The sequence below is a fragment of the Pseudomonas sp. VEM90 genome, from assembly GCF_054611535.1.
The window spans coordinates 113336-223982 of the sequence record NZ_JBTRAR010000002.1 but is presented as its reverse complement, the minus strand read 5'-3'; the positions used below and the strand labels follow the sequence as shown (position 1 = coordinate 223982).

The 110647-nt window shown below is 61.1% G+C and carries 108 protein-coding genes and 1 pseudogene (1 of these 109 only partly in view); 50 read left to right on the top strand and 59 right to left on the bottom strand.

Annotated elements, in window-relative coordinates; translation table 11 throughout:
* The 8 genes in view from ACYCCG_RS03390 to ACYCCG_RS03355 are tightly spaced (at most 43 nt apart) and all read right to left on the bottom strand, a layout consistent with a single transcriptional unit that may run on beyond the window.
* Window positions 1-490: the beginning of a phytoene desaturase family protein gene (locus ACYCCG_RS03390; protein WP_176682950.1), read on the bottom strand. Its footprint begins 1016 nt before the window's first position; only the first 490 of its 1506 coding nucleotides appear in the window; it begins with the start codon at window positions 488-490; its stop codon lies off the left edge, out of view.
* A 43-nt stretch (window positions 491-533) separates the two neighbouring features.
* Window positions 534-1289 (bottom strand): SDR family NAD(P)-dependent oxidoreductase, encoded by a 756-nt coding sequence (locus ACYCCG_RS03385; protein ID WP_176682949.1) that lies wholly within the window; start codon window positions 1287-1289, stop codon window positions 534-536.
* 31 nt (window positions 1290-1320) lie between these two features.
* Window positions 1321-2172: an alpha/beta hydrolase gene (locus ACYCCG_RS03380; RefSeq protein WP_459669423.1), complete on the bottom strand. Its 852-nt coding sequence runs from the start codon at window positions 2170-2172 to the stop codon at window positions 1321-1323.
* Entirely contained in the window at window positions 2157-3680 is a 1524-nt protein-coding gene (locus ACYCCG_RS03375; RefSeq protein WP_339442812.1) for a phytoene desaturase family protein, read from the bottom strand. Before ACYCCG_RS03375 ends, ACYCCG_RS03380 begins: the two co-directional genes overlap by 16 nt.
* Window positions 3677-4576, bottom strand: a complete 900-nt coding sequence (locus ACYCCG_RS03370) for a diiron oxygenase (protein WP_176682946.1) — start codon at window positions 4574-4576, stop codon at window positions 3677-3679. The genes ACYCCG_RS03375 and ACYCCG_RS03370 overlap by 4 nt, the downstream gene beginning before the upstream one ends.
* Window positions 4577-4608: 32 nt before the next feature.
* Window positions 4609-4875, bottom strand: a complete 267-nt coding sequence (locus ACYCCG_RS03365; RefSeq protein WP_176682945.1) for an acyl carrier protein — start codon at window positions 4873-4875, stop codon at window positions 4609-4611.
* Window positions 4872-5678, bottom strand: coding sequence for a MaoC/PaaZ C-terminal domain-containing protein (locus tag ACYCCG_RS03360; RefSeq protein ID WP_209969059.1), 807 nt, complete (start codon window positions 5676-5678; stop codon window positions 4872-4874). The genes ACYCCG_RS03365 and ACYCCG_RS03360 overlap by 4 nt, the downstream gene beginning before the upstream one ends.
* 2 nt (window positions 5679-5680) lie before the next feature.
* Window positions 5681-6949: a beta-ketoacyl-[acyl-carrier-protein] synthase family protein gene (locus tag ACYCCG_RS03355; protein WP_176682943.1), complete on the bottom strand. Its 1269-nt coding sequence runs from the start codon at window positions 6947-6949 to the stop codon at window positions 5681-5683.
* Between the two features lie 364 nt (window positions 6950-7313).
* On the opposite strand from ACYCCG_RS03355, the gene ACYCCG_RS03350 reads away from it, so the two are divergent.
* Window positions 7314-7982: an acyl-homoserine-lactone synthase gene (locus ACYCCG_RS03350; RefSeq protein ID WP_176682942.1), complete on the top strand. Its 669-nt coding sequence runs from the start codon at window positions 7314-7316 to the stop codon at window positions 7980-7982.
* Here the strand turns inward: ACYCCG_RS03350 and ACYCCG_RS03345 are convergent, their stop codons facing one another.
* The 3 genes from ACYCCG_RS03345 to lpdA form a co-directional block, all read right to left on the bottom strand.
* Complete coding sequence (locus tag ACYCCG_RS03345) at window positions 7983-8705, bottom strand: LuxR family transcriptional regulator (protein ID WP_209969062.1); 723 nt, start codon at window positions 8703-8705, stop codon at window positions 7983-7985.
* 260 nt (window positions 8706-8965) lie between these two features.
* The gene (locus ACYCCG_RS03340) at window positions 8966-9574 is read right to left on the bottom strand and encodes a LysE family translocator (protein WP_209969064.1); all 609 of its coding nucleotides are present in this window, start codon (window positions 9572-9574) and stop codon (window positions 8966-8968) included.
* Between the two features lie 274 nt (window positions 9575-9848).
* Window positions 9849-11249: a dihydrolipoyl dehydrogenase gene (gene lpdA / locus ACYCCG_RS03335; protein WP_176682939.1), complete on the bottom strand. Its 1401-nt coding sequence runs from the start codon at window positions 11247-11249 to the stop codon at window positions 9849-9851.
* A gap of 207 nt (window positions 11250-11456) precedes the next feature.
* Here lpdA and cfaB point away from each other — a divergent pair, with 207 nt between their 5' ends.
* Window positions 11457-12641, top strand: a complete 1185-nt coding sequence (gene cfaB, locus ACYCCG_RS03330; protein ID WP_021785301.1) for a C17 cyclopropane fatty acid synthase CfaB — start codon at window positions 11457-11459, stop codon at window positions 12639-12641.
* 83 nt (window positions 12642-12724) lie between these two features.
* Here the strand turns inward: cfaB and cls are convergent, their stop codons facing one another.
* A complete protein-coding gene (gene cls, locus ACYCCG_RS03325) occupies window positions 12725-14164 on the bottom strand; it encodes a cardiolipin synthase (protein ID WP_209969067.1) in 1440 nt (479 codons plus the stop codon).
* Window positions 14165-14296: 132 nt separating this feature from the next.
* Between cls and ACYCCG_RS03320 the strand changes: the two genes are divergently transcribed.
* On the top strand, window positions 14297-14824 hold the full coding sequence (locus tag ACYCCG_RS03320) for a DUF3617 domain-containing protein (protein WP_176682936.1): 528 nt from the start codon (window positions 14297-14299) through the stop codon (window positions 14822-14824).
* A 212-nt stretch (window positions 14825-15036) separates the two neighbouring features.
* On the opposite strand, the gene ACYCCG_RS03315 is transcribed toward ACYCCG_RS03320, so the two are convergent.
* A complete protein-coding gene (locus ACYCCG_RS03315) occupies window positions 15037-15417 on the bottom strand; it encodes a glutamine synthetase (protein WP_459669415.1) in 381 nt (126 codons plus the stop codon).
* A 114-nt stretch (window positions 15418-15531) separates the two neighbouring features.
* Here ACYCCG_RS03315 and zigA point away from each other — a divergent pair, with 114 nt between their 5' ends.
* Genes zigA through ACYCCG_RS03300 form a run of 3 tightly spaced genes read left to right on the top strand, consistent with a single transcriptional unit; the run spans window position 15532 to window position 18375 of the window.
* Window positions 15532-16740, top strand: a complete 1209-nt coding sequence (gene zigA / locus ACYCCG_RS03310; protein ID WP_176682934.1) for a zinc metallochaperone GTPase ZigA — start codon at window positions 15532-15534, stop codon at window positions 16738-16740.
* Window positions 16737-17363 carry a DUF1826 domain-containing protein gene (locus tag ACYCCG_RS03305; protein WP_459669413.1) on the top strand — a complete coding sequence of 209 codons (627 nt, stop codon included), beginning with the start codon at window positions 16737-16739 and terminating at the stop codon, window positions 17361-17363. The genes zigA and ACYCCG_RS03305 overlap by 4 nt, the downstream gene beginning before the upstream one ends.
* A gap of 40 nt (window positions 17364-17403) precedes the next feature.
* Window positions 17404-18375, top strand: coding sequence for a CobW family GTP-binding protein (locus ACYCCG_RS03300; protein ID WP_459669411.1), 972 nt, complete (start codon window positions 17404-17406; stop codon window positions 18373-18375).
* Here ACYCCG_RS03300 and ACYCCG_RS03295 read toward each other — a convergent pair whose 3' ends face one another.
* Window positions 18376-18768 carry a DUF3301 domain-containing protein gene (locus ACYCCG_RS03295; RefSeq protein WP_003253259.1) on the bottom strand — a complete coding sequence of 131 codons (393 nt, stop codon included), beginning with the start codon at window positions 18766-18768 and terminating at the stop codon, window positions 18376-18378.
* Between the two features lie 120 nt (window positions 18769-18888).
* Between ACYCCG_RS03295 and pdxY the strand changes: the two genes are divergently transcribed.
* Complete coding sequence (gene pdxY, locus ACYCCG_RS03290; protein WP_004575195.1) at window positions 18889-19761, top strand: pyridoxal kinase PdxY; 873 nt, start codon at window positions 18889-18891, stop codon at window positions 19759-19761.
* Here the strand turns inward: pdxY and ACYCCG_RS03285 are convergent.
* Window positions 19758-20243 (bottom strand): acyl-CoA thioesterase, encoded by a 486-nt coding sequence (locus ACYCCG_RS03285; protein ID WP_003253263.1) that lies wholly within the window; start codon window positions 20241-20243, stop codon window positions 19758-19760. The genes pdxY and ACYCCG_RS03285 overlap by 4 nt on opposite strands.
* 337 nt (window positions 20244-20580) lie before the next feature.
* On the opposite strand from ACYCCG_RS03285, the gene ACYCCG_RS03280 reads away from it, so the two are divergent.
* Window positions 20581-22341, top strand: coding sequence for a cation:proton antiporter (locus ACYCCG_RS03280; protein ID WP_176682929.1), 1761 nt, complete (start codon window positions 20581-20583; stop codon window positions 22339-22341).
* 161 nt (window positions 22342-22502) lie between these two features.
* Here ACYCCG_RS03280 and ACYCCG_RS03275 read toward each other — a convergent pair whose 3' ends face one another.
* The 4 genes from ACYCCG_RS03275 to zwf form a co-directional block, all read right to left on the bottom strand.
* Entirely contained in the window at window positions 22503-22910 is a 408-nt protein-coding gene (locus ACYCCG_RS03275) for an SMI1/KNR4 family protein (protein WP_176682928.1), read from the bottom strand.
* Between the two features lie 114 nt (window positions 22911-23024).
* A complete protein-coding gene (locus tag ACYCCG_RS03270; RefSeq protein ID WP_176682927.1) occupies window positions 23025-23879 on the bottom strand; it encodes a Tim44 domain-containing protein in 855 nt (284 codons plus the stop codon).
* Window positions 23880-24010: 131 nt separating this feature from the next.
* Entirely contained in the window at window positions 24011-26197 is a 2187-nt protein-coding gene (gene uvrD / locus ACYCCG_RS03265) for a DNA helicase II (RefSeq protein WP_176682926.1), read from the bottom strand.
* A gap of 214 nt (window positions 26198-26411) precedes the next feature.
* Window positions 26412-27854 (bottom strand): glucose-6-phosphate dehydrogenase, encoded by a 1443-nt coding sequence (gene zwf, locus ACYCCG_RS03260; RefSeq protein ID WP_459669406.1) that lies wholly within the window; start codon window positions 27852-27854, stop codon window positions 26412-26414.
* A 103-nt stretch (window positions 27855-27957) separates the two neighbouring features.
* Between zwf and hexR the strand changes: the two genes are divergently transcribed.
* Together hexR and ACYCCG_RS03250 are read left to right on the top strand one after the other, a co-directional pair.
* Complete coding sequence (gene hexR / locus ACYCCG_RS03255) at window positions 27958-28824, top strand: transcriptional regulator HexR (protein ID WP_339442819.1); 867 nt, start codon at window positions 27958-27960, stop codon at window positions 28822-28824.
* Between the two features lie 211 nt (window positions 28825-29035).
* Window positions 29036-29254 carry a PA3496 family putative envelope integrity protein gene (locus tag ACYCCG_RS03250; RefSeq protein ID WP_061405728.1) on the top strand — a complete coding sequence of 73 codons (219 nt, stop codon included), beginning with the start codon at window positions 29036-29038 and terminating at the stop codon, window positions 29252-29254.
* Here ACYCCG_RS03250 and ACYCCG_RS03245 read toward each other — a convergent pair.
* Complete coding sequence (locus ACYCCG_RS03245; protein ID WP_176682924.1) at window positions 29196-30158, bottom strand: LysR family transcriptional regulator; 963 nt, start codon at window positions 30156-30158, stop codon at window positions 29196-29198. The two genes, ACYCCG_RS03250 and ACYCCG_RS03245, sit on opposite strands and share 59 nt — an antisense overlap.
* A 189-nt stretch (window positions 30159-30347) precedes the next feature.
* Between ACYCCG_RS03245 and ACYCCG_RS03240 the strand changes: the two genes are divergently transcribed.
* Both ACYCCG_RS03240 and oadA read left to right on the top strand, forming a co-directional pair.
* Window positions 30348-31763, top strand: a complete 1416-nt coding sequence (locus tag ACYCCG_RS03240; protein ID WP_003253279.1) for an acetyl-CoA carboxylase biotin carboxylase subunit — start codon at window positions 30348-30350, stop codon at window positions 31761-31763.
* An 11-nt stretch (window positions 31764-31774) separates the two neighbouring features.
* Window positions 31775-33583: a sodium-extruding oxaloacetate decarboxylase subunit alpha gene (oadA, locus tag ACYCCG_RS03235; RefSeq protein WP_209969087.1), complete on the top strand. Its 1809-nt coding sequence runs from the start codon at window positions 31775-31777 to the stop codon at window positions 33581-33583.
* Window positions 33584-33675: 92 nt separating this feature from the next.
* On the opposite strand, the gene ACYCCG_RS03230 is transcribed toward oadA, so the two are convergent.
* Genes ACYCCG_RS03230 through ACYCCG_RS03220 form a run of 3 tightly spaced genes read right to left on the bottom strand, consistent with a single transcriptional unit; the run spans window position 33676 to window position 35442 of the window.
* Window positions 33676-34347 carry a GNAT family N-acetyltransferase gene (locus tag ACYCCG_RS03230; protein ID WP_209969090.1) on the bottom strand — a complete coding sequence of 224 codons (672 nt, stop codon included), beginning with the start codon at window positions 34345-34347 and terminating at the stop codon, window positions 33676-33678.
* Window positions 34348-34354: 7 nt separating this feature from the next.
* Window positions 34355-34801, bottom strand: a complete 447-nt coding sequence (locus ACYCCG_RS03225; RefSeq protein ID WP_003253286.1) for a GNAT family N-acetyltransferase — start codon at window positions 34799-34801, stop codon at window positions 34355-34357.
* A gap of 11 nt (window positions 34802-34812) precedes the next feature.
* Window positions 34813-35442: an FMN-binding negative transcriptional regulator gene (locus ACYCCG_RS03220; protein WP_176682921.1), complete on the bottom strand. Its 630-nt coding sequence runs from the start codon at window positions 35440-35442 to the stop codon at window positions 34813-34815.
* Between the two features lie 89 nt (window positions 35443-35531).
* On the opposite strand from ACYCCG_RS03220, the gene pdxR reads away from it, so the two are divergent.
* Window positions 35532-37061, top strand: coding sequence for a MocR-like pyridoxine biosynthesis transcription factor PdxR (gene pdxR / locus ACYCCG_RS03215; protein WP_459669398.1), 1530 nt, complete (start codon window positions 35532-35534; stop codon window positions 37059-37061).
* Window positions 37062-37092: 31 nt separating this feature from the next.
* On the opposite strand, the gene ACYCCG_RS03210 is transcribed toward pdxR, so the two are convergent.
* The 4 genes from ACYCCG_RS03210 to aspA all read right to left on the bottom strand — a co-directional run bounded on the left by ACYCCG_RS03210 (window position 37093) and on the right by aspA (window position 42183).
* Window positions 37093-38196, bottom strand: a complete 1104-nt coding sequence (locus ACYCCG_RS03210; RefSeq protein WP_176682919.1) for a polyamine ABC transporter substrate-binding protein — start codon at window positions 38194-38196, stop codon at window positions 37093-37095.
* Window positions 38196-39239 carry a histone deacetylase family protein gene (locus tag ACYCCG_RS03205; protein ID WP_459669396.1) on the bottom strand — a complete coding sequence of 348 codons (1044 nt, stop codon included), beginning with the start codon at window positions 39237-39239 and terminating at the stop codon, window positions 38196-38198. The genes ACYCCG_RS03210 and ACYCCG_RS03205 overlap by 1 nt, the downstream gene beginning before the upstream one ends.
* 296 nt (window positions 39240-39535) lie before the next feature.
* Window positions 39536-40528: an AraC family transcriptional regulator gene (locus tag ACYCCG_RS03200; protein ID WP_401099392.1), complete on the bottom strand. Its 993-nt coding sequence runs from the start codon at window positions 40526-40528 to the stop codon at window positions 39536-39538.
* A 230-nt stretch (window positions 40529-40758) separates the two neighbouring features.
* Window positions 40759-42183 (bottom strand): aspartate ammonia-lyase, encoded by a 1425-nt coding sequence (gene aspA / locus ACYCCG_RS03195; protein WP_028697462.1) that lies wholly within the window; start codon window positions 42181-42183, stop codon window positions 40759-40761.
* 182 nt (window positions 42184-42365) lie between these two features.
* Between aspA and ACYCCG_RS03190 the strand changes: the two genes are divergently transcribed.
* The 5 genes from ACYCCG_RS03190 (at window position 42366) to ACYCCG_RS03170 (ending at window position 46333) form a co-directional block, all read left to right on the top strand.
* Entirely contained in the window at window positions 42366-43283 is a 918-nt protein-coding gene (locus ACYCCG_RS03190; protein ID WP_339442822.1) for a LysR substrate-binding domain-containing protein, read from the top strand.
* A 529-nt stretch (window positions 43284-43812) separates the two neighbouring features.
* Window positions 43813-44304 (top strand): 5-(carboxyamino)imidazole ribonucleotide mutase, encoded by a 492-nt coding sequence (purE, locus tag ACYCCG_RS03185; protein WP_176682914.1) that lies wholly within the window; start codon window positions 43813-43815, stop codon window positions 44302-44304.
* Window positions 44305-44314: 10 nt separating this feature from the next.
* Window positions 44315-45397 carry a 5-(carboxyamino)imidazole ribonucleotide synthase gene (locus ACYCCG_RS03180; protein WP_021785277.1) on the top strand — a complete coding sequence of 361 codons (1083 nt, stop codon included), beginning with the start codon at window positions 44315-44317 and terminating at the stop codon, window positions 45395-45397.
* Between the two features lie 108 nt (window positions 45398-45505).
* Complete coding sequence (locus ACYCCG_RS03175) at window positions 45506-45751, top strand: GlsB/YeaQ/YmgE family stress response membrane protein (RefSeq protein ID WP_003253308.1); 246 nt, start codon at window positions 45506-45508, stop codon at window positions 45749-45751.
* A gap of 48 nt (window positions 45752-45799) precedes the next feature.
* A complete protein-coding gene (locus tag ACYCCG_RS03170) occupies window positions 45800-46333 on the top strand; it encodes a DUF3299 domain-containing protein (RefSeq protein ID WP_459669392.1) in 534 nt (177 codons plus the stop codon).
* A 123-nt stretch (window positions 46334-46456) separates the two neighbouring features.
* On the opposite strand, the gene ACYCCG_RS03165 is transcribed toward ACYCCG_RS03170, so the two are convergent.
* Window positions 46457-47353 carry a D-hexose-6-phosphate mutarotase gene (locus ACYCCG_RS03165; RefSeq protein ID WP_459669391.1) on the bottom strand — a complete coding sequence of 299 codons (897 nt, stop codon included), beginning with the start codon at window positions 47351-47353 and terminating at the stop codon, window positions 46457-46459.
* A gap of 71 nt (window positions 47354-47424) precedes the next feature.
* On the bottom strand, window positions 47425-47823 hold the full coding sequence (locus ACYCCG_RS03160) for an acyl-CoA thioesterase (protein ID WP_003253317.1): 399 nt from the start codon (window positions 47821-47823) through the stop codon (window positions 47425-47427).
* Window positions 47824-48184: 361 nt separating this feature from the next.
* Here ACYCCG_RS03160 and ACYCCG_RS03155 point away from each other — a divergent pair, with 361 nt between their 5' ends.
* The 8 genes from ACYCCG_RS03155 to ACYCCG_RS03120 all read left to right on the top strand — a co-directional run bounded on the left by ACYCCG_RS03155 (window position 48185) and on the right by ACYCCG_RS03120 (window position 58695).
* Window positions 48185-49474, top strand: coding sequence for an MFS transporter (locus ACYCCG_RS03155; protein ID WP_014592874.1), 1290 nt, complete (start codon window positions 48185-48187; stop codon window positions 49472-49474).
* A 234-nt stretch (window positions 49475-49708) separates the two neighbouring features.
* On the top strand, window positions 49709-50707 hold the full coding sequence (locus tag ACYCCG_RS03150) for a phosphate ABC transporter substrate-binding protein PstS (protein WP_176682909.1): 999 nt from the start codon (window positions 49709-49711) through the stop codon (window positions 50705-50707).
* Window positions 50708-50845: 138 nt separating this feature from the next.
* Window positions 50846-53134: an ABC transporter permease subunit gene (locus ACYCCG_RS03145; RefSeq protein ID WP_176682908.1), complete on the top strand. Its 2289-nt coding sequence runs from the start codon at window positions 50846-50848 to the stop codon at window positions 53132-53134.
* Between the two features lie 71 nt (window positions 53135-53205).
* Complete coding sequence (pstA, locus tag ACYCCG_RS03140; RefSeq protein ID WP_339442853.1) at window positions 53206-54822, top strand: phosphate ABC transporter permease PstA; 1617 nt, start codon at window positions 53206-53208, stop codon at window positions 54820-54822.
* Window positions 54823-54894: 72 nt separating this feature from the next.
* Window positions 54895-55728, top strand: coding sequence for a phosphate ABC transporter ATP-binding protein PstB (gene pstB / locus ACYCCG_RS03135; protein WP_021785270.1), 834 nt, complete (start codon window positions 54895-54897; stop codon window positions 55726-55728).
* A 101-nt stretch (window positions 55729-55829) separates the two neighbouring features.
* Window positions 55830-56600 carry a phosphate signaling complex protein PhoU gene (phoU, locus tag ACYCCG_RS03130; protein WP_176682907.1) on the top strand — a complete coding sequence of 257 codons (771 nt, stop codon included), beginning with the start codon at window positions 55830-55832 and terminating at the stop codon, window positions 56598-56600.
* A 162-nt stretch (window positions 56601-56762) separates the two neighbouring features.
* A complete protein-coding gene (locus ACYCCG_RS03125; protein ID WP_176682906.1) occupies window positions 56763-57653 on the top strand; it encodes a response regulator in 891 nt (296 codons plus the stop codon).
* A 145-nt stretch (window positions 57654-57798) separates the two neighbouring features.
* On the top strand, window positions 57799-58695 hold the full coding sequence (locus tag ACYCCG_RS03120; RefSeq protein WP_209969111.1) for a peptidoglycan DD-metalloendopeptidase family protein: 897 nt from the start codon (window positions 57799-57801) through the stop codon (window positions 58693-58695).
* Between the two features lie 12 nt (window positions 58696-58707).
* On the opposite strand, the gene ACYCCG_RS03115 is transcribed toward ACYCCG_RS03120, so the two are convergent.
* The 3 genes from ACYCCG_RS03115 to phoB all read right to left on the bottom strand — a co-directional run bounded on the left by ACYCCG_RS03115 (window position 58708) and on the right by phoB (window position 62267).
* A complete protein-coding gene (locus ACYCCG_RS03115) occupies window positions 58708-60048 on the bottom strand; it encodes a hemolysin family protein (protein WP_176682904.1) in 1341 nt (446 codons plus the stop codon).
* Window positions 60049-60221: 173 nt separating this feature from the next.
* Window positions 60222-61529 (bottom strand): phosphate regulon sensor histidine kinase PhoR, encoded by a 1308-nt coding sequence (gene phoR / locus ACYCCG_RS03110; RefSeq protein WP_176682903.1) that lies wholly within the window; start codon window positions 61527-61529, stop codon window positions 60222-60224.
* Between the two features lie 48 nt (window positions 61530-61577).
* Window positions 61578-62267: a phosphate regulon transcriptional regulator PhoB gene (gene phoB, locus ACYCCG_RS03105; protein ID WP_003253341.1), complete on the bottom strand. Its 690-nt coding sequence runs from the start codon at window positions 62265-62267 to the stop codon at window positions 61578-61580.
* A gap of 172 nt (window positions 62268-62439) precedes the next feature.
* Here phoB and ACYCCG_RS03100 point away from each other — a divergent pair, with 172 nt between their 5' ends.
* A complete protein-coding gene (locus ACYCCG_RS03100; protein ID WP_176682902.1) occupies window positions 62440-62811 on the top strand; it encodes a COG4315 family predicted lipoprotein in 372 nt (123 codons plus the stop codon).
* A 33-nt stretch (window positions 62812-62844) separates the two neighbouring features.
* Here ACYCCG_RS03100 and ubiA read toward each other — a convergent pair whose 3' ends face one another.
* On the bottom strand, window positions 62845-63735 hold the full coding sequence (ubiA, locus tag ACYCCG_RS03095; protein ID WP_176682901.1) for a 4-hydroxybenzoate octaprenyltransferase: 891 nt from the start codon (window positions 63733-63735) through the stop codon (window positions 62845-62847).
* Window positions 63735-64292, bottom strand: a complete 558-nt coding sequence (locus ACYCCG_RS03090; RefSeq protein WP_176682900.1) for a chorismate--pyruvate lyase family protein — start codon at window positions 64290-64292, stop codon at window positions 63735-63737. The genes ubiA and ACYCCG_RS03090 overlap by 1 nt, the downstream gene beginning before the upstream one ends.
* 199 nt (window positions 64293-64491) lie before the next feature.
* On the opposite strand from ACYCCG_RS03090, the gene ACYCCG_RS03085 reads away from it, so the two are divergent.
* The 4 genes from ACYCCG_RS03085 to ACYCCG_RS03070 all read left to right on the top strand — a co-directional run bounded on the left by ACYCCG_RS03085 (window position 64492) and on the right by ACYCCG_RS03070 (window position 66834).
* A complete protein-coding gene (locus tag ACYCCG_RS03085) occupies window positions 64492-64659 on the top strand; it encodes a rubredoxin (RefSeq protein WP_003253349.1) in 168 nt (55 codons plus the stop codon).
* Between the two features lie 16 nt (window positions 64660-64675).
* Window positions 64676-65824, top strand: a complete 1149-nt coding sequence (locus tag ACYCCG_RS03080; RefSeq protein ID WP_459669384.1) for an NAD(P)/FAD-dependent oxidoreductase — start codon at window positions 64676-64678, stop codon at window positions 65822-65824.
* Between the two features lie 187 nt (window positions 65825-66011).
* The gene (locus tag ACYCCG_RS03075; RefSeq protein ID WP_003253355.1) at window positions 66012-66311 is read left to right on the top strand and encodes an HU family DNA-binding protein; all 300 of its coding nucleotides are present in this window, start codon (window positions 66012-66014) and stop codon (window positions 66309-66311) included.
* Window positions 66312-66459: 148 nt separating this feature from the next.
* Entirely contained in the window at window positions 66460-66834 is a 375-nt protein-coding gene (locus ACYCCG_RS03070) for a helicase (RefSeq protein WP_176682898.1), read from the top strand.
* A gap of 178 nt (window positions 66835-67012) precedes the next feature.
* Here ACYCCG_RS03070 and ACYCCG_RS03065 read toward each other — a convergent pair whose 3' ends face one another.
* From ACYCCG_RS03065 to exbB, 6 genes are all read right to left on the bottom strand, one after another.
* Window positions 67013-68416, bottom strand: coding sequence for an aminoacyl-tRNA deacylase and HDOD domain-containing protein (locus ACYCCG_RS03065; RefSeq protein WP_209969127.1), 1404 nt, complete (start codon window positions 68414-68416; stop codon window positions 67013-67015).
* A 78-nt stretch (window positions 68417-68494) separates the two neighbouring features.
* Complete coding sequence (gene recG / locus ACYCCG_RS03060) at window positions 68495-70573, bottom strand: ATP-dependent DNA helicase RecG (protein WP_176682896.1); 2079 nt, start codon at window positions 70571-70573, stop codon at window positions 68495-68497.
* Window positions 70574-70576: 3 nt separating this feature from the next.
* On the bottom strand, window positions 70577-71503 hold the full coding sequence (locus tag ACYCCG_RS03055) for a hydrogen peroxide-inducible genes activator (protein ID WP_012274839.1): 927 nt from the start codon (window positions 71501-71503) through the stop codon (window positions 70577-70579).
* Window positions 71504-71597: 94 nt separating this feature from the next.
* Window positions 71598-72329, bottom strand: coding sequence for an energy transducer TonB (locus tag ACYCCG_RS03050; protein WP_176682895.1), 732 nt, complete (start codon window positions 72327-72329; stop codon window positions 71598-71600).
* Window positions 72326-72754 (bottom strand): TonB system transport protein ExbD, encoded by a 429-nt coding sequence (gene exbD / locus ACYCCG_RS03045; RefSeq protein ID WP_176682894.1) that lies wholly within the window; start codon window positions 72752-72754, stop codon window positions 72326-72328. Before exbD ends, ACYCCG_RS03050 begins: the two co-directional genes overlap by 4 nt.
* Window positions 72755-72757: 3 nt before the next feature.
* The gene (exbB, locus tag ACYCCG_RS03040) at window positions 72758-73732 is read right to left on the bottom strand and encodes a tonB-system energizer ExbB (protein WP_209969130.1); all 975 of its coding nucleotides are present in this window, start codon (window positions 73730-73732) and stop codon (window positions 72758-72760) included.
* 190 nt (window positions 73733-73922) lie between these two features.
* On the opposite strand from exbB, the gene ACYCCG_RS03035 reads away from it, so the two are divergent.
* Window positions 73923-74780 (top strand): SDR family oxidoreductase, encoded by an 858-nt coding sequence (locus ACYCCG_RS03035; protein WP_459669382.1) that lies wholly within the window; start codon window positions 73923-73925, stop codon window positions 74778-74780.
* A gap of 169 nt (window positions 74781-74949) precedes the next feature.
* Here the strand turns inward: ACYCCG_RS03035 and ACYCCG_RS03030 are convergent, their stop codons facing one another.
* The 5 genes from ACYCCG_RS03030 to ACYCCG_RS03010 all read right to left on the bottom strand — a co-directional run bounded on the left by ACYCCG_RS03030 (window position 74950) and on the right by ACYCCG_RS03010 (window position 79685).
* Window positions 74950-75681, bottom strand: coding sequence for a hypothetical protein (locus ACYCCG_RS03030; RefSeq protein ID WP_209969135.1), 732 nt, complete (start codon window positions 75679-75681; stop codon window positions 74950-74952).
* A 56-nt stretch (window positions 75682-75737) separates the two neighbouring features.
* On the bottom strand, window positions 75738-76118 hold the full coding sequence (locus ACYCCG_RS03025; RefSeq protein WP_003253379.1) for a RidA family protein: 381 nt from the start codon (window positions 76116-76118) through the stop codon (window positions 75738-75740).
* Between the two features lie 23 nt (window positions 76119-76141).
* The gene (spoT, locus tag ACYCCG_RS03020; protein ID WP_176682890.1) at window positions 76142-78250 is read right to left on the bottom strand and encodes a bifunctional GTP diphosphokinase/guanosine-3',5'-bis pyrophosphate 3'-pyrophosphohydrolase; all 2109 of its coding nucleotides are present in this window, start codon (window positions 78248-78250) and stop codon (window positions 76142-76144) included.
* Between the two features lie 59 nt (window positions 78251-78309).
* Window positions 78310-78573 carry a DNA-directed RNA polymerase subunit omega gene (gene rpoZ / locus ACYCCG_RS03015; RefSeq protein ID WP_003253383.1) on the bottom strand — a complete coding sequence of 88 codons (264 nt, stop codon included), beginning with the start codon at window positions 78571-78573 and terminating at the stop codon, window positions 78310-78312.
* Window positions 78574-78812: 239 nt separating this feature from the next.
* Complete coding sequence (locus ACYCCG_RS03010; protein ID WP_176682889.1) at window positions 78813-79685, bottom strand: LysR family transcriptional regulator; 873 nt, start codon at window positions 79683-79685, stop codon at window positions 78813-78815.
* 204 nt (window positions 79686-79889) lie between these two features.
* Here ACYCCG_RS03010 and ACYCCG_RS03005 point away from each other — a divergent pair, with 204 nt between their 5' ends.
* From ACYCCG_RS03005 to ACYCCG_RS02995, 3 genes are all read left to right on the top strand, one after another.
* Window positions 79890-81272, top strand: a complete 1383-nt coding sequence (locus ACYCCG_RS03005) for a glutamine synthetase family protein (RefSeq protein ID WP_176682888.1) — start codon at window positions 79890-79892, stop codon at window positions 81270-81272.
* Between the two features lie 4 nt (window positions 81273-81276).
* The gene (locus ACYCCG_RS03000) at window positions 81277-82044 is read left to right on the top strand and encodes a gamma-glutamyl-gamma-aminobutyrate hydrolase family protein (RefSeq protein WP_209969137.1); all 768 of its coding nucleotides are present in this window, start codon (window positions 81277-81279) and stop codon (window positions 82042-82044) included.
* 119 nt (window positions 82045-82163) lie between these two features.
* Window positions 82164-83705, top strand: a complete 1542-nt coding sequence (locus tag ACYCCG_RS02995; protein ID WP_339442828.1) for an APC family permease — start codon at window positions 82164-82166, stop codon at window positions 83703-83705.
* A 131-nt stretch (window positions 83706-83836) separates the two neighbouring features.
* Here the strand turns inward: ACYCCG_RS02995 and gmk are convergent, their stop codons facing one another.
* On the bottom strand, window positions 83837-84457 hold the full coding sequence (gene gmk, locus ACYCCG_RS02990) for a guanylate kinase (RefSeq protein ID WP_176682885.1): 621 nt from the start codon (window positions 84455-84457) through the stop codon (window positions 83837-83839).
* 13 nt (window positions 84458-84470) lie between these two features.
* Window positions 84471-85334, bottom strand: coding sequence for a YicC/YloC family endoribonuclease (locus ACYCCG_RS02985; protein ID WP_176682884.1), 864 nt, complete (start codon window positions 85332-85334; stop codon window positions 84471-84473).
* Between the two features lie 227 nt (window positions 85335-85561).
* On the opposite strand from ACYCCG_RS02985, the gene rph reads away from it, so the two are divergent.
* Window positions 85562-86284 (top strand): ribonuclease PH, encoded by a 723-nt coding sequence (gene rph / locus ACYCCG_RS02980; protein WP_176682883.1) that lies wholly within the window; start codon window positions 85562-85564, stop codon window positions 86282-86284.
* Window positions 86285-86307: 23 nt separating this feature from the next.
* Window positions 86308-86676, top strand: coding sequence for a DUF4870 domain-containing protein (locus ACYCCG_RS02975; protein ID WP_176682882.1), 369 nt, complete (start codon window positions 86308-86310; stop codon window positions 86674-86676).
* A gap of 33 nt (window positions 86677-86709) precedes the next feature.
* Here the strand turns inward: ACYCCG_RS02975 and ACYCCG_RS02970 are convergent, their stop codons facing one another.
* A complete protein-coding gene (locus tag ACYCCG_RS02970) occupies window positions 86710-87489 on the bottom strand; it encodes an exodeoxyribonuclease III (RefSeq protein ID WP_003253401.1) in 780 nt (259 codons plus the stop codon).
* An 80-nt stretch (window positions 87490-87569) separates the two neighbouring features.
* Here ACYCCG_RS02970 and pyrE point away from each other — a divergent pair, with 80 nt between their 5' ends.
* The gene (gene pyrE, locus ACYCCG_RS02965; protein ID WP_003253405.1) at window positions 87570-88211 is read left to right on the top strand and encodes an orotate phosphoribosyltransferase; all 642 of its coding nucleotides are present in this window, start codon (window positions 87570-87572) and stop codon (window positions 88209-88211) included.
* Window positions 88212-88392: 181 nt separating this feature from the next.
* On the opposite strand, the gene argB is transcribed toward pyrE, so the two are convergent.
* The 4 genes and pseudogenes from argB to coaBC all read right to left on the bottom strand — a co-directional run bounded on the left by argB (window position 88393) and on the right by coaBC (window position 92513).
* Window positions 88393-89298, bottom strand: a complete 906-nt coding sequence (gene argB / locus ACYCCG_RS02960; protein WP_176682881.1) for an acetylglutamate kinase — start codon at window positions 89296-89298, stop codon at window positions 88393-88395.
* A 30-nt stretch (window positions 89299-89328) separates the two neighbouring features.
* A pseudogene (locus tag ACYCCG_RS02955) lies at window positions 89329-90696 on the bottom strand (phosphomannomutase/phosphoglucomutase); the annotation flags it as partial.
* A gap of 144 nt (window positions 90697-90840) precedes the next feature.
* Entirely contained in the window at window positions 90841-91296 is a 456-nt protein-coding gene (dut, locus tag ACYCCG_RS02950; RefSeq protein WP_176682879.1) for a dUTP diphosphatase, read from the bottom strand.
* Window positions 91297-91301: 5 nt separating this feature from the next.
* Window positions 91302-92513: a bifunctional phosphopantothenoylcysteine decarboxylase/phosphopantothenate--cysteine ligase CoaBC gene (gene coaBC / locus ACYCCG_RS02945; RefSeq protein ID WP_459669376.1), complete on the bottom strand. Its 1212-nt coding sequence runs from the start codon at window positions 92511-92513 to the stop codon at window positions 91302-91304.
* Window positions 92514-92638: 125 nt separating this feature from the next.
* On the opposite strand from coaBC, the gene radC reads away from it, so the two are divergent.
* Complete coding sequence (gene radC, locus ACYCCG_RS02940; RefSeq protein WP_176682877.1) at window positions 92639-93319, top strand: RadC family protein; 681 nt, start codon at window positions 92639-92641, stop codon at window positions 93317-93319.
* A 134-nt stretch (window positions 93320-93453) separates the two neighbouring features.
* On the opposite strand, the gene ACYCCG_RS02935 is transcribed toward radC, so the two are convergent.
* Window positions 93454-95043, bottom strand: a complete 1590-nt coding sequence (locus ACYCCG_RS02935; protein WP_176682876.1) for an ABC transporter substrate-binding protein — start codon at window positions 95041-95043, stop codon at window positions 93454-93456.
* Window positions 95044-95404: 361 nt separating this feature from the next.
* Between ACYCCG_RS02935 and rpmB the strand changes: the two genes are divergently transcribed.
* Window positions 95405-95641, top strand: coding sequence for a 50S ribosomal protein L28 (rpmB, locus tag ACYCCG_RS02930; RefSeq protein WP_003253504.1), 237 nt, complete (start codon window positions 95405-95407; stop codon window positions 95639-95641).
* 11 nt (window positions 95642-95652) lie between these two features.
* Window positions 95653-95808 (top strand): 50S ribosomal protein L33, encoded by a 156-nt coding sequence (gene rpmG / locus ACYCCG_RS02925; RefSeq protein ID WP_003253507.1) that lies wholly within the window; start codon window positions 95653-95655, stop codon window positions 95806-95808.
* Window positions 95809-95873: 65 nt separating this feature from the next.
* Here rpmG and ACYCCG_RS02920 read toward each other — a convergent pair whose 3' ends face one another.
* Together ACYCCG_RS02920 and ACYCCG_RS02915 are read right to left on the bottom strand one after the other, a co-directional pair.
* A complete protein-coding gene (locus ACYCCG_RS02920) occupies window positions 95874-96077 on the bottom strand; it encodes a hypothetical protein (protein WP_020190325.1) in 204 nt (67 codons plus the stop codon).
* Between the two features lie 95 nt (window positions 96078-96172).
* Window positions 96173-96532, bottom strand: coding sequence for a cupin domain-containing protein (locus ACYCCG_RS02915; protein WP_010955786.1), 360 nt, complete (start codon window positions 96530-96532; stop codon window positions 96173-96175).
* Window positions 96533-96728: 196 nt separating this feature from the next.
* Between ACYCCG_RS02915 and ACYCCG_RS02910 the strand changes: the two genes are divergently transcribed.
* Window positions 96729-98222, top strand: coding sequence for an aldehyde dehydrogenase (locus ACYCCG_RS02910; protein ID WP_021785237.1), 1494 nt, complete (start codon window positions 96729-96731; stop codon window positions 98220-98222).
* 109 nt (window positions 98223-98331) lie between these two features.
* Entirely contained in the window at window positions 98332-99471 is a 1140-nt protein-coding gene (locus ACYCCG_RS02905; protein WP_176682874.1) for an MFS transporter, read from the top strand.
* A 35-nt stretch (window positions 99472-99506) separates the two neighbouring features.
* Here ACYCCG_RS02905 and ACYCCG_RS02900 read toward each other — a convergent pair whose 3' ends face one another.
* Both ACYCCG_RS02900 and ACYCCG_RS02895 read right to left on the bottom strand, forming a co-directional pair.
* Entirely contained in the window at window positions 99507-101060 is a 1554-nt protein-coding gene (locus tag ACYCCG_RS02900; RefSeq protein WP_459669371.1) for a phospholipase D family protein, read from the bottom strand.
* 60 nt (window positions 101061-101120) lie between these two features.
* A complete protein-coding gene (locus tag ACYCCG_RS02895; RefSeq protein WP_176682872.1) occupies window positions 101121-102551 on the bottom strand; it encodes an aminotransferase-like domain-containing protein in 1431 nt (476 codons plus the stop codon).
* A 178-nt stretch (window positions 102552-102729) separates the two neighbouring features.
* Between ACYCCG_RS02895 and ACYCCG_RS02890 the strand changes: the two genes are divergently transcribed.
* Entirely contained in the window at window positions 102730-102960 is a 231-nt protein-coding gene (locus ACYCCG_RS02890) for a DUF1127 domain-containing protein (protein WP_176682871.1), read from the top strand.
* Window positions 102961-103160: 200 nt separating this feature from the next.
* On the opposite strand, the gene ACYCCG_RS02885 is transcribed toward ACYCCG_RS02890, so the two are convergent.
* Complete coding sequence (locus ACYCCG_RS02885; RefSeq protein ID WP_176682870.1) at window positions 103161-104453, bottom strand: NAD(P)/FAD-dependent oxidoreductase; 1293 nt, start codon at window positions 104451-104453, stop codon at window positions 103161-103163.
* 143 nt (window positions 104454-104596) lie between these two features.
* Between ACYCCG_RS02885 and ACYCCG_RS02880 the strand changes: the two genes are divergently transcribed.
* Entirely contained in the window at window positions 104597-104950 is a 354-nt protein-coding gene (locus ACYCCG_RS02880; protein WP_176682868.1) for a YkgJ family cysteine cluster protein, read from the top strand.
* A 2-nt stretch (window positions 104951-104952) separates the two neighbouring features.
* Here the strand turns inward: ACYCCG_RS02880 and ACYCCG_RS02875 are convergent, their stop codons facing one another.
* A complete protein-coding gene (locus tag ACYCCG_RS02875; RefSeq protein ID WP_003253520.1) occupies window positions 104953-105441 on the bottom strand; it encodes an Lrp/AsnC ligand binding domain-containing protein in 489 nt (162 codons plus the stop codon).
* Between the two features lie 156 nt (window positions 105442-105597).
* On the opposite strand from ACYCCG_RS02875, the gene dadA reads away from it, so the two are divergent.
* The 5 genes from dadA (at window position 105598) to ACYCCG_RS02850 (ending at window position 110535) form a co-directional block, all read left to right on the top strand.
* Window positions 105598-106902, top strand: a complete 1305-nt coding sequence (gene dadA / locus ACYCCG_RS02870) for a D-amino acid dehydrogenase (RefSeq protein WP_209969156.1) — start codon at window positions 105598-105600, stop codon at window positions 106900-106902.
* A gap of 142 nt (window positions 106903-107044) precedes the next feature.
* Window positions 107045-108118 carry an alanine racemase gene (alr, locus tag ACYCCG_RS02865; protein ID WP_392461499.1) on the top strand — a complete coding sequence of 358 codons (1074 nt, stop codon included), beginning with the start codon at window positions 107045-107047 and terminating at the stop codon, window positions 108116-108118.
* 107 nt (window positions 108119-108225) lie between these two features.
* A complete protein-coding gene (locus tag ACYCCG_RS02860) occupies window positions 108226-108774 on the top strand; it encodes a cupin domain-containing protein (RefSeq protein WP_021785230.1) in 549 nt (182 codons plus the stop codon).
* A 154-nt stretch (window positions 108775-108928) separates the two neighbouring features.
* Window positions 108929-109333, top strand: coding sequence for a c-type cytochrome (locus tag ACYCCG_RS02855; RefSeq protein WP_176683050.1), 405 nt, complete (start codon window positions 108929-108931; stop codon window positions 109331-109333).
* Between the two features lie 314 nt (window positions 109334-109647).
* Window positions 109648-110535, top strand: coding sequence for an RHS repeat-associated core domain-containing protein (locus ACYCCG_RS02850; RefSeq protein ID WP_209969158.1), 888 nt, complete (start codon window positions 109648-109650; stop codon window positions 110533-110535).
* The last annotated feature ends 112 nt before the right edge of the window (window positions 110536-110647 follow it).

Here is a 110647-nt window from a genome sequence, read left to right as displayed (position 1 = left end):
GAACCCGGGGATAGGCGAAGGGGGTCGCGACAAATCGCATCCAGAACGGTTTGGGTGAATAAAGGAAGCCGCAAAGGTCCTTATAGTTGCGCTTGGACTCGGCGAACAACCGATTGATGTTGTCGATTTCCTCGGGGAAGCAGCGATACAGGGTCTGTTTGTAACCTTCCAGGTCGCGATGCCCTACGGTGATGTCGATATCGGGTGAACGGTAGCGATAGAGCGTCGGGTGATGGAGAAACTCGATCTTGTCCGCGACACCGCAAGCCTCGATCACCTTGAATGAATGCGCACCGCGGACGACACCATCGAACGAATGCAGGGACACATCGAAGGTGAAGTCTTTACGGCGAAAATTGCTCGCGTAACCACCCGGAATATTGTGCTTTTCCACCACCAGGACTTTTTGACCCCGTTGGGCCATCAGGCTGGCGCTGGCGAGCGCGCCCAGCCCTGCTCCTACAAAAACAGTATCGTATGATTGACTCATGAATGCTCCAGGCATCACCACGCAGCAGATTGCGCAAGGCGAATCAGGCTGTCAGGCCACCGTCGATCAGGAAGGTCTGGCCAGTGATGTAGTCGGCTTGCGGTGACAACAGGAAGCTGGCCAATGCAGCAACTTCCTGTACTTCACCGAAGCGCTTGAGCGGGATGTTGTCGGTGATCGACTTGCGCACATGATCGGGGATCTGATCGATCATGTCCGTGGCGATGTAGCCGGGCGCGATGGCATTGACATTGATCTTGAAGCGCGCCAGTTCCAACGCCATGGTCTTGGTGATACCAATCATCGCGGCCTTGGTCGCGGAATAACCCAATTGGCCCTTGTTCCCCTTTACGCCACTGACGGAGGACATGTGCAAAATCTTGCCTCGCCGTTCACCAGCCATGGCCGGGACCAACGACTTGCTGAAATAAACCGCCGAGTCGAGGTTGGTCGCAACCACGTCGCGATAGCGCTCGACATCGAGGTTGAACAACAGCTGGTCGCCAGTCACGCCCATGTTGTTGATCAAGCCATAGGGGCCGCCAAGATCGTTGACCAACTGTTCGCACAATGAACTGACCGACTGGAAGTCCCGACCGTCACAGGCATGCCCGTGCGCCCGGCCACCGTTGGCGGCTACCTCCTGCTCGAGCTGGCGGGCCGCGTCAGCAGAGGATTGATAGGTGAACGCGACCTCATAACCCTCACGCGCCAGGTGTTGTACAAGTGCGCGCCCTATACCGCGGGTACCGCCGCTGATGAGTATCCACTTGCCTTTGCCCAGCTGTTGGACATCCATGTTCTGTTTCCTTAATTCAAAGAGCCCAGAGTCAGGCCGTTACAACGGGTTTATGAGATTCTGCACGGGCGAAGAACGCGAAGATCTCCTGGAAGTACCGATCCCGGTGCTTCTTATGGTTTTCCAGGTGGCGACACGCTTCGAAGCCGACCACATGCAGGGATGTGCAATCCAGGCTCAGCCTTGCCACACTCGCCTCGGGGATATAGCGGTCACTCAACCCGTAGAAGTAAGCGATTGGCAGGTGGTGAACGCTCTTGAGGGAATGGTCGATCGCACAAGTACCGGTAGGCACTGCCAGACGGCTTCCGCTGATCCAGCGCATGGCAAGGCGTAACGGACCACGCGTGAAATAGCTGCGAACCGAGACAGGCACGCTGTCCAGAACTGCCGAGGTGAAGGGCGAGGCGTCCCGTGCCAAGGCATGTGACAGGTGGTAGCCACCAAATGAGCAGCCCACAAGATGAATCGGCAGGCCTGGGTATTCCCGGGCGATCTTTCGCGCAATGGACAAGACGTCATCGGCGAATGCATGACCACCGATGGTGCTGCGCCCAAAGCCTTTGAAGTTGAAGGCAATGACGTGGTAGCCCTGTTCCAGGAATACCTGATCGATGCCGTTCTCAAAAAAGTAGTGCATGCCATATTTCAAGAACGGATGGCAAAGCAGCACAACACCCTTGGCTTTGGCTGGGTTGGCCAGCAACACCGCACCTTCCAGCTTGCTGCCGTCGCTGGCCGTCTCAACGAAGCCCTCGGCCCGGCTGGGTACGTCGCGCTCCCACCCTTGTACCTGCCTGAACATCACGCGAATGAAAAGTTTGGAAATGGCTATCCCAAACCGGGTGGGGGACTGTTCAACCGCTCTCATGCGCGTCTCCATTGCCTGGCTTTCATCTCGGCATAGCCAAAGGCGGCCTCGTAACTTGGGCCAGCTACCCAAGCGCTGAGAAATTGCACGCCCTGCACCGGGAAGCCGTGATGGAAGACATGCCCTTTGAGGTCGGTACCCACCATCGCCCCGTAGCCAGAGCCATCAGTGTTATTGGTGAAGCGCACATAGGTATGCGGGGTTGCCACTTCCGTATGCAGAATGTGACCACGCAGTTCAGGAATCTGAGCCAGCAGCCGCTCTACCAGCACCTCACACGCGCGTTGCTTTTTCGCGCGATATTGCGCCGTACGCCTTGCAGGCCAATGTGCGATGGAATCAAGCACATTGATACACACGACCTTGCCGCCAGCGGGTGCCAGGGCGTGATAGTTGGTGACCTCGATCGGGGACATGGCCCAGAAGGCTTGTTCACAGAGCTCTGGCTGAAAACCACTGCGCTCGGCGTTGATGCGTAGCTCGGCTGCCAACGCGGGGTCCGCAGCAAACAGCATCGACTCGCTATGCCGCAGCCCCAGCTGTTCGGGTGCTTGATCCGTGGTCAGGTACACCGTGGTGGTCGAGCGTGCCGGCTTCAACGCGGCCAGCTTCTCTCGGGTGCTCGTCAGGTCCACATCCGCCTGGAACAAATGCTCCACAGCATAATGGGGTGAGGTATTGATGAAGACCTGTGGCGCATGAAACTCACCAGCACGGGTGCGTACCCCCGTGACATTGCCTTGGTTGTCGGTGGTCACCTCTTCTACAGGCGTGCTGAGCATGATCTTGCCCCCGGCCTGTTCGATCTGCTGCGCCAGCAAGTCGGACAAGCGTTGGGAAGAGCCTGCGACATAGGCGTTGCCGCGATTGAGCGTGGCATACACCACATGCAGGTAGTACAGGTAGCCCAGATCCTCCGAGTAGCCGCCAACATAAATGCCAGGGGCTGCCAGAATTTCAATCAGGTAGGGGTCATCGAACAACTCATGCAACGCTTCACGCACGGTCTTGTGCTTGAGGTTACGATGGGCCCAGCGCAACTGCGCCATGTCAGGTTCGAAACTGCCATCGAGCATCTGGAACTGGTAGTACCCGTTGCGCCCATAGGTGCGTACCTGAGTGAAAAAGGTAACCAAGGGCTCTGCCTGATGAGGGAACCGTTCGATCAGTTGCCGTTCGACCTGGTCGGCATCGTTAGCCAACGGCAGCGCCGTGCCGTTCTGGTAGGCGCAGAAATAGTCGTTGGGGTAGACCAGGTTCAGTTCATCCTCAAGGCCCAGATCCCGCAGGATGCGGATGAGGTTGCCCCCTTCCGACATGCCGCTGAGCTTGTGCAGGCTGCAATCGAAAATCGCCGATTGCTTGGGCCGGCTGAACGTCGAGGCATAGCCCCCAACCACAATATGCTTGTCGAGCATCAGGACGCGTGCACCGCGATCACGCTTGACCAGCATGGCCGCGCAGGCCAGGCTCGTGATCCCGGTACCCACGAAGACCGCGTCCCAGGTCGAAGAACTCATTGCCGCAGCCCCAACTTGTCGATCCAGGCGTAAATTTCGGCGAAGCGAGCGTCGTTCAGTCGAGCATTGTTCGGTGAGCGCCAAACCTCTTCGATTTTCGCCTTGTCATCCACTGCAATCGGAAACGCGAAGGAAGTGTGCAACGCGATCTCGGGGTTGTAGGTGAACATGTCGATCAGCGCCGGAATGATTTTCCGGCTCATCGCTTTAACCTGGGCGATCGATTCAGCGCTGGCAGTTTCGAAGTAGGACTCGCTGATCCAGCGGCCAAAGGCGATGTGCCGTGCCTCGTCATAGTGATGCTCACGGAACAGGGTACGGGTCATGGGTTCGACCGCAGCGCCTTGGGAGGTGTGCATGGCCCCCATTTCGGCAACCCATTCGATCAACAGCGTGAACAGCACGCCAACCGCCGGCTCCATTTTTGGCAGTGTCTGGGTCAGCAACTCATAGAGCCCGACCGGTGGGTTCCAGATCTGCAGGCCAGCCTTGGCCATGAAGCGCTTGAAGGTGAGGGTATGAACGATCTCTTCCTTGGAAAAGATCATCAGGTATTCCTGCAGGTCCGGCGAAATACGGTCATGGAACTGCGTGATGTAGCCCATGTATAACGGCGGAATGGTCTGCTCGAGCCAGATGAACATGGAAATGTCACGGCCCGTCTCGAGCCAGGCCAGTTCCAGTTTCTGGGCCTCGGTCAAGCCTTCGCAATAGCGTGTTCCATTGATCCACAGATGCTCGGGATCCTTGGGGTAAAGGCTTCGATTGATGTCCTGGTCCCATGGTAGTACGGTCGCGTGGTCCATCGTCTTGTGATGCGACACTTCGCTTAACTTGCGAACCTTCGACTCCCTCGCCGGGGAAATAGCGAGCACACTGTTGGTCAGCGTAGACATTTCCTGCTCCTCCATGAATTGGGCCCAGCGGCTCAGGCCTCGACGGCAGTCGATTCCTTGAGCTCAACAATGAATTCACAGAGCTGGCGCAAAGTGGCGATCTTGCGGGTGACGAACGAATCCGGGTTGATCGCCACGCCGATCTTTTTCTGCACGACCACCTGCATCTCGACGAAGTCCAGGCTGTCGAACTCCATTGCTTCAATGGTGGTATCGAGGGTCACTTCGTTGTCGTCGACATCCTTGAGGTCCAGGATCAGATCACGAACGATGGTGAATACTTGGTCAACGGTGGTCATTGTTTCGCTCCTGTGGGGGTGAGAACGGTTTTAATCATCAAGCCTAGGGTTATGGTCATCACATGGCTGCCGCTAACGACGACACCCAGGTCGAGGGTGCCGACGGCCTTGCCTGGTGTTTCAATCAACAGAATGTTGTCGATCTCGCAGCGGATATCGGATTGCAAACTGCCCAATGAACGCAGTTGCGTGCAGAACGTGATCTGGTGACTGGTCTGGACGACCAGGTGATTGGTGATGTCCTCGATACGCTCGGGAACCTGGTGTTGGGCAAATTGCCCGGACAGGCGCTCGAAGATCACCCCCAGATGGTTGCGGATGAAGTGGGAAAATATCAGCGCATCCAGTGCCACCCAATCATCTAGCCCCTTGCCCAACCCGTCACGAAACTGGGTAAGCCAAGCCTCTACATATTCCCGGTCAAGCGCGAAGCCTGGGGATTTCGATGTCCACGTTGGCGGCGGAACTTGAGACACATGGCCGAGCACATGCTCGCCTTCACTTTTTTCTGAACGCAGCGTAAATGCAGTGCTTGCACTGCGGGGGCGGGTAGCAAGCGCGACAGGGCAGTTGCGCAGGACCGGCGCCTTCAGTAGCGCCTTGAACTGTACCCAGTCCTCATCGCGGCCCTCGGCAACACGCCCCATTTGATGTTTGATTGGCAGCAGCGCCAGCATGCCGTGCACCACGACATCCGCGGCGTCCATGCGCCGCGCTGCTTCCAGGTCAAAATGGATAGGGTTGCGGTCGCCGGAAAGATCAGCCCACGCTTCGATCTGTTCAGGGCCAAATTGCCACTGCATGATCATTGCACCTTACGCAGCATGATGCCGGCATTGGCGCCACCGAACCCGAAGCTGAGGTTCAGCACGTTTTCCAGGTGCTGTCCGTGCAAGTGCTCGTTAGGGACGAAGTTCAGGTCGCACTCAGGATCGGCCTCATCCAGATGGATGGTGGCCGGGATCGTTCCGCGGGCAATGGCTTTGAGGCAGAAGATTGCTTCCATCGAACCTGCTGCACCAATCAGGTGGCCGGTGTACGACTTGGTGCTGGACATCGGAATGCCATGGGCAGCGTCACCCAGCGCCAGTTTGATGGAGCGGGCTTCGTTGACGTCGTTCAGCGGGGTGGAGGTGCCATGCAGGTTGATGTAATCAATGTGCGGTGCATCGACACTGGCTTGCCTGCACACTTCCTGAATCACCCGCACTCGAGCCAGCATGTCCTCGGCCGGGGCCGTCATGTCGAAGGCGTCCGAGTAGTTGGCGTAGCCGGTGATTTCGCCAAGGATCTTGGCGCCGCGGGCCTTGGCCAGCTCATAATCCTCAAGACACAGTACCGCTGCGCCTTCGGACAGGATGAAACCGCTTCGCCCTTTGCTGAACGGACAGCATGCCAGGCGCGGGTTTTCCTGCTCCTTGCTCAACGCCTGGATGACGTCGATCGACCAGACGTTGAACTGCTCTTTCAACGACTCGCTGCCACCGGCGATCATCATTTTCGCTCGACCGGCACGAATCGCTTCATAGGCCTCGCCAATGGCGATGGTGCCAGTTGCGCAGGCTGCCACCGGGCTGTTTTGAACGCCGCGCATGTTCCAGTTCATGGTGATGGCAGCCGTCGCGGCATTGCACATCGACATGACCGTGGCGAACGAGGTGGAAATGCCTTGTTGGCAGTATTCGTTGTTGTTGAAGTTCGCCGTGTCCAACCCGCCCCAACCGGTGCCGAGAACGACACCACGGTCGAACGGTGCGACCACGTCATCCAGTGGTGTGTCGCCATAAGCCATGTGCAATGCTTCATGGGCCGCCACCAAGCTGTACTTGGCGAACAGAGGCAACATCTTGGAAATCTTCTTCGAGAACGGTCGCATGGCCTCGCGGCCAAAGTCATCGATAAAACCGAAGAAGCGCGCATGGATCGTCGGATCATCAAAACGGTGCAGACGATAGCCGATCTGGTAATCCATCATCGCGTCCCAGATAGCATCGGCGTTCTGGCCGAGCGAGCAGATCGCACCGTAACCAGTAACGACGACGCGGCGAGGTGCTGGAGAGGCTGGCTTTTCCATTGTCTTCCCTGATTGATGTGCTGACGTGACAACCCTTGTATGAACAAGGGCGGCATTGAGTGCAGGCGATAACTGCCAGGGCCGAAGGTACGATGGTTTTCGATACCCACCGCAACCGTGCGCCTGGCAAATAGCGTCTTGTAAGTTGTGAAAACTGGCGTCCTACACAACGCCCCGAGAAGTGTGCCCAATTTTGCGATGACGACAACTGTATCTAGGTGCAGGTGTTTGGTATTTGGAGAAATACCGACGGCCTGCATGCACTTAAGTACAGGTTGCTCAGCGCCGTCAGTTGATAGAATCAGCAGGTTGTTATACCAACGCCCACGCGAACGCCATACCTGAGGCAAGGGAACAGCCCAACATGATAACTATCGACTTTCACAAGATTGAATACCGTCGTGACCCGCATCCCTGGGTTGCCGAGTTATACGGCTTACGCAAGCATGTCTTCTGTGATCGCCTTAATTGGAAGGTCGCTGTGAGAAATGGCATTGAATTGGATGAATATGACAATTGGAACACGACTTATCTGGTTGGCACTTGCCAAGGCATACCGTTGGCAGGCCTTCGCCTGATCAATACACTGCACCCTTATATGGTTGAAGGTCCCTTTCGCGATTTCTTCAGTTGCATACCGCCCAAGCGGGCATTGATGGCTGAATCCAGCCGCTTCTTCGTCGACAAGACCCGTTCACGCAAGTTGGGCCTGGCGCACTTGCCATTGACCGAAATGTTGCTTTTCAGCATGCATGACCACGGCGAACTGACCGGCTTGAAATCGATCGTCACCGTGGTCAGCGATGCCATGGCGCGCATCGTTCGACAGGCAGGCTGGCACTACCAGATTCTGGACAGCGGCGAGGCGTCGCCGGGTGAGACGGTGCATTTGCTGGATATGCCGATCAGCTCGTCCAACCGCCTGCGACTGCTTGAAAGCATTGCGCGTAAGCAACCGCTGTCATCCCTGCAGACCCAGCAGTGGCCGTTGAGCCTGCAGTTGCACGATGTATCCGACAACCACATCGCCTGATCAGATGATGCCCTGTCGCTTTGCCTCGTAGACGGCTTGCTTGGCGTTGCCGACCTGCAATTTGCCAGAAATGTTCGACATGTGGAATTTCACTGTGCGCTCTGAAATTCCACAGTCCGTGGCAATTTCGCGGTAGGTTTTGCCGCGCATGACCAGTTGCAGCACGCCCAGTTCGCGGGTGGAAAGCGGCCCATCGGCCGCACTGGAAAACAGCTGATCCGTTGTGCGCGAGGTCATCAGCCAACTATGAAATTCGATCAGTAGCAGTTGCAGCTGGCTTTGCTGCTTGGCCAGACGCCGATCAAAATCTACCTGCGAACCCGCATCGCACACACTCAAGGCACAGAATGTCCCGGAAGCATCGCGCAGGGTGAATGTGGTACCCGAGCAGATTTGATAACGGGTGGCGCGCCTGAAGAAGTCCACGCCTTCGGGACCGCTGTTGGCAAGGGCATCGTGCCAGGAGAAGGGGGTGATCTCCTTGAGCCCATGTTTGATGATCGGGTCAATCAGATAGCTCTTGTTATCTTTATAGCTTTTGACCCAACTCGGTGGGTAATTTGAAATGATAATCGGTTCTACGTTGCGATTGTGCGTAGCCGCGTAGTAAGCGTATTTCAAATCCTTCAAACCACACAATTGACGCTGCAACTCGTCGTGCAGGTGTGTGATGGGGTGGTTTTTATCGCATGTCGTGGCTGCGTCCCGGTTTCGACTTTCCATGTCGTCTTCCCTGCCGTTTTTACGGCGCCAATAAACTGGCAGAGCCATTGCGCCGTGCAAACCCTTTTAGAGTTGTTGTTCGAAGAGATCGTGATTCTCGGATTACCGCGCAAGCGTGATGGTCGGAGATATTAAAAAGTAAGTCAATGAGAATGCTGGATCTCTGGTTACCCGTTTTTCGTGGCTATCGAGATTACGTCCAAAGTACGTATCGCATGTTACATATAGATTGCGACTTTCGGATAAGTTCAACGATGGTTCTATTTGCTGGCCGAGGCCATCAGAACCCCAAAACAAAAGAAGGTAATACCGGAGAGCTTGCCGACGATTCGCGCACCACGGTTGGTCGACAACCAACCCCTGGCACCACTGGCCATCAGTGCGTAGCCGGTGTGTACCAGCACGACCAGCAACGCGTAGGAAGAGACCAGCAGGAAGAACTGCCTGTAGTAGTTGGCCTGCGGGCTGATGAACTGTGGGAACACCGCCAGAAAGAAGAATCCAGCCTTGGGATTCAGCAGCTGGATCGACAACGCTTCGACGAAGCGCCGCCAAGGTTGCGTGGCGGTCACGGTGAGCTCCGGGATGAAACGCTGGGTACGCCACATCTTCACCCCCAAGTACAACAGGTACAACGCGCCGACGTACTTGAGTACGGTGAACGCCGTTGCCGAGGTCGCCAGAACCAACCCCACGCTACTGGCCGAGAGCCCAGCGACGATGAAAGCGCCCAGGGCGATACCGAAGATCCCCGTCAGAGCACCGCTCCAACCGTGGCGCAGGGCATTGGAGAGAGTCAGCACCACCCCGGGGCCGGGGCTCAATACGGTAAGGGTCGCGAGGATGAGAAACAGTCCATAACTGGCCATGCAAGGTGCCTCCTGGCAATAAATTCAACAGCTACCGGGTGTCCGCAGCCTGGACTGCTCCAAGTAGCCCCGGTTAACAACGCGCCTGTACCGACCACGTGCAGCGTGGCCCATTGGATCTGCCCCTTCAGCCTGTGACAACCTTTATTATCGAGACACATGAAAAGCCCTCCATCCGGAGGTCTTTTCATTTCTGATATTCAGAAAACGGCCACTCACTCATACGATCCAGATCATGATCATGATCATGGCCTGACGCAGCGAGTGGGGCTCATCAGATTTGCATGGCCATGCCATCCACATTCATCGCCGCCTGGCGCAGGGCCTCGGAGCGCGTCGGGTGTGGGTGGCAGGTGAGGGCGATATCTTCTGCCGAGGCCGAGAACTCCATAGCCACGCAGAACTCACCAATCATCTCGCTGACGCTTGGGCCCACCAGGTGCACACCCAGTACTTCATCGGTTTCGGCATCGGCGATGACCTTGGCGAAGCCTTCGGTCTCGTGGTTGATCTTGGCACGGCTGTTGGCGGTGAAGGGGAACTTGCCAACCTTGTAGACACGTCCTTCGGCCTTGAGCTGCTCTTCAGTCTTGCCCACGGTGGCCATCTCCGGGCGGGTATAGATCACGCCAGGGATGAGGTTGTAGTTGACCTCGTGGGGCTTGCCGGCGATGCGTTCGATACAGGCCACCGCTTCGTCTTCGGCCTTGTGCGCTAGCATCGGGCCCGAAGTGACGTCGCCAATCACCCAGACACCCGGCACTGAGGTACGGTGGTGCTCGTTGCCGAGCATGCCGCGCTTGTCGGTTTCCAGGCCCACGCTTTCCAGGTTCAGCCCTTTGGTATAAGGACGGCGGCCGATAGCCACCAACACGTAGTCGGCTTGCAGCGATTCTGCGGTACCACCGGCGGCAGGCTCCAGCGTCAGGCTGACGCCATCGGCACCTGCGGTAGCCTGAGTCACTTTACTGCCCAGCTTGAACATCATGCCTTGCTTGGCGAGAGCCTTCTGCAGGGCCTTGGCGGTTTCCGTGTCAGTGCCTGGGCAGATGCGGTCCAGGTATTCGATGACAGTGACCTGACTACCCAGGCGGCGCCAGACCGAACCCAGCTCAAGACCGATCACGCCAGCACCGATGACGACCAGGTGCTTGGGCACTTGCGGCAGCGACAGCGCGCCGGTCGAGTCAATGATGCGCTGGTTGTCGACGGTCACACCTGGCAGAGGGGTAGGCTCAGAACCGGTGGCAATGACGATGTCCTTGGCCTGCAATGCAGTTTCGCTTCCGTCTTCGGCCTTGACCACGACCTTGCCGATGCCATCCAGGCGGCCCCAGCCTTTGATCCACTCGACCTTGTTCTTGCGAAACAGGTATTCGATGCCCTTGGTCAGGCCTGTCACGCTCTCATCCTTCTGTCTCATCATCTGGGCGAGGTTGAGGGTGGGCTTTACTTCGATACCGAGGTGGGCGAACTCGTCACCGCTGGCCGCTTCGTAAAGCTCCGAAGCATGCAGCAGTGCCTTGGATGGCATGCAGCCGACGTTCAGGCAGGTACCGCCCAAGGTCGAGCGGCCTTCCACGCAGGCAACGCTCAGGCCCAACTGGCCAGCACGGATGGCTGCGTTGTAGCCGCCAGGGCCACCGCCGATGATCACCACGTCATAGGATTTCATGGGTTCAACTCCAGGATGTAGAAGTGCGAGAGGGCACAAGGTTAAGCTGAGACGCACGGATTGTATACAATCTGCTGTGTGGATAAGATCAGTTGGTTCTAGACCATGGTCTTGCTTAGAGGAAACATCCTACAGATGAACTACTCTGATCCGGTGACGTTCGAAATATTAGGCGTCGTGGCCAATTACGGACAGGAGGGGTGTTTCATGCTTGCTCAACTTCCACCTGCATTGCAGAGCTTGCATCTGCCGCTGAGGCTGAAGCTGTGGGACGGCAACCATTTTGATCTTGGGCCTAGTCCTCAGGTCACGATTTTGGTCAAGGAACCACAGCTGATCAGCCAGTTGACCCACCCAAGCATGGACCAGCTAGGCACCGCATTCGTCGAAGGCAAGCTGGAGCTGGAAGGCGATATCGGTGAGGCCATCCGCGTGTGCGACGAGCTGAGCGAAGCGCTGCTGGCGGATGAGGATGAAACGCCGCCGCAACGGTTGTCTCATGACAAGAGCACCGACGCCAAAGCGATCTCCTACCACTATGACGTGTCCAACGCCTTCTACCAGCTTTGGCTGGACCAGGACATGGCCTATTCTTGCGCCTACTTCCGTGAGCCGGACAATACGCTCGACCAGGCGCAGCAGGACAAGTTCGACCACCTGTGCCGCAAGCTGCGCCTGGATGCCGGTGACTACCTGCTCGATGTTGGCTGTGGCTGGGGCGGGCTGGCGCGGTTCGCTGCCCGTGAATATGGCGCCAAGGTGTTCGGCATTACCCTGAGCAAGGAGCAATTGAAGCTCGGCCGCAAGCGTGTGCAAGCGGAAGGGCTTGCCGACAAGGTCGACCTGCAGATTCTCGATTATCGCGATCTGCCCCAGGATGGTCGCTTCGACAAGGTTGTCAGCGTGGGTATGTTCGAGCATGTCGGGCATGCCAACCTGGCGCTTTACTGCCAGAAGCTGTTTGGGGCGGTGAGGGAAGGGGGGCTGGTGATGAACCACGGCATCACTGCCAAGCACGTCGATGGCCGACCGGTCGGGCGCGGGGCGGGTGAGTTCATCGATCGCTATGTATTCCCCCACGGCGAGCTGCCGCACCTGTCGATGATCAGCGCCAGTATCTGTGAAGCCGGGCTGGAGGTAGTGGACGTGGAGAGCCTGCGCCTGCACTACGCTAAAACCTTGCATCACTGGAGCGAGAACCTGGAGAACCAGTTGCACAAGGCGGCAGCGCTGGTGCCTGAGAAGACCCTGCGGATCTGGCGTTTGTACTTGGCCGGGTGTGCCTACGCCTTTCAAAAGGGGTGGATCAACCTGCACCAGATATTGGCAGTGAAGCCATACGCCGACGGGCATCATGACCTGCCCTGGACGCGGGAAGACTTGTACCGCTGAAATCGTAAGTGTCTCAGCCCTGATTTGGCTTTGCAGGAGCGGCCTTTAGCGCGAAAAGGCCGCTTTCAACGGGAGTGCTCACCCTAAAGAATCGGCGATATCAGCCGCGCAATTCGCATCCCCAATTGCTGCAGTCGATGGGTATCTTGGGTGTCTTCTGCAGTAATTTCCCGCGCTTGTTCGAAGTCTTCCTGGAGCATGTGCTCGACCTGGTCCGCGAAGCCGCGATCGACGGTCAGCAGGGTAATCTCGAAGTTCAGGCGGAACGATCGGTTGTCCAGGTTGGCACTCCCAATGGCGCTGACGTCATCATCCACCAGCACTACCTTCTGATGCAGAAACCCGGGTTGGTAACGGAACATACGTACCCCCGCGCGCACTGCTTCGAAGGCGAACAGGCTGGAGGCGGCGTAGACGATGCGGTGGTCAGGGCGTGACGGGATCAGCACCCGCACATCGACTCCTCGTAGTACCGCCAGCCTCAAGGCGGCGAACACGGCCTCGTCAGGGATGAAGTAGGGGCTTGTGATCCACACCCTGCGGGTGGCCGAATGAATCGCTTCAAGGAAGAACAGCGAGCAGGTTTCCTGTGAGTCTGCCGGGCCGCTGGCCAAGGCCTGACACAGCACGCCGTTGTCCGGGTACGTATCGGGCAGGATCAGCGGCGGTAGCTGGCGCGTGGCCCAGTACCAGTCTTCGGCGAATGACTCTTGCAGGCAGGCCAGTACCGGACCGCTGATCTGTACGTGGGTGTCACGCCAGGGTGAAAGCTGTGGATGTTCACCCAGGTACTCGTCTCCCACGTTGTGACCGCCGAGGAAGCCGAGCAACCCATCCACTACCACAATCTTGCGATGGTTGCGGAAGTTCACCTGGAAGCGGTTGAACCAGCCGCGACGGGTGGCGAATGCATGGATCTGCACACCGCCGTCACGTAGCAACTGGCTGTAGCTGGCCGGCAAGGCGTGGCTGCCGACACGGTCGTACAGCACGAACACCTGCACGCCTTCGGCGGCTTTACGTAGCAAGAGTTGCTGCAGTGCCTTGCCGAGGGTGTCGTCATGAATGATGAAGAACTGCACCAGTACCACATCGCGTGCTTTCTCGATGGCTGCGAAGATCGCATCGAAGGTGGCCTTGCCGTTGATCAACAATTTCACCTGGTTATTTGCCAGGCATGGCATGCGACCTAGCTTGGGCATGGCGCGCAAAGCTGTATAGCTTTCCGACTCGCGGGCGGCAAGGGCTTCTTCAACCCAAGGCCGCCAGTTGAGATTGGCCATGGCCACGTGCATTTCCTGGTTGGCCTGGCGCCGAGCCTTGATGTAGGCATAGAACGAGCGGGCGCCGAAGATCAGGTAGGGGATCAAGGTGAGGTAGGGGATGAAGAGCAAGGGCATCGCCCAAGCAATGGCGCCCTGGGCTGTCCGTACGGTGAATAGCGCATGCAGTGCGGCGACAATACCCAGCAGATGGATCAGGCCGAGTAGGTAACCAAAGAAGTAGGGGCTGTGGTAATCCATATGCATCCTGCTTGCCGAGTACACTTGAGGTAACAGAACACGTTCCCGGTCCGCCTGCAACCCGCAGGCGGATTTGGCGTCTAAGGCTCAGTCCGGCCCGTTTGACCGGATTTTTTCCAGGAGCGTTCGTCCATGAAGAATCGTCTGCCACTGTTGGCGTTGGCCCTAGGCATGAGCAGTCCGCTGGTGCAAGCCCAGATGCTGCAACCGGGTTTGTGGGAGCTGACCACCAGCAACATGCAGGTCGATGGCAAGCCGCTACCCGACATGGAATTCATGCTCGGCCAGTTGAAGAACCTGCCGCCAGAGCAGCGCGCGATGATGGAAGGAGTGTTGGCCAAGCAAGGGGTAAGTATAGGTGGCAAGGGTGTGCGTTCGTGCCTGACGCCAGAACAGGTGGCAACGAATGACATTCCGCTGCAGGACCCGAAATCGGGCTGCACGCAGAAAATTACTGACCGTACCGGTAACGTGTGGAAATTCCAGTTCAGCTGCCCAAAGGCACAGGGTAGTGGCCAGGCTACATTCCTCAGTGATCGGGAATTCACCACCCAGGTCAGTGGCACGTTCAACGCTTCGGGTGTGCAGCAGCAAGGCAGCATGAACACGCGTGCGGTGTGGTTAGGCAATGATTGCGGGGCGGTCAAACCGCGCAGCTGAAATCCCCACTGGTGAGTGGCAACCGCGTCGTGGGCATGCAGGCTCGGATAGTTCCACGTGGAACATTTCATTTCGATCCTTGCCTCGATGCGGTTACGGCTTAGCTTTTCGGTCTGACAAAGGGCTGGTCAAGGCTGGCGTTTTCAGCACGAGCTCGACGCTGACTTACAAAAGAGGCGGCAGAGAAAAAGCGTTCTAAATAAAAGCAGGGGTCAACGGCACTCCTCGATCAAGCTGCAATGCAGCTTGAAGCGCTCCCCGCTGGAACTGGATACGCGGTTCCAAGTGGTCCAGCCTACGCGGCGGCTGTAACCCACCCAGGCCTCGCCATCGCTGGCCAGGCCGGTAAAAAAAGTCAATGTGCCATAGCGGCTGTTGGTTTGTGCCCACAGCCGACGGCTGCTGAAGTCGTAGCCGCGAAGGTAGAAGGTGCTGCCTTCAGTACGCACACTGTAGTAACTGCCTTTGCCGTCCTGGCAAGCGAGCAGCGTCGCACTTCGCGTACAAAGGGCCAGTGTTTGGTTTTGTGGCATGGCCAACAGGGAAGCAGGCATGGCGAGTAACAGCAATGCCATGACGCGTGGCAGATTCATTTTTCATCCTCTGTGAGCACTCGTCCGTCGAGAACCACTTGGCGAAAGTGTATTGTTACTTTATAACATTATGCAATGCATCGTTTCGAATGCGTCTGCCTGAAGAGGTTCGCCATGTCCAATCGTCTCCCCGTCACCGTGCTGTCCGGCTTTCTCGGCGCCGGCAAGAGCACGCTGCTCAACCATGTGCTGCGCAACCGCGACAACCTTCGGGTCGCGGTTATCGTCAACGATATGAGTGAAATCAACATCGATGCCAGCGAGGTGCAGCGCAATGTCAGTCTCAACCGCGCTGAAGAGAAACTGGTCGAGATGAGCAACGGCTGCATTTGCTGCACGTTGCGCGAAGACCTGCTTGAGGAGGTTGCGCGGCTGGCCGAAGAGGGGCGTTTCGATTATTTGCTGATCGAGTCCACCGGTATCTCTGAGCCACTGCCAGTGGCTGAGACTTTCACTTTCCGCGACGAGCAGGGTCGCAGTCTGTCCGATATGGCGCGATTGGACACCATGGTCACCGTGGTCGATGGCTTGAACTTCCTGCGCGACTATCAAGCAGCAGACAGCCTGGCCAGCCGCGGCGAAACGTTGGGCGAAGAAGACGAGCGGTCGATCAGTGATTTGCTGATCGAGCAGGTCGAGTTCGCAGATGTGCTGCTGCTGAGCAAGATCGACCTGATCAGCCAACATGAGCGCGAAGAACTCATCGCCATTCTGCGCAGCCTCAATGCCCGGGCGCAGATTGTACCCATGGTCATGGGCCAAGTGCCGCTGGCACGTATCCTCGACACCGGGCTGTTCGACTTCGATCAGGCGGCCCAGGCACCAGGCTGGTTGCAGGAACTGCGCGGTGAGCATGTGCCAGAAACCGAAGAGTACGGTATCGCGGCCATGACCTGGCAGGCTCGACGCCCGCTTCATCCACAGCGCTTTTACGACTTTATCCACAAGGACTGGAGTAACGGAAGGCTGCTGCGTTCCAAAGGCTTTTTCTGGTTGGCCAGCAAATATCAGGAAGCAGGCAGTTGGTCGCAAGCGGGTGGCATGATGCGCCATGGTCTGGCTGGCCGCTGGTGGCGCTTCGTGCCACGCGAGCAGTGGCCACAGGATGTGGATAACACCAGCGAGATCTTGAAACACTGGACCGCTGAGACCGGTGACTGCCGCCAGGAGTTGGTGTTTATCGGGCAGAATATCGACTTCGAAAAATTATCCACAGCCCTCGATGCATGCCTGTTGACGGATCAAGAAATGGACTTGGGTCACATGGGTTGGTTGCGTCTACCTGATCCATTTGGCCCATGGCATGAGGAGGCGGCAGCATGAACCTGGCGCACCGACCTGTGGATATCTTTCAGGTGTTTGGCGAGACGCCCCAGGTGCTGGCCGAAGTGCTGCAGGATGGCGTAAACCTGACCGTATGGCGGCGGCGCTTGCCGGCACAACTGGAGGACTTTGCCGCACTGGTGATCAGCCTTGGCCAGCCCTTGGCTGATCAGCGGGTAATTGATGTGGACGAGGAACAGAAGCCGGTATTGCCAGATCTGCTGCGTGAAGCGGCGGATTTGCATGGATATGAAGCTTTCGTTGCTGATGTGACCTGGTTGGTGGCGGCTTATACCTGCCTGGTTGGCGCACGTCGGGTCGGTTTGCGCTTGCGCGTTCTGGACGGTCCCATGTGTCCACGCTTCCATGTGGATAACGTACCTTTGCGCCTGCTCACCACCTACGTCGGCCCAGGTAGCGAATGGTTGCAAGAACGGGATAGCGGTCGTGGTGAGTTACACACAGCTGAACCATCTGTGGATAACATCCAGAAACTGCAAGCCGGTGAGGTGGCGATACTCAAAGGTGAAAAATGGCAGGGTAATGAAGGGGTAGGCCTGGTTCATCGGTCGCCTTCGGCACAGCAGGGGCGTTTGCTGCTCAGCCTTGACTGGCTGGCCTGACAGCGCATAGTGAGGCATCACCGCCGCCTGAAGCCACGCCATGTTGCAGAACATTCCCACCCATGTAATTGCTGGCCCGCTGGGTGCTGGCAAGACCACTTTGATCCGTCAATTGCTGGCTCAGCGCCCAGCCAACGAGCACTGGGCGGTATTGATCAACGAGTTCGGCCTGGTCGGCCTGGATGCAGCCTTACTCAGCCGTGACGAAGACGGCATTGCCATCGGCGAGGTCGCAGGTGGCTGCCTGTGCTGCGTCAACGGCATGCCGTTCCAGGTGGGCCTGGGCCGATTGCTACGCAAATCGCGGCCTGACCGGCTGTTTATCGAACCTTCCGGCCTGAGCCATCCGTTGCAGCTGCTGGCTCAGTTGCAACAAGCGCCTTGGGTTGGAGTGCTGACAATTCAGCCACTCTTGATGGTTGTGGATGCCCAGGCCATGGCTCGAAACGAGCCGCTTCCAGAGGCTCAACAGCAGGCTTTCAATGCCTCTGAACACGTGGTTTTCAATAAATCAGAGGCTGTGGATGAACAACATAAGTTGTTGATAACTAATAAATTTAAAGAAAAGAGCATCATGTGGACCTTGCAAGGGCAACTGCCGCTGTCCGGCCTCCCGACGGCATCTCCACAGATTGTTGACAGCTCATTACTGAAAAACCAGATTGTCGACAATCCTGGAATCGCTCCCGCATTACTGTGGACAGACCCCCGTCAGCCGATCTGCCTTGCCCAGCAAGGGGAGGGCGGTTGGAGTATTGGCTGGCGGTGGCACCCTGGCCAAGAGTTTTATCCACAGCGGCTGAAGGCTTTCTTGTGTGCTTTGCCATGGCGACGGGCCAAAGGAGTTATCCACAGCATGGAGGGGTGGTGGTCATTCAATGGGCTGAATGGGGATATGCCCGCTTGGCAGCCCAGCGACTGGCGCAGGGATAGCCGTATCGAGCTGATTTTCGATCAGCCGCAACCGCAACCCGCGTTGCAAGCCGGGTTGAATGAATGTCGCGTCAGTTGATCAGTTGCGCCAGCGGTTGTGCTCCTGGCGCCATTGCTGCATCTCTATGACGTTGTCGGCGCGTGGTGGGGTCTTGATTTCGAACGGGTAGGGCGCCAGTTCGATCTGCACGCTGTGGGCGCCGAACTGGGTCGCGGTGCCGGGGTGACGTTGCTCACCCGTGACGGTGAATTCGAAGGCATAGACGCGTGCCAGGCGCTTGCGGCCATTGGCATCCCGGACAAAGGCGATGCGCTTGAGCGCTACGGCATCATCAAGCAACTCCAGGTCGAGTTTGGCGCAATGCTGTTTGACCCGTTCCAAGGCCTTTTCACGCAACCCATGGTTGTGCCACAACCAAGCGCCTGCCGTGGCTACCAGCATCAGGACGAAGAGGTTCTCCAGGGTCAACATTTGCATATGCTCCAAACAGATAGATCCAGCTTAACTGCGTTCCTGGCCTGTCGTACAGGTAGCAATCGAGTTCATACTGCGCTGCGCACAATCCTTGAAACAGCTTTGGAAAACTCCCGCATGAAACGTACCCCGCACCTGCTCGCCATTCAGTCCCACGTGGTGTTCGGCCACGCCGGCAACAGCGCCGCGGTATTCCCCATGCAGCGTATCGGGGTCAATGCCTGGCCGCTCAATACCGTGCAGTTCTCCAATCACACACAGTATGGCCAGTGGGCGGGTGAAGTGCTTGCCCCAGCGCAAATTCCTGCGTTGGTGGAAGGTATTTCCAATATCGGCGAACTCGGCCACTGCGATGCAGTGCTTTCCGGCTATTTGGGCAGCGCCGAACAAGGGCGAGCGATCCTGGCCGGCGTCGAACGGATCAAGGCGGTAAACCCAAAAGCGTTGTACCTGTGCGACCCGGTCATGGGGCACCCGGAAAAAGGCTGCATCGTGCCGCCGGAAGTCAGTGAGTTCCTGCTTGACGAGGCGGCAGCCACGGCGGACATCCTGTGCCCCAACCAGCTGGAGCTGGACAGCTTCTGTGGGCGCCGCGCCCAGTCGCTGGAGGATTGCGTGAACATGGCGCGCAGCCTGCTGCAGCGTGGGCCGCAGGTTGTACTGGTCAAGCACCTGGCGTACCCCGGGCGGGCCGAAGAGCATTTCGAAATGCTGCTGGTGACCGCCGAGCACAGCTGGCACTTGCGCCGCCCACTGCTGGCGTTTCCGCGTCAGCCGGTGGGGGTGGGTGACCTGACCTCAGGCCTGTTCCTGGCGCGTGTGCTGCTTGGCGACAGCTGGGTGCAGGCATTCGAATTCACGGCTGCGGCAGTGCATGAAGTGCTGCTGGAAACCCAGGCCTGCGCCAGCTACGAATTGCAGCTGGTACGGGCCCAGGACCGCATTGCGCACCCACGGGTGCGCTTCGAGGCGCAGTTGCTGGCGCTTTAAATGGCGTCGGTTTTCAGGTCCTGGTAGCGCTTTTCCAGTTCCTGGCGGATCTGCCGACGCTGCTGGCCCTGCAGGAAGCGGCGCTTTTCTTCGCTGCTGTGCGGCTGGCGTGGTGGCACCGGCACCGGGCGGCGGTTGTCGTCGACCGCGACCATGGTGAAGAAGCAGCTGTTGGAATGGCGCACCGAGCGCTCGCGAATGTTCTCGGTCACGACTTTGATGCCAACCTCCATCGAAGTGTTGCCGGTGTAGTTGACTGATGCCAGGAAGGTCACCAGTTCACCCACATGTACGGGTTCACGGAAGATCACCTGGTCGACCGACAGGGTCACCACATAACTGCCGGCATAACGACTGGCGCATGCATAAGCCACTTCGTCGAGGTACTTGAGCAGGGTGCCGCCATGTACGTTGCCAGAAAAGTTGGCCATGTCCGGGGTCATCAGGACGGTCATGCTCAGCTGGGCGTTTCCAGGTTCCATAGTGTGCTCACGGTGAGGTTGCGCTGAATCGGGCGAATGGAGGGCGTTATCTGCTGACACTGTTGTTCCCCTCTCTGAATTTGCCTTGCTGATACGGGACGTTGGCTGGCGCGCTGTCGTCACGCTGATCATGCCATCGCGAGCGCTTTTCCAGCCGATCTGTTTCTGCATATTGCACCGACTTTTAGCGGCGGGGTGCGATGTTAACCTGAGTACGCCCATGCAACATGGGCGTCTCTGCATTCAATACAGTATGTACTTGCTGCTCGCTCGGTTTTGCCTCGACAGGGGGTCTGCCCAGGCATTCATAAGAAGACGAGATAAGGAGTATCACGCCATGCATGCCATCAGCTTCATCCAGGACCTGGCAGTCATCATGCTGATCGCTGGCGTCGTCACAATTCTTTTTCACCGCCTCAAGCAGCCGGTGGTGCTGGGCTACATTGTCGCCGGCTTCATCATTGGCCCGCACACCCCGCCGTTCGGCCTGATTCATGATGAGGAAACCATCAAGATCCTCGCTGAACTGGGTGTGATATTCCTCATGTTCTGTCTGGGGCTCGAGTTCAGCCTACGCAAGCTGTTCAAGGTCGGCGCCACGGCATTCATCGCAGCGTTCCTGGAAATCGTGCTGATGATCTGGATCGGCTTCGAGATTGGCCGTTGGTTTGGCTGGAGCACCATGGATTCACTGTTCCTGGGTGCCATCCTGGCCATTTCCTCCACAACCATCATCGTCAAGGCGCTCAACGACTTGAAGATGAAGAACGAGCGCTTTGCCCAGCTGATTTTTGGCGTGCTGATCGTCGAGGACATACTAGGCATCGGTATCATTGCCCTGCTGTCAGGCATCGCGGTCAGCGGCACGGTCAGCTCGGGCGAGGTGTTCTCCACTGTCGGCAAGCTGTCGCTGTTCATGATCGTCGCTCTGGTCATCGGTATTTTGCTGGTGCCGCGGTTATTGGCCTATGTCGCCAGGTTCGAAAGCAACGAAATGTTGCTGATCACCGTTCTGGGCCTGTGTTTCGGCTTCTGCCTGCTGGTTGTGAAGCTGGAATACAGCATGGTACTGGGCGCTTTCCTGATTGGCGCGATCATGGCCGAATCACGCCAGTTATTGAAGATTGAACGGCTGATCGAGCCCGTACGTGACCTGTTCAGTGCCATCTTCTTCGTCGCCATCGGTCTGCTGATTGACCCTCAGGTGCTCCTCGACTATGCCTGGCCGATCGTGGTCATCACCTTGGCGGTGGTACTGGGCAAGATGCTGTCTTGTGGTATGGGGGCGTTCATTGCCGGTAATGACGGGCGCACGTCACTGCGTGTGGGCATGGGTCTTTCGCAGATCGGCGAGTTCTCCTTCATCATTGCCGCGCTGGGTATGACCTTGCAGGTGACCAGCGATTTCCTGTACCCGGTGGCGGTGGCGGTATCGGCAATCACCACGCTGTTGACACCGTACCTGATCCGCGCGGCCGACCCGTTGTCGCAAAAGTTGGGCAATATGGTGCCTGCTCGCCTGGCACGGGTGCTTTCGTTGTATGGCGAGTGGTTGCGCAACATCCAGCCGCAGGGCGAGAGTGCCATGCTGGTTGCGATGATCCGGCGCATCCTGCTGCAGGTGGGGGTGAACCTGGCGCTGGTGATCGCCATCTTTTTCAGCGGGGGCTACTTTGCAGCGCGTATCGGCAACTGGCTCAGCGAGTGGGTAAGCGATGTTAGTCTGCAGAAGGCGTTGATCTGGGGCGCAGCGTTGTTGCTGTCGCTGCCATTCCTGATCGCCGCCTACCGCAAGCTCAAGGCCCTGTCGATGCTGCTTGCAGAAATGGGCGTCAAGCCAGAAATGGCCGGGCGGCATACTCAGCGTGTGCGTCGCGTGATCGCTGAGGTGATCCCGCTATTGTCGCTGCTGGTAATTTTCCTGCTGCTGTCGGCATTGTCGGCGAGTATTTTGCCGACTAGCGAGTTACTGCTGGTGATTGCTGTGGTAGCTGCAGTGGTGGTGGCGTTGTTGTGGCGCTGGTTCATCCGCGTGCATACGCGTATGCAGATTGCCTTGCTAGAGACGCTGGAGAACAGTCGCGAGAACTCGCAATGAGGGGAACACGCCCTGTGCAGTATTTCACCGTCGCCCAAGGGAATGGGGGCGATATCCCTGTCGCCAGGCGCAGAAAGCCTGGCGACTTTAACTACATTGATGGCCTCAGCCGTCTTTTTTCCAGCCTGGAATCGCGTGGATTTCTCTACAGGCGCTAGAAATCAGCTCTCCAGCCAAACATCTCGCGCCCAATGCCATACCGATTCCCAACTGTCTTCGCCGACACCTTCCTCTTCGGCATCCCATAGCACCACGGTGCCGTCTTCTTCCACGCAATAGTAATTGTCGCCGTCCTGGCACAGTGGAATCAGGTCGCGCGGTACGCCGGCATCCCAGGCGTTGGAGGCCACATCTGGCAGGTAGGTGTGCGACTGCGGATCAGTGACGGTAACAGGCTCAAGGGAGCCGTAAACCACATCACTTACGGTCAGCAGAAACTCTTTGAACACGAATGGAATATTGATGAACAGCTGCTCTTCGATCTCTACCAGCTGGTCTTCGTCGGGAAGCTCCAAGGGCACCGGTACCGGCTCATTCGCTTCACGGAGTTGTTCGATCACTTCTTCCACGGTTCACTTCCTCTGACCTAGATGACAACGCTGCGCCTTATACCCTAGTAGCCCACTTTGGCAAAAGCAAAAAACCCCGGGCAAGCCCGGGGTTCTCTGTTTAGCGCGCAGCGATTAGCCGTTTTGACGGATACCGGCTACCAGCCAAGGCTGGTTCTCGCCTTGGGCGCGAACCATGTGCCAGCTTTCGCTGAACACTTCGCCCTGGTCGAAGCGCGAATTCTTCGATACGCCACGGAAGGTCAGGGTAGCGTCGGTGCGGTCGGCGCGGTCATCGACACCGTCCAGTTGCACTTCCAGGTTATCGATGTAGGTAGATTGGAAGCCATCGCCCAGTTCAGCACGCTCACGCTTGAGGAACTCGAGCATTTGCGGGGTAACGAACTCGCTGATCTTGTCCATTTCGTTGGCGTCCCAGTGCTGCTGCAGCGACTGGAAATGGCTACGGGCTGCTGCCAGGAAGCTCTGCTCGTTGAACCAGGCCGGCGCGTTGATCACCGGGGCGGCTGCGGCAGCGGGTGCGGCTGAACCACCGAAAATCGACGGCTGCGAAGGCTGAGCGTGAGCCTCACGCTGCATCGGCGCATGGCCCGGCATGGCCATTTGTGGCTGCTGCTGGCGGCGACGCGCGGCGATGAAGCGGAACACGAGGAAGGCGATAAGCGCCACGATCAGGAAGTCCATGATCTGGAAGCCTTCGAAACCGTCGCCCATGAACATGGAAGCCAGCAGGCCACCGGCGGCGAGGCCAGCCAGTGGGCCCAACCAGCGCGAAGCACCGCTGGCGGCAGCCGGTGCACGGCCAGGTGCGGTCGGCGCGGCAGCAGGCGTGGTTGGCGTAGCCTGGCGGGTCTGGTGGATAGGCGCGGAGCCCGAGCTCTTGCCGCCGCCGAAACGCTTGGCGCTGGCGTCCAGGCTCAGCGTCAGGCCGACGCAGAGCGCCAGTGCGATGCTAAGAAAACGTTGCATAAGTGGGATATCCCCTGTTGTGGATTGCACGCGCGTCATGGTGCACAGGTTCCCGGGCACATGACCAGCGACATAATGTTTCGAGCTTTTGCCTGAATGTTACAAAGCTGGGGGCCCGACCCTTGTGGGCTTTAGATAGCCTCGAGCTTGGCATACCCCAGCATCAGCCATTTACTACCTTCGGCAAAATTCACCTGCACCCGCGCCTGAGCGCCAGAACCTTCGAAATTGAGGATTACGCCTTCGCCGAATACCGCATGCTGCACACGCTGGCCAAGGTTGAACGCGGTCTGCGGAATGCTGGCATTGGCGAACAGGTTGCTGTTGGTGGCCGTCTTGGCCCCGCCGAACGGGCGGCTGACGCTGTTGGACAGGCGTACTTCCTGAACCAGGCCTGCCGGAATTTCACGCACGAAACGCGACACCTTGTTGTAAGTCTCGCTGCCATAAAGGCGGCGTGTTTCAGCGTAGGTCATGACCAGCTGGCGCATGGCGCGGGTGATGCCTACATAGGCCAGGCGTCGTTCCTCTTCCAGGCGGCCGGGTTCTTCCAGGCTCATCTTGTGCGGGAACAAGCCTTCTTCCATGCCCACCAGGAACACATAGGGGAATTCCAGGCCTTTGGCGCTGTGCAGGGTCATCAATTGTATGCTGTCTTCATGCTCGTCGGCCTGAGTATCGCCAGCTTCGAGTGAGGCGTGGCCAAGGAAGGCCGAGAGCGGGGAAAGGTCGGCGTCTTCGTCGGTGGACTCGAAGTTGCGTGCCGCACTGACCAGTTCCTCAAGGTTTTCTACCCGTGCCTGGCCCTTTTCACCTTTTTCTTCCTGGTGATAGGTGATCAGGCCGGACTGTTCGATAGTGGTCTGGGTCATGGTATGCAGCGGCATGTCCACAACCTTGGCGGCCAGCCCCTCGATCAGCTCGATAAAGGCCCCCAGGGCACTGGCAGCGCGGCCTTTCAGGGCCTTGGCGGCGAGCAGCTGGCACATGGCCTCCCACATGGACAGCTGGCTGTGGCGGGCGTGCTCGCGGATGGCTTCGACGGTTTTTTCGCCAATACCGCGCGGCGGCACGTTGATCACCCGCTCCAGAGCGGCATCGTTGCCACGCCCTTCGATCAGGCGCAGGTAAGCCATGGCATTCTTGATTTCGGCGCGCTCGAAGAAGCGCTGGCCGCCATAGATGCGGTAGGGGATGCGCTCGCGCAGCAGGGCTTCTTCCAGCACTCGCGACTGGGCGTTGGAGCGGTACAGGATGGCGATCTCGTTGCGCGCATTACCCTGCTTGACCAGGCTCTCGATGGTTTCCACGACATAGCGCGCTTCATCGTGCTCGTTGTAGGCCGCGTACAGGGTCAGTGGTTCGCCTTCGCCCATGTCGGTCCACAGTTCCTTGCCCAGGCGCCCGCTGTTGTTGGCGATCAGCGCGTTGGCCGCCTTGAGGATGCCGCCGGTGGAGCGGTAGTTCTGCTCCAGGCGGATCATTTCGGCGTCGGGGAAGTCGGCGGTGTACTGGTGAATGTTTTCGATCTTGGCACCGCGCCAGCCGTAGATCGACTGGTCGTCATCGCCTACCGCCATCAGGCTGTCGCCGCCGCGTGCCAGCAGGCGCAACCAGGCGTACTGCACGGCGTTGGTATCCTGGAACTCGTCCACCAGCACGTGGCGGAAGCGTCGCTGATAGTGTTCCAGCAGGCCCGGGTGGTCACGCCACAGGTCCAGGGCGCGAAGCAGCAGCTCGGAGAAATCGATGACACCGGCGCGCTCGCACGCCTGCTCGTAGGCCGTATAGACCTCGCGCATGGTCGCCAGGAACAGGTCGCCCCCCGCCTGGATATGCTGCGGGCGCAGGCCTTCGTCTTTCTGCCCGTTGATGAACCACTGGGCCTGGCGTGCCGGCCACTTCTGCTCGTCCAGGCCCAACTCGCGCATCACCCGCTTGATCAGGCGCTGCTGGTCGTCGCTGTCGAGGATCTGGAAGTTCTGCACCAGCCGCGCTTCCTGCCAGTGGGCCCGCAACAGGCGATGGGCCAGGCCGTGGAAGGTACCGACCCACATGCCTGCCGGGTTGATGCCCAGCAGTTGCTCGATCCGCTGGCGCATTTCTGCCGCGGCCTTGTTGGTGAACGTCACCGACAGGATCGAGTGCGGCGACGCCTGCTCGACCTGGATCAGCCAGGCGATGCGGTGTACCAGCACGCGGGTTTTACCGGAACCGGCGCCGGCAAGCACCAGTTGACGCCCGAGCGTGGCCGCTACGGCCTGGCGTTGGGCATCGTTGAGGGAATTCAGCAGGAGAGAGAGGTCGTCTGTGCGCATCGGGCCATTCTAGGGCGATGCCGGGTAAGGGGCAAATATCTACTGTATGAATATTCACCTGGCTGCATCCCGCTCATCGGCCCGAGGCCAGGTCACGGCCTGCGCAAGCTGGCGGAGGCATGGTCAGTCGATGGCCTTCACGTTATGGATTTCGCACCTTCGAACTTCATCTGCTGCTGTTTCAGATTAAAGGTCGCGCCATCGCGCAGGTCATTCAGCCATGCCAGCGCCTGCCATGCCTGGCGAGCAGGCTGTTGGCTTGCTCGGGCCCGAAACTGCCAGCCGGGTAGGGGCGGGGTGCCTGGAAGTGTTCTTCACAGCCCTTGATGATTGGATCTACCCAGGCCCAGGCTGCTTCCACTTCATCGCGGCGCATGAACAGTGTCGAATCACCTTCGAGCACATCCAGCAGCAGACGCTCGTAGGCTTCCCAGCGGCGAGTCTGGCTGAACACCTGGGCCAGATTAAGGTCCAGCTCCACGGGTTCCAGGCGCATGCCCTTGCCTGGGCTCTTGGTCATCATGCGCAGGCTGATGCGTTCGTCCGGTTGCAGCTGTATCAGTAGCTGGTTGACCTGGCCGCCGCTGAACAGTTCGTGAGGCACTGGCTTGAACTGGATGACGATCTGCGAAGCGCGCCGCGCCATGCGTTTGCCGGTGCGCAGATAGAAAGGCACGCCCGCCCAGCGCCAGTTGTCGATGTGCGCCTCGATGGCCACGAAAGTCTCGGTATCGCTGTCGTTGTCGACATCCTTTTCAAAGTAGTAGGCCGGCACTTCCTGGCCGCCGATACGTCCGGCGCCATATTGGCCGCGTACTGTCTTGTCCTGTACATCCTGGCCAGTGATCGGCTTGAGGGCGCGCAGGATTTTCACCTTTTCGTCGCGTACCGCTTCGGCCTCGAACTGCGCGGGTGGCTCCATGGCCACCAGGCACAGCAGTTGCAGCAGGTGGTTCTGCAGCATGTCGCGAATAGCCCCGGCGCGGTCGTAGTAGGCACCGCGGTTTTCTACGCCCAGCGTCTCGCAAACGCTGATCTGGACATGGTCGACCTGGTTGTTGCGCCACACTGGCTCCAGCAGGGCATTGGCAAAACGCAGGGCCATCAGGTTCTGCACGGTTTCCTTGCCCAGATAGTGGTCGATGCGAAACACCTGGCTTTCCTCGAACACCGTGCCAATCGCTTCATTGATGGCAGTGGCTGATTCCAGCGAATGGCCGATCGGCTTTTCCAGCACGATGCGCGCTTCGGTGTCGGCCAGTCCGGCAATGCGCAGGTGGTTGGCAATCGGTACGAACAGGTTGGGGGCGGTGGCCAGGTAGAAGATGCGGCTCAGCCCACCGGGTTCGCCCAGGTAGCGTGCCAGGCGGCCAAAATCGGCGCTCTGTGAAGCATCCATCGGGAAGTAGTCGACACGTGCGGAAAACCGCTGCCACACCTCTTCGTCGAAGTCACTGCGGGCAATCTGCGCCCGACAATGGCGTTCGGCGAGCTTCAGATAGTCGATGCGTGGCAGGTTGCGCCTGGCCAGTGCGATGACCCGCACGGCAGGGTTCAGACGGGCCTCGCGAAACAGGTGGTAGAGCGCCGGAAGCAATTTGTGCAGGGCCAGATCGCCGGTGCCGCCGAAGACCAGAATGTCGCAAGGAATAGTCAAACCACCACTCTCCACGTTCGTTTAACTGGGCGGGTTGGCGTCCATGTAGTATAACTACAAGAAAGCTACAACCCGGCAAGCCGATCATAACCGAGTCCAGCCTGTGAATCTGTTGCAACATATCGCCCAATCGCGCCACCTGCTGCGCAAATCGGAACTGAAAGTGGCCGACCACGTGCTGCTCGACCCGGCTGCCGTCATGCACAGCTCCATGGCCGACTTGGCGCACAGCGTGGGTATCAGTGAGCCGACCATCGTGCGTTTCTGCCGGGCCATCGGCTGCTCGGGCTTCCAGGACCTGAAGCTGAAGCTGGCGCAAAGCCTGGCTGCCGGGGCCAGCTTCGGTCAGTTCGCCATCCACGAAGATGACTCGGTCGCCGACTACAGTCTGAAGATCTTCGACACCACCCTGCACACCCTGATGGAAGTGCGCGAGCACCTTGATCCGCAGGCGCTGCAACAAGCAGTGAGCGCCATGGCCCAGGCGCAGCGGGTAGAGTTCTATGGCTTTGGCGCGTCCGGTGCGGTTGCAGCCGATGCCCAGCACAAGTTCTTCCGCCTGCTGCTCAGCGCGGCAGCGTATTCCGACCCGCACATGCAAGCGATGTCGGCGGTTACCCTGAAACCGGGTGATGTGGCGGTGTGTATTTCCCAGTCGGGCCGTTCCAAGGACCTGCTGATCACTGCCAACCTGGTGCGTGAGAGCGGCGCCAACCTGATTACCCTGTGCCCCAGCCAGACGCCGCTGGCCGAGCTGTCGACGGTCAACCTGGCGATCGACGTGCATGAGGACACCGAGATCTACACCCCTCTGACCTCGCGTATTGCCCATCTGGTGGTGATCGACGTGCTGGCCATGGGCGTTGCCATGGCGCGCGGGCCAAGCCTGGTCAACCACCTGAAGAGCGTGAAGCGCAGCTTGCGCAGCTTGCGTCTGTCGCCCAAATCGATCAAGGCTATAGACGACTGAATTCAACCTGTAATGACCTCTTCGCGGGCTTGCCCGCTCCCACAGGTACTGTGCACCTGTATAAATCGGTGCCATTCCTGTGGGAGCGGGCAAGCCCGCGAAGAGGCCGGTACAGGCAGTGAAAATTCACGATTCTGTCACCATTCCACCGCAAAACGGTAAACCATCAAGGCCAGTCTGAAACTCCCGCATCCTATCTGGGAGACAGGCAATGGCTCGTGACTTCGACGGTACGTACCAACCCAACGCCAAGGCTCGCAAGCAGCAGGAAAAGGATCAGCGCCGTATGGAATACCGCCGCGCGATCGAAAGCTATTGCGACCAACGTCAACTGCTCCGCGACCTGGCGGACTACCCTGAGCTGCAAGCACTCACGGTATGGCAGTCATCGGCGGCAACTTCCCCGAAAAACGTTCAACAAGCGCGCTGATCAGCGCACGTTCGCCGCGGATGAATGCCAGAAATGCCAAGGCCACCGGCGACTGTCGCTTGGCCTTGGCCTGCACCACGCACCAGCTACGGTACAGCGGCAGTTCCTCGACCGGCAATTCCTTCAGCACCCCGGTGGCCAGTTCCAGGTTGACTGCGTGGCGGGTCAGCAGGGCGATCCCCAAGCCGGCGATCACGCATTCGCGTTGGGCATCGGCCGAGGCTACTTCAAGCGTTTGGGCGAAATGCACGCGCTTGTCCTTGAAGTACTCTTCGCACGCCTTGCGTGTTCCCGAACCTTGCTCGCGGATTAACAGGGTATGAGGCTCCAGGTCCTGCATGCGCAAATGCTCCAGCTTGCACAGCGGGTGCTGCGGCGGGGCCACCGCAACGATCGGGTTGTTGAGGAACGGCAGAAACTCCAGGCCCATGTCTTGCGGCACCATCGACATGATGATCAGGTCGTCGCGGTTATCGGAAAGGCGGCGGATGGCTTGGGCGCGGTTGACTACCGTCAGGGTCAGGTTGACCTCCGGGTGACGCTGCTTGAAGGCGGCGAACAGGTGTGGCACGAAGTACTTGGCACTGGACTCGATCGCCAGTTTCAACTGGCCCTGCAATGAGCCCTGCATGTCCGACAGCTGCATGTCCAGGCTTTCCAGGCGCCCGAAGATATCGTGGCTGGCGCGCTGAAGGGCCTCGGCCGCCTCAGTCAGGTAGAGCTTCTTGCCCACGTACTCGAACAGCGGCTGGCCGATCAGCTCTTCAAGCTGGCGGATCTGTAGACTAACGGCGGGTTGCGTCAGCGCCATCTCCTCCGCAGCACGGCTGTACGAGCGCAAATCGCACACCTCATTGAAGATCTGAAGTTGACGCAATGTCATACGCATCAAGGACTTACGCATTTTAATCGGCTCCTCGGCAACACCCTGTTACCCAACTATAAGCTTTTACTAATACAGCCTCTAATAAATATTGATTTTTGTTTATCGACCTACAGCGCTAGGGTGATTACGCGACTGGCCAGCAACGTCTGGTCACGCGCCGACCGGTAGAACCGGCTCGACTGTTCCTACGGCTTTGGGAAGACTCCAGTGATAAAAAAAATCCTGATCGCCAACCGAGGTGAAATCGCAGTTCGGATCGTGCGTGCTTGCGCCGAGATGGGCATTCGCTCGGTAGCGATCTTTTCCGACGCCGACCGGCATGCCTTGCACGTCAAGCGCGCTGACGAAGCCCACAGCATCGGTGCCGAGCCGCTGGCCGGTTACCTGAACCCGCGCAAGCTGGTGAACCTGGCTGTGGAAACCGGCTGTGATGCCTTGCACCCGGGCTATGGTTTCCTTTCGGAAAACGCCGAACTGGCAGAGATTTGCGCCGAGCGCGGGATCAAGTTCATTGGCCCGGCCGCCGACGTGATCCGCCGTATGGGCGACAAGACCGAAGCGCGCCGCACCATGATCGCCGCCGGTGTGCCGGTAACCCCGGGCACCGAAGGCAACGTTGCCGATATTCATGAAGCCCTGAGCGAAGGTGACCGCATCGGTTATCCGGTGATGCTCAAGGCCACCTCCGGTGGTGGCGGTCGCGGTATTCGCCGTTGCAATAGCCGTGAAGAACTGGAACAGAATTTCCCGCGGGTTATTTCCGAGGCGACCAAGGCCTTTGGTTCGGCCGAAGTGTTCCTGGAGAAGTGCATCGTCAACCCGAAGCACATCGAGGCGCAAATTCTCGGTGACAGCTTCGGCAACGTAGTGCACCTGTTCGAGCGCGACTGCTCTATTCAGCGCCGTAACCAGAAGCTCATCGAAATTGCCCCCAGCCCACAGCTCACTCCCGAACAGCGTGCCTACATCGGTGACCTGGCGGTGCGTGCGGCCAAAGCGGTGAATTACGAGAACGCCGGTACCGTGGAGTTCCTGCTCGCCGATGGCGAAGTGTACTTCATGGAAATGAACACCCGGGTGCAGGTGGAACACACCATCACCGAGGAAATCACCGGGATCGACATCGTTCGCGAGCAGATCCGCATTGCCTCGGGGCTGCCCCTGTCGGTCAAGCAGGAAGATATTCAGCACCGTGGCTACGCCTTGCAGTTCCGTATCAATGCTGAAGACCCGAAAAACAACTTCCTGCCCAGCTTCGGCAAGATCACCCGTTACTACGCCCCCGGCGGCCCGGGCGTGCGTACCGACACGGCGATCTACACCGGCTATACCATTCCGCCGTTCTACGACTCCATGTGCCTGAAACTGGTGGTGTGGGCGTTGACCTGGGAAGAAGCCATGGACCGCGGCCTGCGGGCCCTGGACGACATGCGCGTGCAAGGGGTGAAGACCACCGCCGCGTACTACCAGGAAATCCTGCGCAATCCGGAATTCCGTAGCGGCCAGTTCAATACCAGCTTCGTTGAAAGCCACCCTGAATTGACCAACTACTCGATCAAGCGCAAACCCGAAGAGCTGGCCCTGGCCATCGCTGCCGCCATCGCCGCCCACGCAGGCCTGTGAGGAACCCCATAATGTCCAAGAAAATTCACGTAACCGACACGATCCTGCGCGACGCCCACCAGTCCCTGCTGGCCACCCGCATGCGTACCGAAGACATGCTGCCGATCTGTGACAAGCTCGACAAGGTCGGCTACTGGTCGCTGGAAGTCTGGGGTGGTGCCACCTTCGACGCCTGCGTGCGCTTCCTCAAGGAAGACCCGTGGGAGCGCCTGCGCAAGCTGCGCGCGGCGCTGCCCAACACCCGCCTGCAAATGCTGCTTCGCGGTCAGAACCTGCTGGGCTACCGCCACTACAGCGACGACGTGGTCAAGGCCTTCGTCGCCAAGGCTGCGGTCAACGGCATCGATGTGTTCCGCATTTTCGACGCCATGAACGACGTGCGTAACCTGCGCGTGGCCATCGAAGCGGTCAAGGCCGCCGGCAAGCACGCCCAGGGCACCATCGCTTACACCACCAGCCCGGTACACACCATCGAAGCCTTCGTGAAGCAGGCCAAGCAGATGGAAGCCATGGGTTGCGACTCGGTGGCGATCAAGGACATGGCTGGCCTGCTGACCCCGTTCGCCACTGGCGAACTGGTCAAGGCGCTGAAGGCTGAACAGTCGCTGCCGGTGTTCATCCACTCCCACGATACCGCCGGCCTGGCTGCCATGTGCCAGCTCAAGGCAGTGGAAAATGGCGCCGACCACATCGACACTGCCATCTCCAGCTTCGCCTGGGGCACCAGCCATCCAGGTACCGAGTCGATGGTTGCTGCACTCAAGGGCAGCGAGTTCGACACCGGCCTGGACCTGGAGCTTCTGCAGGAAATCGGCTTGTACTTCTACGCCGTGCGCAAGAAGTACCACCAGTTCGAAAGCGAGTTCACAACGGTGGACACCCGCGTGCAGGTCAACCAGGTACCGGGCGGCATGATTTCCAACCTGGCCAACCAGCTCAAGGAGCAGGGCGCCCTCAACCGCATGAACGAAGTGCTGGCCGAGATCCCGCGTGTGCGTGAAGACCTCGGCTTCCCACCGCTGGTCACCCCGACCTCGCAGATCGTCGGCACCCAGGCGTTCTTCAACGTGCTGGCTGGTGAGCGCTACAAGACCATCACCAACGAGGTGAAGTTGTACCTGCAAGGTGGTTATGGCAAGGCACCGGGTGTGGTCAACGAGCAACTGCGTCGCCAGGCTATCGGCAGCGAAGACGTGATCGATGTGCGCCCGGCTGATCTGCTGAAGCCGGAAATGGCCAAGCTGCGTAGCGACATCGGTACCTTGGCCCGTTGCGAAGAAGACGTGCTGACCTTCGCCATGTTCCCTGACATTGGCCGCAAGTTCCTCGAAGAACGCGAAGCTGGCACGCTGACGCCTGAAGTTCTGCTGCCGATTCCGGAAGCCGGTGCCGTGGCTGCGCCCGGTGGTGAAGGCGTGCCGACCGAGTTCGTCATCGACGTTCACGGCGAAACCTACCGCGTTGACATCACCGGTGTGGGCGTGAAAGCCGAAGGCAAGCGTCACTTCTACCTGTCGATCGACGGCATGCCGGAAGAAGTGGTCTTCGAGCCACTCAACGAGTTCGTCAGCGGTGGCGGCAGCAAGCGCAAGCAAGCGACTGACCCTGGCCACGTAAGCACCACCATGCCAGGGAACATCGTTGATGTGCTGGTCAAGGAAGGTGACATGGTCAAGGCCGGCCAGGCCGTCTTGATCACCGAAGCCATGAAGATGGAAACCGAAGTGCAGGCGGCCATCGCCGGTAAGGTCGTGGCCATCCATGTGGCCAAGGGTGATCGCGTGACGCCAGGTGAGATCCTGATCGAGATCGAGGGCTGATTTAAGCCCTCATCTACAAGTGGTTAACCTCTGGGGAGCGGATGCTCCCCTTTTTTGTGCTGGATTCACTAGCCTCTGATTCAGCACACCGTTCAACCTTTACGGCACACCTCAAGGCTTTCCACCTGGCCACCCGGTTGCTGGTTCTCTTCACTCAGCCACCGCTCAAACCCGGCAGCCACCGCCGGCCATTCATCATCGGTAATCGAGTACCAAGCCGTGTCGCGGTTATGGTCCTTGACCACCAAGTGCTTGCGGAACACCCCTTCGTAGACGAAGCCGAATCGTTCTGCTGCGCGTTTGGAACGGGCATTGGCGTTATTGCACTTCCACTCCAGCCGTCGATTACCCAGCTCGAAGCCCAGCTTGCCCAGCAGGTACACCGCCTCGGTACCCTTGGGCGTGCGCTGCATGGCGGCGCCGAAGGCGATGTGGCCGATCTCGATTCGGCCGTGGTCAGGCACGATCGACATCAGGCTGAGAATGCCTTGGGCCTGGCCACTGGCGCGGTCGATGACGGTGTAGAAAAGCGGGTCGCGGCCAGCTGCGTTGCCTTCCAGCCAGCGGTCAAAGGCGGCACGTTCGGCGAACGGACCGTAGGGCAGGTAGTCCCACAGTACCGGATCGGAGGCCGGCCCCTGCAGCACCTCCCAGAGGTCTTCGCCATGGCGCCCTGGATCGAGCTTTTCCAGGCGAATAAAGCGGCCTTCAATGGGCTCAGCCTTGGGGGTTGCGGCGGGTTTCCAGTTCAATACGTCTGTCATGTTCGACCTACAAGCCTTTGCGGAATTGGATGAAACCCGAGCGCTCGGCAACCTGCTGGTACAGGCTGATGGCGGTGGCGTTGGTTTCGTGGGTCAGCCAGTGCACCTTGATGCAGTTGTCGGCCTTGGCGGTGGTGTAGACGTGCTCGATCAACTGTCGACCAATGCCCAGGCCACGTTGCGTGCTGTCCACATACAGGTCCTGCAGGTAGCAGGAATTTTCGATGCTCCAGTTGGAGCGATGGTAGATGAAGTTGACCATCCCCACCGCCTTGCCGTCGACCCAGGCCAGTGCCGAATGGGTTGGCTCGCTGGGGTCGAGCAGGCGTTGCCAGGTGCTCAGGCTGACGGCATCGGCCAGCTCGGTCTCGTAGAAGTGCAGGTAGGCCTGCCACAGGGCGTGCCAGGCTGCGTGATCTTGGGCCGTGACAGGGCGCAGGGTAAGGTTGGGCATGGGCTATTCCTTCAGAGTTGGCGCATGTGCGCCGCGAGTTGATTGTCCAGTTGATCGGGACTGGCGCTCAGGCCTTCGCGCACGCCTTCGATGTCGTGCCCGGAGCGGTTCTGGCTGAGCTTGCGCGCACCTTGCAGGCGCGCAATGGGTAGGCGAATGCCGACGATGGCGCGGAGCATGCCGTCGATGTAGTCGGCAGGGGCGTCGGTGACTTTCCAGGGTTCGCTGCGACCCTGTTCGTGACGGTCGGTCAGGCGGCTAACGATAGCCAGTAGCGGCTCGGCCTCATGGATGACTTCGGCCGAGCCGTAAGCGTGCACCGCCAGGTAGTTCCAGGTCGGCACCACCTTGGGGTTATCGGCCTTGCTTGGGTAATAGCTGGGGCTGACATAGGCATCGGCGCCGGGGAATACCAGCAGCGCTTCGCCGCCTTGCTGCAGGTCTTGCCATTGGCGGTTGGCCCGGGCCAGGTGAGCATACACAGTGCCGAAATCACCCTCGGCGGTATCGACCAGCACCGGCAGGTGTGTGGCCAGAAGGCCCTGTTCGCCCTGACTGACCAGAACGGCCAGGCGGGTGTCTAGCATGTGCTGGTGCAGGCGGGTGAGGTCGTGTTCCTGGTGAGGCTTACTGTTGTACATGGCGGGATCCTTGTCGAATGGCTCCATCCTAGGCAGGCTATTGGTTCTGGGTAAGAGCCATTACTGCCTGTTTTGATAGGTCCAATACCATGAGCGAGTCCCCCCTCATACTGCCTTTCGACCCTGCCGGGATCGCCCTCGATCGCCGCCGCGGGCTTAGCCAGCAGCTATATCAGGCGTTGCGAGCGCGGGTACTGGATGGACGCCTGAGCAGTGGTACGCGGCTGCCGGCCACGCGCGACCTGGCTGCCATGTTGGCGCTTTCACGCAACAGCGTGGTGCGCGCCTACGATCAACTGTATGCCGAGGGCTTCATCGAAAGCCGCGTCGGGGATGGCACTTACGTCAGCCGACTGCCAAAACTGTCCACACAAGTATCCACAGGGTTACCCCGGGGTTTATCAACAGGTTTATCCACATTTTGCGAAGAGAGTACTGAGGATTTATCCAGCGGAAGACTTCTTAGTGAGCCTCTGCAGCGCCTGAAAAGCAACCATTTGCCACCGCCCAGAAGCGGTGCGCCGCGTGCTTTTCGTGTTGGTATTCCGGCATTCGACCTGTTCCCGTTTGACGTCTGGGCCAAGCTACAGGCGGGTTTCTGGCGCAACCCGTGCCCTGCGCAACTGGGCTATGGTGATCCGGCAGGCGAGCCGGCTTTGCGCGATCTGATTGCGGCCTACCTACGACGCTCGCGGGGCCTGAACTGCACGGCTGAACAAATTGTGATCACTAGCGGTGCGCAGCAGGCCATCAGCCTTTGTGCACAGTTACTGCTGCAACCGGGCGACGGTGTGGCTGTGGAAAACCCAGGCTATCGGGCGGCCGCTCATGCCTTCACGCTCGCGGGTGGCCAGGTGGTTGGCGTGCCTGTGGATGAAGACGGACTGGACTGCAGCCGGCTGGAACAGTTGACGAATTGCCGACTGACCTATGTCACGCCTGCGCACCAATACCCGACCGGGGTGACCATGAGCCTTGCACGTCGCCTGGCATTGCTGGCCTGGGCTGAACGCACTGACGGCTGGATCATCGAGGACGACTATGACGGTGAGTACCGCTACAGCGGTGCGCCGCTGGCCCCGCTGGCAGCGCTCGACCGGCACGGGCGAGTGTTGTATGTCGGTACCTTCGGCAAGATAGCCTTCCCGGCCTTGCGTCTGGGCTACCTGGTGCTTCCGTCGAAGCTGGTGCAAGCGTTCAGCCAGGGCAGAGCGTTGGCAGTGCGGCATTCGGAAGTCAGCAGCCAGTGCGTGATGGCCGAGTTCATGGCGCGCGGGCATTTTCAGCGGCATATCCGCCGTATGCGCAAGGCGGCGTTGAAGCGGCGCGATGTGCTCAAGGCCGGTTGGCCTGTGGATATTCCGGGTTTGGGCGCAATGCCGGAAGTGGCCGCTGGGCTGCATGTGAAGGTGGGTGTGGATAACTTTACTCGGGAACAGGAGCTGGTGGCCAAGGCCGAGGCGGTGGGGGTGGAGGTGACGCCACTGAGCAGTTTCTGGTTGACGGACAGTGAGGCGTCTGTGGATAAACGGGCAGGACTGGTGCTGGGCTTTGCGGCGGTGCCAGAGGGCGAGATAGCCGAGGCCTTGATGAAACTACGCAAAGTCTGGAGAAAATGAAGGGGGCTGCAAAGCAGCCCCCGGTTCAACATCAGGTACCGGACTTTATCCGCGTCCAGGCGCGGGTCCTGGCCCGTTCGGCATTTCGCGTCAAGGGCTTGAGCGTATAGAGTTTGGCCATCGCCTCTGCCGTCGGATACAGGTTGGGGTTGTTGCGAATCGTCGGATTCACCTTGTCGGTCGCATCCTTGTTCGGGTTCGGATACCCGACGAAGTCGCTGATCGGCGCAATCACTTCTGGCCGCAGCAGGTAGTTGATGAACGTATGCGCATCCTCCGGGTTGGCTGCGCCCTTTGGAATCGCCAGCATGTCGAACCAGATCGGCGCGCCTTCCTTGGGCAGGCGCATGTCCACCACCACGCCGTTGTTCGCCTCACGGGCGCGGTTGGCAGCCTGCGAGAAGCTGCCGCTGTAGCCCACCGCCACGCAGATGTCGCCATTGGCGATGTCTGCCATGTACTTCGAGGAGTGGAAGTAGGTGATATGCGGACGAATCTTCAGCATCAGCGCCTCGGCCTTCTTGTAGTCGGCCGGCTTGTCGCTGTTCGGCGGCAAGCCCAGGTACTGCAGGGCCACCGGTAGAATCTCCGACGGCGAGTCGAGCAGGGCTACGCCGCACTGCTTGAGCTTGGCGATGTTCTCTTCCTTGAAAATCAGGTCCCAGCTGTCCACCGGCGCGTTGTCGCCGAGTGCAGCCTTGACCTTGGCCGGGTTGAAGCCGATCAGCACGGTGCCGTACATATACGGCACGGCAAACTTGTTGCCCGGGTCATTGGCTTCGATCAGCTTCATCAGCGCCGGGTCCAGGTGTTGCCAGTTCGGCAGCTTGCTGCGATCCAGCGGCTGGAACACCCCGGCTTCGATCTGCTTGGCGAGGAACACGTTGGACGGTACTACCACGTCATAACCGGAGTTGCCGGTTAGCAGCTTGGCCTCCAGCGCCTCGTTGGTGTCGAAGATGTCGTACACCAGCTTCACGCCGCTGTCCTTCTGGAAGGCAGTCAAGGTCTGCGGGGTGATGTAATCGAACCAGTTATATACACGCAGGGTACGCTGCTCAGCTTGCGCATGCAGGGCGCCCGCGAACAGGGTGGCAGCGATGAACGGGGCGAGCAGACGCTTGAGTCGGACCATTATCGGGCTCCTGGCTGGGCGCGCTGGAAACCTTCCAGCACATTGACCGCGTTGATGCCGATTTCTTCCACAGCGTAGCCGCCTTCCATCACGAACAGGGTCGGCTTGCCGAGTTGGCCGATGCGCTTGCCCATTTCCAGGTAGTCCGGGCTGTCCAGCTTGAACTGTGAGATGGGATCGTCCTTGAAGGTGTCCACACCCAGGGAGATGACCAGCACGTCGGCGTCATAGCTGGCGATGCGCTTGCAGGCATCCTCCAGGGCTGCGCTCCAGGCGGCCCAGTCGCTACCGGCGGGCAAGGGGTAGTTGATGTTGTAGCCCTGGCCTGCGCCTTCGCCGGTTTCATCGGCATAGCCGAGGAAGAACGGGAATTCGTCCTGCGGGTCGCCGTGGATCGAGGCGAAGAACACGTCATCGCGGTTGTAGAAGATGTCTTGCGTACCGTTGCCGTGGTGGTAGTCGACGTCAAGGATGGCGACCTTGCGCCGGCCTTGGTCGAGGAAGGCCTGGGCCGCGATGGCGGCGTTATTCAGATAGCAGTAGCCGCCCATCACTTCGCCGGCAGCGTGGTGCCCTGGCGGACGGCACAGGGCGAACGCGGCATGGGCGCCTTGCTGAATCGCTGCCTGGGCGGTCAGGGCAACTTGCGCAGCACTGTAGGCAGCCTGCCAGGTACCCGCGGTGATGGGCGCGCCAGCATCGAAGCTGTAGTAACCCAGTTCGCCATGCAGGCCGGTCGGCTTGACCTGGCGCAGTGTGCGGGCCGGCCAGGTGAAGGGCAGCAGGTCACCCTCGTGGCCCAGTGCAGCCCAGCGGGCCCAGGCGCCTTCGAAGAAATCCAGGTAATCGGCGCTGTGGACGCGCAGTAACGGCGCACGGCCGAAGTCGGTCGGGCCCTGGATGTCGCCGAGGTTGCGTTTTTTCACCTGGTCGAGCACATGGTCGGCGCGCGAAGGCATTTCGAAACAGGGCATCAGCTTGCCATCGATCAGCTCGCAGCGGCCGTGGTGCAGGCGGTGGTCATCGGAATAGATCGTCAGCATTGTTGTTCTCCGGTGGGACTGGCGTGGGTCCATTGTCATGGGCTGATCAGCAGGGGAGAACGACGCAAACGGCCAAAAGGGGATCGATATGGCCAAGGTCTATGGCCAGATGGGTGGTGACCTATCCCAGCCTCGTCGCGGGTAAGGCAGTGGCGGCAACGGTGAACGGCCTTTGGACATTAGCCGGCAGGCCCGGCCCTTTCGCGGGTGAACCCGCTCCTACAATGGGCACCAACGCGTCAGGGGTTGTGACACCCCTGTAGGAGCGGGTTTACCCGCGAAGAGGCCAGAACAGGTCAACCACGAAAATGGCTCGGCGCCACGCCGCTCCAGCGCTGGAAGGCATGCCGAAAACTGGCCGTCTCACTGAACCCCAAAGTCTCTGCAATCCGGTAGATCGGCATCTGTTCATCGGCCAGCAACTGCTTGGCCCGCTCGAACCTCAGCTCGTCCAGCAGCTGTTGATAACTGCAGCCCAGTGCCTGCAAATGCCGGCGCAGGGTGCGCGACGAGCAGTTCATTTGCCGCGCAAGCCCTTCCAGTCCAGGGGCTGCGTCCAGTTGCTGCGCCAGCAGCTGGCGAATCCGTCCCAGCCATGCCTGGCGACCAGTGAATTCAAGGTTCAGGCGCCGGCAGCGCTCGCTCATGGCTTTGTGAGTAATCGGGTCGGCCAGCGGCAGCGGCATATCCAGCCATCGCCGTTCGAAGGCAAAGGCATTGTCCTCGGCGGCGAAACCGATCGGGCATTGAAACGCTCCGGCATAGAGCGCGTGGTAGCCAGGGCGAGGGTGTTCGAAGCGGGCGCCAAGCAGCGGCAACGGTCGGCCAAGCAGGTCGTCGCAGATGACTTTCAGCGACACCAGGCAGAACTCGGCGTTGAAAGTGCTCAGCGCCGGGCTGTCCTGGTAATCGCTGGCGCTGAACCAGACACGTTGGCCGTCGTCGAGCAAGCGCAGCTTGAAGACTGTTCCCAGCAGTGCCGGATACTGCAGCGCCAGGCGTAAGGCGTCACCCAAAGTGGCACTGGAGAGCAGCGCGTAACCGAGCATGCCGTAGCACGACACATGCATGCGTCGGCCCAGCTCCAGGCCAATGTCCTCGCGCCTGGCCACGGCATTGGCGCAAACCTGCAGTTCCTGCTGGGTGGTGATGCGCGCATCGGCATGCCCCAGGTCTGCCGGGCCAATGCCGCTGCCGGCCAGCAGCGCCGATGCCTCGCAACCGTCTGCCTGGAAGACGTTGAGGATCAGCGAAACTGCGTTGAGGGTGGTCAGGTGGCTGTGCAGCATGCTGGGTAATCCCGTTGGGCTGGGACGCATTATGGAGCAAGTTGTGTGCCGATATCCGGGGCTGCAGGTAAACCACATACTCTGCAGGCGCGGTCTGGTGTCGCGAAGGCCCGCAAAGCGGCCCCCAAAACCTTCAGGCAAAAAAAAGGCCCGAAGCAAGCGCTCGGGCCTTGGAAAGGTTGAGAGGTGTCTAGTCCCTCGACCTGGTGAGACTGTTTACAGCGGCCTGATTACGCTTTCAGCGGAACCAGACGTGGAGCGATCATGTTTTCCGGACGCAGGATGTCGTCGAGCATCGCGTCGTCCAGCAGCTTCTCTTCGCGCACCAGTTCCAGTACGCCGCGGCCGCTTTCCAGGGCAACGCGGGCAATACGGGTGGCGTTTTCGTAGCCGATGTACGGGTTCAGTGCGGTAACCAGGCCGATCGAGTGCTCGACCAGTTCACGGCAGCGCTGTTCGTTGGCGGTGATGCCGACGATGCAGTGCTCGCGCAGCATGTCCATGGCACGTTGCAGCAGGCGGATCGAGTCGAAGATCTTGTAGGCGATCAGCGGTTCCATCACGTTCAACTGCAGCTGGCCACCTTCGGCGGCGACGGTCAGGGCCAGGTCGTTGCCCATGATGGCGAAGGCCACCTGGTTTACAGCTTCTGGAATAACCGGGTTGACCTTGCCTGGCATGATCGAGCTGCCTGGCTGACGCGCTGGCAGGTTGATCTCGTTGATGCCGGTGCGCGGGCCGCTGGACAGCAGGCGCAGGTCGTTACAGATCTTCGACAGCTTGACCGCAGTGCGTTTGAGCATGCCGGAGAACAGCACGAAGGCGCCCATGTCGGAGGTGGCCTCGATCAGGTCGGCAGCCGGTACCAGCGGATGGCCGCTGATGGTGGCCAGGCGCTGTACGGCCAAGGCCTGGTAGCCAGGGTCGGCGTTGATGCCAGTACCGATGGCGGTACCGCCCAGGTTGATTTCGGTCAGCAGTTCCGGAGCCAGCGAGCGCAGGCGCTGCAGGTCTTCGTTCATGGTGGTGGCGAAGGCGCGGAATTCCTGGCCCAGGGTCATCGGTACGGCGTCCTGCAGCTGGGTACGGCCCATCTTCAGTACGTGGTCGAATTCTTTACCCTTGGCAGCGAAGGCCTGGATCAGGCTATCAAGGCTGGCCAGCAGCGCGTCGTGACCCAGCAGCAGGCCCAGGCGAATTGCGGTCGGGTAGGCGTCGTTGGTCGACTGCGCCATGTTCACGTCGTTGTTCGGGTGCAGGTACTGGTACTCACCCTTCTGGTGGCCCATGGCCTCCAACGCAACGTTGGCAATGACTTCGTTGGCGTTCATGTTGGTAGAAGTACCAGCGCCGCCCTGGATCATGTCAACTACGAACTGGTCGTGGTAATCGCCTTTGATCAGGCGGGCGCAGGCTGCGGAAATGGCAGCGTGCTTGGCATCGCTCAGGTGACCCAGCTCACGGTTGGCGTCGGCAGCGGCCTGCTTGACCATGGCCAGGGCCACGACCAGCTTCGGGTAGTGCGACAGCGGAACACCGGAGAGGTGGAAGTTGTTGGCAGCGCGCAGGGTCTGGATGCCGTAGTAGGCATCTGCAGGAACTTCAAGGGTACCCAACAAGTCTTTTTCGACGCGGAACGATGCAGCAGAGGACATGATGTATATCATCTCGATTTTGACCCGGCACATGCCGGAATGGCGCCAATCCTAGGCCTGAAGGTGTTTTTGCGGCCAATGCTATTGCACGCTAACCTATGCACAAACGGCATAGTGTTTCATGTGACGCCAATTGATATTCGAGCGTGTTCCATTTTGGTGCACGCCGGGAGATGTGCTTTGTGAACCTTGAAAGCAAATGGCTGGAAGACTTCAGCGCTCTGGCCGCTACCCGCAGTTTTTCCCAGGCGGCAGAGCGGCGTTTCGTTACTCAACCGGCCTTCAGCCGGCGCATTCGCAGCCTTGAGGCGGCGTTGGGCTTGCAACTGGTTAACCGCTCTCGCACACCCATCGAGCTGACCGAGGCCGGGCAGCTATTTCTCGTCACGGCGCGTACTGTTGTCGACCAGTTGGGCGAAATTCTCCGCCATTTGCATCATCTTGAAGGCGGGCAGGGCGAAGTGGTGCAGGTAGCTGCGGCACACTCCTTGGCGTCGGGCTTCTTCCCCCGTTGGGTGGCCCAGTTGCGCAACGACGGTTTGAACATCGCCACCCGCCTGGTTGCGACTAACGTCGGAGATGCCGTACACGCACTGCGCGAAGGCGGTTGCGACCTGATGCTGGCTTTCTACGACCCGGACGCGGCCTTGCAGATGGATGCCGAAATCTTCCCGTCGCTGCACATGGGCACCACTGAAATGCTGCCGGTGTGCGCCGTGGATGCCGATGGCAAGCCATTGTTCGACCTGGAAGGCGAGGGCAGCGTGCCATTGCTAGCCTATACCGCCGGCGCGTTCCTCGGCCGCTCGGTCAATTTACTGCTGCGCCAGCGCAACCTGCGTTATACCACCGTCTATGAAACCGCCATGGCTGACAGCCTCAAGAGCATGGCCCTGGAAGGGATGGGCATCGCTTGGGTGCCGCGCCTGTCGATGCGTGGCGAGCTCGAACGCGGTGAGTTGGCGATCTGCGGCGGTAGCCAATGGCATGTGCCGCTGGAAATCCGCCTGTATCGCTGCGCTTTGGTGCGTAAGGCTAACGTCCGCTTGCTATGGCGCAAGCTGGAGTCGTCTGGAGCACAAGGTGAAGCGTCACGTTGAGTTGCCTTTCAGGTAATCAGTGATATTTGCACGATTCCTGTCGCTGTAGCGGTAGCAGTTGGATCGTGTCGGTACACGGGGGGCGTGTACGTTTCACACACCCAGCCATTGAACTCCAGTTCGGCGTCTTCATGCGTGGCGCCTGGCAGATGGCCAATTTCATGAGCTGGTGACGGTGAGCGAGCGGGCTGCGGAAGCGCTTGGCAATTGCATGCCGAGTACCAGGCCAAACGAAAGTACGAAGAAGCATGGAGCGTTCATGTAGACGTACCAAAATGCTCGAGTAACGATGCAGGCTTACAGCACTCGTCGACCCCGAGGCGGCGGGAAAAAGTTGTCCCACGAGACAGCTTGCCCTTTGATCCGACATGTGCTTGTAGGGGTGGGCGGCCAGCCTTTAAATACGTTACAATCCCGCGCCTTCGGCCGACCTGGTCGATTCAGAATCCGTATGACAAGCCACGCCGGCCCACCTGCGTGGCTTGTTGCTTTTAGCGCGCCAGAAGGCGCTTGCAGGAGAGGCTCGACGATGAGTGCACTGGTTGGCGTGATCATGGGCTCCAAGTCCGATTGGTCCACCCTTAGCCACACCGCCGAAATGCTGGAAAAACTCGGCATTCCCTACGAAGTGAAGGTGGTCTCCGCCCACCGCACCCCGGATCTGCTGTTCCAGTATGCCGAGGAGGCTGAGGGCCGTGGCATCGAGGTGATCATCGCCGGTGCCGGTGGCGCAGCCCACCTGCCAGGCATGTGCGCCGCCAAGACCCACCTGCCGGTGCTGGGCGTGCCGGTTCAGTCGTCGATGCTGTCGGGCGTCGATTCGCTGCTGTCGATCGTGCAGATGCCTGCCGGTGTGCCGGTTGCCACCCTGGCCATCGGCCGTGCCGGTGCAGTCAACGCTGCCCTGTTGTCGGCCAGCATTCTGGGCGCCAAGTACCCGCAGTACCACGCGGCGTTGAAGCAGTTCCGCACGGAACAGACCGACACCGTGCTGGACAACCCAGACCCGCGCCAGGCTTGAGGCTCAACCCATGAAGATCGGTGTAATCGGTGGCGGCCAGTTGGGCCGCATGCTGGCCTTGGCGGGTACCCCGCTGGGCATGAACTTCGCCTTCCTCGACCCGGCACCGGACGCCTGTGCTGCGCCCCTGGGCGAGCACCTGCGTGCCGACTACGGCGACCAGGACCACCTGCGTCAGCTGGCCGACGAAGTCGACCTGGTCACCTTCGAGTTCGAAAGCGTCCCGGCCGAGACCGTCGCCTTCCTCTCGCAGTTCGTGCCGGTGTACCCCAGCGCCGAATCGCTGCGCATCGCCCGTGACCGCCTGTTCGAAAAGAGCATGTTCCGCGACCTGGGCATTCCCACCCCGGCCTTTGCCGACATCCTCTCGCAGGCAGATCTGGACGCCGCAGTGGCCAGCATCGGCCTGCCGGCCGTGCTGAAAACCCGCACCCTGGGTTACGACGGCAAGGGCCAGAAGGTGCTGCGCACGCCAGAAGACGTGGTGGGTACCTTCGCCGAGCTGGGCAGCGTGCCATGCCTGCTGGAAGGCTTCGTGCCGTTCACTGGCGAAGTATCGCTGGTGGCCGTGCGTGGCCGCGATGGCGAAACCCGCTTCTACCCGCTGGTGCACAACACCCACGAGAGCGGCATCCTGCGCTTGTCGGTAGCCAGCCAGGCACACCCGCTGCAGGCGCTGGCCGAAGATTACGTCGGCCGCGTGTTGCAGAAGCTGGATTACGTTGGCGTGATGGCCTTCGAGTTCTTCGAAGTTGATGGTGGCTTGAAGGCCAACGAAATCGCCCCGCGCGTGCACAACTCCGGGCACTGGACCATCGAAGGTGCCGAGTGCAGCCAGTTCGAGAACCATCTGCGTGCCGTTGCCGGCCTGCCACTGGGCTCGACCGCCAAGGTGGGCGAGAGCGCGATGCTCAACTTCATCGGTGAAGTGCCGGCCGTGGACAAGGTTCTCGCCATCGGGGACTGCCACCTGCACCACTACGGCAAAGCCTTCAAGGTTGGCCGCAAAGTTGGACACGCCACCCTGCGCTGCGCTGATATGGCCACCCTCGAGCGCAAGATTGCCGAAGTAGAGGCGCTGATCAGCAACTGATCGGGCATCGAATCGAACTTCTGCAAGCAGCACGCCCTCTGAATATGGCAGCAAGCCGAAGCCCGTCTAGGCTTTGGCTTGTTCCAACTTCACTGCAGAGGGATTGCCATGGGTATCATTGGAACCATCTTCATCGGCCTCATCGTCGGCCTGCTGGCCCGCTTCATCAAGCCGGGCGATGACAGCATGGGCTGGATCATGACCATCCTGCTGGGTATTGCCGGCTCCTTGTTGGCTACCTATGGCGGCCAGGCGCTGGGTATATACCAGGCTGGGCAGGCGGCGGGCTTCCTTGGCGCGCTGGTCGGTGCCGTGGTGCTGCTGGTGATCTACGGATTCATCAAGAAGCGCTGATTACTGGTTAGAATGCTCGGCAATTCATTCGAGTTGCCGAGCATTTTCATGCGTGCCTTTTTCCTCATCCCCTTGCTGTTGGCCAGTACCCTGGCCCATGCCGAACTGCCCGAAACCGACTGGCTGGAGCTGATGCCCAAGTCGGACCAGAAGGCACTCGAACAAATGCCTGAAATCGACCACAACTCGCCGGAAGCCATGGGCACCTTTACCGACAAGGGCGGCCTCAAGCAGGGCAAGGGTTTGCCGGCGGTGATGTACTCGACCAAGACCGTGGCGGCCATGAACAACAGGGATATCCGCCTGGGCGGGTACCCGGTACCGCTGGAAAGCGATGCCAAGGGGAACAGCACGCTGTTCTTCCTGGTGCCGTACCCAGGCGCGTGCATCCATGTGCCACCACCGCCGCCGAACCAGCTGGTGCTGGTGCGCTACCCGAAAGGGTTGAAGATCGATGACATCTACACACCGCTGTGGGTCAGCGGCAAGCTGAAGGTGGAAAAGGTCAGCAATGACCTGGCCGATGCGGCCTATGCGCTGGATGCAAACAAGGTGAGGGTGGTGGAAGACGCAGACCTTTGATAATTGCCCCGGCCTCTTCGCGGGCTTGCCCGCTCCCACAGGTAACCCACAATTTTCGAGGCTTGTGGAGAACCTGTGGGAGCGGGCAAGCCCGCGAAGAGGCCGGTAATAAAAGAGCAGGGCTCAGATATTTTCACAACCGATCTGGACGCCCAGCGAATGACTCGCCCCGGGCTCCAACTCCACCAGGTCATCCCACACATTCGCCGTCTCGATGCACAACATCCGCTGCCAGCCATCGTCAGCCATGTCTGCCAGCTCCTTGGCCCGCTCGGTCCAGGGGTTCCAGATCACCGCCGTGCGCGAGCCGCTGCTGGTCAAGGTAATCCGCCGATTCCAATGCGGGTCGACAATGCTGAGGGTCTGCGGGGTGTTCAGGTAGATCCGGTCCGTCTCCCCGGCAAACGTCAGTACCCCCTGCTGCTGGCGCTGTTCCCAGCCCGCCAGGGTCTCGATATAACCCAGCCCGTCGACACCCTCGACCTGCGCCTGGCGCACATCGCTGACCGCGAAGTAGCTATGCAGGGCCTGGCTGATGGTCACGGGGGTATTGCCCATGTTGCGGCTGGTCAGGCTCAGTTTCAGGTCTGCGCCCATCTCCACCACCAGTTTCAGCTCGACATCATGGGGCCAACCGGGCAGGTCGCCCTGTGCTTCAGGCAGTTCGAACTCGATCCGCAGGGTCTCCCCCACGTCCTCGATACCCAGCAATTGCCAGTCACGCGTGCGCGCAAGCCCGTGGGCAGGCGCCTGTGCTCCGTGGTACATGGCCTGGACGGCCTGAGGGTTACGCTGCAGGTTGCCAAACCATGGCCAGCACACCGGTACCCCGGCGCGTACCGACTTGCCTTGGCGGAAGAGGGCCTGGTCGCTCAGCCACAGCAGTGGCGGTTCGCCTACCTGCTGGTAGCTGAGGACCTGTGCGCCTTGCTGGGCGATCAGGAGTTCGGCGCGGTCACTGCTGATACGCCAGCAGTTGAGTTCGCCATGTTGCTCGGTTACGACCTGAAAGGTAGCCATTGCGTTCTTCTCATTGATTGCCAGTGGGCCTTGGACCCGGGCAGATGCAATGAGTTTACCGCCAGCGTGGCTCAGCGACGAGGCACCGAGCGGGTACGACCACTGCCGTCGATGGCGACGAAGACGAATACCGCCTCGGTGACCTTGCGCCATTCGCTGGACAGCGGGTCGTCGCTCCACACCTCGACCATCATCTGGATCGAGCTGCGGCCGATTTCCAGGGTCTGGGTATAGAAAGACAGCTGTGCGCCGACCGCGACGGGCACCAGGAAGGCCATGCGGTCGATGGCTACGGTGGCTACGCGGCCGCCGGCGACACGGCTGGCCATGGCCGTGCCTGCCAGGTCCATCTGGGCAACCAGCCAACCGCCGAAGATATCGCCGAAACCGTTGGTTTCTCGCGGCAGTGCGGTGATCTGCAAGGCCAGGTCGCCTTGCGGGATTGGATCTTCTTGTTCGAGCTCAATCATGCGATGGGGCCTCTGACCCGTGACGCTTTTCGTTGGTGTGGCGCAAAGGCCGGGTAAACGATTCAGCTTGAAACATACTACGCCGATTTCGTTTCACTGGGCGGCCGTAGGGAAACTCTGCGAAACCGCCCGACAATAGTGACCGGCGTTTTCGCACAACATCCCACGTCAGGAGCAACATAATCCTACGAACTGCCAGTATATAGGGCATAACGGCCAGCGACGACCGCGCATTCATGAATATCTGTGTGGATTTTGTATCGCTTTCGGCGTAGCTCGGCAATTTGCTATCTTCGCCTGTCTCCAATCCAGAAGCCGCGCGCCAAGCGGCCTGCATGCCCTACAAAGAGAACAACGAGCGATGACTTCCGTGCCGAGCAGTATCGAGCAGCCCTCGCGGCCGCTGACCCGCAGCGACTACAAGACCCTCTCACTGTCCGCCCTGGGCGGCGCGCTGGAGTTCTACGATTTCATCATCTTCGTGTTCTTCGCCACGGTGGTGGGCAAGTTGTTCTTCCCGGCCGACATGCCCGAGTGGCTGCGGCTGATGCAAACATTCGGCATCTTCGCCGCCGGCTACCTGGCGCGGCCGCTGGGCGGCATCATCATGGCTCACTTCGGCGACTTGCTCGGGCGTAAGAAGATGTTCACCCTGAGCATCTTCATGATGGCCCTGCCGACCCTGATCATGGGCCTGCTGCCGACGTATGCGCAGATCGGCATGTGGGCACCGATCCTGCTGTTGCTGATGCGCGTGATCCAGGGCGCGGCAATCGGCGGCGAAGTACCGGGCGCATGGGTGTTCGTCTCTGAACACGTGCCGGCTCGCAACACCGGCTATGCCTGCGGCACCCTGACCGCCGGCCTGACCGCCGGCATTCTGCTGGGCTCGCTGGTAGCGACCTTGATCAACAGCGTGTACAGCGCGGAAGAGGTGGCTGACTACGCCTGGCGTATCCCGTTCCTGCTTGGCGGTGTGTTCGGCCTGTTCTCGGTTTATCTGCGCCGTTGGCTGCACGAAACCCCGGTGTTCGCCGAAATGCAGCAACGCAAGGCACTGGCGGAGGAGTTGCCACTGCGCGCCGTGCTGCGTGACCATCGTGGTCCGATCATCCTGTCGATGCTGCTGACCTGGATGCTTTCGGCCGGCATCGTGGTGGTCATCCTGATGACCCCGGCGCTGCTGCAGAGCATCTACCACATCAGCCCGACCGACTCGCTCAAGGCCAACAGCCTGGCCATCGTGTTGCTCAGCTTCGGCTGTATTGGTGCCGGCAGCCTGGCTGACCGGTATGGGGCGGGTCGGGTGTTCGTGATCGGCAGCCTGCTTTTGCTGGCCAGTTCCTGGGTCTTCTACCACAGCCTGCCGACCCGGCCCGAGTTGCTGTTCCCCCTGTATGCCGTGACCGGCCTGTGCGTGGGCGTGATTGGCGCAGTGCCTTATGTCATGGTCAAGGCGTTCCCGGCGGTGGTGCGTTTCAGCGGGCTGTCGTTCTCGTACAACGTGGCCTACGCCATCTTTGGCGGGCTGACGCCGATGGTGGTGACCGCGCTGCTGAAGGTGAGCCCGATGGCGCCTGCCTACTACGTGGCAGGCCTGTGCGCCGTTGGTCTGGCTGTGGGCCTGTACCTGCTCGCCAACAAGCGCTGATCGGCGCTACGGCTGCTGGTCACTTCGCGGCTAAAGCCGCTCCGGCAGGGGGGCACAGGGCTCAAGGCCGACACCAAACCTGTAGGGGCGGCTTTAGCCGCGAAGTGGCCAGACCTGCTTCCAGTGATGGCCTTTCATCCAATTGTCATAATGAAGTCATATCGTATTCATGCGGCCTGCCGATACTTGGGCCCGTTCCATCCAACACCCCAATATTCCTGCTAGGAGCAAGGCATGAAACTGAAGCGTTTGATGGCGGCCCTTACCTTTGCCGCCGCTGGCGTTGCAACCGCCAACGCGGTAGCCGCTGTCGATCCTGCGATCCCGACCTACACCAAGACCACTGGTGTATCGGGCAACCTCTCCAGCGTCGGTTCCGACACCCTCGCGAACCTCATGACTCTGTGGGCCGAGGCCTACAAGAAGGAATATCCGAACGTAAACATCCAGATCCAGGCTGCCGGCTCCTCTACCGCGCCACCCGCGCTGACCGAAGGCACCGCCAACCTCGGCCCGATGAGCCGCAAGATGAAGGACGTCGAGCTGCAAGCCTTCGAGCAGAAGTACGGCTACAAGCCGACCGCCATCCCGGTTGCCGTCGACGCCCTGGCCGTGTTCGTGCACAAGGACAACCCAATCAAGGGCCTGACCATGGCTCAGGTCGACGCCATCTTCTCCTCCACTCGCCTGTGCGGTGGCAAGGCCGACATCAAGACCTGGGGCGACGTCGGTGTGACCGGTGACCTGGCCAACAAGCCAATTCAGTTGTTCGGCCGCAACTCGGTATCCGGCACCTACGGCTACTTCAAGGAAGAAGCCCTGTGCAAAGGCGACTTCAAGCCTAACGTCAACGAACAGCCTGGCTCGGCTTCGGTCGTGCAGTCGATCAGCTCCTCGCTGAACGGCATCGGCTACTCGGGTATTGGCTACAAGACCGCCAGCGTCAAGACCGTAGCCCTGGCCAAGAAAGAAGGCGGCGAGTTTGTTGAAGACAACGAAGCCAACGCCCTGAACGGCACCTACCCGCTGTCGCGCTTCCTGTACGTCTACGTAAACAAGGCGCCGAACAAGCCTCTGGCCCCGCTGGAAGCCGAGTTCGTCAAGCTGGTGCTGTCGCAAGCGGGCCAGCAGGTGGTGGTGAAGGACGGCTACATCCCGCTGCCGGCAAAAGTCGTCGACAAGACCCTGGCTGACCTGGGCCTGTCGCACACCGGTAACGTTGCAAAGAAGTAAGTAATTAAGAAGAGGCCGGTGCCACTGCCCGGCCTCTTCCACGCATTTTCAGTCCGAAGCCAGGCTCCCTGTGCGGCGGGCTTTCGCGCGTCACCACTTTGTAATGTTTTTGTCACACGGGACCGCTAGGGTGTGCGCATGAATGATCTGGCCAATTCCAACATGACCCAAAACTCCCAGCCCGTGCGCATTGATTTCAATACGCCCGAGTTGCAACGCAAGCGGCGCATGCGCGCGCTCAAGGACCGCCTGACCCGCTGGTACGTACTGGTAGGCGGGCTTGCCGTATTGGCGGCCATCACGCTGATCTTCTTCTACCTGGCTTATGTGGTGTTGCCACTGTTCCAGGGCGCCGAGCTGACCAGCAAGAAGGCCCTGGAGCCGACATGGCTGCAGCAGGATGCCGGTAAGCCACTGATGATCGCGCTTGAAGAGCAGAATCAGGTGGGGATGCGTGTTTCGGACAAGGGCCAGGCACTGTTCTTCGATACCAAGACCGGTAACGAACTCAAGCGTGTCGATCTGGCAGTGCCGGCGGACACCCAGGTTACTTCCATCAGTACTGACCAGCCGGGCAGCGCGCTGGTGGTACTGGGCTTGTCCAATGGTCAGGCTCTGGTGTTCCACCACACCTACAAGATCACCTACCCGGACAACAAGAAAACCATCACCCCTGGCATCGATTATCCGTACGGCGAGCAATCGTTCGTGCTCGACGAGCAGGGGCGTGCGCTGGACCATGTCAGCGTCAACGTCAATGGGGACACCCTGCTGCTGGCCGGCTCTACTGGTGCTCAGCTGCAGGTGGTCGAACTGACCCGCACGGAAAACATGATGACCGAAGAGGTCACCACCGAGCAGAACCGCATCGACCTGCCGCAAATGACCGAAACGGTGAAGAATATCTTCATCGACCCACGCCAGCACTGGCTGTATGTGATCAACGGTCGCGCCACGGCCGATGTGTTCAGCCTGCGCGACAAGAGCCTCAACGGCCGTTATAAGCTGTCTGAAAGCGCTGACACCGAAATTACCGCCACCGCCCAGCTGGTTGGTGGCATTTCGCTGATCATCGGTGACTCCAAGGGGGGGCTGGCCCAATGGTTCATGGCCCGTGACCCGGATGGCGAATCGCGCTTCAAGCAGATCCGTACCTTCCAGATGGGCAAGGCGCCAATCGTGCAGATCGACGCCGAAGAGCGCCGCAAGGGCTTCATCGCCCTGGACGCCGAAGGCAAACTGGGCGTGTTCCACAGCACTGCACACCGAACCCTGCTGGTTGAGCCGGCTGCCGAAGGCCCTGGCACGCTGGCCCTGTCGCCACGCGCCAACCGCATCATCATCGAAGAAGGCGGCAAGCTGTTGCCGTTGAGCCTGCGTAACCCGCACCCGGAAGTTTCGTTCAGCGCGCTGTGGGGCAAGGTGTGGTACGAGAACTATGACGAGCCGAAATACGTCTGGCAATCGACCGCTTCGAACACTGACTTCGAGCCCAAACTGAGCCTGTCGCCGCTGACCTTCGGTACCTTGAAGGCCGCGTTCTACGCCATGATCCTGGCTGCCCCGCTGGCCATTGCCGCAGCCATCTATACCGCCTACTTCATGGCCCCGCGCATGCGCCGCAAGGTCAAGCCGGTGATCGAGTTGATGGAAGCGATGCCGACGGTGATCCTTGGCTTCTTCGCCGGCCTGTTTTTGGCCCCGTACCTGGAAGGCCACCTGCCCGGTGTGTTCAGCCTGTTCCTGCTGATGCCGATCGGTATCCTGCTGGCCGGCTTTTTCTGGAGCCGACTGCCGGAGTCGATCCGCCTGCGTGTACCGGATGGTTGGGAAGCGGCGATCCTGATTCCGGTCATCCTGTTCACCGGCTGGTTCGCCCTGACCATGAGCCCGCATCTGGAAAGCTGGTTCTTCGGCGGCGACATGCGCCTGTGGATCACCAACGACTTGGGTATCACCTACGACCAGCGCAACGCCCTTGTAGTCGGTATCGCCATGGGCTTCGCGGTCATCCCGAACATCTACTCGATTGCCGAAGACGCCGTGTTCAGTGTGCCGCGCAGTCTGACCCTGGGCTCGCTGGCACTGGGCGCGACGCCTTGGCAGACGCTGACCCGCGTGGTCATCCTCACTGCCAGCCCGGGCATCTTCTCGGCGTTGATGATCGGCATGGGCCGTGCGGTAGGCGAGACCATGATCGTGCTGATGGCGACCGGCAACACACCGGTGATGGAGATGAACCTGTTCGAGGGCATGCGCACCCTGGCCGCCAACGTGGCTGTGGAAATGCCGGAATCGGAAGTCGGTGGCAGCCACTACCGCGTGCTGTTCCTGGCCGCCCTGGTGCTGCTGATGTTCACCTTCGTCATGAACACCTTGGCCGAGCTGATTCGCCAGCGTCTGCGCAAGAAATACTCGTCGCTTTGATAGAAAGGTAGCGATCCGTGAAAAAGGATTCCCTCAAAGGCTGGTTCAAGAGCGGCGCCCCAGGCGTCTGGATGAGCGGCGGTGCGGTGGCCATGGCCGTGATCATGACCGTCGGCCTGCTGGCGGTGATCGCCGTGCGTGGCCTGGGCCATTTCTGGCCAGCCGATCTTGTCCAGGCCACCTACAAGGTGCCGGGCCAGGCCGGTCACGTCGTCATTGGTGAAGTGGTGCAGAAGGAGGAAGTACCCCGAGCTCGTCTGAAGGGGGCTGGCCTGCCGGTGCCTGACCAGGGTCCGGAGTTCATGACCCGAGAGCTGATCAAGGTGGGTAACCGCGACCTCAATGGTAGCGACTTCACCTGGGTGGTCGGCGACTGGCTGGTCGATGAGCAACACCCAGCCGACCTGATTGCCGTGGAACGCCGTGAGTGGGGCAATTTTTACGGCTACCTGGTCAGCGTCAAGGAAGAAGGCCGCGTAGTCGCCGAGGGGCCTGCCGCCTGGAACGAACTGCAGGCCCGTCTCAAACGCGCCAACCAACTCAACAACGAGCTGCAAAGCCTCGAGAAGAAGGATATCGGGGCCATCAACCATGGCCTCGAGCGCCTGCGCTTGCAGGCGCGCAAGCTGGAGCTGGACGGCAAGCTGGACGCCGCCGCGCAAGCCGACATGGACGCCGACCGTGCCGAACTGAACAGCCGCTACAAGGCTATCGAAGACCGCCTGACTGGCCTGCACCAGGCCTTTGCCCGTGACAGCCTGGTGGCCCGCGATGCCAATGGTCGTGAAGTGGAAATCAACCTGAGCAAGGTGGTGCATGCCATTCAGCCGAACGGCATGTCGGCGCTCACCAAGTTGGGTACTTATTTCGGCAAGGTCTGGGAGTTCCTCAGCGACGACCCGCGTGAAGCCAACACCGAGGGCGGTATCTTCCCTGCCATCTTCGGTACCGTGATGATGACCTTGATCATGGCTGTGATTGTCACCCCGTTCGGCGTGCTGGCTGCCGTTTACCTGCGTGAATACGCCAGGCAGGGTCCGGTCACCCGGCTTATCCGCATTGCGGTGAACAACCTGGCCGGTGTTCCTGCGATCGTCTACGGTGTGTTCGGTCTGGGCTTCTTCGTCTACGTACTGGGTGGTTCGATCGACCGCCTGTTCTTCCCGGAAGCACTGCCGGCGCCGACGCTGGGTACCCCGGGGCTGCTGTGGGCATCGCTGACCCTGGCATTGCTGGCGGTGCCGGTGGTGATCGTGGCCACCGAAGAAGGCCTGGCGCGTATCCCGCGCACCGTGCGTGAAGGCTCGTTGGCGTTGGGTGCAACCAAGGCCGAGACCCTGTGGAAAATCGTCCTGCCCATGGCCAGCCCGGCCATGATGACCGGCATGATCCTTGCCGTGGCCCGTGCCGCCGGCGAAGTGGCGCCGCTGATGCTGGTGGGTGTGGTGAAGCTGGCGCCATCGCTGCCGGTGGATGGTAACTACCCGTATCTGCATCTGGACCAGAAGATCATGCACCTGGGCTTCCACATCTATGACGTCGGCTTCCAGAGCCCGAACGTCGAAGCCGCTCGGCCGCTGGTATACGCCACTGCGCTGCTGCTGGTGCTGGTAATCGCGACGCTCAACCTCTCTGCCGTGTGGATCCGCAACCACCTGCGCGAGAAGTACAAGGCGCTGGACAGCTGACCCTGATTGCAAGCGTGCCGCCCGTAAGCCGGGCGGGCCTTTGAAACGAATTGATAGCGTATGGAGTTGACCATGCAGCAAGATTCCCACACCCATGGCATCGACATGTCTGCCCTGGGCCGCAACAAGCAGAGCCTGCGCCTGGCTGAAGAAACCGTGGCCATCGAAGTGCCGGGCCTGAGCCTGTTCTATGGCGACAAGCAAGCGCTGTTCGACGTGCAGATGAACATCCCGAAGCAGCGCGTGACCGCCTTCATCGGCCCATCCGGCTGCGGCAAGTCGACCCTGCTGCGCACCTTCAATCGGATGAACGATCTGGTTGACGGTTGCCGTGTGGAAGGTGCCATCAACCTGTACGGCAACAATATTTACCGCAAAGGCGAAGACGTTGCCGAACTGCGCCGGCGTGTGGGCATGGTGTTCCAGAAGCCGAACCCGTTCCCCAAGACCATCTACGAGAACGTGGTCTACGGCCTGCGCATCCAGGGCATCAACAAGAAGCGCGTGCTCGATGAAGCCGTCGAGTGGGCGTTGAAGGGCGCCGCCTTGTGGGACGAGGTCAAGGATCGCCTGCACGAGTCGGCGCTGGGCCTGTCCGGTGGCCAGCAGCAGCGTCTGGTCATCGCCCGTACCATTGCCGTGGAGCCGGAGGTGTTGCTGCTTGACGAGCCGTGCTCGGCGCTGGACCCGATCTCGACCTTGAAGGTCGAAGAACTGATCTACGAATTGAAATCCAAGTACACCATCGTCATCGTGACCCACAACATGCAGCAAGCGGCGCGTGTTTCGGACTACACCGCGTTCATGTACATGGGCAAACTGGTCGAATTCGGGGATACCGATACCCTGTTCACCAACCCGGCGAAGAAGCAGACCGAAGACTACATCACCGGTCGCTACGGCTAAGCGCCGCTCGCGAAACAGGCACCTCGGTGTCTGGCACTGGCGTTGCCGGTGTTCGCGGGTGAACCCGCTCCTACAGGGCCGCGCTACCAAAGGACAAAACGATGATCAACAAAGAAAGCCTTACCCATCACATTTCCCAGCAGTTCAACGCCGAGCTCGAAGAGGTGCGCAGCCACCTGCTGGCCATGGGCGGGCTGGTGGAAAAGCAGGTCAACGACGCGGTTACCGCGCTGATCGAAGCCGACTCTGGTCTGGCCCAGCAGGTGCGCGAGGTTGACGAGCAGATCAACCAGATGGAGCGCAACATCGACGAGGAGTGCTTGCGCATCCTCGCCCGCCGCCAGCCAGCGGCCTCGGACCTGCGCCTGATCATCAGCATTTCCAAGTCGGTGATCGACTTGGAACGCATCGGTGACGAGTCGACCAAGATCGCCCGCCGCGCCATCCAGCTGTGCGAAGAGGGCGAGTCGCCACGTGGCTATGTCGAGGTACGCCATATTGGCGACCAGGTGCGCAACATGGTCCGTGATGCGCTGGACGCCTTTGCCCGCTTCGACGCCGACCTGGCGCTGTCGGTGGCCCAGTACGACAAGACCATCGACCGCGAATACAAGACCGCGCTGCGTGAACTGGTGACCTACATGATGGAAGACCCGCGCTCTATCTCGCGGGTGCTGAGCGTGATCTGGGTGCTGCGTTCACTGGAGCGTATTGGCGACCATGCGCGCAACATCTCCGAACTGGTGATCTATCTGGTGCGCGGCACCGATGTGCGCCACATGGGGCTCAAGCGCATGACGGCAGAAGTGCAGGGCACTGCTGTCGCCAACGGCGAAAAGGCTAATGTTCTGGGCGAATCTGACGATAAGTAAGGTTGCTCCCGAGCATCGACGCCCGGCCTTGGCCGGGCGTTTTCGTTTGCGGTCGAGAGCCGGCAGGCACCCGCGAACGATGTGAAGAGGTCCCGGCGTGACCAGGTTGTGGCAAGTAGCCATCATTGGCAGTAGGCTAGACGGGATTCGTAAGGAGTATCGATGAGTAAAGTGAATGTGCTGGTCGTGGATGACGCCCCGTTTATCCGTGATCTGGTCCGCAAGTGTCTGCGTAATGCCTTCCCGGGTATGGCCATCGACGACGCGGTCAACGGTCGCAAGGCCATGGCCATGCTCGGCAAGGAAGCGTTCGACCTGGTCCTGTGCGACTGGGAAATGCCGGAAATGTCAGGCCTGGAACTGCTTACCTGGTGCCGTCAGCAGCCTGCACTGAAAAATCTGCAGTTCATCATGGTGACCAGCCGTGGTGACAAGGAAAACGTCATTCAGGCGATCCAGGCAGGCGTTTCCGATTTTGTAGGCAAGCCGTTCACCAACGAGCAACTGCTGACCAAGGTAAAGAAAGCCCTGACCAAGATCGGCAAGCTCGACAGCCTGATGGCCATCGGCCCGGCACGAGCCAATTCGGCGTTTGCCAACGATTCGTTGAACGCGCTGACTGCGGGCAAGCCGGAAGCGGTCAAGGTTGCGGCGCCAGCGCCGGCGTCGGCCAAGCCTTTGGTCGCGGCTCCTGCACCTGCTGCCCCCGCGCCGAGCGGTCGTGGCCAGGGCCAGCTGCGCCTGGCCAGTGGTACGCAGCCATGTGTGATCAAGGCGTTGAGCCTGAAAGAGGCACTGCTGGTGGTACGCCGCAGCGAAGCGCTGCCACAGGTGCTGGAAGGTGCGGTGCTGGACCTGGAGCAGGGCGAAAGTGCCGAAGTCGCTCGCCTGAACGGCTACCTGCATGCTGTCGCGGCGCTGGAGCCAAAACCAGACAGTGACTGGTTGCAGTTGACGTTCAAGTTTGTCGACCAGGATGCCCAGAAGCTCGACTACCTTTCTCGGTTGATCGCCCGCGGCACTGCGCAGAAGCACTTCACACCTGGTGGCTGACCCCGGCCCCGCGCCATGCTTTTGGCAGGAGCAGCACAAGGTGCTCCTGGCAAAAGCTCGCGTCGCCCATCCGACCAGCTGCAATACCGACCGTAAAACCCGCTGCTAGGCTTCGACAGATCATAACTGTCAAAAAGCCACTATCATGCCCGCCCGCCTGCTGCTGTTCTGTGCATTGCTCATGGCCTCAGTGTCGAGCCAGGGCGTGACGCTCTACAAGATCACCGACGATTCCGGTGTCATCTCCTATTCCGACCGGCCTGGCCCCGGCGCCAAGCCCTTGGTGCTGCGCGAGCCCATGGTCGAAACGCTCGAAGGCCAAGTGCGGCTGAATGCGAAAACCTTCGACGGTGGCGTGAGCTTTTCCGCACGTAACGAGCTGCATGTGCCGGTAGAGGTAGAGTTGCGGCTGGACAACCTGGTCAACGCACAAGGCGGCGATGCCCCGCGTATCGTGCGCCGGCTGCTGCCGCCGCGCAGCACGCAGATGCTCAGTGTGCTCAGGGGGCGGCCCGGGCTGCTGCTGAACTACCGTTCGACCCTGCTGCAGGCCATGGGTGACCCGGGCAAACGGCCCCAGGGCTTCCGCTATGCGTTCCCGTGGATTGGCGGGCCGTTCCGTGTCACTCAGGGCCCCAATGGTCGCGTCAGTCATTTTGGACCCAAAGGGCGCTACGCCATGGATATCGCCATGCCCGAAGGCACCACCATCATCGCGGCGCGGGAAGGGGTGGTGGTGAAGACGGAGAACAGCCAGAGCGGGCGCGGCCCCAACCCCTCGGGTAACTTTGTCAGGATTTTGCACCCTGATGGCACCATGGGCGTATACCTTCACCTGATGCGCGGTTCGGTGGTGGTGGCGGAGGGGCAACGGGTACGGCAGGGCCAGATGCTGGCCAAGTCGGGCAATACCGGCAACAGCACTGGGCCGCACCTGCATTTTGTGGTGCAGCGCAATGTGGGGTTGGCGCTGGAGTCGATACCTTACCGCTTCGACAGGCCGATCAGCGGGATGCCGGATTTCACTGCCGGCAACCCCTGAGCGATTTGGCCATCAATCCAGCTTCAGCACCTTGGCCAGTACGATCTTGGGCCCTTTCATCTTCTTGATGATGATGCGCAGCCCTTCGACCTCCAGCGACTCCTCTTCTTCAGGCACGCGCTTGAGCGTTTCGTAAATCAGCCCGGCCAAGGTTTCTGCCTCGATGTGGTCAAGGTCGATACCCAGCAAGCGCTCGACCTTGAACAGGGGGGTGTCGCCGCGCACCAGCAGCTTGCCCGGCTGGTAGGCGAGAATGCCACGCTCGGTCTTGCGGTGTTCGTCCTGGATGTCGCCTACCAGCACTTCCAGCACGTCTTCCATGGTCAGGTAGCCGATCACCTTGCCATCGGCTTCCTCGACCAGCACGAAGTGCGCTCCGCCCTTACGGAACTGCTCCAGCAACTGGGCCAGCGGCATGTGCCGCGACACGCGTTCGAGTGGCCGGGCAAGGTCCTCCAGGTCGATGGTCTCTGGCAAGTGCTCCAGCTCAGCCAGCTCCAGCAGCAGGTCCTTGATGTGCAGCAGGCCGGTGAATTCTTCGCGCTCGGCGTCGTACACCGGGTAGCGGCTGAACTTGTGGCGGCGCACCAGGGCCAGGATCTGCTTCAGAGGCGCATGAGCGTCGATGCTGATCATGTCCTCACGCGAGTTGGCCCAGTCGACCACTTCCAGCTCGCCCATTTCCACGGCCGAGGCCAGCACGCGCATGCCTTGGTCGCTTGGGTCCTGGCCACGGCTGGAGTGCAGGATCAGCTTGAGCTCTTCGCGGCTGTAGTGGTGTTCGTGGTGCGGGCCAGGCTCGCCCTGGCCGGCAATGCGCAGGATGGTGTTGGCACTGGCATTGAGCAGGTAGATGGCCGGGTACATCGCCCAGTAGAACAGGTACAGCGGCACGGCAGTCCACAGCGACAGCAGCTCTGGCTTGCGGATAGCCCAGGACTTGGGTGCCAGTTCGCCGACCACGATGTGCAGGTACGAGATGACGAAGAAGGCGACGAAGAACGAGATGCCCTTGATCAGCTCGGCGCTGTCCACGCCGAAATAGGCCAGCAATGGCTCCAGCAGGTGGGCGAAGGCGGGCTCACCCACCCAGCCCAGGCCCAGCGAGGCGAGGGTGATGCCCAACTGGCAGGCCGACAGGTAGGCGTCGAGCTGGTTGTGAACCTTGCGCAGGATGTTGCCGCGCCAGCCGTGCTTTTCGGCGATGGCCTCTACGCGTGTGGCGCGCAGCTTGACCATGGCGAACTCCGCAGCAACGAAGAAGCCGTTGAGCAGCACCAGCAGGAAGGCAAAAATGATCATGCCGAAATCGGCGAATAACGAGGTGAGGCTGATACCAGAAGAAGGGTCCATGATGGAGTTTTTACGGGGTCCGTCTTTGAGATAGAGAGAAAAAAAGTGCCAGCTTTTGCTGGCACGGGGAATCCAATGTAGCGGCTGGGGCCGTAAAAGCAAAGGGCAGCGGACTCATTGCGGTCCAAGTGGCAGCAGGCATGCCCGCGAAGGGCTGCGCCGCAGCCCCAATCTCAAGCCTTTTCGTTGGCCAATTGTGCTGGCGGAAAGTGGCAGGTGAAGGTGCTGCCATGCCCCGGTACACTGCTGATTTCCAGCTTGCCGCGGTGGCGCATCAGCACATGCTTGACGATTGCGAGCCCCAACCCGGTCCCGCCGGTATTCGATGCACGGCTGGAGTCTACCCGGTAGAAACGCTCGGTCAGGCGTGGCAAGTGCTTGGCATCGATGCCCACCCCCGAGTCCTGCACCGACAGGTGAGCGCCCTGGGCATCGACCCACCAGCGGATACGGATGTTGCCTTCGTCCTGGGTGTACTTGACTGCATTGAACACCAGATTGGAAAAGGCACTGCGCAGTTCCGACTCGCTGCCCTTCAGCTTCAGGCCGGGCGCAGCTTCCAGGCTGATGCGCTGGTTGCGCGGCCCGGACAGGGCCTGGGCGTCGTTCTTGATGGCGGCGAGCAGGGCATCGACTGCCACCGGCTGGTTGTCCGATGGGTAATCGGTGGCTTCCAGTTTGGCCAACAGCAACAAGTCGTTGAGCAGGGTTTGCATGCGCGAGCCTTGCTGGCTCATCTGCTGCAGGGCGCGGCTCCACCGTGGGTTCACGTCTTCGACGTTGTCCAGCAGGGTTTCCAGGTAGCCGGTGATTACCGTCAGCGGCGTGCGCAGCTCGTGGGACACGTTGGCGACGAAGTCCTTGCGCATCTGTTCCAGCTGGTGGATGCGGGTGACATCGCGCACCAGCATCAGGTGTTCATTGTTGCCGTAGCGGGTGATGTGCAACTGCACGCGCATGCGGTCATTGATCGGCGAAGGGATTTCCAGCGGTTCGAGGTAGTTTTCTGCCTCGAAGTACTCTTTGAAGAGCGGGTGGCGCACCAGATTGGTCACCTGCTGGCCGCCGTCCTGTGGGGTCTTGAAGCCCAGCAGGGTCTCGGCGGCGCGGTTCCACCATTCCAGGTTGCCGTCGCTGTCGAGCATGATCACCGCGTCACGCAGCGCGGCGGTGGACTCCTGCACCCGGTCGATCACTGCCTGCAGGCGGCCGCGCACACGCTGGTCGCGGCGTTGCAGGTGGTAGATGCTATCGAACACCTCGCCCCACAGGCCGTAGCCATCGGGTGGTGCTTCGTCAGGTTGGTGATTGCGCAGCCAGTCGTGCAAGCGCAGCAATTGCTTGAGGGTCCAGCCCAGATAGAGCGCCAGGCCAATGGCCAGGCTCCAGCCGTAGTAGCCGCTGACCAGCCCGCCGATCAGGCAGACGGTAATCAGCAACAGCAGATGGCGAATCAGGGTTGCGTGCCAGTTCTGGTTCAATTGACGGTCCTTGTACAACGACGTGCAGCTTGGCGCTCTGGAACTCGATCAGCTCTTGGTCGAGAAGCGGTAGCCAGTGCCCCGGACGGTTTGTACCAGATTCTCGTAAGCTTCACCCAGTGCCTTGCGCAAGCGACGGATGTGCACGTCGACGGTACGTTCCTCGACATAGACGTTGCCGCCCCACACCTGGTCCAGCAGTTGGCCTCGGGTATAGGCGCGCTCCTGGTGGGTCATGAAAAACTGCAGCAGGCGGTATTCGGTAGGGCCCATCTCGGCCGGCTTGCCGTCGATGGTCACGCGGTGGCTGATCGGATCGAGCAGCAGGCCGCCGACCTCGATCGGCGCCTCGCTGTCGCTCGGGCCAGTGCGGCGCAGCACGGCTTTCAGTCGCGCCACCAGTTCACGCGGCGAGAACGGCTTGGTGATGTAGTCGTCGGCGCCCACTTCCAGGCCCTGGATCTTGTTGTCCTCTTCACCCTTGGCGGTGAGCATGATGATCGGGATATCACCGGTCAGCTCGTCGCGCTTCAGGCGACGGGCCAGCTCGATGCCGGAGGTGCCCGGCAACATCCAGTCGAGCAGGATCAGGTCCGGTTTGCGGTCGACGATGATCGCATGGGCCTGTTGCGAGTTTTCCGCTTCCAGGCAGTCATAGCCGGCCATTTCCAGGGCAACGGCGATCATCTCGCGAATGGGCGCTTCGTCGTCGACGATCAGAATGTTCCTGCCTACCATGCTCAAAACCTCTCCTGGATTCGGTGTCTTGGCCCGCATTAGATAACGGAATTATTGCAGCTGTGTGACAGGGTGTTGGCCGTTCTGGCGACATTCCGTGACTGAACTAGGCTACAGAGGGCCGCCGTAATGGCAACCCGAACTCATTTCCCCCGAAACAATGGTGAATCCAATGACACGACATACGCTGAGCTGGATGGCCCTTTTCACTGCGCTGGCGCTCCCGGGGGTGGCGTTGGCCCACCATGCCATGGAGAAGGACGGCATGTGGGTCGATCATGCCGGCATGACCCTGTACACCTTTGACAAGGATGCGGGTGGCAAGTCGATGTGCAATGGCGATTGCGCCAAGAACTGGCCACCGTTGATGGTCAAGAAAGAAGACGAAGCACCGAAGGATAAATGGACCCATGTAACGCGTGACGACGGTTCGATGCAGTGGGCTTACGACGGCAAGCCGCTGTATACCTTCATCAAGGACAAGAAGGCCGGCGACATGACCGGTGACGGCGTGAAAGACGTCTGGCACGTTGCCAAGCCTTGAGATAGCCGGGGCCGCACAGCGGCCCCAAAACACTCAGCGCAACGCGTAATCCAGCACCACCCCGATAAACACCAGCAACCCAGCCCAGTGATTGTGCAGAAACGCCTTGAAGCACGATTCCCGGTCCAGCTTGCGCGTCGACCAGTATTCCCAGGCAAAGCACGCCGCCGCACCCAGCAACCCGAGGTGGAACCAGCCACCCAGATCGAAGCGGCTACCGGCCAGCAACAGGCAGCCCAGCGACAGCAACTGCAGGGTCAGGATGATGCTGCGATCGGCGTCGCCGAACAGGATCGCGGTCGATTTCACGCCAATCTTCAGGTCGTCATCGCGGTCGACCATGGCGTAGTAGGTGTCATAACCCACCGTCCACAGCAGGTTGGCGATATACAGCAGCCAGGCACTGGCCGGCAGGTCACCACCGGCCGCCGTGAACGCCATCGGAATGCCCCACGAATACGCCGCTCCCAGCACCACCTGCGGGTAGTAGGTGTAGCGCTTCATGAACGGGTAGCAGAACGCCAACGCCACCGCCCCGAATGACAGCCAGACGGTTCGGCTGTTGGTGCACAGCACCAGCAGGAAACTCACTCCTACCAGAATCGCGAACAGTGTCAGCGCCTCCCGTGGCCGCACTCGGCCACTGGCCAGTGGCCGGTCGGCGGTACGCTTGACGTGGCCGTCAACCTTGCGGTCGGCAAAGTCGTTGATACAGCAGCCGGCCGCGCGCATCAGCACCACACCAAGGCCGAAGATGAGCACATTGGCCAGTGTTGGTGACCCGTTGCCGGCAATCCACACTGCCGACAGGGTCGGCCACAGCAGCAGGTAGATGCCTATCGGCCGGTCCATGCGGCTGAGCTGGACGAAGTCCCAGGCCCGCGGGTGCAGGCGGTTGAGCGACTTGAGCAGTTGCAGGTACATCAGCGGTTTTCCTCCTTGGCCGCTTGCCACAATGCCGGCAGAAACACTTCTGCCACCAGCAGGTCCAGGCCGTTGCGCTCGAAGCGCGAGCGGCGGCCCCACAGCGCCGCATGTGCAGCTTCGGACGGTAGCCAGGCCTGTGGATAACTGCACACTTCGAGTGGATGACGGATGAACGCCTGGTCGCAGAACAGCAGCTCGCCCAGCGAGCGGCTGCCCAAGGTTTCCAGGTCCAGTCCTCCGCGTTCCAGGGCGCTGCGGCTGGCCACGCTGCGGGCGAATACCCAAGGTTGGCCATGGCCGCGCAGATACACTTCGCGCACCCAGCCTTCGGCGCCGGCAGCGATGCCCAGCGCCTGGCATTCATCATCGCGCAGCGGCTGCCAGCCTTCGAACAGCGGGGTGACGGAAAAGTGATCGATGGACAGACGGGTCAGGCGGCGGGTCAGCGAGCCCTCGTCGAACAGCCAGTCAAGGGTGGGCTGGTCGATGTCGGTCGCCAGTTGTGAATACGGCAGCCACGCGACAGCGGCTGCTTGCGGGGATTCGTACGACACGTCGGTATGCTTTGTTACAGCCAAAGAGGCGGCGAGCTTAGCATGATTGCCCCAACTGCTTGCATACTGCCGGCAGGGCCGCTACAAAGCCCCCACGAATTGAGCACTGGCCCCATTCGCGGTCGCTGCAGGAGCGGGCTTACCCGCGAAGAGACCATCAGCAGCACAAGCCCCAGCCTGAACCGAGGAAATAGACCTGATGAAAAAGTGGCAATGTATTGTCTGTGGCCTGATCTACGACGAAGCCGAAGGCTGGCCCGACGACGGCATCGCCCCCGGGACCCGTTGGGAGGATGTACCTGAAGACTGGCTGTGCCCCGACTGCGGCGTCGGCAAAAGCGACTTTGAAATGATCTCCATCGGTTAATCGAGGAAAGCACGACATGACGTCCCCTGTGGTAATCATCGGTACCGGCCTTGCGGGCTACAACCTGGCCCGTGAATTTCGCAAGCTCGATGCGCAGACGCCGTTGTTGCTGATCACCGCCGACGATGGTCGCTCTTACTCCAAGCCGATGCTTTCCATGGGCTTTGCCAAGCAGAAGGACGCCGACGGCCTGTGCATGGCTGAGCCGGGCGCCATGGGCGAGCAACTGAACGCAGAGATCCGTACTCATACCCGCATCAGCGGCATCGACCCGGGCCACAAGCGGCTGTGGATCGGCGAAGAGGCCGTGGAATACCGCGACCTGGTGCTGGCCTGGGGGGCGCAGACCGTGCAGGTGCCGATCGAGGGTGATGGCGGCCATCTGGTATTCCCGATCAACGACCTGGAGGACTACGCGCGCTTCCGTGCTGCCGCCGCTGGCAAGCAGCGTGTACTGATCCTCGGTGCCGGCCTTATCGGCTGCGAATTCGCAAACGACATGAGCCTGGGCGGCTTCAAGGTTGACGTCGTGGCGCCGTGTGAACAGGTCATGCCGACCCTGCTGCACCCGGCCGCTGCGGCGGCAGTGCAGGGTGGGCTGGAGGGCCTGGGTGTACGCTTCCACTTGGGGCCGGTGCTGACCCGTCTGCAGCAGGTAACCCAAGGCCTCGAGGCGCACCTGTCGGACGGCAGCGTGATTGCCAGCGACCTGGTGGTTTCGGCCATCGGCCTGCGCCCACGTACCGACCTGGCTGCCGCGGCCGGCCTGCAGACCAACCGTGGCGTAAGCGTAGACCGCGAGCTACGTACTTCACACGCCAACATCTTCGCCCTTGGCGACTGTGCCGAAGTCGATGGCATCAACCTGCTGTACGTGATGCCGCTGATGAGCTGTGCCCGGGCGCTGGCGCAAACCTTGGCCGGCAAGCCGACGGCAGTTTCCTACGGGCCGATGCCTATCACCGTGAAAACCCCGGCGTGTCCGCTGGTGGTCTCGCCAGCGCCACAGGGCTGCGAAGGCATCTGGCAGGTAGAGGGGCAGGGCAGTGACCTCAAGGTGCTCTGCCTTGATGCCGACGGCAAGCTGCTGGGCTACGCCCTTACCGGGACGGCGGTGATGGAGAAGCTGGCGCTGAATCGTCAGTTGCCACCGGTTATGGCGTAAATAGCGCGCGTTCTGTCGGATTTATCCTGTTGTTGCCTGCACAATGGCCGCCCAGATACTGGCGCGGCCCCTGAGCTCGTGCCATTCTCACTCCCGTCTGCCGCAGATTAGAGCCTGCGGTGCCTTGAGCGCTGCTCCCAGAGGCAGCACGGCATAACAACAAGAATTCCGTCAAAGAGGCTTCACTATGCGCAAACCAGAACTCGCCGCCGTCATCGCCGATAAGGCTGATCTGACCAAGGAAAAGGCCAATCAGGTTTTGAACGCGATTCTCGACAGCATCACCGGTGCCCTGGACAAGGACACAGTTACCCTGGTCGGTTTCGGCACCTTCGAAAAACGTCATCGCGGCGCGCGTACCGGCAAGAACCCGCAAACGGGTGAGCCGGTCAAGATCAAGGCCAGCAATACCGTGGCCTTCAAGCCTGGCAAGAACCTGCGCGACAGCGTTAACGCTCCCGCCAAGCCAGCCAAGAAAGGCAAGTGATCGCTCCCTGACAATTCCAGTGTCAGCCAAGCGGGCGCCTCGGGGCGCCCGTTGTGCTTTCTGCAGGCAAAATGTTTCGAACTTGCATAAATAGTTCTGGAAAAGGATAAACTGCGCGCCTTAGTCACTTTTCATTCGAGGCGCGTTGATGAAGTTTCGCTTTCTTCTCTGGGCCATGGGGCTGTTGATGGCCAGGGCCAGTCGTAATAACCCCGCATTCCAGCAGCAGCTCAAGGGCAAGGACCTGGTGTTCCAGATGCAGACCCTGGACGGCAAGGTCGCCCGGCACTTCATCGTCGAGAATGAGCGCATCAGCAGCAAGGGCGGCGCACACCCACAGCCGGCGTTCGCCATTGCCTTCAAGGACGCCGCCTATGGCTTCGCCACCATGCAGGCGGGTAACAAGCAGCTGGCGTTCATGCAGGGGATTCAGGACAAGCACATCCAGATCAAGGGCAACCCGGCGTTGGTGATGTGGTTCCAAGGGTTGATGAAATACCTGAAACCGAAGAAGAAAGGCTGAAGCCCGACGGGGATGCCGATGCTTTACCTGTGGGAGCGGGCGTGCCCGCGAAACAAGCGACGCGGTGCATGGCACCGGCTTCGCCGGTGTTCGCGGGCAAGCCCGCTCCCACAGTCAAATCGCGCCAGCTTTTAGAAATTGAGCAAGACAGTTGCTCCCACAGGCTATGTGTTAATGCTTAATGCGGTGCATGGAACTGCGAAGCCAGCTCACGCAACAGGTTCTCGGCTTCGAGCACCTTGTTCACCACATCCTCGGCCTTGTCCCGGGTAATGCTCAGGCGTTCCAGCAGCTCGTCAGGAATCTCTTCCTGCGGCCCTGAGCCTATACCTCGCAAGCGCAGCAGGCGGGTGGCCAGGCATACCAGGTTGGGGAACGCGAAATATTCGCCGTCGTAGGCCGGATCGTGCTGAAAGCGCAAGGCAGTCGACAGCTCTTCCGGCATGTCCCACAGCTTCATCAGCCAGGCACCGATCTGTTCACGGCTGATGCCCAGCAAGTGTTGCTCCACATAGGTGTGGTTCAAATGCGGGTTGACCTCAAGGTGGCGGCAAATCAGCGAGAAGTGCGGCGGGAACACGTGCGCCAGCAGCAGGTAGCCGAAGTTGTGCAGTAGCCCGGCCAGGTAGGTCAGCCCGGCCTCGGGGCGTTCTGCGCGAGGCATGGCGCGGGTCAGGCCTTCGATGATCGCAGCGGTGTAGATCGACTGTTGCCAGTAGGGCGTGGCCTGCTGCGGGTGGTCCTTGGGCAGGCTCAAGGTCTTGCCTAGCGCCAGGCCCAAGGCCAGGTTGATCACAAGGTCGAAACCCAGCACACGCACGATGGCGTCTTCAACCGAGCGGATCTTGCCCGGCGAACCATAGTAGGGCGATGCAGCCCAGCTCACCACCTGTGCCGCCAGCGCCGGGTCGGTTTCGACCACGCCGGTGATGTCGTCGATGCTGGCGTTGGGATCTACCCGCAGCTTGATGATCTTCTGCGCGCTGTCGGCGAGCGGTGGGATTTCGATGGTTTCTTCCAGGCGCTTCTGAATGCGTCGGGCAGTGAAGGCCTGGACCGCATTGGTGATTTCCCGGGTGTCGTCATCGGGGCGGTCGAGGTTGGGGCTGATGGCTTCGACTTGCTGGCCGAAGCTGCTGGCGCTGGCCTTGGCCAGCATGCGCTTGAAGTGTGCGCGTTCGATTTCCAGCAACAGGCCGGCTTCGCCGGACTGGATAAAGACCGTTTCGGCGTCGAGCAGGGCCTTTTCGTACTGACATGGCGAGCTGGTCAGCGCCGGGATGCCCGGCAGCGCCTTGAGGTGGTGCTTGTCGAGCATCTGCTTCAGGCGCGGTACCGACACGGCGGTCAGCTTGCGCCCGGTCAGCTCGGCCAGGCGGTTGAGGTCCAGCAGGTGGCTCTGCGGGAACAGCACCATGAGGGCGCCGACCTCGTCGTCGAGAAGGACAGCCTGCACCCGCGAAGCCGCTGGCAGGTACGGGTGTTCGACCACCTGGCGGTAGGGCACGCCGAGCTTGTCGAGCAGCAGCCTGATGACAGAGGGGGCGTGTGGGGTTGCGGTGTCCAGGGCAACTTCAGTCATGGTCCGTATCCACTGTTTCTTTTAAACGCGAAGTATAACCAGCCTGCGAGCAAATCTGGATCCATTCTGGGACTGCCGTCACACTTGGCCATATTGTTGGCCATGGCGCAGCCAGCGGTCCAGCAGCGGGCTGACGTGTTCCGGCCAGCGTGATACCAGGGCCTGGGCCGCGTCGCGCACGGCTGGCAGCAGGTCGGCGTCGCGCATCAGGTCGGCGACTTTGAACTGCAGCAGACCGGTCTGGCGGGTACCAAGCATCTCGCCCGGGCCACGCAGTTCAAGGTCTTTTTCGGCGATGATGAAGCCATCGTTGGTCTCGCGCATGATCCCCAAGCGCTCGCGGCCGATCTGCGACAGTGGTGGGTGGTACAGCAGTACGCAATGGCTAACGGCGCTGCCCCGACCAACCCGGCCACGCAGCTGGTGCAACTGTGCAAGGCCCAGGCGCTCGGGGTTCTCGATGATCATCAGGCTGGCGTTGGGCACGTCCACGCCCACCTCGATGACCGTGGTGGCGACCAGAAGCTGCAGGTTGCCAGCCTTGAACTCGGCCATGATCTCGGCTTTTTCTGCCGGTTTCATGCGCCCGTGGATCAACCCTACCCTCAGCTCGCCAAGCGCGCTGCCAAGCTCCTCGTAGGTGCTTTCGGCGGCCTGGCAGGTGAGTTCTTCGGACTCTTCGATCAGCGTGCATACCCAATAGGCCTGGCGCCCCTCGGCGCAGGCGGCACGTACCCGCTCGACCACTTCGAAGCGGCGGCTGTCGGCCACCAGCACGGTGTTCACAGGCGTACGCCCTGGCGGCAATTCGTCGAGCACCGAAGTGTCCAGGTCGGCGTAGGCGCTCATGGCCAGGGTGCGCGGAATAGGCGTGGCGGTCATGATCAGCTGGTGTGGGCACAGCTCGCCGGCCACGCCCTTCTTGCGCAGGGCCAGGCGTTGCTGCACGCCAAACCTGTGCTGTTCGTCGATGATCGCAAGGGCCAGGTGCTTGAACCTTACCTCTTCCTGGAACAGCGCGTGGGTGCCGACCACCATGGGGGCGCCGTTGGCGATCTGCTCCAGGGAAGCGGCCCGGGCCTTGCCCTTGAGTTTACCGGCTAGCCAGGCGACTTCGATGCCCAGCGGTTCCAGCCAGCGCTTGAAGGTAATGTAGTGCTGCTCGGCGAGGATCTCGGTGGGTGCCATCAATGCCACCTGGTAGCCAGCTTCCAGCGCCTGCAACGCTGCCAGTGCAGCGACCACGGTCTTGCCGGCACCCACGTCGCCCTGCACCAGGCGCATCATCGGTTCGTGCTGGCTAAGGTCGTAGGCAATTTCGTTGGCTACCCGTTGCTGCGCGCCGGTCGGCTGGAAGCCCAGGTTAGCCAGGTACTGCGCCTGCAGGTGCGTGGCCTTGGGCAGTACCGGCGCACGCAGGCTGCGCAGGCTTTCGCGCAGGCGTTGTTGCGACAGCTGATGGGTCAGCAACTCTTCGAAGGCCAGGCGGTGCTGGGCCCAGTGCTGGCCTTCGGCGAGTTCGTCGAGGTCGGCATCGGCCGGCGGATTGTGAAGGTAGCGGATGGCTTCGTCCAAGGGTGCCAGCTGGTAGTCCCGGGCAAGTTCGTCAGGCAGCCAGTCGGGCAGGCTGCGCGGGCCAAGCAGGGCAAGGCTCTGCTGGCACAACAGGCGCAGGCGTTGCTGGGTAAGGCCTTCGGTGGACGGGTAGATCGGCGTCAGAGTCTGCTCCACCGGTGGCGGCGGCTCGCTGCCGTTCAGCGCGCGGTACTCCGGGTGGTAGATTTCCAGGCCCGAAGCGCCGGGGCGGGCTTCTCCGTAGCAGCGCAGGTGGGTGCCCCGCTTCAGGCCCTCCTTCTGCGCGTTGCTGAAGTGGTAGAAACGCAATGTCAGCACACCGCTGCCGTCGCCCAGGCGCACCACCAGGCTGCGGCGCTTGCCCATGGTCACATCGGTACCACTGACCACTCCCTCGATAACCGCATCCTGGCCCGGACGCAGCTGGCCGATTGGCACCACGCGCGTGCGGTCCTGGTAGCGCAGGGGCAGGTGGAACAACACGTCCTGCAGGTTTTCCAGGCCAACCTTGGCGAGTTTCTCCGCCATTGCCTCGCCCACACCTTTCAGTACTGTGACCGGGACCTTCGACAGCTCACTCATGACTCAGGCCGGTTGTTCCGCAGGGTTTTTGGCGACCGAGCACAGGCGGATCGAATCGGCGAGGATCTCGATCGCCTTTGGCCGCGGGAAGCTGGCGCGCCAGGCGATGGCTACCGTGCGGAACGGTGCCGGTGCCGTCAGCGGGCGCACTTCGATGACGCCGGGGGCGTAGTGATGGCTGTGCACTGCCGACAGCGGCAGGATCGAAACGCCAAGGCCCGAAGCCACCATGTGACGGATGGTTTCCAGCGAGCTGGACTCTACCGTGGTATGCCTTGAGCCTTCACCCCCCTTGTTCAGGGTCGGGCAGGCTTCCAGTACCTGGTCGCGGAAACAGTGGCCTTCACCGAGCAGTAACAGGCTCTTGTCGTTGAGCATGGCGGTGTCGATGGTCTTCTTCGCCGTCCATGGGTGGTCGGCAGGCATCAGGGCGCAGAACGGTTCGTCGTATAGCGGTAGCGTCAGCACGTCGGCTTCGTTGAACGGCAGGGCGATGATCACCGCGTCCAGTTCGCCGTTGCGCAGCTTTTCGCGCAGTACGTGGGTGAAGTTTTCTTCGATGTACAGCGGCATTTGCGGCGCCACGCGGTGCAGCTGCGGGATCAGGTGCGGGAACAGATAGGGGCCGACGGTGTAGATGGCGCCGACCTTGAGCGGGGCGGTCAGCTGATTCTTGCCGGCCTGGGCCAGCTCGCGAATGCCTTGGGCCTGCTCCAGTACCTTCTGCGCCTGGGCGACGATGCTTTCGCCGACCGGGGTCAGACGTACTGCGCTTTTGCTGCGCTCGAAGATCAGAACGCCAAGCTCGTCCTCGAGCTTCTTCACACCGACCGACAGGGTTGGTTGGCTCACGTGGCAACGCTCGGCGGCATGGCCGAAGTGCTGTTCCTGGGCGAGTGTGACGATGTAGCGTAATTCTGTGAGGGTCATAACGTGCGTCCATGAAGTTGCGGGCCCAGCATAGCGGCTGCAATCGATAGACGCACGTTATCAGACTTGCCGAATTGTGACAGAAACAAAAGTCTCAGCGGCGGTCCAGTGAGTAGACGAACGGTGCCACGACTTCAATCGTGCCATTGTTCAGCAACTCGGGTGGCGGCTTGGGTACCGTGCCGGCCCGACGGATCATTTCCAAGGTCGCCCGATCTAGTGAAGCACTGCCTGAACCACCGGCCATGGAGTACGACACGACCTTGCCTTCGGCGTCGACCACGAAGCGCAGGCGGTTCATACCTTGCAAGCCGCGACGGCGCGCGTCTTCCGGGTAGCGCTTGTACTTGGCCAGGTGGCGCAGCAGGTCGCTCTGCCAGGTTGGCAGGGCGTTGCTGTTGGACGCAATGCTCGGTGCCGGTGCCGCGGACTTCTGCGGTGGCGTGTTGCTGGGCGGCGCATCCACCGTTTGCTCGGTGGGGGGTGCTTCCTTCGGCGGCTCAGGCTTTTTCTCGGGCTTGGGCGGCTGGGGCTTGGCCTTCGGCTTGGGCGGCTTGGGGATGGCAATCTTGGGCTTGGGCGCTTCTGCCAGCTTCGGCATCGGCGGTTCCTCGACCGGGGCCGGTGGCTGCGGAGCTGCCTTTGGGGGTGGTGGTGGCGCAGGCTCCGGCAACGGTGCCAGTTCGACCATCATCGCTGCCGGGGGCAGCTCGATGGCCTGGGGCACCGACCAGTTGAGCGTCAGCAGCACGGCGACCACGTGCACGCCCAGCACGATCGCCAGGCTGCCACCGTAGCGCGCCATGTTAGAGCGCGTTTTCATCATTTCTTGGCTGCCGTCTCGAGACCTACCAGACCGACTTTCAGGTAGCCGGCCGCGCGCATGTTGTTCATCACTTCCATCAGGTCGCCGTAATCCACGCCTTTGTCAGCCTGGAAGAAGATGGTGGTTTCCTTGTCACCCTTGGTCTTGGCGTCGAGCATCGGGCCAAGCTGGTCGGGTGCAGCAACCAGATCGTCGCCGACATACAACTTCTGGTCGGCCTTGACGCTGACGAACACCGGTTTCTCGGGCCTTGGCGCTGGTTTGGCGGTTGAGGCCGGCAGGTCGACCTTGATGTCGACCGTTGCCAAGGGGGCGGCGACCATGAAGATGATCAGCAGCACCAGCATCACGTCGATGAACGGCGTAACGTTGATTTCGTGGTTTTCGGCGAGGTCGTCGCCACCTTCGTTGAGATGCAGGCCCATGGCTTACCCCACTTTCACCATGTGCGGGGCGGCGCGCTCGCTGCCCTGGTGGTCCAGATCACGGCTGACCAGCAGCAGTACCTGGGCGGAGGCATCGGACACCTGCGCCTTGTAACCGGCAATGGAGCGGGCGAAGACGTTGTAGATGACCACGGCCGGGATTGCCGCGACCAGGCCCAGAGCAGTGGCCAGCAGCGCTTCGGCGATACCTGGGGCAACTACGGCCAGGTTGGTGGTCTGGGTCTTGGCGATGCCGATGAAGCTGTTCATGATGCCCCATACGGTACCGAACAGACCGACGAACGGCGCGGTGGAGCCGATGGTGGCGAGGACGCCGGTGCCGCTGCTCATGGTACGGCCGCTGGCATGCACCAGGCGCTCCAGACGGAAACTGACGCGTTCCTTGATGCCTTCTTTTTCGCGAGCGTTCGCCGAAAGACGCATCTCTTCGAGGGCATCATGGACCAGGGTATGGGCCAGGGTGCCTGCCTTGTTGGAGACTTCGCTGGCTTCTTTGAGGGTGGTGGACTTCTTCAGCTGGGCGATTTCGCCACGCAGGCGGCGCTTGGCGCCCATCAGCTCGAAGCCTTTGGCAATCCAGATGGTCCAGGTGATGATGGAGGCGATGGCCAGGCCGATCATGACGATCTTCACCACGATGTCGGCGTTCTTGTACATGCCCCATGGGGACAGGTCATGGGCCATGCCCAGCGAGGTGTCTTCGACCAGGGCTTGAACACTCGGGTCTGCCGCGGCCGGTGCATCTGCCGGGTTGGTGGCAGTGGCATCAGGCGCCGGCGCATCGGCTGGGGCAGCAGCGGGTGCGGCCGGAGCAGTGGCAGCAGCAGGTGTGGCGGCGTTGGTGGTTGGCTCATCGGCCATGGCCACCGGGGCCAGCACCAGGCTAAGTGTCAGCGCGGCGATGGCGCGCCAGGCGCGCGACGGGGTTGGCGAAGCGGAAGATTGAGTACGTGTCATGCTGGCCGGACCTGATGAAGAAAAAGTGAACGTTCTCCAAGGCCTCGATGCAGGCCGAGAACAAATTGGCGGCCATTATTGCAAGTAATTCTTGTTAACAAAAGTAATATTGTAGCTTTTTTCGCCTATGGTCTAGCCGCCCATCGTGTAGCGTGGCCAGGCTGATCAATTGGTCTAGGGGAGTTTAGAGATGTCAGACCTTTCCGTGATGGTGGTGGGTTGTGGTGATGTGGGTGGGCGTCTGGCCAGGCAGATGTTGGCTAAAGGCTGGCAGGTGACTGGCCTGCGCCGTTCGGTCGGTCAACTGCCTGCAGGGGTTCAGCCGGTTGCCGCAGATTTGGCCGAACCGTCGATGCCGCCGGCCTGGCCACAGGGGGCGCTGGACTACCTGGTGTATTGCGTGGCGGCCAGCCAGCACGATGAAGAGGGTTATCAGGCAGCTTATGTTGATGGTTTGCGCCATGTGTTGGCCTGGTTGGCCGAGCGTGGTCAGCGCCCGCGTCGCCTGTTGTTCGTCTCCAGCAGCAGCGTGTATGCGCAGAAGGGCGGCGAGTGGATAGAGGAGGGCGCTGCCACCGAGCCTGAGGGCTATTCCGGGCGGGTGATGCTGGAGGCTGAACGGTTGGCATTGGGCAGCGGCATCCCGGCGAGCGTGGTCCGCCTGACCGGTATCTATGGCCCGGGGCGCGAGTGGTTGCTGAGCCAGGTGCGTCAGGGTTACCGCGTGGCCGAGGAGCCGCCGCTGTATGGCAACCGCATTCATGCCGAAGATGCCGCCAGCCTGCTGGCGTTTCTGCTGCAGGCCGATGCTGATGGCAAGGCAGTGGATGATTGCTACATCGGTGTCGACGATGACCCGGCGCCGCTGGCCGATGTGGTGGCCTGGCTGCGGGCGTATATGGGGGTTACCGAGTGGTCCGATGAGCAACGGGTACGGCGTACCGGCAGCAAGCGCTGCAGTAATGCCCGGGCGCGGGCGCTGGGTTGGGCGCCGGTATATCCGAGCTACAAGGAAGGCTACGCCGCGATCCTGGCAGGAAAAGCCTAGCTGGCAACTGGCGCGATGCCTTGTGGGAGCAACTGTCTTGCTCAATTTCTAAAAGCTGGCGCGATCCCTGTGGGAGCGGGCTTGCCCGCGAACACGGGCGAAGCCCGTGCCATCCACCGCGGTGTCTTCTTCGCGGGTAAACCCGCTCCTACAGGGGGCGCGCATCATCTCAGGTGCGCTCCAGCGTCCACTGACGCTTGCCGGCTGCCAGCTCCGGCATTTCATCCGGCTGCGCACGGTTCACTGCCTGGAAAATCTCCAGCTTGTCGCCATCGCGCTTGATGATGAACGGTGCACCGCGCTGGTTGCGCTCCAGCCACAGGCTGTCATTGCTGCCACCCATGGTCGCACAATCACCCGCCAGGCACAGGGCGAAGCGGTCCGGCCCGGGTAGGCCGGTGACGTTGCCGGTGTCGCTGAAGCGCACGCTGGCACCTTTGCCCTGGCCTTCGACGATCTTCCAGTTACCACCCAGGTAGGCCTGGTACAGCGCTTTCTCGAAGCTGCTGCCAAGTGGTGCGTTGGCTGACACCGACGCCTTTGCGCGCACGAAGGTTTGCTTGGCGCCGTTCTGGTCGACGGCCAGCAGCTCGTCGCCATCGAGCGAAAGCTGCTCGGTCTGGCCGCCCTGGAAGCTGGCCTGCCATTGCTTGTCATTGGCGCTCAGCTGGCCGTCAGCGGCCTCGAAACCATTGCTATAGCTAGCTTGCTGATTGGCCACGTCGAGCTTCCACTCGAACACTGGGCCGTGCTCATTCAGCGCCTGGCGCAGGCTGCCGGCTTTGACCGCCGCAGTGATGGCTTCCTGGTTGATCCAGATGCCGTTGAAATCTTCGGGTTTGTGGCTGGTGCAGCCGCCCAGTAGCAGGGCTGCCAGCGCGAAGGGCAGTGCTTGACGCATGACGGGGTAACCTTGCGGAGTAAGGAGGGTGACGGGCAGGGCCCGTCACCCGGGCATCATTCGATGACCAGGATGGCGTCCATTTCGACCTGAGAGCCTTTCGGCAGCGCGGCAACGCCGATGGCAGCGCGGGCTGGGTAGGGCTGTTCGAAGTAGCGGCCCATCACCTCGTTTACCTTGGCGAAGTGGCTCAGGTCGGTGAGGAAGATGTTCAGTTTCACGATGTCCTTGAACGAACCGCCAGCGGCTTCAGCCACGGCCTTGAGGTTCTCGAACACCTGCACGGTCTGGGCTTCGAAGCCTTCGACCAGTTCCATGGTCTTCGGGTCCAGAGGGATTTGGCCCGACATGTACACGGTGTTGCCGGCCTTGATCGCCTGCGAGTAGGTGCCGATGGCGGCAGGGGCCTTGTCGCTGTTGATGACGGTTTTGCTCATGATGACTCCTTGCGGTTGGCGGACTACGTACGCATGCGGGTGATGCGGACCACACCGGTCAGGGTACGCAGCTTCTTGATCACACGCGCCAGGTGCACGCGGTCGTGCACGCTGACCACCAGTTGGACCACGCTGATACGGCCGTCGCGTTCGTCCATGCTGATCTTTTCGATGTTACCGTCGGCGGCGTTGACGCTGCTGGCCAGCAGGGCGATCAGCCCGCGCTGGTGTTCCAGCTCGACACGCAGTTCGACATTGAACTCGCCAGTGATGTCCTTGGCCCAGGAGAGCTGCACGCACTTTTCGGGGTTGTGGCGGATTTCACTGATGTTGCGGCAGTTCTCCAGGTGCACGACCATGCCCTTGCCGGCCGACAGGTGGCCGACAATCGGGTCACCCGGGATCGGCGTGCAGCACTTGGCGTAGCTCAGCACCAGGCCTTCGGTACCGCGGATCGCCAGCGGGCCTTCTGGCGCCGGCAGCTGTTCGCCTTCGGCCGACAGCAGGCGGCGCGCGACCACGTAGGCCATGCGGTTGCCCAGGCCGATGTCTTCGAGCAGGTCTTCTATCAGCTCCAGGCGGTATTCGGCGAGAATAGACTGGACGCGTTCCTGAGGGATTTTCTCCAGGCTGCTGTCGAAGCCTGTGAGCACCTTGTTCAGCAGGCGCTCGCCCAGGCTGATGGACTCCGAGCGGCGCTGTTGCTTGAGCGCGTGGCGGATATTCGTGCGCGCCTTGCCGGAGACCACAAAGTTGAGCCAGGCCGGGTTTGGCCGAGCGCCCGGGGCGCTGACGATTTCTACTGTCGAGCCGCTTTGTAGCGGTTCGGACAGTGGCGCCAGGCGGCGGTTGATGCGGCACGCGATACAGCTGTTACCAACGTCGGTGTGCACCGCATAGGCGAAATCGACGGCCGTGGAGCCTTTGGGCAACTCCATGATCCGGCCTTTGGGGGTGAATACGTAGACCTCGTCCGGGAACAGGTCGATCTTCACGCTCTCGATGAATTCCAGGGAGTTGCCGGCACGTTGCTGCAGTTCGAGGATGCCCTTGACCCACTGGCGGGCACGCGCGTGGCTGCCCTTGGGCTGCTCGTCGTCGTTGGACTTGTACAGCCAGTGTGCAGCGATGCCGTTGTTGGCCATCTCTTCCATTTCGCGGGTGCGGATCTGGATTTCGATGGGCACGCCGTGCATGCCGAACAGGGTAGTGTGCAACGACTGGTAGCCGTTGGCCTTGGGGATCGCGATGTAATCCTTGAAGCGCCCGGGCAGCGGCTTGTAGAGGTTGTGCACGGCGCCGAGCACGCGGTAGCAGGTATCCACCTTGTCGACGATGATGCGGAAGGCATACACGTCCATGATCTCGTTGAAGGCACGGCGCTTGCCGCGCATCTTCTTGTAGATGCCATAGAGGTGTTTCTGCCGACCGCTGACCTCGCCCTCGATGCCGTCGGCGGCCAGGCAGTTGGCCAGCGAGTGCTCGATCTTGGCGACGATCTCTTTGCGGTTGCCGCGTGCGCTCTTCACTGCACGGTAAATCAGCGACGAGCGCATCGGGTGCATGGCCTTGAAGCCAAGGTCTTCGAACTCCACCCGCACATTGTGCATCCCCAGGCGGTTGGCGATGGGGGCGTAGATTTCGAGGGTTTCCTTGGCGATGCGCCGGCGTTTTTCGCCAGACAGCACTTCCAGTGTGCGCATGTTGTGCAGGCGGTCCGCCAGCTTGACCAGGATCACGCGGATGTCGCGGGCCATGGCCATGGCCATCTTCTGGAAGTTTTCCGCCTGCGCCTCGGCCTTGGTTTCGAAATTCATCTGGGTCAGCTTGCTGACCCCATCGACCAGTTCGGCCACGGTCTCGCCAAACTGCTGGCTGAGGGCTTCCTTGGCGATGCCGGTGTCTTCGATCACATCGTGCAGCATGGCCGCCATCAGGCTCTGATGGTCCATGTGCATGTCGGCGAGGATGCTGGCCACGGCCAGCGGGTGGGTCACGTAGGGCTCGCCGCTGCGGCGGCGTTGCCCATCGTGGGCCTGTTCGGCGTAGAAATAGGCACGCCGGACCAGGTTGACCTGTTCGGGGCCAAGATAGGTCGAAAGCCGTTCGGCCAAGGCTTCTATACCCGGCATGGGTTCACCTCCTGCCGAGGAAGAGGGCCTTGCGCCGTACGACGTCGACCTGGCATCAATCAGACAGCCTCGTTGTTCTCGTCCTCGAACGCGGCGAACACCGGATCCTCGGTGACGATCTCTTCAGCGGCGATGAACTCGTTGGTGACGATGCCTTCGGCAATTTCACGCAGGGCAACAACGGTTGGCTTGTCGTTTTCCCACGCAACGCGTGGCTCTTTGCCGCCGGTCGCCAGCTGGCGAGCGCGCTTGGTCGAGAGCATGACCAGCTCAAAGCGGTTATCCACGTGTTCCAGGCAGTCTTCAACAGTTACGCGGGCCATGGTCTTCCTCAGTAGCAATTGCGGTGGGCGTGCAGCCCATTAGTGGGCAGGCGGACTCGATAGTATAAAAATTCACCAGCCAATAGGGAAGCGCTGTTTTGCCGGGTGGTACCTTCAGGCCCGCGTCGGCTTCTTCGCGGGTAAACCCGCTCCTACAGGTACCACTTACCTCGTAGGAGCGGGTTTACCCGCGAAAGGGTCGCAACAGACACCCTCGACGCTTTGTCCCGACGATAACCTCAGAGCATCGCGTCACGCAACCGCGGGGTCAGCTCTTCGAACAAGGTCTGCACCGAGCGCAACGCCCGACAATCCGGCCGGGTCAGCAGCCACAACTGGGTGTCGCAGCCGGGCAGGGGGCCGCTCAGTGCATCCACCCCGGGCAGCGCATGCACCATGTAGTCTGGCAGTGCTGCCACGCCCAGGCCGGCCGTGACCAACTGGGCAATGGTCGACATGCTGCTGCACTGGTAGCGCGGGCTCAGGCCCGGGTGCTGCTGGTTGCGCCAGACCACCGTAGGGTGGTCCTGCATCGAGTCGTCAGGTGCGATCCATGGCACGCTGGCGGGCGACTCGCTCAGGCGCTCGCGCCACTGTGGCTGACCGCAGAGTACATAGGAGGTAGAGCCCAGGTTGCGGCCCACCAGGTGCTCCGGTGGCGTGTTGGTCAGGCGCAGGGCAATGTCGGCGTCGCGCCGGCTGAGGTTGGCGAAGGTGTTGGAGGTACCCATTTCCAGCGACAAGGCCGGGTAGTTGGGCATGAACTCGGCCAGTGCCGGCAGCAACAGGCTGTGCATCACCGCCTCGGTGCAGGTCAGGCGCACCGTGCCGCTGACCACCTGCTCGCCACTGGTCATGGCAATGCGCGCCGCTTCCAGCGCCTGCTCGGCACGTTCGGCCTGCTCTGCCAAGGCCTGGGCGGTGTCAGTCGGCAGATAGCCCTTTCGGCTCTTGACGAACAAGGCGGTGCCCAGCGCCGACTCCAATCGGCGGATCGAGCGGAACACGGTCGAAACGTCGACTTTGAGCAGTTCGGCGGCTTTGGCCAGCGAGCGGCCACGTTCCAGTGCCAGGACCAGAGAGAGGTCGGCGTGGGTAATCTGATATTGCATTGATGCACGCTCTGCTTGCCAAATTGCCAATGTCTGTTGCGTCTGAGCCATTTTATAGTGAAACGGCCCCCCGGAATCAATGCGCCCGGTCGGGTAACCAGTCCCCACGATGGGAAAGTGAAAACAACAACAGCTGCAACCATCGTCGCCCGTGAGGCGCCAGCCGTATCCCACATCGCCGCAGCACATCAAAGGATGTACACCATGACGTCGGTAACCCCGTGCGCCAGTTCTTCCAGCGAGATGAATGACTTCCTCCAGGCCCATCCGGACACGCAGTACGTAGACCTGCTGATCTCCGACATGAACGGCGTGGTGCGTGGCAAGCGCATCGAGCGGGCCAGCCTGCACAAGGTGTACGAGAAGGGCATCAACCTGCCTGCATCGCTGTTCGCCCTTGATATCAACGGTTCCACTGTCGAAAGCACCGGCCTTGGCCTGGACATCGGCGACGCCGACCGCATCTGTTTCCCGATCCCCGGCACGTTGTCGGACGAGCCGTGGCAGAAGCGTCCCACCGCCCAGCTGCTGATGACCATGCACGAACTGGATGGCCAGCCGTTCTTCGCCGACCCGCGTGAAGTGCTGCGTCAGGTGGTGAGCAAGTTCGACGAACTGGGCCTGACTATCTGCGCCGCGTTCGAGCTGGAGTTCTACCTGATCGACCAGGACAACCTCAACGGCCGCCCGCAGCCACCGCGCTCGCCGATCTCCGGCAAGCGCCCGCATTCGACCCAGGTGTACCTGATCGATGACCTCGACGAGTACGCCGACTGCTTGCAGGACATGCTCGAAGCGGCCAAGGAACAGGGCCTGCCCGCCGACGCCATCGTCAAGGAAAGCGCACCAGCGCAGTTCGAGGTCAACTTGCACCATGTGGCCGATCCGCTGAAGGCCTGCGACTATGCGATCCTGCTCAAGCGCCTGATCAAGAACATCGCCTACGACCATGAAATGGACACCACCTTCATGGCCAAGCCCTACCCGGGCCAGGCAGGCAACGGCCTGCATGTGCACATTTCATTGCTGGACAAGAAAACCGGCAAGAACATCTTCGCCAGTGACGATCCGCTGCAAAGCGATACGCTGCGCCACGCCATCGGTGGCGTGCTGGAAACCATGCCGGCGTCGATGGCCTTCCTTTGCCCTAACATCAACTCGTACCGCCGCTTCGGTGCGCAGTTCTATGTGCCCAATGCGCCGAGCTGGGGGCTGGACAACCGCACCGTGGCCGTACGTGTGCCCACCGACAGCAGCGACAATGTGCGCCTTGAACACCGTGTAGCTGGCGCCGATGCCAACCCGTACCTGATGCTCGCAGCGATTCTTGCCGGGGTTCATCACGGCCTGACCAACAAGGTCGAGCCCGAGGCGCCGATCGAAGGCAACTCCTACGAACAGTTGGAGCAAAGCCTGCCGAACAATCTGCGCGATGCCCTGCGCGCGCTGGATGACAGCGAAGTCCTCAACCAATACATCAGCCCGGACTACATCGATATCTTCGTGGCCTGCAAGGAAAGCGAACTGGCCGAGTTCGAAGTTTCGATTTCCGACCTCGAGTACAACTGGTACCTGCACACGGTGTAAGCCCATGAGCGCAAATGCGGTCCCTTTGATCGGTGTCAGCGCCTGCCGCCAGCAGGTAGGGAAGAACTCATCGCACACGGTCGGCGACAAATATGTCGAGGCGGCCGGCTTTGCCGGCTTGCCGCTGATCTTGCCGGCCCGTGATGGTGGCAGCGACTCGCATACGCTGCTGGCCAGCCTGCACGGCATTGTTTTTACCGGCTCGCCTTCAAATATCGAGCCGCATCATTACAATGGCGCCCCCAGTGTGTCGGGTACCCGGCATGATCTGGCGCGTGATCGCCTGACCCTGCCGCTGCTGCAGGCAGCCATTGCCGCCGGTGTGCCCGTATTCTGCATCTGCCGTGGCTACCAGGAACTGAACGTAGCCCTTGGCGGCAGCCTGCACCAGCGTGTGCAGGAACTGCCTGGCTACCTTGACCACCGCGAACCTGAGGATGCCCCCCTGGAGGTGCAATACAGCCCTCGCCACTCGGTCAGTATCGAGCCTGGCGGGTTGTTCGAGCGCTTGGGCCTGGCGGCGCAGTTCGAGGTCAATTCGCTGCACAGTCAGGGCATCGACCGTCTGGCCCCTGGCCTGCGCGTTGAGGCGCGGGCCCCGGATGGCCTGATCGAGGCGGTGTCCATGCCGGCGGCGCCGGGCTTTGTGCTCGGCGTGCAGTGGCATCCGGAATGGCGCTTCAACGAAAACCCGGTCTCGCTGCGTCTGTTTCAGGCGTTTCGCGAGGCCTGCATTGCCTACGCAGTACGGGAGGGCTTACGGCAGGAATGATTCTGACGTCAGCCGAAGGTCTCGGATGACTCGTCCCCGATAGCAAAATTTCAATGAGTGAAAGCGAGCCTTGCACTCAAGGCTTGTGAAAACAATTCCAAAATCTACGGCAAATACTCATGAGCAATTACACAGAAGCCGGTCGCCCACCCGATGTGGCGACCGACGCGGGCAACACTCAGCGCAGCAAAGGCCTGGCCAAGGGCCGCTTGGGCCTGCTGGCCAGCGTGGTGCTGGGCATTTCCACCATCGCCCCGGTCTATACCCTGACCGGCGCCCTTGGCCCTACCGTGCGTGAGGTGGGTGCCCACCTGCCTGCCGTGTTCATCGTAGGCTTCCTGCCGATGCTGCTGGTGGCCCTGGGCTATCGCGAGCTGAACTCGGCGGAGCCGGACAGTGGTACTTCGTTTACCTGGTCGGCGCGTGCGTTCGGCCCGATGATCGGCTGGATCGGCGGCTGGGGACTGGTGGTTGCCACCACGATCGTGCTGTCAAACCTGGCAGGGGTGGCGGTGGACTTCTTCTACCTGTTCCTTGGGCAGATCACCGGCAAGCACGAACTGGCAGCGTTGGCCGACAATCTTTTGATCAACATCATTACCTGTTGCGTGTTCATTGGCTTGGCAGTGTGGATCTGCTGTCGGGGTATCGCCACCACAATGACTGTGCAGTACGGCTTGGTGGCCCTGCAGTTGCTGGTGTTGATCGGCTTTGCTTTCGCCGCTTTCGGCGGCACCACCGCGCCTCCACCACTGGCGTTCGATTTCGCCTGGTTCAACCCGTTTGGTGTCGAGTCTTTCTCGGCCTTTGCTGCTGGCCTGTCGTTGTCGATCTTCATCTTCTGGGGCTGGGACACATGCCTGACCGTCAGTGAAGAGTCGGTGGGCAGCGAAGAGGTGCCGGGCAAGGCCGCTACCTGGACGGTGATGCTGATCCTTGGTCTGTACCTGTTCACCGCCATCGCCACCTTGCAGTTTGCCGGTATCAGCGAGACGGGGCTTGGCCTGAACAACCCGCGCATCCAGGAGAACGTCTTTGCCCACCTGGCCGGCCCGGTCATGGGGCCGCTGGCGATCCTGATGTCCATCGCCGTGCTGGCCAGTACGGCGGCGTCGCTGCAGTCCACCTTCGTGGCGCCGGCGCGCACCCTGTTGGCCATGGGTTATTACGGTGCGGTGCCGCAGAAGTTCGCCAGCGTCTGCCCGCGCTCGCAAACGCCACGCTATGCCACCATCTGCGCCGGCGTGGCCGCAGGCCTGTTCTACGTGACCATGCGTACGCTGAGCGAGAACGTACTGGCAGATACCATCACTGCACTGGGCATGATGATCTGCTTCTACTATTCGCTGACCGCGTTTGCCTGCGTCTGGTATTTCCGCGACAGCCTGTTCGACAGCCTGCGCCACTTCATCATGCGCGGCCTGTGCCCGCTGGTGGGCGGGGTGATCTTGTCGGTGATCTTCGTGCGTACCGCCATCGACAGTGCCTCTCCGGACTTCGGCAGCGGCTCGCATGTGGGTGGAGTGGGGCTGGTGTTCGTGATTGCTGCGATCATCTCGGTGCTGGGTATCGGGCTGATGATCCTGTCGCGCATGCGTGCGCCGGCGTACTTCCTCGGGGCCACCCTGCGCCAGCAGGCTACCTTGCCTCTGCAGGAATAAATCATTGGGGCCGCTTTGCGGCCCTTCGCGGGCACGCCCGCTCCCACAGGTACGGCACAAGCCTCAAGGCAGTGATTAACCCGTGGGAGCGGGCGTGCCCGCGAAGGGCTGCAATGCAGCCCCATCGATCTTTAGCCGATCATTTGCTTCAGCAGTGCCGCATGGCGCTGCTGTTGCTTCTTCAGCAGCAGCCGATTCGAGCGGAACACTGCCTTCAAATCTTCCAGCGCCACGTCGAAATCATTGTTGATGATCACGTAGTCATACTCGTCGTAGTGCACCATCTCGCTGACCGCTTCCTTCATGCGCCCGGCGATGATCTCTTCGCTGTCCTGCCCGCGTCCGTCCAGGCGCTGGCGAAGCGCCTCCTGGCTTGGCGGCAGGATGAACACCGACAGCGCCTGTGGCATCAGCTTGCGCACTTGCTGGGCACCTTGCCAGTCGATTTCCAGGATCAGGTCGTAGCCCTGGTCCAGGGTCTGCTGCAGCGCGCTGCGCGAAGTACCGTAGAAGTTGCCGAACACTTCGGCATGCTCCAGAAAGTCACCTTGCGCGATCAGCGCCTTGAATTCCTCGTGGACGACGAAGTGATAGTTCACCCCGTGCTGTTCGCCCGGGCGCATGGCGCGGGTGGTGTGCGAGACCGAGACGCGGATCTGCTGGTCGTCCTTGGTCAGGGCGGTGACCAGGCTGGTCTTGCCGGCGCCCGAAGGGGCCGAAACGATGTAGAGGGTGCCGCTGCTGTGGTTCATGGTCGGGGTGGCCTTACTCGATGTTCTGTACTTGTTCACGCATCTGTTCGATCAATACCTTCAGGTTGACCGCCGCTTGCGTGCTGCGCGGGTCGAAGGCCTTGGAGCCGAGGGTGTTGGCCTCGCGGTTGAGTTCCTGCATCAGGAAGTCCAGGCGCCGGCCAGCGGCCCCACCACCCTTGAGCACTCGGCGTACTTCAGTGACGTGGGTGCTGAGGCGGTCGAGCTCCTCTGCCACGTCGCTTTTCTGGGCCAGCAGGACCATCTCCTGCTCCAGGCGCTGCGGGTCGAGCTCGGCTTGCATGTCGCCGAAGCGGTCGAGAATCTTCTGCCGCTGCGCCGCCAGCATCTGCGGCACCAGGGCGCGCAGGGTAGTGACTTCGCTGGCCATGTTGTCCAGGCGTTCGTTGATCAGCCGGGCCAGCTCCAGGCCTTCGCGCTGGCGCCCGGCCTTGAGTTCGGCCAGCGCTTCGTCGAACAGCGCCATGGCTTCGGCATTCAGTGCCTGTGGATCGCTGGTGTCGGCCACCAGTACGCCTGGCCATGACAACACTTCCAGCGGGTTCAGGGGGGCCGGCTGCTTGATCAGGCCGGCCACTTCCTCGGCGGCGGCAACCAGTTGCGCGGCGCGCTCATGGTCCACCTTCAGCGGTTTGCCGTTGCTGTCTTCGTTGAGGCGCAAGGTGCATTCCACCTTGCCGCGTGACAGGCCCTGGCGCAGGCCTTCACGTACGCCGCCTTCGAGGTCGCGCAGGGCCTCAGGCAGACGCAAATGCGGCTCCAGGTAACGGTGGTTGACCGAACGCAGCTCCCAGACCAGGGTGCCTTGGCTGCCGGCGCGCTCGACACGAGCAAAAGCGGTCATGCTGTGCACCATGGGAGTACCTCGCGTAGATGAATGAACGGTGGGAGCCTCTCGGCTGCAAGGCGCAGGATTGTAGCGCAGTGTCGCCGTGGCGCCCAATCCACCTATGTTACCGACGGGTGGCTACTGGGGTAGGAAAAGGCGACGGGCTGTGCCGGGCGCGACAATAGGCATGTCTTCCCTGGGCTACGGGCTCTATAATGCTCGGCAGATTCAAAGTCCCAGTACAGGTATCCCAGATGAAACGTCCAAGTGGTCGCGCCGCCGATCAGCTCCGCTCGATCCGCATCACCCGCAACTACACCAAGCACGCCGAAGGGTCGGTACTGGTCGAGTTCGGTGACACCAAGGTCATCTGCACGGTCAGCGTTGAAAACGGTGTACCGCGCTTCCTCAAAGGCCAGGGCCAAGGCTGGCTGACCGCCGAGTATGGCATGCTGCCGCGCTCCACCGGCGAACGTAACCAACGCGAAGCCAGCCGTGGCAAGCAGGGTGGCCGCACCCTGGAAATCCAGCGCCTGATCGGCCGTTCGCTGCGCGCCGCGCTGGACATGAGCAAGCTCGGTGACATCACCCTGTACGTCGATTGCGACGTGATCCAGGCCGATGGCGGTACCCGCACCGCGTCCATTACCGGCGCCATGGTCGCCTTGTGCGACGCTTTGGCAGTGATCAAGAAGCGCGGCGGCCTCAAGGGCGGCAACCCGCTCAAGCACATGATCGCAGCCGTATCTGTCGGCATGTACCAGGGCGAAGCGGTGCTGGACCTCGACTACCTGGAAGACTCCGCAGCCGAAACCGACCTGAATGTGGTCATGACCAGCGCCGGTGGCTTCATCGAAGTCCAGGGTACTGCCGAAGGTGCACCGTTCCAGCCGGAAGATTTCAACGCCATGCTCGCTCTGGCGCAGAAGGGCATGGACGAGATTTTCGAGCTGCAGCAGGCGGCACTGGCTGACTGAAGCCAGCCCAGGAGGTGCGGGGCATGAGCGATTCGAACCTGTCGGTCACCCCGCCCAATGCCGAAGTGCGGCAATGGGCGATGCTCTGCCACCTCTCCGCGCTTCTGGGCCTGGTAGTGCCGCTTGGCCACCTGCTGGGCCCGCTGGTGCTATGGCACCTCAAGCGCGAGCAAGACCCTTTTATCGACGCCCAGGGCAAAGAGGCGCTGAACTTTCAGATCAGCGTGACCATTGCCGGGCTCATCTGCTTCCTGCTGATGTTCGTGGTCATCGGGCTGGTGCTGTTTGCCATGCTCGCAGTGGCCGTGATGATCCTGATCATCATTGCGGCGGTGCGGGCGAATGAGGGCAAGCCTTATCGCTACCCGATGATCTGGCGGCCGATCAAATAACCATTGGGGCTGCAATGCAGCCCCAATGGCCTTTTAGATGGTCAGCGTCCAGTCATAGTCGACGATCAGCGGCGCATGCTGGGAGAAGCGTGGCTGACGCGGCAGGCGGGCGTTGCGCACGAAGCGGCGCAGGCCCGGGGTGAGGATCTGGTAGTCGAACCGATACCCCAGGTTGAGCATCTCGGCCTGCTCGTTGTCCGGCCACCAGCTGTACTGGTCGCCTTCACGGCTGACTTCGCGCAAGGCATCGACATACCCCATCTCGCCAGTGATCGCATCCATCCAGGCGCGTTCTGGCGCCAGGAAGCCCGGCGACTGCTGGCTGTCACGCCAGTTCTTGATGTCGAGCTTCTGCTGCGCCACGTAGAACGAGCCGCAATAGATGTATTCGCGACGCTTGCGACGCTGCTTGTCCAGGTACTTGGCGAAGTCGTCCATCAACTTGAATTTCTGGTTCAAGTCTTCGTCGCCGTTCATGCCCGAAGGCAGCAGCAGGCTGGCAATACTGACTTTGTCGAAATCTGCTTGCAGGTAACGCCCGTAGCGGTCGGCTGTCTCGAAGCCCAGGCCGGTGATGACTGCCTTGGGCTGCATGCGCGAGTAAAGGGCCACACCACCTTGGGCAGGCACTTCCGCGTCGCAGGCATAAAGGAAATAGCCATCGAGCTGGAAAGCTGGGTCGTCGAGTTCAAAGGCCGAGGCGCGGGTATCCTGAAGGCAGATGACGTCGGCATTCTGGGCTTGCAGCCAGCTGAGCAAACCACGCTCGGCCGCAGCCTGAATGCCATTTACGTTCACACTGATGATCCGCATAAATGGCCCCAAAAATCTCGTGCGTGTATGATACCCGAGCTCAACCCATTTAGCTAAATCCGTGGTGTCCGGGACTATTCATGCAGCCGTATCAGCGCGACTTTATCCGTTTTGCCATCGATCGCGGGGTACTGCGTTTCGGTGAATTCACCCTGAAATCGGGGCGTACCAGCCCGTATTTCTTCAATGCCGGCTTGTTCAACACCGGCTCCGCACTGGCTGAGCTGGGGCGTTGCTACGCCGCCGCCATCGTCGACAGCAAGATCCCGTTCGATGTGCTGTTCGGCCCGGCCTACAAGGGTATCCCTTTGGCGGCGACTACCGCCGTGGCCCTTGCCGACCAGCATCAGCTGGACGTGCCATGGTGCTTCAACCGCAAGGAAGCCAAGGACCATGGCGAAGGTGGCAGCCTGGTCGGCGCGCCGCTGGCCGGTGACGTGCTGATCATCGACGACGTGATTACTGCCGGTACCGCCATTCGTGAGGTCATGCAGATTATCAACGCCCAGCAGGCCAAGGCCGCTGGTGTACTGATCGCGCTGAACCGTGAAGAGCGCGGCAATGGCGAACTGTCGGCGATCCAGGAAGTGGAACGCGACTTCGGTATCCCGGTGGTCAGCATTGTTTCGCTGACCCAGGTGCTGGAGTTCCTGGCTGACGATCCACAGTTGAAGCAGCACCTGCCGGCTGTCGAGGCCTATCGGGCGCAGTACGGGATCTGATCCTGGCCTGGGAATGAAAAAGGCGACCTTCTTCAGAGGTCGCCTTTTTTGTGCCGCCTGATCTGGCCCTTTCGCGGGTAAACCCGCTCCTACATTGGGGCAGCGCCAGGCTCGAGGTCGGCGATTCCCTATGTAGGAGCGGGTTTACCCGCGAAGAGGCCAGTGCAGGCTAACCGATCAATCAGCGCGGCTTGCGATTGGTAATCAGGGTGCCCACACCGCTGTCGGTGAAAATCTCCAGCAGCACCGCATTCGGCACGCGGCCATCGATGATGTGCGAGCTGTTCACGCCGCCCTGCACCGCATCCAGCGCGCACTTGATCTTCGGCAGCATGCCGCCATAGATGGTGCCGTCAGCGATCAGTTCGTTGACCTGCTCGGTGGTCAGGCCAGTCAGCACCTGGCCCTGCTTGTCCATCAGGCCGGCGATGTTGGTCAGCAGCATCAGCTTCTCGGCTTGCAGCGCCTCGGCCACCTTGCCCGCCACCAGGTCGGCGTTGATGTTGTACGACTCACCGTTGGCGCCCACGCCGATCGGCGCGATCACCGGAATGAAATCGCCCTTCACCAGCATGCTCAGCAGGTCGGTGTTCACGCTTACCACTTCGCCCACGTGGCCGATGTCGATGATTTCCGGAGTGGTCATCTCAGGCGTCTGGCGGCTGACAGTCAGCTTGCGGGCGCGAATCAGCTCCGCGTCCTTGCCGGTCAGGCCGATGGCGCTGCCGCCGTGGCGGTTGATCAGGTTGACGATGTCCTTGTTGACCTGGCCGCCCAGCACCATCTCGACAACGTCCATGGTCGCCGAATCGGTGACGCGCATGCCGTCGATGAAGTGGCTTTCGATCGACAGGCGCTTGAGCAGGTCACCGATCTGCGGGCCACCGCCGTGGACCACCACCGGGTTGATGCCCACAGCCTTCATCAGCACGATGTCACGGGCGAAGCCCGTCTTGAGCTCCTCGCTCTCCATCGCGTTGCCGCCGTACTTGATCACCAGGGTCTTGCCGACAAAGCGGCGGATGTAAGGCAGTGCTTCGGACAATACCTCGGCTACATGGGAAGCGGCATCGCGATCGAGGGTCATGCAGGGCTCCTGTAAGGAACAGATAGTCGGTCAGAACGGCAGTTGCAGCTCAGGCTCTACCCGCAGCAACTGGGTGCGGAAAACATCCTTGATACGTTGCAATTCGGCGTCGCTGTCGGCCTCGAAACGCAGCACCAGCACCGGGGTGGTGTTGGAGGCGCGAACCAGGCCCCAACCATTGGCGTAGTCGACCCGCACACCGTCGATGGTGGTCAGGCTGGCTTCGCCCCAGTCGGCGTCGCGTTGCAGTGCATCAATGATGCTGAATTTACCCTCGTCGGTCACATCAATATTGATTTCCGGCGTGGAAATATCGTTCGGGAAGGCGGCGAACAGGTTTTCGGCGCTCTGCTCGGTCTTGCTGAGGATCTCCAGCAGGCGCGCGGCGCTGTAGATGCCGTCGTCAAAACCGTACCAGCGTTCCTTGATGAAGATGTGACCGCTCATCTCGCCTGCCAGCAGCGAACCGGTCTGCTTCATCTTCTTCTTGATCAGCGAATGGCCGGTTTTCCACATCAAGGCGCGGCCACCGTGCTGTTCGATCAGCGGGGTCAGGCGGCGGGTGCACTTGACGTCGAAGATGATCTCGGCGCCCGGGTTGCGCGACAGCACGTCCTGGGCAAACAGCATCAGCAGGCGGTCGGGGTAGACGATGCTGCCGGTGTTGGTCACCACGCCGACGCGGTCGCCGTCACCGTCGAATGCCAGGCCGATGTCGGCACCGGTTTCCTTGACCTTGGCGATCAGGTCTTCGAGGTTCTCTGGCTTGCCCGGGTCCGGGTGGTGGTTGGGGAAGTTGCCGTCGACCTCGCAGAACAGCGGGATCACTTCGCAGCCCAGGGCTTCGATCAGTTGCGGTGCAATCACGCCGGCGGCGCCGTTGCCGCAGTCCACCACCACCTTGAGCTTTTTCGCCAGATCTACGTCACCGACGATCTGCTGGAAGTAGCGGTCGAGGATCTCGACCTTTTCCACGCGGCCCGGGGCCAGCGTCAGGTCGTTGGTTTTCAGGCGGGTCAGCAGGGCCTGGATCTGTTCGTTGGCCAGGGTGTCACCGGCGATGACGATCTTGAAACCGTTGTAGTCCGACGGGTTGTGGCTGCCGGTCAGCATCACACCAGACTTGCCGGCCAGCACGTTGGCGGCGTAGTACAGTGCCGGGGTGGGCACCAGGCCGACGTCGCTGACATGGCAGCCCGCATCGACCAGGCCTTTGATCAGTTGTTCCACCAGCATCGGGCCCGACAGGCGGCCATCGCGCCCTACCGATACCTGCGGTTCGCCCTGGGCCAGGCTTTGCGCGCCGATGGCACGGCCGATCCAGTAGGCGGTTTCGGCGTGAAGGGTCTTGCCGACCACACCACGTATGTCATAGGCGCGGAAAATGCTGTCGGGCAATGCGGCGGGGACCAGGTGGGCCATGTCGTTCATCTCTGGAAGCTCCATTAGTCAAAGGCTTTCTGGGCAGGCGCAAACTGAACGCTTGGACGGTGGTTTCGCCAGAGAGTTCGCCATCCTTGGCCTGAACGGTCATCTGCCGGCTCAGTGGCTGCCGGAGTGACCGAAGCCGCCAGCGCCACGCTGGCTTTCGTCGAACGCTTCGACGATGTCGAAGTGAGCCTGCACCACCGGTACCAGCACCAGCTGGGCGATGCGCTCGCCAACCGCGATGGTGAACGGCGTGTTTCCGCGGTTCCAGCACGACACCATCAGCTCGCCCTGGTAGTCCGAGTCGATCAGGCCGACCAGGTTGCCCAGCACGATGCCGTGCTTATGGCCCAAGCCCGAGCGTGGCAGGATGACTGCCGCCAGGCCTGGGTCGCCGATGTAGATCGACAGGCCGGTAGGAATCAGAATGGTCTGGCCTGGCTCGAGGACGGTGTCTTCCTTGAGCAGGGCGCGCAGGTCGAGGCCGGCGGAGCCGGGGGTGGCGTACGCGGGTAGCGGGAATTCGCTACCCAGGCGTGGGTCGAGGATCTTGGCTTGAAGAGCGTGCATGTAACTTATTGAACCTGGTTGAGCCGTTCGGCGATGAAGGCGACCAGTTGCCGGGCGATCTTGCCCTTGCTGGTCTGCGCGAAGAGGGTCTGGTGCTGCTGGCGGTCGATCACGGTCAAGGCGTTTTCTTCGCTGTTGAAGCCGATGCTGGGGTTGGCCACATCATTGGCGACGATCAAGTCGAGGTTCTTGTCCTTGAGCTTGCGCGTGGCGTAATCGAGCAAGTGTTCGGTTTCGGCGGCAAAGCCGACGCTGAACGGGCGGTCGGCGCGGCCAGCAATGGTGGCAAGGATATCGGGATTACGCACCATCTGCAGCAGCATGCCGTCGCCGGTCGTAGGATCTTTCTTCAGTTTTTGTGTGGCAACCACTTCGGGGCGGTAGTCCGCAACCGCTGCCGAGGCAATGAACAGGTCGCACGGCATGGCCGCTTCACAGGCCGCGAGCATGTCCCGCGCGCTGACGACGTCGATACGGCTGACCCGGTCAGGGGTTGGCAAGTGCACCGGACCCGTGACGAGGGTTACCCGAGCCCCTGCTTCGGCGGCCGCCTCGGCCAAGGCGAAGCCCATCTTGCCGGAGCTATGATTGGTGATGTAGCGCACCGGGTCGATGTTTTCCTGGGTCGGCCCGGCGGTGATCAGCACGTGCTTGCCGGTCAGTGCCTGGCGCTTGAAGCTTTCTGCGGCGCACCAGGCCAGGTCTGCGGCTTCGAGCATGCGCCCCAGGCCGACGTCACCACAGGCCTGGCTGCCGGATGCCGGGCCGAACACCTGAATGCCACGGCTCTTGAGCAGCTCGAGGTTGGCCTGGGTGGCCGGGTCACGCCACATGGCCTGGTTCATCGCCGGCGCCACGGCGACGGTGGCGTCAGTGGCCAGCACCAGCGTGGTCAGCAGGTCGTCTGCCATGCCCTGGGCCATGCGTGCCATGAGGTCGGCGGTGGCTGGGGCGATCAGCACCAGGTCCGCCCACTTGGCCAGTTCGATATGGCCCATGGCAGCTTCGGCGGCCGGGTCGAGCAGGTCCATGTGCACCGGGTGGCCCGACAGCGCCTGCAGGGTCAGCGGGGTGATGAATTCGGCACCACCGCGGGTCATGACGACGCGCACCTGCGCGCCGTGCTCCAGGAGACGGCGAATCAGCTCGGCGCTTTTGTAGGCGGCAATGCCGCCACCCACGCCGAGAACGATGCGCTTGCGATACAGCCGCTGCATAGGCTTGCCTTTTTCCAGTGAGAGCGGGCGACGACGTTTGAAATGCCTGCGGCGGAACGTCGCATGTACGAGGCGAAATAGATTAACACAGGGCCGAAATGGGCCGCAGCAAAGGCAGGGGTGGAATGAACATCAGGGAGTGGCCGGCGGAAGAACGGCCTAGGGAGAAGTTGTTGCAGCGAGGGGCAGGGAGCCTGACAGATACGGAGCTGCTGGCCGTTTTTCTCGGCTCAGGCGTACGTGGGCGTAATGTCGTGGAGCTTTCGCGAGGCTTGTTGGTGAAGTTCGGCAGCTTGCGCCGGTTGCTGGAGGCTGACCGCGAGGCCTTCGTCGGCGAGCTTGGGTTGGGCCCGGTGAGGTACAGCCAGCTGCAGGCACTGCTTGAGATCGGCCGCAGGCACCTTGCAACGTCGATTGAGCGGGAGTCTGCCATGGACAACCCGGCAGCGGTGCGACGCTACTTGAAAGCCATGCTCAGGCATGAGGCCAGCGAGGTGTTCGGGTGTCTGTTTCTCGATACCAAGCACCGGCCACTGGCATTTGAGATCCTGTTCAGGGGCACGATAGATCGGGCGAGTGTCTATCCGCGAGAGGTGGTGCGGCGGGCGTTGGTGCACAACGCTGCGGCATTGATCCTGTGCCACAACCATCCTTCAGGGATCAGTGAACCGAGTCAGGACGATGTGCATTTGACCCTGTCGTTGAAGCGGGGGCTGGCGTTGATCGATGTGCGGGTGCTGGATCACATCATCATTGGTGACGGGGAGCCGTTGTCGATGGTCGAGCATGGGTGGATTGTGGCCTGAGGGAGTACTGAGCGCCTTGTAGGGTCAGTACGGGCCCTTTCGCGGGTAAACCCGCTCCTACAGGGGTAGCGTCAACTGCCAGGCTGGCGCTGTCCTGTAGGAGCGGGTTTACCCGCGAAGAGGCCGGTACAGGCTTACCTGGTGACCGACACCTTGCTGAAATCCAGCCGCCCGAACGGGCTCACCTGGTACCCCTCGACGCCTTGGCGCAGCAAGGTCGCCGCCGTCGGGTGCGCCAGTGGCACCCACAGCGCCTGCTGCTGGATCAGCGTCTGCGCCTGCTGGTACAGCCGGCTGCGCACGCTCTGGTCGTTGGTGGTACGCCCGGCGCTGATCAACTGGTCGAGGCGGCTGTCGCAGAAGCGTGCGAAGTTGGTCCCTGACTCGACCGCCGCACAGGAAAACTGCGGGCTGAGGAAGTTGTCCGGATCGCCGTTGTCGCCTGCCCAGCCCATGAACAGCAAGTCATGCTCGCCAGCCTTGGCGCGGCGGATAAGCTCGCCCCATTCGATCACGCGGATTTCCGCCTTGATACCGATCTTGGCCAGGTCGGCTTGCAGCATCTGCGCGCCAAGGCTGGGGTTGGGGTTGAGCAGGCTGCCCGATGGGCGAGTCCAGATGGTGGTGCTGAAGCCTTCTGCCAGGCCGGCCTTGGCCAGTAGGGCCTTGGCTTTCTTCACATCCAGCGGGTAGCCGGGCAGGTCCTTGGCGTAGCTCCAGGTGTTCGGCGGATAGGGGCCGTTGGCTGCCACTGCAGAGTCTTCGAACACGGCCTTGAGGTAGGCCTGCTTGTCGAAGGCCAGGTTGATGGCCTGGCGCACTTCCGGCTTGTTCAGGGGGGGGTGCTGGCTGTTGATGGCGACGAAGGCCGTCATGAATGCCGGTGTAGCGGCCACCTTGAGGTTGCCGTCCTTGCCCGCTTCGGCAATGTCCAACGGCTTGGGCGACAGGGCAACCTGGCACTCGCCACGCTTGAGCTTCTGCAGGCGAACGTTGGCATCGGTTGTGATGGCGAAGATCAGCGGGTCGACCGCCGGCTTGCCGGCGAAGTAGTCCGGGTTGGCGCGGTAGCGCACCACGGCGTCTTTCTGGAAACGCTGGAACACGAACGGCCCGGTGCCGATCGGTCGGCTGTTCAGCTTCTCCGGCGTGCCGGCCTTCAGCAGCTTGTCGGCATATTCGGCGGAGTAGATCGAGGCGAAGCCCATGCTCAGGGTGGCCAGGAAGGTGGCGTCCGGGTGGCTGAGGGTGAAGCGCACGGTGTTCGGCGCGGGTGCATCGATCGCTTTGATCAGGCTGCCCAACTGCAGCGATTGGGCATGCGGGTAGCCGCCCGGCGCAGTCTTGTGCCAGGCATGGGCCGGGTAGAGCATACGCTGGAAGCTGAACAGCACATCGTCGGCATTCAGCTTGCGGCTTGGCTTGAAATAGGCGGTGCTGTGAAACTTCACGTCATCGCGCAGGGTGAAGTCATACACCAGGCCGTCGGCCGATACCGTCCAGCTGGTCGCCAGGCTCGGCACCACCTTGCCTTGCGCCGCGTCGAACTCCACCAGGCGGTTCATCAGTACGTCGGCGGTGGCGTTGGTGGTGGTGAGCGAATTGTACTGCACCACGTCGAAGCCTTCGGGGCTGGCCTCGCTGCAAACGCTCAGCGGAGCGGCCTGGGCAACGCCGGCGGCGAACAGGGAAGTGAACAATAAGGAAAGTGCGGCGGCACGCATGGTGGCTCCTTGGCTGTCAGTGGCCCATCTGCCAGTGCAGTCTGGAAAAGGCCTACCCTAGTGCGCCCGCCGGTAAATGACCACACCCTTTTTTGCAAATGTTGCGACGAGCGGTCGACGACTGGCGGGGCCTGCCGCTATGCTGGCCCGGCGCGTTCTGGCTTGCGGCAATGTGCATCTACTGTTGTTGCAGCCAAGTCTTTCTGGTATAAAGCAGCGCTCTTTTCTAGGGGCTCGGCCTGTCGCATAAGCGGATCCGGTCGATAAGGCCTCCAGAATCACGGCGCCCAGGCGCCAAAGACTGAGAGATTAAGCGGCCAACCCATGCCGGGTTGGGCATGTGGTTTTAGAGGGCTGAGTCATGTCGAGAGTCTGTCAAGTTACTGGTAAGGGTCCAGTAACCGGGAACAACATTTCCCACGCAAACAACAAAACCCGTCGTCGTTTCCTGCCGAACCTGCAGCACCACCGTTTCTGGGTTGAATCCGAGAAGCGTTTCGTGCGTCTGCGCGTTTCCGCCAAAGGCATGCGTATCATCGACAAGCGCGGCATCGACGCCGTTCTGGTTGACATCCGTAAAGCTGGCGCCAAGGTTTAAGGGAGAGCATCATGCGTGAATTGATCCGTCTGGTTTCGAGTGCCGGTACCGGCCACTTCTACACCACCGACAAGAACAAGCGCACCACCCCGGACAAAATCGAGATCAAGAAATATGATCCGGTTGTTCGCAAGCACGTGGTGTACAAGGAAGCCAAGATCAAGTAATTGATCGGCGACCTGAAAAAACCCGCTTCCGAAAGGAGGCGGGTTTTTTTATGCCTGCTGCCGGGTCAGTTGAAGTCGAAGCCCTGGATCAGCAGGTCGGCACCGGCCTTGATCTGGATGCGCTCGACGTCGTACTCGCGGGTGCACATTTCGTTGGGGCCGACCACCCGGGTGCGGCCGGTAAGGGTGCGGATGGTGTCTTTGAGCGCTGGCGCGTAAGGGGTGCCGACCAGGTGGGCGAGGGTTCGCAGCACTTCTTCGTTGGTCATGGTGTTCTTCCTGTTGAAGTTGGATGGCCCGACATGGGCAGGGCCATCCTCACGCATGCCTGCGAATTGCCTGCGCTACATAGATACTGCTGTGGTTACTTCTGCTCGAACATCACATAGATCTTGCGGCAAGGCTCCAGCACCTCCCAAGTGCCTTTGAAGCCGGCGGGGATTACAAAGCGATCGCCGGCACGCAGGGTTTTCGCCCCGCCATCCTCGTCGCGCAGCACCGAAACGCCCTGGACGATCTCGCAGTATTCGTGCTCGGTGTAGTTCACTGTCCACTGGCCCACCTCACCTTCCCATACGCCAGCGGCAAACTGCCCGCACGGGCTGGAATAGTGGTTGTAGACCGCCTGGTCCGGCTCGCCCTTGAGAATTTTCTCCGCTGCCGGGCGGTAGCGTTCAGCTTCGGTGATGACCTGCGCGAAGTCGATGATGCTATCAATACTCATGGTTCGGCTCCTGTTGTTGTTTAATAAAATGAACATCAGTAGGCTTTTGAGCCTTCCGTGTCAAATATATTGATAGTTTACACCGGCTGGTTTAGGGTATCGCTTGCCAGTGTGCGCTCGGCGCCCGGCCAGAATTCTGACAACGCCTGTGAGTCCTCAGTGCGGCGTTGCACCTAAACAAGAGGAGGAGTTTCGTATGACCACCCTGACCCGTGCGGACTGGGAACAACGTGCCCAGCAACTGAAGATCGAAGGCCGTGCCTTCATCAACGGCGAATACACCGATGCCGCATCCGGTGAAACCTTCGAGTGCCTGAGCCCGGTCGACGGACGCTTCCTGGCCAAGGTTGCCAGCTGCGACCTGGCCGATGCCAACCGCGCTGTGGAAAACGCCCGCGCCACCTTCAACTCCGGCGTGTGGTCGCAGCTGGCCCCCGCCAAGCGCAAGGCCAAGCTGATCCGCTTTGCCGACCTGCTGCGCAAGAACGTCGAAGAGCTGGCACTGCTGGAAACGCTGGATATGGGCAAGCCGATCGGCGACTCCTCCAGTATCGATATCCCGGGCGCGGCCAATGCCATTCACTGGACTGCCGAAGCCATCGACAAGGTCTACGACGAAGTCGCCCCGACCCCGCACGACCAGCTTGGCCTGGTTACCCGCGAAGCAGTGGGTGTGGTCGGTGCGATCGTACCGTGGAACTTCCCGCTGCTGATGGCCTGCTGGAAGCTTGGCCCAGCGTTGGCCACCGGTAACTCGGTCGTGCTCAAACCGTCCGAAAAATCGCCGCTGACCGCCATCCGCATCGCCCAGCTGGCGATCGAAGCCGGTATCCCGGCTGGCGTGCTGAACGTGCTGCCAGGCTACGGCCACACTGTGGGCAAGGCGCTGGCCCTGCACATGGACGTCGACACCCTGGTGTTCACCGGTTCGACCAAGATCGCCAAGCAGCTGATGGTTTACGCGGGCGAGTCGAACATGAAACGCATCTGGCTGGAAGCCGGCGGCAAGAGCCCGAACATTGTCTTTGCCGACGCCCCGGACCTGCAAGCTGCCGCCGAAGCCGCCGCCAGCGCCATCGCCTTCAACCAGGGCGAAGTGTGCACCGCAGGCTCCCGCCTGCTGGTCGAGCGTTCGATCAAGGACAAGTTCCTGCCGATGGTTGTAGAGGCCCTGAAAGGCTGGAAACCAGGTAACCCGCTGGACCCACAGACCACTGTCGGTGCCCTGGTCGATACTCAGCAGATGAACACCGTGCTGTCGTACATCGAGGCTGGCCACAAGGACGGCGCCAAGCTGTTGGCCGGCGGCAAGCGCACCCTGGAAGAGACCGGCGGCACCTACGTCGAGCCGACCATCTTCGACGGCGTGACCAACGCCATGCGCATTGCTCAGGAAGAAATCTTCGGCCCGGTGCTGTCGGTGATTGCCTTCGACACTGCCGAAGAAGCTGTGGCCATTGCCAACGACACGCCGTATGGCCTGGCGGCGGGCATCTGGACTTCGGACATCTCCAAGGCCCACAAGACCGCCCGTGCCGTGCGTGCGGGCAGCGTCTGGGTCAACCAGTACGACGGTGGCGACATGACCGCGCCGTTCGGTGGTTTCAAACAGTCGGGCAACGGCCGTGACAAGTCGCTGCATGCGCTGGAGAAATACACTGAGCTGAAGGCGACCTGGATCAAGCTGTAATCCAGTAGGTCCTTTTCGCGGGCAAGCCCGCTCCTGCAGGTCTTCGCGACCGTGCAGGAGCGGGCTTGCCCGCGAATGGGCCTCTAGAAATATTGGCTGGGAGGCTGCAATGCGTTGGGGTACCTACTTCGCCGTACTGGCATCGGTGCTCAGTGTCGGGCTGGCGCTCGGCGTGAGCATGCCGCTGGTGTCCCTGCGCCTGGAGGCCTGGGGCTACGGCAGCTTCGCCATCGGCGTGATGGCGGCAATGCCGGCGTTGGGTGTATTGGCCGGGGCCAGCCTGGCCAGCCGCCTGGCAGGCTGGGTTGGCGTGCCCTCGGCGATGCGCCTGTGCCTGTGGGGCGGGGCGATGTCGATTGGTCTGCTCGCGCTGCTGCCTAGTTACCCGTTGTGGCTGCTGCTGCGGCTGATGATCGGCATGTCCCTGACCGTGGTGTTCATCCTCGGCGAAAGCTGGATCAACCAACTGGTGGTCGAACAGTGGCGTGGCCGGTTGGTGGCGCTGTATGGCAGCAGCTACGCCCTGAGCCAGCTGGCAGGGCCGTTGGTGCTGGGCTTTCTCGGCTCTGATGACGACTTCGGCTTCTGGGCTGCGACCGGCCTGCTGCTGGCCGCGCCGCTGGTTCTGCTGGGGCGTGGTGGAGCACCGAGCACGGAAGCCTGCAGTGTCACCTTTGGCGACCTGTTCGGCTTCTGCCGACGCTTGCCGGTAATCGCCTGGGCCATTGCCTTGTTCGCCTCGTTCGAGGCGATGATCCTCACTTTGCTGCCGGTGTATTGCCTGCAGCAGGGCTTCAGCACCGAAATCGCCCTGTTCATGGTAAGTACCGTGGTGGTGGGTGATGCGGTACTGCAGTTGCCCATCGGCGCGCTGGCCGACCATATGTCGCGACGTACCCTGTTCACTGGCTGTGCGGTGACCCTGCTGGTGTCCAGCCTGGCGATCCCGCTGCTGTTGCACACGCCGGTTATCTGGCCATTGTGGGTGTTGTTCGGCGCCAGTGCCGGCGGCTTGTTCACCTTGTCGCTGGTGCTGATCGGTGAGCGCTACCGCGATGATGAGTTGGTGCGTGCCAATGCCCACGTGGCACAGCTGTGGGGTATTGGCTGTTTGCTCGGGCCGTTGTTGGCGGGTGCGGGGAGCCAGTGGATCAGCGGGCATGCGTTGCTGTTCCTGATGGCGGCCGGGGCTGCAGGGCTGGTGGTATTGACCCGGCGGCGCGGAGCCTTCGAGCCGGTCTCTGCCTGAGGGTTTTTGGAGCGCAAGGCCCCCGGAAGTCGCAGTTACAGCATCTTCTCCAAGCCAACCGCCTTGCTGATCCAGGCATTGAGCCGCCGCCAGATCCCACCCGGCTCAGACGTCAGCACGTGCCGTTGGCCATTGTCCTCGGTCGCCCACACTAGCTTGTCACCTATCAGTTTCACCTGATAGCTCAGCGCAGGCGCCATACCCTGCTGGGCCAGCTCGCGGGTGTATTCGGCCAGTTCCGGGCTGTCCACCAGTACCCCGACCTCGGTGTTCCACAACACGGAGCGCGGGTCGAAGTTGAACGAGCCGATGAAGGTCTTGCGTCGGTCGAACACGATCGTTTTGGTGTGCAGGCTTGAATCCGAGCTGCCACGGAAACTCAATCGTCCCGCGCTGGGGTCGCCTGGCTGGCGGCGAAGCTCGTAAAGCTGCACACGGTGTTCAAGCAAGGCACGACGATAGGGTGCGTAGCCTCCATGCACTGCCGGCACGTCGGTGGCTTCCAGCGAGTTGGTCAGCAGCTTTACCGAAACCCCTGCATCGGCGCGGCCGGTCAGGTACAGCAGCCCCGGCTCACCCGGTACAAAGTAGGCCGATGCCAGGACCAGTTCGCGGTGCACGTTAGCCAAGTCCGGTGCCAGTTGCTGGCTCAGCAGTAATTGCGGGTCCGGCTCGTCTTCGGCCAACACCTTGCTGGGCGCATCCCATAGCGCCTGAGCGTGAGCCCAGATCAGCTCGTTGCGCCACACATCCAGGTGCGGCTGCGACTGATAGGCCATCAACCGGTCGTACAGGGCCTTGCGCTGGGTCCTTGCTTCGGCCAGCGACACTTCCAGACGATGGCGGCTGGCACGCAGGTCGTTGGCATCCGGGTCATGCCAGAGGAAGTCGGTGATCGGCCGGCTGAGGGCGCTGTTCCAGTACTGGTCGAAGCTGTGCCCCAGTTGCTCGGCCACCGGGCCCACGCCCAGCAGGTCGATGTCGGTGAAGTTGAGGTTGGGCTCGGCATCGAAATACTCGTCGCCCAGGTTGCGCCCGCCGACGATGGCCATGCTGTTGTCCACCAGGAACAGCTTGTTGTGCATGCGCCGGTGCTGGCGCGACAAGTTGAACAGCCGGCCCACGGCGCGCGTGACGCCGGTACTGCGCCCCAGGTGCAGTGGGTTGAACACACGGATATGGATGTTCGGGTGGGCATCGAGGGTGCCCATGACGGTGTCCAGGCCATCGCTGGTGGTGTCGTCGAGCAGGATGCGTACGCGCACGCCACGGTCGGCAGCGCGTAGCAGTTCATGCACAAGGGCGCGGGTACTGAGGCCGTCGTGGACGATGTAGTACTGCAGGTCGATGCTCGCCTGGGCGTTGCGGATCAGTTCAGCACGGGCGCGAAAGGCCTCGTTGCTGTTGGGCAGCAAGCGAAAGCCCGAGCGGCCGCCATAGGGCGCGGCCTGGCGCAGCACCGAGCGGCCAAAGGCCGAGTCGTTGGCAGGCAACGCCTGACTGGTTTCGCGGGGCACGCTGATGCTTGTGCAACCGGCAAGGCCGAGCAACAACACCAGCAGCAGAGGCAACGCTCGCTGGAGTCTCAAAGGTGAACCGTCCTGTACAGCAAGGGCTTTAGGGTTTTGACCGTGACGGGCGGCGCAAAGTTACGCGTCGACGCTTTCTTCATCCAGTAGACGAAGGGCGGTTTCACCGACCTTGCGCACGGAGGCTTCGATTTGTGGCGTTGGCCTGGCGGCGAAGTTCATGCGCAGGCAGTGGCGGAACTTGCCCGAGGCCGAAAAGATGCTGCCCACGGCAACCTGCACGCCCTGCTCCAGTAAAGCGCGGTTCAGCCGAAGCGTGTCGAGATGTTCGGGTAGCTCCACCCAGAGCATGAAGCCACCCTGGGGCCGGCTGATCCGGGTCCCCGCCGGGAAGTAGCGGGTCACCCAGTCGCTCATCAGGTCGCGGCCACGTTGGTACTGGCTGCGCATGCGCCGCACATGGGGCTGGTAGTGCCCGCCTGCGATGAAGTCAGCAATGGCCAGCTGAGGCTGGCTGGCGGTGCTGCCTGTGCTGATGTACTTCATGTGCAGCACTCGCTCCAGGTAGCGCCCGGGTGCCACCCAGCCGATCCGCAGGCCGGGTGCGAGGGTTTTGGAGAACGAACTGCAGAGCAGCACGCGGCCATCGTCGTCGAACGACTTCAGGGTGCGTGGGCGTGGGTAGGTATAGGCCAGGTCGCCGTACACATCGTCTTCCAGAATCGCCACGTCATAGCGTTGGGCAAGGCTCAGCAGGGCCTTCTTGCGTGCTTCGGGCATGATGTAGCCCAGCGGGTTGTTGCAGCTGGGGGTGATCTGTATGAGCTTGATCGGCCACTGCTCCAAGGCCAGCTCCAGCGCCTCCAGGCTGATGCCGGTGACCGGGTCGGTGGGGATTTCCAGCGCTTTCATGCCCAAGCCTTTGAGGGTTTGCATGGCGCCGTGGAAGCTGGGCGAGTCGACTGCGACGATGTCGCCTGGCTCGCAGACCGCGCGGATGCTGCATGACAGCGCCTCATGGCAGCCGGTGGTGATCACCAGGTCGGCGGGCCCCAGGCGGCAGCCGGAGTCGAGCATCAGCCGGGCCACCTGTTCGCGCAGGGCCAGGTTACCGTGGATGTTGTCGTAGTACAGGCCAGGCATGTCCTGGCGCCGGCTCAACTGGGCGAGGCTGCGCAGCAGCGGCTTCAGGGTAGGGCTGTCGATGTCGGGCATGCCGCGACCGAGCTGCACCACGTCCTGGCGCGGGTTGCTTCGTACCAGTTCCAGCACCTGCTCCCACTGGGAGATGTCCACCGGGCGCTGGGCCGGGCGGCTGATTGCGGGTAGTGCCGGCAACTGCCGTTGGTCGCTGACGAAGTAGCCGGACTTGGGCCGCGGCAAGACCATGCCGCTGTCTTCGAGCATGCGATAGGCCTGCTGCACGGTGCTCAGGCTGACCCCGTGCTCCTCACTCAGTGCGCGCACAGACGGCAGGCGCTGGCCGGGGCGATAGAGGCCCTGCTCGATGCGGGCGCCGAGTATTTCGGCGAGATTCAGGTAGAGGGTCACGGCATACTCCTGCGCTGCATTGGCATAGCGACCGGTACAGTTGGGCTGAAAATACAGCATTCAGTCGGCCAGCGGCCAATTCTGTATGGGAATAATAAGGCTGTATTGGATCTGTATTGTCGAGGGTGCCGACGCGCATGCTTTCTCCACGGTAACAACTGAACGGGAGGATGCGGTGATGGGTGGCATGAGCGATGTGCGCTTGCAACTGTTGGCCAAGGAACTGGAAGCCGGGCAGCAGGCCAAGGTGTTCAACGCGCCAGAGGGTTTGGGGCGTTGGGGGCTGATGTTGCATCGCTGGCATACCCGCAGGGCGTTGCTGCAGCTGACCGATGACGAGTTGCGCGATGTCGGGCTGAGCTGGGAGCAGGCCAGGATCGAAGGGCGGAAAGCCTTCTGGAAGGACTGACAGGGTGGTCGCTGGAGGGCCTGTTGTGCCCCAGACTTGAAACTTGCACCGACCCTGTGGGAGCGGGCATGCCCGCGAAGCAGGCGTCGCGGAGGATGGCACGGGCTTCGCCCGTGTTCGCGGGCACGCCCGCTCCCACAGGGGGCTAGTCAGCTTTTAGATTTTAAGCAAGACAGTTGCTGCCACAAGGATGGGGACTTTCAGGCCAGCTCTTTCAGGCGATGCCACAGCATCCCCAGCGCCAGCAATGGCGAGCGCAGGTGCTTGCCGCCAGGGAAGGTGATGTGCGGCACCTTGTTGAAAAGGTCGAAGCGCCCGCTTTCCTGGCCACTGATGGCTTCACCCAGCAGGCGCGCGGCCAGGTGGGTGGCGTTGAGCCCATGGCCCGAGTAGGCCTGGGCGTAATACACGTTCGGCTGGCTGGCCAGGCGGCCAACCTGCGGCAGGCGATTGGCACCAATGCCGATCATGCCGCCCCACTGGTAGTCGATGCGCACGTTGGCAAGCTGCGGGAACACCTTGAGCATCTTCGGCTGCATGTAGGCGGCGATGTCCTTCGGGTCGCGGCCTGAATAGTGGCAGGCACCGCCAAACAGCAGGCGGTGGTCGGCGGACAGGCGGTAGTAGTCCAGCGCCACGCGCTGGTCACACACCGCCATATTCTGCGGCAGCAAGGCGCGTGCGCGTTCTTCGCCCAGCGGCTCGGTGGCGATGATGTAGCTGCCGGCCGGCAGCACCTTGCCGCCCAGTTCGCGGTTGAGGTCGTTGTGGTAGGCGTTGCAGCACAGTACCAAGGTCTTTGCGCGTACCCGGCCTTGGGCTGTATGCACCTGCACTTCAGTGCCGTAGTCGATGCGGGTGACTTCGGATTGCTCGAACAACTTCACGCCCAGGCGGGCGGCTGCGGCGGCTTCACCCAATGCCAGATTGAGCGGATGCAGATGCCCGGAGCCCATGTCGACCAGCCCCCCCACATAGCAGTCGGCACCGACCACGCTGTGGATATCGTCCTTGCCGACCAGCCGCAACTCATGTGCATAGCCCAGGCTGCGCAGCTCCTCGGCGTCTTCGGCGAAGCCCAGCAGCTCGGCGGGTTTGTTGGCCAGGTCGCAGTAGCCCCAGGCCAGGTCACAGGCGATGGCATGCTTTTCTACCCGCTCGCGCACGATCTGTACGGCCTCCAGGCCCATCAGCTTCAGGGTGCGCACGCCTTCCTCGCCGATGACCGGGAGGAACTGCTCCAGACCATGACCGACTCCACGGATCAGTTGACCGCCATTGCGCCCACTGGCACCCCAGCCAAGTTTGCGCGCTTCCAGCAGGATGACCGAGAAACCACGCTCGGCCAGCTCGATGGCGGTGTTCAGGCCCGAGTAGCCGCCGCCGATGATGCACACGTCGGCGTTGTGTTCGCCTTGCAGGAAGGCGTGGTCGGGGTGTGGCGCGCTGCTGGCGGCGTAATAGGAGGCGGCGTGCTGCGCGCTGTGGATCATCGGGGCGGCCCTGAAAATTGGAGGGGGGACGAGGATAAGCTTTGCCATCGCGGCCGGGCAACCAGCGAGGGCTGCATCCTCATTCGCGGGTGGAGCCGCGAATAGGCCTATAATCCAACTACTTTGTCAGCTTGTATCCCGCCATGTCCTGTAACCGCCACAAGATCCACTTCCTGCGCGAACTCATCCCTTCATTCGAGTGCGAGCCCGGCTGCCATGACTGCTGCGGGCCGGTCACCACCTCGGCGGAGGAAATGGCCCGCCTGCCGCGCAAGTCCCAGGCCGAGCAGGACGCTGCTCTGGAGCGTCTGGACTGCGTGCACTTGGGCCCCAACGGCTGCACGGTGTATGAAGAGCGGCCGATGATCTGCCGGCTGTTCGGTACCACCCCGCGTATGGCCTGCCCGCGTGGTCGTGGCCCTGACCCGATGATCGACCCCGCCGCTGAACAGTTGGTCCACCAGTTCATTGCCACCACCCGCCAGGTGCTGGTCTAGCCTCAGTCCGGGATCGGCAGGCAGAGGCTCTCCTTCACCTCTTCCATCACGATGTAGCTCTTCGATTCGCGCACGTGCGGCAGTTTCAGCAGGATGTCCCCGAGCAGCTTGCGGTACGAGGCCATTTCCGAAATACGCGCTTTCACCAGGTAGTCGAAGTCGCCCGACACCAGGTGGCATTCCAGCACGTGGGGCAGCTTCAAGACCGCTCGGCGGAATTCCTCGAAGGTGTCGCCCGACTTGTAGTCCAGGCTGATTTCCACGAACACCAGCAGGCTGCCCTTGAGGTGCTGCGGGTTCAGGCGTGCGTTGTAGCCCATGATGATGCCCTCGCGCTCCAGGCGGCGAACCCGCTCGGTGCAAGGGGTGGTGGACAGCCCAACTTTCTCGCCCAGTTCGGTGAAGGAAATACGCCCGTCATTCTGCAGGATACGCAGGATGTTGCGGTCGATCTTGTCCAGTTCACGCTTGGTCTGGTGCTGGGTTCTCATAGGGGATGCCCCTCCGTGAAAGGCGTTTTTGCCGAGAATTCTCGCCAATAATAGGCTTTTATATAGTGAATTGCACTGGTCTCAAATTCCTATACTGCGCTCATTCATGCCATTTCAATAAAAGTGTGCGGCGCGCCGCGTGTGAGGGATAAAACGATGCGAGTTCTGGTACTTGGTAGCGGTGTAATCGGAACCGCCAGTGCCTACTACCTGGCCCGGCAAGGTTTCGAAGTCACGGTGGTCGACCGCCAGCCGGCGGTGGCCATGGAAACCAGCTTTGCCAACGCCGGCCAGATCTCGCCTGGTTATGCCTCGCCCTGGGCTGCCCCAGGTGTGCCGCTGAAGGCCATCAAGTGGCTGCTGGAGCGGCACGCACCCCTGGCCATCAAGCTCACGGGCGACGTTGACCAGTACCTGTGGATGGCACAGATGCTGCGCAACTGTACCGCCAGCCGTTACGCGGTGAACAAGGAACGCATGGTGCGCCTGTCCGAGTACAGCCGTGACTGCCTCGACGAGCTGCGCGCCGAAACCGGCATCAACTACGAAAACCGCAGCCTGGGCACCACCCAGCTGTTCCGCACCCAGGCCCAGGTCGATGCTGCGGCCAAGGACATTGCCGTGCTTGAACAGTCCGGCGTGCCCTACGAGCTGCTCGACCGCGACGGCATTGCCCGCGTCGAACCTGCCCTGGCTGGCGTGAAAGACATCCTGGCCGGCGCCCTGCGCCTGCCGAACGACCAGACTGGCGACTGCCAGCTGTTCACCAGCAAGCTTGCCGACATGGCGTTGAAGCTGGGCGTGGAGTTCCGCTTCGGCCAGGACATCCAGCGCCTGGACGTTGCGGGTGACCGCATCAATGGCGTGTGGATCGACGGCAAGTTGGAGACGGCAGACCGCTACGTGCTGGCACTGGGCAGCTACTCGCCACAGATGCTCAAGCCGCTCGGCATCAAGGCCCCGGTATACCCGCTGAAAGGCTATTCGCTGACAGTGCCGATCACCGACAGCGACATGGCCCCGACTTCGACCATTCTCGACGAGACCTACAAGGTTGCCATCACCCGTTTCGACAACCGCATCCGCGTTGGGGGCATGGCTGAGATCGCTGGTTTTGACCTGTCGCTGAACCCGCGTCGGCGCGAAACGCTGGAGATGATCGTCAACGACCTTTATCCTCGCGGCGGTGACCTGAGCCAGGCCAGCTTCTGGACCGGCTTGCGCCCGGCGACCCCGGACGGCACGCCTATCGTGGGTGCCACGGCGTTCCGCAACCTGTTCCTGAACACCGGTCACGGTACCTTGGGCTGGACCATGGCGTGCGGTTCCGGTCGCTTGCTGGCCGACCTGATTGCGCGCAAGAAGCCGCAGATCAGTGCCGAAGGCCTGGATATCTCTCGTTATGGCAATAGCGGGGAAGTGGCCAAGCACAGGCAAAGCGCGCCGGCTCACCAGCAGTAATAGCCTGTGCCGGCCCATTCGCGGGCTTGCCCGCTCCCACAGGAACACCACAGCTTTTCAACGCTGTGCGCTATCTGTGGGAGGGGCAGGCCCGCGAAGAATCCACCACCGATTTCAACCCGAACACCATAAGGCAGCCGCCATGCGTCCCGCCCGCGCCCTGATCGACCTCCAGGCCCTGCGCCACAACTACCGTCTGGCCCGTGAACTGACGGGTGCCAAAGCCCTCGCCGTGATCAAGGCCGACGCCTATGGCCACGGCGCCGTGCGCTGCGCCCTGGCCCTGGAGGCCGAAGCCGACGGCTTTGCCGTGGCCTGCATCGAAGAGGCGCTGGAACTGCGCGCTGCCGGTATCAAAGCCCCGGTGCTGCTGCTGGAAGGTTTTTTCGAAGCTAGCGAACTGGCGCTGATCGCCGAGCACGACCTGTGGTGCGTGGTGCACTCGCTGTGGCAACTGGAAGCCATCGAGAAAACACCGCTGCACAAGCCGCTCACCGCCTGGCTGAAGCTGGACAGTGGCATGCACCGCGTTGGCCTGCACCCCAAGGACTACCACGACGCCTACCAGCGACTGCTGGCCAGTGGCAAGGTTTCGCGCATCGTGTTGATGAGCCACTTCGCTCGCGCCGACGAACTGGACGCTGACGCCACCTCCCAGCAAATCGCCGTGTTCGAAGCTGCCCGACAGGGCCTGGCCGCCGAATGCAGCCTGCGTAACTCGCCCGGCGTGCTGGGCTGGCCGCAAGCGCCCAGCGACTGGGTGCGCCCAGGCCTGATGCTGTACGGTGCCACGCCGTTCGGAGTGGCGCAGGCCGAGGCCGCACGCCTGCAACCAGTGATGACCCTGCAATCGCGGGTGATCAGCGTGCGCGAACTGCCTGCCGGCGAGCCTGTGGGCTATGGTGCCAAGTTCGTCAGCCCTCGGCCAACCCGCGTTGGGGTGGTCGCCATGGGCTATGCCGATGGCTACCCGCGCCAGGCGCCCAACGGCACACCGGTGCTGGTCGCCGGCAAGCGCACCCAACTGATCGGCCGGGTGTCGATGGACATGCTCAGCATCGACCTCACCGACGTACCAGAAGCCGCTGTCGGCAGCCCGGTAGAACTATGGGGCAAGCAGGTGCTGGCCAGTGAGGTGGCCGCGCATGCGGGCACCATTCCGTACCAGATCTTCTGCAACCTGAAGCGAGTACCACGGGACTACATCGGCGAATGACACGCTGAAGCGGACAGGTTGGGGGCGGTGTGTTGTAAATACTGAACGGCATTGCCATGATATCGTTCACAACCACCCCTTTCCCACTGTCTCAGGAGGCTCCAGCTTTGGACGTCGGCGAACGACTGCAAGCCATCCGCAAGCTCAAGGGCCTGTCCCAGCGCGAACTCGCCAAGCGTGCAGGCGTGACCAACAGCACCATCTCGATGATCGAGAAGAACAGCGTAAGCCCCTCTATCAGCTCGCTGCGCAAAGTGCTGAGCGGCATTCCCATGTCCATGGTCGAATTCTTTTCGGTCGAGCTGGAGCCCGAAAGCCCCACTCAGATCGTCTACAAGGCCCACGAGCTGATTGATATCTCGGACGGTGCGGTAACCATGAAGCTGGTTGGCAAGTCGCACCCCAACCGTGCCATCGCTTTTCTGACCGAGGTGTACCCGCCAGGCGCCGACACCGGTGCCGAAATGCTGACCCACGACGGCGAGGAGACCGGTATCCTGCTTGAAGGCCGCCTGGAACTGGTGGTCGGCAACGAGATTTTCGTTCTCGAAGAGGGCGACAGCTACTACTTCGAAAGCACCCGCCCGCACCGCTTTCGCAACCCATTCGACCAGCCGGCGCGGCTGATCAGTGCGGCGACGCCTTCAAACTTTTGATCCAGCGCAGTGCATTGATTCGGCAATACCCCTTTCCTGTGTGGGGTCGTTTCACGGCTTCTGGGTTCCCGCTATACTTTTCAACGCTCGCCGATCCGTGGCCGCGAGCGTGATTAGCCACCATGAGGGTGTTCGCGTGAATCAAATCAAGAAGATGCTGGCCGTACCAGCAGCCGTATTCGCCCTCTGGGCAATGAGCGCAACCGCTGCGACCGATGACGACATCGCCAAACGCCTGGAGCCGGTTGGCCAGGTATGCGTCCAGGGTCAGGAATGCAAAGGCATGGAAGTGGCCGCTGCAGCAGGTGGCGGGGGAGCCAAGACGCCGGATGAAATCATCGCCAAGCACTGCAATGCCTGCCATGGCAGCGGCTTGCTCGGCGCGCCTAAAATTGGTGACACCGCCGCGTGGAAAGAACGCGCCGACCATCAGGGCGGCCTGGACGGCATCCTGGCCAAGGCCATTACCGGCATCAACGCCATGCCGCCGAAGGGGACCTGTGCAGACTGCTCGGATGAAGACCTGAAAGAAGCGATCAAGAAAATGTCCGGGCTGTGATTTACAGCTGAATTGCATGAGGCCCGCCGTTGATGGCGGGCTTTGTTTTTGTGGTGCCTGTGCTGGCCCTTTCGCGGGCACACTCGCTCCCACAAGCCCCCCTCAGAACCTGAGGATTATGGTTATCCTGTGGGAGCGGGCGTGCCCGCGAAAGGTCCAGCACAGGCAACCAACCCGCTAGAGCCATGTCCATGGATGTCTCCAGAAGCCCCGATCGGGCTGAGCCTGATTCCATGAGAACTAGCATTTTTACCAGTTCTATTTTTCAGGGTTCTGAAGAACACTGACGCTTCTGATTGCAGTGGTGGCTAACAATGGATCTGGGCGATAACTGTCCCGAGCAACATGCAGCCGGTCGAACACAGCCGCAAAAGCTGATCCCCGGCAGCGCCCCTCGGCATCTGGCCTATTCGCCTTATGGCTATCTCTCGATTTTCCAGGCCGTGCTCGGCTTTAATGGTGGCCGACAGGACCCTGTTACCGGCTGTTATCTACTGGGTAACGGTCGTCGAGCATTTAACCCATCATTGATGCGCTTTATTAGCCCGGACAGCATGAGCCCGTTCGCAGCGGGAGGGTTGAATTCATATGCGTACTGCATAGGCGAGCCTATAAACCGTCTGGACCCAAGCGGTAATGTCCCTGTTGTAAAATTGGCCAAGCAGTTTTTTGGACAAGCTTTTTCAAATAAGCCTGCTTTGAGCGGTAAGCCGCCTACTCAAAAAAACCTGCCTGCATCCATAAAAGCTAACCGCACAGACTACACTTGGAGTTATGCGGGAACTGATTATCCCATGAGCCTGGTTATCGGGACTGACATCGGTAACGCCCCGGAGGGCTATAAATTGTTCGGGCTGCATGGAACCAAGAGGAAGTATATTGATTCCTTGGAGTCAGGACCGGACATTAACTTCTCCAGCGGTGGCATGGCAGGGCGAGGTTTGTATGTGACACAGTCAGCAGAGTTGGCCAATAATTTTGCGGGCGCTGATGGGATTATAATGGGTGTTTACGTTAAAGACTCTTCGCGCTGGGTTGAAAGCGTACATTATTCCTATGTGCGTCGTGATGTGATGGTTATTCATGAGAGAGCTTACTACGCGGTTAAAGTGCGAAGAGATATAAGATTCCCGATAGAACTCAGTGCAGCTTATGGAAAACCACCCTCTGACGAGCCTTATGCGGGTCGAAATTGGTTCTAGGCCTTCGGGCTAAAGCGGCTGTTGGGAAATGTCAAAGTCTGGGTGAGGCCTGGCCACAAAGAGGCAGGCCAGGCAACCAACCCGCCAGTGCCATGTCCAATCCCTGAACCCA

Excerpts from the sequence above, each read along its gene's own strand:
- ACYCCG_RS03385 (WP_176682949.1), bottom strand. The coding sequence starts at position 1,289 with ATGGATGTCCAACAGCTGGGCAAAGGCAAGTGGATACTCATCAGCGGC.
- ACYCCG_RS03380 (WP_459669423.1), bottom strand. The coding sequence starts at position 2,172 with ATGGAGACGCGCATGAGAGCGGTTGAACAGTCCCCCACCCGGTTTGGG.
- ACYCCG_RS03375 (WP_339442812.1), bottom strand. The coding sequence starts at position 3,680 with ATGAGTTCTTCGACCTGGGACGCGGTCTTCGTGGGTACCGGGATCACG.
- ACYCCG_RS03370 (WP_176682946.1), bottom strand. The coding sequence starts at position 4,576 with ATGTCTACGCTGACCAACAGTGTGCTCGCTATTTCCCCGGCGAGGGAG.
- ACYCCG_RS03365 (WP_176682945.1), bottom strand. The coding sequence starts at position 4,875 with ATGACCACCGTTGACCAAGTATTCACCATCGTTCGTGATCTGATCCTG.
- ACYCCG_RS03360 (WP_209969059.1), bottom strand. The coding sequence starts at position 5,678 with ATGCAGTGGCAATTTGGCCCTGAACAGATCGAAGCGTGGGCTGATCTT.
- ACYCCG_RS03355 (WP_176682943.1), bottom strand. The coding sequence starts at position 6,949 with ATGGAAAAGCCAGCCTCTCCAGCACCTCGCCGCGTCGTCGTTACTGGT.
- ACYCCG_RS03350 (WP_176682942.1), top strand. The coding sequence starts at position 7,314 with ATGATAACTATCGACTTTCACAAGATTGAATACCGTCGTGACCCGCAT.
- ACYCCG_RS03345 (WP_209969062.1), bottom strand. The coding sequence starts at position 8,705 with ATGGAAAGTCGAAACCGGGACGCAGCCACGACATGCGATAAAAACCAC.
- ACYCCG_RS03340 (WP_209969064.1), bottom strand. The coding sequence starts at position 9,574 with ATGGCCAGTTATGGACTGTTTCTCATCCTCGCGACCCTTACCGTATTG.
- lpdA (WP_176682939.1), bottom strand. The coding sequence starts at position 11,249 with ATGAAATCCTATGACGTGGTGATCATCGGCGGTGGCCCTGGCGGCTAC.
- cfaB (WP_021785301.1), top strand. The coding sequence starts at position 11,457 with ATGCTTGCTCAACTTCCACCTGCATTGCAGAGCTTGCATCTGCCGCTG.
- cls (WP_209969067.1), bottom strand. The coding sequence starts at position 14,164 with ATGGATTACCACAGCCCCTACTTCTTTGGTTACCTACTCGGCCTGATC.
- ACYCCG_RS03320 (WP_176682936.1), top strand. The coding sequence starts at position 14,297 with ATGAAGAATCGTCTGCCACTGTTGGCGTTGGCCCTAGGCATGAGCAGT.
- ACYCCG_RS03315 (WP_459669415.1), bottom strand. The coding sequence starts at position 15,417 with ATGAATCTGCCACGCGTCATGGCATTGCTGTTACTCGCCATGCCTGCT.
- zigA (WP_176682934.1), top strand. The coding sequence starts at position 15,532 with ATGTCCAATCGTCTCCCCGTCACCGTGCTGTCCGGCTTTCTCGGCGCC.
- ACYCCG_RS03305 (WP_459669413.1), top strand. The coding sequence starts at position 16,737 with ATGAACCTGGCGCACCGACCTGTGGATATCTTTCAGGTGTTTGGCGAG.
- ACYCCG_RS03300 (WP_459669411.1), top strand. The coding sequence starts at position 17,404 with ATGTTGCAGAACATTCCCACCCATGTAATTGCTGGCCCGCTGGGTGCT.
- ACYCCG_RS03295 (WP_003253259.1), bottom strand. The coding sequence starts at position 18,768 with ATGTTGACCCTGGAGAACCTCTTCGTCCTGATGCTGGTAGCCACGGCA.
- pdxY (WP_004575195.1), top strand. The coding sequence starts at position 18,889 with ATGAAACGTACCCCGCACCTGCTCGCCATTCAGTCCCACGTGGTGTTC.
- ACYCCG_RS03285 (WP_003253263.1), bottom strand. The coding sequence starts at position 20,243 with ATGGAACCTGGAAACGCCCAGCTGAGCATGACCGTCCTGATGACCCCG.
- ACYCCG_RS03280 (WP_176682929.1), top strand. The coding sequence starts at position 20,581 with ATGCATGCCATCAGCTTCATCCAGGACCTGGCAGTCATCATGCTGATC.
- ACYCCG_RS03270 (WP_176682927.1), bottom strand. The coding sequence starts at position 23,879 with ATGCAACGTTTTCTTAGCATCGCACTGGCGCTCTGCGTCGGCCTGACG.
- uvrD (WP_176682926.1), bottom strand. The coding sequence starts at position 26,197 with ATGCGCACAGACGACCTCTCTCTCCTGCTGAATTCCCTCAACGATGCC.
- ACYCCG_RS03250 (WP_061405728.1), top strand. The coding sequence starts at position 29,036 with ATGGCTCGTGACTTCGACGGTACGTACCAACCCAACGCCAAGGCTCGC.
- ACYCCG_RS03245 (WP_176682924.1), bottom strand. The coding sequence starts at position 30,158 with ATGCGTAAGTCCTTGATGCGTATGACATTGCGTCAACTTCAGATCTTC.
- oadA (WP_209969087.1), top strand. The coding sequence starts at position 31,775 with ATGTCCAAGAAAATTCACGTAACCGACACGATCCTGCGCGACGCCCAC.
- ACYCCG_RS03230 (WP_209969090.1), bottom strand. The coding sequence starts at position 34,347 with ATGACAGACGTATTGAACTGGAAACCCGCCGCAACCCCCAAGGCTGAG.
- ACYCCG_RS03225 (WP_003253286.1), bottom strand. The coding sequence starts at position 34,801 with ATGCCCAACCTTACCCTGCGCCCTGTCACGGCCCAAGATCACGCAGCC.
- ACYCCG_RS03220 (WP_176682921.1), bottom strand. The coding sequence starts at position 35,442 with ATGTACAACAGTAAGCCTCACCAGGAACACGACCTCACCCGCCTGCAC.
- pdxR (WP_459669398.1), top strand. The coding sequence starts at position 35,532 with ATGAGCGAGTCCCCCCTCATACTGCCTTTCGACCCTGCCGGGATCGCC.
- ACYCCG_RS03210 (WP_176682919.1), bottom strand. The coding sequence starts at position 38,196 with ATGGTCCGACTCAAGCGTCTGCTCGCCCCGTTCATCGCTGCCACCCTG.
- ACYCCG_RS03205 (WP_459669396.1), bottom strand. The coding sequence starts at position 39,239 with ATGCTGACGATCTATTCCGATGACCACCGCCTGCACCACGGCCGCTGC.
- ACYCCG_RS03200 (WP_401099392.1), bottom strand. The coding sequence starts at position 40,528 with ATGCTGCACAGCCACCTGACCACCCTCAACGCAGTTTCGCTGATCCTC.
- aspA (WP_028697462.1), bottom strand. The coding sequence starts at position 42,183 with ATGTCCTCTGCTGCATCGTTCCGCGTCGAAAAAGACTTGTTGGGTACC.
- purE (WP_176682914.1), top strand. The coding sequence starts at position 43,813 with ATGAGTGCACTGGTTGGCGTGATCATGGGCTCCAAGTCCGATTGGTCC.
- ACYCCG_RS03180 (WP_021785277.1), top strand. The coding sequence starts at position 44,315 with ATGAAGATCGGTGTAATCGGTGGCGGCCAGTTGGGCCGCATGCTGGCC.
- ACYCCG_RS03175 (WP_003253308.1), top strand. The coding sequence starts at position 45,506 with ATGGGTATCATTGGAACCATCTTCATCGGCCTCATCGTCGGCCTGCTG.
- ACYCCG_RS03170 (WP_459669392.1), top strand. The coding sequence starts at position 45,800 with ATGCGTGCCTTTTTCCTCATCCCCTTGCTGTTGGCCAGTACCCTGGCC.
- ACYCCG_RS03165 (WP_459669391.1), bottom strand. The coding sequence starts at position 47,353 with ATGGCTACCTTTCAGGTCGTAACCGAGCAACATGGCGAACTCAACTGC.
- ACYCCG_RS03160 (WP_003253317.1), bottom strand. The coding sequence starts at position 47,823 with ATGATTGAGCTCGAACAAGAAGATCCAATCCCGCAAGGCGACCTGGCC.
- ACYCCG_RS03155 (WP_014592874.1), top strand. The coding sequence starts at position 48,185 with ATGACTTCCGTGCCGAGCAGTATCGAGCAGCCCTCGCGGCCGCTGACC.
- ACYCCG_RS03150 (WP_176682909.1), top strand. The coding sequence starts at position 49,709 with ATGAAACTGAAGCGTTTGATGGCGGCCCTTACCTTTGCCGCCGCTGGC.
- ACYCCG_RS03145 (WP_176682908.1), top strand. The coding sequence starts at position 50,846 with ATGAATGATCTGGCCAATTCCAACATGACCCAAAACTCCCAGCCCGTG.
- pstA (WP_339442853.1), top strand. The coding sequence starts at position 53,206 with ATGAGCGGCGGTGCGGTGGCCATGGCCGTGATCATGACCGTCGGCCTG.
- pstB (WP_021785270.1), top strand. The coding sequence starts at position 54,895 with ATGCAGCAAGATTCCCACACCCATGGCATCGACATGTCTGCCCTGGGC.
- phoU (WP_176682907.1), top strand. The coding sequence starts at position 55,830 with ATGATCAACAAAGAAAGCCTTACCCATCACATTTCCCAGCAGTTCAAC.
- ACYCCG_RS03125 (WP_176682906.1), top strand. The coding sequence starts at position 56,763 with ATGAGTAAAGTGAATGTGCTGGTCGTGGATGACGCCCCGTTTATCCGT.
- ACYCCG_RS03120 (WP_209969111.1), top strand. The coding sequence starts at position 57,799 with ATGCCCGCCCGCCTGCTGCTGTTCTGTGCATTGCTCATGGCCTCAGTG.
- ACYCCG_RS03115 (WP_176682904.1), bottom strand. The coding sequence starts at position 60,048 with ATGGACCCTTCTTCTGGTATCAGCCTCACCTCGTTATTCGCCGATTTC.
- phoB (WP_003253341.1), bottom strand. The coding sequence starts at position 62,267 with ATGGTAGGCAGGAACATTCTGATCGTCGACGACGAAGCGCCCATTCGC.
- ACYCCG_RS03100 (WP_176682902.1), top strand. The coding sequence starts at position 62,440 with ATGACACGACATACGCTGAGCTGGATGGCCCTTTTCACTGCGCTGGCG.
- ubiA (WP_176682901.1), bottom strand. The coding sequence starts at position 63,735 with ATGTACCTGCAACTGCTCAAGTCGCTCAACCGCCTGCACCCGCGGGCC.
- ACYCCG_RS03085 (WP_003253349.1), top strand. The coding sequence starts at position 64,492 with ATGAAAAAGTGGCAATGTATTGTCTGTGGCCTGATCTACGACGAAGCC.
- ACYCCG_RS03080 (WP_459669384.1), top strand. The coding sequence starts at position 64,676 with ATGACGTCCCCTGTGGTAATCATCGGTACCGGCCTTGCGGGCTACAAC.
- ACYCCG_RS03075 (WP_003253355.1), top strand. The coding sequence starts at position 66,012 with ATGCGCAAACCAGAACTCGCCGCCGTCATCGCCGATAAGGCTGATCTG.
- ACYCCG_RS03070 (WP_176682898.1), top strand. The coding sequence starts at position 66,460 with ATGAAGTTTCGCTTTCTTCTCTGGGCCATGGGGCTGTTGATGGCCAGG.
- ACYCCG_RS03065 (WP_209969127.1), bottom strand. The coding sequence starts at position 68,416 with ATGACTGAAGTTGCCCTGGACACCGCAACCCCACACGCCCCCTCTGTC.
- recG (WP_176682896.1), bottom strand. The coding sequence starts at position 70,573 with ATGAGTGAGCTGTCGAAGGTCCCGGTCACAGTACTGAAAGGTGTGGGC.
- ACYCCG_RS03055 (WP_012274839.1), bottom strand. The coding sequence starts at position 71,503 with ATGACCCTCACAGAATTACGCTACATCGTCACACTCGCCCAGGAACAG.
- ACYCCG_RS03050 (WP_176682895.1), bottom strand. The coding sequence starts at position 72,329 with ATGATGAAAACGCGCTCTAACATGGCGCGCTACGGTGGCAGCCTGGCG.
- exbD (WP_176682894.1), bottom strand. The coding sequence starts at position 72,754 with ATGGGCCTGCATCTCAACGAAGGTGGCGACGACCTCGCCGAAAACCAC.
- exbB (WP_209969130.1), bottom strand. The coding sequence starts at position 73,732 with ATGACACGTACTCAATCTTCCGCTTCGCCAACCCCGTCGCGCGCCTGG.
- ACYCCG_RS03035 (WP_459669382.1), top strand. The coding sequence starts at position 73,923 with ATGTCAGACCTTTCCGTGATGGTGGTGGGTTGTGGTGATGTGGGTGGG.
- ACYCCG_RS03030 (WP_209969135.1), bottom strand. The coding sequence starts at position 75,681 with ATGCGTCAAGCACTGCCCTTCGCGCTGGCAGCCCTGCTACTGGGCGGC.
- ACYCCG_RS03025 (WP_003253379.1), bottom strand. The coding sequence starts at position 76,118 with ATGAGCAAAACCGTCATCAACAGCGACAAGGCCCCTGCCGCCATCGGC.
- spoT (WP_176682890.1), bottom strand. The coding sequence starts at position 78,250 with ATGCCGGGTATAGAAGCCTTGGCCGAACGGCTTTCGACCTATCTTGGC.
- rpoZ (WP_003253383.1), bottom strand. The coding sequence starts at position 78,573 with ATGGCCCGCGTAACTGTTGAAGACTGCCTGGAACACGTGGATAACCGC.
- ACYCCG_RS03010 (WP_176682889.1), bottom strand. The coding sequence starts at position 79,685 with ATGCAATATCAGATTACCCACGCCGACCTCTCTCTGGTCCTGGCACTG.
- ACYCCG_RS03005 (WP_176682888.1), top strand. The coding sequence starts at position 79,890 with ATGACGTCGGTAACCCCGTGCGCCAGTTCTTCCAGCGAGATGAATGAC.
- ACYCCG_RS03000 (WP_209969137.1), top strand. The coding sequence starts at position 81,277 with ATGAGCGCAAATGCGGTCCCTTTGATCGGTGTCAGCGCCTGCCGCCAG.
- ACYCCG_RS02995 (WP_339442828.1), top strand. The coding sequence starts at position 82,164 with ATGAGCAATTACACAGAAGCCGGTCGCCCACCCGATGTGGCGACCGAC.
- gmk (WP_176682885.1), bottom strand. The coding sequence starts at position 84,457 with ATGAACCACAGCAGCGGCACCCTCTACATCGTTTCGGCCCCTTCGGGC.
- ACYCCG_RS02985 (WP_176682884.1), bottom strand. The coding sequence starts at position 85,334 with ATGGTGCACAGCATGACCGCTTTTGCTCGTGTCGAGCGCGCCGGCAGC.
- rph (WP_176682883.1), top strand. The coding sequence starts at position 85,562 with ATGAAACGTCCAAGTGGTCGCGCCGCCGATCAGCTCCGCTCGATCCGC.
- ACYCCG_RS02975 (WP_176682882.1), top strand. The coding sequence starts at position 86,308 with ATGAGCGATTCGAACCTGTCGGTCACCCCGCCCAATGCCGAAGTGCGG.
- ACYCCG_RS02970 (WP_003253401.1), bottom strand. The coding sequence starts at position 87,489 with ATGCGGATCATCAGTGTGAACGTAAATGGCATTCAGGCTGCGGCCGAG.
- pyrE (WP_003253405.1), top strand. The coding sequence starts at position 87,570 with ATGCAGCCGTATCAGCGCGACTTTATCCGTTTTGCCATCGATCGCGGG.
- argB (WP_176682881.1), bottom strand. The coding sequence starts at position 89,298 with ATGACCCTCGATCGCGATGCCGCTTCCCATGTAGCCGAGGTATTGTCC.
- dut (WP_176682879.1), bottom strand. The coding sequence starts at position 91,296 with ATGCACGCTCTTCAAGCCAAGATCCTCGACCCACGCCTGGGTAGCGAA.
- coaBC (WP_459669376.1), bottom strand. The coding sequence starts at position 92,513 with ATGCAGCGGCTGTATCGCAAGCGCATCGTTCTCGGCGTGGGTGGCGGC.
- radC (WP_176682877.1), top strand. The coding sequence starts at position 92,639 with ATGAACATCAGGGAGTGGCCGGCGGAAGAACGGCCTAGGGAGAAGTTG.
- ACYCCG_RS02935 (WP_176682876.1), bottom strand. The coding sequence starts at position 95,043 with ATGCGTGCCGCCGCACTTTCCTTATTGTTCACTTCCCTGTTCGCCGCC.
- rpmB (WP_003253504.1), top strand. The coding sequence starts at position 95,405 with ATGTCGAGAGTCTGTCAAGTTACTGGTAAGGGTCCAGTAACCGGGAAC.
- rpmG (WP_003253507.1), top strand. The coding sequence starts at position 95,653 with ATGCGTGAATTGATCCGTCTGGTTTCGAGTGCCGGTACCGGCCACTTC.
- ACYCCG_RS02920 (WP_020190325.1), bottom strand. The coding sequence starts at position 96,077 with ATGACCAACGAAGAAGTGCTGCGAACCCTCGCCCACCTGGTCGGCACC.
- ACYCCG_RS02915 (WP_010955786.1), bottom strand. The coding sequence starts at position 96,532 with ATGAGTATTGATAGCATCATCGACTTCGCGCAGGTCATCACCGAAGCT.
- ACYCCG_RS02910 (WP_021785237.1), top strand. The coding sequence starts at position 96,729 with ATGACCACCCTGACCCGTGCGGACTGGGAACAACGTGCCCAGCAACTG.
- ACYCCG_RS02905 (WP_176682874.1), top strand. The coding sequence starts at position 98,332 with ATGCGTTGGGGTACCTACTTCGCCGTACTGGCATCGGTGCTCAGTGTC.
- ACYCCG_RS02890 (WP_176682871.1), top strand. The coding sequence starts at position 102,730 with ATGGGTGGCATGAGCGATGTGCGCTTGCAACTGTTGGCCAAGGAACTG.
- ACYCCG_RS02885 (WP_176682870.1), bottom strand. The coding sequence starts at position 104,453 with ATGATCCACAGCGCGCAGCACGCCGCCTCCTATTACGCCGCCAGCAGC.
- ACYCCG_RS02880 (WP_176682868.1), top strand. The coding sequence starts at position 104,597 with ATGTCCTGTAACCGCCACAAGATCCACTTCCTGCGCGAACTCATCCCT.
- ACYCCG_RS02875 (WP_003253520.1), bottom strand. The coding sequence starts at position 105,441 with ATGAGAACCCAGCACCAGACCAAGCGTGAACTGGACAAGATCGACCGC.
- dadA (WP_209969156.1), top strand. The coding sequence starts at position 105,598 with ATGCGAGTTCTGGTACTTGGTAGCGGTGTAATCGGAACCGCCAGTGCC.
- alr (WP_392461499.1), top strand. The coding sequence starts at position 107,045 with ATGCGTCCCGCCCGCGCCCTGATCGACCTCCAGGCCCTGCGCCACAAC.
- ACYCCG_RS02855 (WP_176683050.1), top strand. The coding sequence starts at position 108,929 with ATGCTGGCCGTACCAGCAGCCGTATTCGCCCTCTGGGCAATGAGCGCA.
- ACYCCG_RS02850 (WP_209969158.1), top strand. The coding sequence starts at position 109,648 with ATGGATCTGGGCGATAACTGTCCCGAGCAACATGCAGCCGGTCGAACA.